The 113,858-nt window shown below is 57.6% G+C and carries 105 protein-coding genes, 2 tRNA genes and 1 pseudogene (2 of these 108 cut by a window edge); 66 read left to right on the top strand and 42 right to left on the bottom strand.

Annotation, left to right across the window (positions count from 1 at the left end; genetic code table 11):
* A protein-coding gene (locus QQL78_RS05415; protein WP_284371314.1) for an FkbM family methyltransferase crosses the window boundary here: on the top strand, positions 1-1,705 show its 3' portion. Its footprint begins 92 nt before the window's first position; 1,705 of the gene's 1,797 nt are visible here — the last part of the coding sequence; its start codon lies beyond the left edge, outside the window; the stop codon is at positions 1,703-1,705.
* A 112-nt stretch (positions 1,706-1,817) separates the two neighbouring features.
* Here the strand turns inward: QQL78_RS05415 and QQL78_RS05410 are convergent, their stop codons facing one another.
* From QQL78_RS05410 to QQL78_RS05395, 4 genes are all read right to left on the bottom strand, one after another.
* Entirely contained in the window at positions 1,818-2,180 is a 363-nt protein-coding gene (locus QQL78_RS05410; RefSeq protein WP_284375455.1) for a RidA family protein, read from the bottom strand.
* Positions 2,181-2,452: 272 nt separating this feature from the next.
* Positions 2,453-3,718 (bottom strand): ATP-dependent Clp protease ATP-binding subunit ClpX, encoded by a 1,266-nt coding sequence (gene clpX / locus QQL78_RS05405; RefSeq protein WP_284371312.1) that lies wholly within the window; start codon positions 3,716-3,718, stop codon positions 2,453-2,455.
* A gap of 123 nt (positions 3,719-3,841) precedes the next feature.
* Positions 3,842-4,507, bottom strand: a complete 666-nt coding sequence (locus tag QQL78_RS05400; protein ID WP_284371310.1) for an ATP-dependent Clp protease proteolytic subunit — start codon at positions 4,505-4,507, stop codon at positions 3,842-3,844.
* A gap of 417 nt (positions 4,508-4,924) precedes the next feature.
* A complete protein-coding gene (locus QQL78_RS05395; RefSeq protein ID WP_284371308.1) occupies positions 4,925-6,055 on the bottom strand; it encodes a zinc ABC transporter substrate-binding protein in 1,131 nt (376 codons plus the stop codon).
* A gap of 79 nt (positions 6,056-6,134) precedes the next feature.
* Between QQL78_RS05395 and QQL78_RS05390 the strand changes: the two genes are divergently transcribed.
* Genes QQL78_RS05390 through QQL78_RS05380 form a run of 3 tightly spaced genes read left to right on the top strand, consistent with a single transcriptional unit; the run spans position 6,135 to position 8,151 of the window.
* Entirely contained in the window at positions 6,135-6,614 is a 480-nt protein-coding gene (locus QQL78_RS05390) for a transcriptional repressor (protein ID WP_284371306.1), read from the top strand.
* Positions 6,611-7,360 carry an ATP-binding cassette domain-containing protein gene (locus QQL78_RS05385; protein ID WP_284371304.1) on the top strand — a complete coding sequence of 250 codons (750 nt, stop codon included), beginning with the start codon at positions 6,611-6,613 and terminating at the stop codon, positions 7,358-7,360. The genes QQL78_RS05390 and QQL78_RS05385 overlap by 4 nt, the downstream gene beginning before the upstream one ends.
* The gene (locus QQL78_RS05380) at positions 7,357-8,151 is read left to right on the top strand and encodes a metal ABC transporter permease (protein WP_284371302.1); all 795 of its coding nucleotides are present in this window, start codon (positions 7,357-7,359) and stop codon (positions 8,149-8,151) included. The genes QQL78_RS05385 and QQL78_RS05380 overlap by 4 nt, the downstream gene beginning before the upstream one ends.
* A 5-nt stretch (positions 8,152-8,156) precedes the next feature.
* Here the strand turns inward: QQL78_RS05380 and kynU are convergent, their stop codons facing one another.
* The 8 genes from kynU to QQL78_RS05340 are packed head-to-tail and all read right to left on the bottom strand — an operon-like array spanning position 8,157 to position 17,257.
* Entirely contained in the window at positions 8,157-9,347 is a 1,191-nt protein-coding gene (gene kynU / locus QQL78_RS05375) for a kynureninase (RefSeq protein WP_284371300.1), read from the bottom strand.
* Positions 9,348-10,175, bottom strand: coding sequence for a tryptophan 2,3-dioxygenase (locus tag QQL78_RS05370; protein WP_284371298.1), 828 nt, complete (start codon positions 10,173-10,175; stop codon positions 9,348-9,350). It abuts the gene before it with no gap.
* Positions 10,172-11,791, bottom strand: coding sequence for an AMP-binding protein (locus QQL78_RS05365; RefSeq protein ID WP_284371297.1), 1,620 nt, complete (start codon positions 11,789-11,791; stop codon positions 10,172-10,174). The genes QQL78_RS05370 and QQL78_RS05365 overlap by 4 nt, the downstream gene beginning before the upstream one ends.
* Position 11,792: 1 nt before the next feature.
* Complete coding sequence (locus QQL78_RS05360) at positions 11,793-12,941, bottom strand: acyl-CoA dehydrogenase family protein (protein ID WP_284371295.1); 1,149 nt, start codon at positions 12,939-12,941, stop codon at positions 11,793-11,795.
* Positions 12,942-12,998: 57 nt separating this feature from the next.
* Complete coding sequence (locus tag QQL78_RS05355; RefSeq protein ID WP_284371293.1) at positions 12,999-13,799, bottom strand: enoyl-CoA hydratase family protein; 801 nt, start codon at positions 13,797-13,799, stop codon at positions 12,999-13,001.
* Positions 13,789-14,253: a MarR family winged helix-turn-helix transcriptional regulator gene (locus QQL78_RS05350; protein ID WP_284371291.1), complete on the bottom strand. Its 465-nt coding sequence runs from the start codon at positions 14,251-14,253 to the stop codon at positions 13,789-13,791. Before QQL78_RS05350 ends, QQL78_RS05355 begins: the two co-directional genes overlap by 11 nt.
* Positions 14,250-14,969 carry an SDR family NAD(P)-dependent oxidoreductase gene (locus QQL78_RS05345; protein ID WP_284371289.1) on the bottom strand — a complete coding sequence of 240 codons (720 nt, stop codon included), beginning with the start codon at positions 14,967-14,969 and terminating at the stop codon, positions 14,250-14,252. Before QQL78_RS05345 ends, QQL78_RS05350 begins: the two co-directional genes overlap by 4 nt.
* Positions 14,966-17,257 carry a bifunctional salicylyl-CoA 5-hydroxylase/oxidoreductase gene (locus tag QQL78_RS05340; RefSeq protein WP_284371287.1) on the bottom strand — a complete coding sequence of 764 codons (2,292 nt, stop codon included), beginning with the start codon at positions 17,255-17,257 and terminating at the stop codon, positions 14,966-14,968. The genes QQL78_RS05345 and QQL78_RS05340 overlap by 4 nt, the downstream gene beginning before the upstream one ends.
* A 310-nt stretch (positions 17,258-17,567) precedes the next feature.
* Here QQL78_RS05340 and QQL78_RS05335 point away from each other — a divergent pair, with 310 nt between their 5' ends.
* The 5 genes from QQL78_RS05335 (at position 17,568) to QQL78_RS05315 (ending at position 22,276) form a co-directional block, all read left to right on the top strand.
* Positions 17,568-18,338, top strand: coding sequence for an SDR family NAD(P)-dependent oxidoreductase (locus QQL78_RS05335; RefSeq protein ID WP_284371285.1), 771 nt, complete (start codon positions 17,568-17,570; stop codon positions 18,336-18,338).
* Positions 18,335-19,231 carry a 2-dehydro-3-deoxygalactonokinase gene (locus QQL78_RS05330; protein WP_284371281.1) on the top strand — a complete coding sequence of 299 codons (897 nt, stop codon included), beginning with the start codon at positions 18,335-18,337 and terminating at the stop codon, positions 19,229-19,231. The genes QQL78_RS05335 and QQL78_RS05330 overlap by 4 nt, the downstream gene beginning before the upstream one ends.
* A complete protein-coding gene (locus tag QQL78_RS05325) occupies positions 19,228-19,833 on the top strand; it encodes a 2-dehydro-3-deoxy-6-phosphogalactonate aldolase (RefSeq protein ID WP_284371279.1) in 606 nt (201 codons plus the stop codon). The genes QQL78_RS05330 and QQL78_RS05325 overlap by 4 nt, the downstream gene beginning before the upstream one ends.
* On the top strand, positions 19,830-20,672 hold the full coding sequence (locus tag QQL78_RS05320; RefSeq protein ID WP_284371260.1) for an SMP-30/gluconolactonase/LRE family protein: 843 nt from the start codon (positions 19,830-19,832) through the stop codon (positions 20,670-20,672). The genes QQL78_RS05325 and QQL78_RS05320 overlap by 4 nt, the downstream gene beginning before the upstream one ends.
* 173 nt (positions 20,673-20,845) lie before the next feature.
* Positions 20,846-22,276 carry a pyridoxal phosphate-dependent decarboxylase family protein gene (locus tag QQL78_RS05315; RefSeq protein WP_284371258.1) on the top strand — a complete coding sequence of 477 codons (1,431 nt, stop codon included), beginning with the start codon at positions 20,846-20,848 and terminating at the stop codon, positions 22,274-22,276.
* A 125-nt stretch (positions 22,277-22,401) separates the two neighbouring features.
* Here QQL78_RS05315 and QQL78_RS05310 read toward each other — a convergent pair whose 3' ends face one another.
* The gene (locus tag QQL78_RS05310; protein ID WP_284371256.1) at positions 22,402-23,277 is read right to left on the bottom strand and encodes a hypothetical protein; all 876 of its coding nucleotides are present in this window, start codon (positions 23,275-23,277) and stop codon (positions 22,402-22,404) included.
* A 224-nt stretch (positions 23,278-23,501) separates the two neighbouring features.
* Here QQL78_RS05310 and QQL78_RS05305 point away from each other — a divergent pair.
* The 17 genes and pseudogenes from QQL78_RS05305 (at position 23,502) to QQL78_RS05225 (ending at position 40,426) form a co-directional block, all read left to right on the top strand.
* Positions 23,502-23,577: transfer RNA gene (locus QQL78_RS05305), tRNA-Thr, on the top strand.
* Between the two features lie 166 nt (positions 23,578-23,743).
* Positions 23,744-24,520: a tyrosine-type recombinase/integrase gene (locus QQL78_RS05300; RefSeq protein WP_284371254.1), complete on the top strand. Its 777-nt coding sequence runs from the start codon at positions 23,744-23,746 to the stop codon at positions 24,518-24,520.
* Positions 24,402-24,932 carry a tyrosine-type recombinase/integrase gene (locus QQL78_RS05295; protein ID WP_284375453.1) on the top strand — a complete coding sequence of 177 codons (531 nt, stop codon included), beginning with the start codon at positions 24,402-24,404 and terminating at the stop codon, positions 24,930-24,932. Before QQL78_RS05300 ends, QQL78_RS05295 begins: the two co-directional genes overlap by 119 nt.
* Before the next feature lie 69 nt (positions 24,933-25,001).
* Positions 25,002-25,874 (top strand): hypothetical protein, encoded by an 873-nt coding sequence (locus QQL78_RS05290; RefSeq protein WP_284371253.1) that lies wholly within the window; start codon positions 25,002-25,004, stop codon positions 25,872-25,874.
* A 147-nt stretch (positions 25,875-26,021) separates the two neighbouring features.
* Positions 26,022-26,228, top strand: coding sequence for a helix-turn-helix transcriptional regulator (locus QQL78_RS05285; RefSeq protein WP_284371251.1), 207 nt, complete (start codon positions 26,022-26,024; stop codon positions 26,226-26,228).
* Positions 26,221-26,646, top strand: a complete 426-nt coding sequence (locus tag QQL78_RS05280) for a helix-turn-helix domain-containing protein (RefSeq protein WP_284371249.1) — start codon at positions 26,221-26,223, stop codon at positions 26,644-26,646. Before QQL78_RS05285 ends, QQL78_RS05280 begins: the two co-directional genes overlap by 8 nt.
* Positions 26,647-26,698: 52 nt before the next feature.
* Positions 26,699-27,745, top strand: a complete 1,047-nt coding sequence (locus QQL78_RS05275; protein ID WP_284371247.1) for a site-specific integrase — start codon at positions 26,699-26,701, stop codon at positions 27,743-27,745.
* A 31-nt stretch (positions 27,746-27,776) separates the two neighbouring features.
* The gene (locus tag QQL78_RS05270; RefSeq protein WP_284371245.1) at positions 27,777-29,219 is read left to right on the top strand and encodes a class I SAM-dependent DNA methyltransferase; all 1,443 of its coding nucleotides are present in this window, start codon (positions 27,777-27,779) and stop codon (positions 29,217-29,219) included.
* 74 nt (positions 29,220-29,293) lie between these two features.
* Positions 29,294-30,451, top strand: a complete 1,158-nt coding sequence (locus tag QQL78_RS05265) for a restriction endonuclease subunit S (RefSeq protein ID WP_348540748.1) — start codon at positions 29,294-29,296, stop codon at positions 30,449-30,451.
* Positions 30,444-32,782, top strand: a pseudogene (gene hsdR, locus QQL78_RS05255) (EcoAI/FtnUII family type I restriction enzme subunit R). The gene QQL78_RS05265 and the pseudogene hsdR overlap by 8 nt, the downstream one beginning before the upstream one ends.
* Before the next feature lie 121 nt (positions 32,783-32,903).
* On the top strand, positions 32,904-33,893 hold the full coding sequence (locus tag QQL78_RS05250; RefSeq protein WP_284371239.1) for a phospholipase D-like domain-containing protein: 990 nt from the start codon (positions 32,904-32,906) through the stop codon (positions 33,891-33,893).
* A 363-nt stretch (positions 33,894-34,256) separates the two neighbouring features.
* Positions 34,257-34,400 carry a phage integrase central domain-containing protein gene (locus tag QQL78_RS21675; protein ID WP_386258905.1) on the top strand — a complete coding sequence of 48 codons (144 nt, stop codon included), beginning with the start codon at positions 34,257-34,259 and terminating at the stop codon, positions 34,398-34,400.
* Between the two features lie 71 nt (positions 34,401-34,471).
* Complete coding sequence (locus tag QQL78_RS05245) at positions 34,472-35,179, top strand: GntR family transcriptional regulator (RefSeq protein ID WP_348540747.1); 708 nt, start codon at positions 34,472-34,474, stop codon at positions 35,177-35,179.
* The gene (locus tag QQL78_RS05240; protein WP_284371236.1) at positions 35,169-36,077 is read left to right on the top strand and encodes a dihydrodipicolinate synthase family protein; all 909 of its coding nucleotides are present in this window, start codon (positions 35,169-35,171) and stop codon (positions 36,075-36,077) included. Before QQL78_RS05245 ends, QQL78_RS05240 begins: the two co-directional genes overlap by 11 nt.
* The gene (locus tag QQL78_RS05235; RefSeq protein WP_284371234.1) at positions 36,074-37,546 is read left to right on the top strand and encodes an aldehyde dehydrogenase; all 1,473 of its coding nucleotides are present in this window, start codon (positions 36,074-36,076) and stop codon (positions 37,544-37,546) included. The genes QQL78_RS05240 and QQL78_RS05235 overlap by 4 nt, the downstream gene beginning before the upstream one ends.
* Positions 37,543-39,093: a trimethylamine methyltransferase family protein gene (locus QQL78_RS05230; RefSeq protein ID WP_284371232.1), complete on the top strand. Its 1,551-nt coding sequence runs from the start codon at positions 37,543-37,545 to the stop codon at positions 39,091-39,093. Before QQL78_RS05235 ends, QQL78_RS05230 begins: the two co-directional genes overlap by 4 nt.
* 1 nt (position 39,094) lies before the next feature.
* Complete coding sequence (locus QQL78_RS05225) at positions 39,095-40,426, top strand: NAD(P)/FAD-dependent oxidoreductase (RefSeq protein ID WP_284371230.1); 1,332 nt, start codon at positions 39,095-39,097, stop codon at positions 40,424-40,426.
* Between the two features lie 564 nt (positions 40,427-40,990).
* Here the strand turns inward: QQL78_RS05225 and QQL78_RS05220 are convergent.
* From QQL78_RS05220 to choX, 4 genes are all read right to left on the bottom strand, one after another.
* Positions 40,991-43,468: a DUF4214 domain-containing protein gene (locus QQL78_RS05220; RefSeq protein WP_284371228.1), complete on the bottom strand. Its 2,478-nt coding sequence runs from the start codon at positions 43,466-43,468 to the stop codon at positions 40,991-40,993.
* 468 nt (positions 43,469-43,936) lie between these two features.
* Positions 43,937-44,953, bottom strand: coding sequence for a choline ABC transporter ATP-binding protein (gene choV, locus QQL78_RS05215; protein WP_284371226.1), 1,017 nt, complete (start codon positions 44,951-44,953; stop codon positions 43,937-43,939).
* The gene (gene choW, locus QQL78_RS05210; protein WP_284375451.1) at positions 44,950-45,783 is read right to left on the bottom strand and encodes a choline ABC transporter permease subunit; all 834 of its coding nucleotides are present in this window, start codon (positions 45,781-45,783) and stop codon (positions 44,950-44,952) included. Before choW ends, choV begins: the two co-directional genes overlap by 4 nt.
* A gap of 67 nt (positions 45,784-45,850) precedes the next feature.
* Positions 45,851-46,771, bottom strand: coding sequence for a choline ABC transporter substrate-binding protein (gene choX, locus QQL78_RS05205; RefSeq protein ID WP_284371224.1), 921 nt, complete (start codon positions 46,769-46,771; stop codon positions 45,851-45,853).
* Positions 46,772-46,980: 209 nt separating this feature from the next.
* Here choX and fnrL point away from each other — a divergent pair, with 209 nt between their 5' ends.
* Positions 46,981-47,727: a transcriptional regulator FnrL gene (gene fnrL, locus QQL78_RS05200; protein ID WP_284371222.1), complete on the top strand. Its 747-nt coding sequence runs from the start codon at positions 46,981-46,983 to the stop codon at positions 47,725-47,727.
* Between the two features lie 119 nt (positions 47,728-47,846).
* Here the strand turns inward: fnrL and QQL78_RS05195 are convergent, their stop codons facing one another.
* Both QQL78_RS05195 and QQL78_RS05190 read right to left on the bottom strand, forming a co-directional pair.
* A complete protein-coding gene (locus QQL78_RS05195; protein WP_284371220.1) occupies positions 47,847-48,194 on the bottom strand; it encodes a hypothetical protein in 348 nt (115 codons plus the stop codon).
* A 238-nt stretch (positions 48,195-48,432) separates the two neighbouring features.
* A complete protein-coding gene (locus QQL78_RS05190; protein WP_284371219.1) occupies positions 48,433-49,272 on the bottom strand; it encodes a universal stress protein in 840 nt (279 codons plus the stop codon).
* Positions 49,273-49,467: 195 nt separating this feature from the next.
* Between QQL78_RS05190 and ccoN the strand changes: the two genes are divergently transcribed.
* The 10 genes from ccoN to QQL78_RS05140 all read left to right on the top strand — a co-directional run bounded on the left by ccoN (position 49,468) and on the right by QQL78_RS05140 (position 60,448).
* Positions 49,468-51,072 carry a cytochrome-c oxidase, cbb3-type subunit I gene (ccoN, locus tag QQL78_RS05185; RefSeq protein ID WP_284371217.1) on the top strand — a complete coding sequence of 535 codons (1,605 nt, stop codon included), beginning with the start codon at positions 49,468-49,470 and terminating at the stop codon, positions 51,070-51,072.
* Positions 51,073-51,082: 10 nt separating this feature from the next.
* Positions 51,083-51,841 (top strand): cytochrome-c oxidase, cbb3-type subunit II, encoded by a 759-nt coding sequence (gene ccoO / locus QQL78_RS05180; RefSeq protein WP_284371215.1) that lies wholly within the window; start codon positions 51,083-51,085, stop codon positions 51,839-51,841.
* 11 nt (positions 51,842-51,852) lie between these two features.
* Positions 51,853-52,041 carry a cbb3-type cytochrome c oxidase subunit 3 gene (locus QQL78_RS05175; RefSeq protein WP_284371213.1) on the top strand — a complete coding sequence of 63 codons (189 nt, stop codon included), beginning with the start codon at positions 51,853-51,855 and terminating at the stop codon, positions 52,039-52,041.
* On the top strand, positions 52,038-52,931 hold the full coding sequence (gene ccoP / locus QQL78_RS05170; protein WP_284371211.1) for a cytochrome-c oxidase, cbb3-type subunit III: 894 nt from the start codon (positions 52,038-52,040) through the stop codon (positions 52,929-52,931). Before QQL78_RS05175 ends, ccoP begins: the two co-directional genes overlap by 4 nt.
* A 137-nt stretch (positions 52,932-53,068) precedes the next feature.
* The gene (ccoG, locus tag QQL78_RS05165; RefSeq protein WP_284371209.1) at positions 53,069-54,562 is read left to right on the top strand and encodes a cytochrome c oxidase accessory protein CcoG; all 1,494 of its coding nucleotides are present in this window, start codon (positions 53,069-53,071) and stop codon (positions 54,560-54,562) included.
* A 1-nt stretch (position 54,563) separates the two neighbouring features.
* Complete coding sequence (locus QQL78_RS05160) at positions 54,564-55,028, top strand: FixH family protein (protein WP_284371207.1); 465 nt, start codon at positions 54,564-54,566, stop codon at positions 55,026-55,028.
* Positions 55,025-57,220, top strand: coding sequence for a heavy metal translocating P-type ATPase (locus QQL78_RS05155; RefSeq protein ID WP_284371206.1), 2,196 nt, complete (start codon positions 55,025-55,027; stop codon positions 57,218-57,220). The genes QQL78_RS05160 and QQL78_RS05155 overlap by 4 nt, the downstream gene beginning before the upstream one ends.
* On the top strand, positions 57,217-57,411 hold the full coding sequence (gene ccoS, locus QQL78_RS05150) for a cbb3-type cytochrome oxidase assembly protein CcoS (RefSeq protein ID WP_284371204.1): 195 nt from the start codon (positions 57,217-57,219) through the stop codon (positions 57,409-57,411). The genes QQL78_RS05155 and ccoS overlap by 4 nt, the downstream gene beginning before the upstream one ends.
* Before the next feature lies 1 nt (position 57,412).
* On the top strand, positions 57,413-58,765 hold the full coding sequence (gene hemN, locus QQL78_RS05145) for an oxygen-independent coproporphyrinogen III oxidase (RefSeq protein WP_284371201.1): 1,353 nt from the start codon (positions 57,413-57,415) through the stop codon (positions 58,763-58,765).
* 87 nt (positions 58,766-58,852) lie between these two features.
* A complete protein-coding gene (locus QQL78_RS05140; protein WP_284371200.1) occupies positions 58,853-60,448 on the top strand; it encodes a gamma-glutamyltransferase family protein in 1,596 nt (531 codons plus the stop codon).
* A 193-nt stretch (positions 60,449-60,641) separates the two neighbouring features.
* Here QQL78_RS05140 and QQL78_RS05135 read toward each other — a convergent pair whose 3' ends face one another.
* Positions 60,642-61,271: a methyl-accepting chemotaxis protein gene (locus QQL78_RS05135; RefSeq protein ID WP_284371198.1), complete on the bottom strand. Its 630-nt coding sequence runs from the start codon at positions 61,269-61,271 to the stop codon at positions 60,642-60,644.
* A gap of 419 nt (positions 61,272-61,690) precedes the next feature.
* Here QQL78_RS05135 and QQL78_RS05130 point away from each other — a divergent pair, with 419 nt between their 5' ends.
* From QQL78_RS05130 to QQL78_RS05110, 5 genes are read left to right on the top strand one after another with little or no spacing between them, the layout of a single operon-like run.
* On the top strand, positions 61,691-62,458 hold the full coding sequence (locus QQL78_RS05130) for a crotonase/enoyl-CoA hydratase family protein (protein WP_284371196.1): 768 nt from the start codon (positions 61,691-61,693) through the stop codon (positions 62,456-62,458).
* Between the two features lie 4 nt (positions 62,459-62,462).
* A complete protein-coding gene (locus QQL78_RS05125; protein WP_284371194.1) occupies positions 62,463-62,951 on the top strand; it encodes a MarR family winged helix-turn-helix transcriptional regulator in 489 nt (162 codons plus the stop codon).
* Positions 62,948-64,759, top strand: a complete 1,812-nt coding sequence (locus tag QQL78_RS05120) for a feruloyl-CoA synthase (protein WP_284371192.1) — start codon at positions 62,948-62,950, stop codon at positions 64,757-64,759. The genes QQL78_RS05125 and QQL78_RS05120 overlap by 4 nt, the downstream gene beginning before the upstream one ends.
* 11 nt (positions 64,760-64,770) lie before the next feature.
* On the top strand, positions 64,771-65,643 hold the full coding sequence (locus QQL78_RS05115; RefSeq protein ID WP_284371190.1) for an amidohydrolase family protein: 873 nt from the start codon (positions 64,771-64,773) through the stop codon (positions 65,641-65,643).
* Between the two features lie 4 nt (positions 65,644-65,647).
* Positions 65,648-67,516 carry an FAD-dependent monooxygenase gene (locus QQL78_RS05110; protein ID WP_284371188.1) on the top strand — a complete coding sequence of 623 codons (1,869 nt, stop codon included), beginning with the start codon at positions 65,648-65,650 and terminating at the stop codon, positions 67,514-67,516.
* 38 nt (positions 67,517-67,554) lie between these two features.
* Here QQL78_RS05110 and QQL78_RS05105 read toward each other — a convergent pair whose 3' ends face one another.
* Both QQL78_RS05105 and QQL78_RS05100 read right to left on the bottom strand, forming a co-directional pair.
* Positions 67,555-68,652, bottom strand: coding sequence for a mandelate racemase/muconate lactonizing enzyme family protein (locus QQL78_RS05105; RefSeq protein WP_284371185.1), 1,098 nt, complete (start codon positions 68,650-68,652; stop codon positions 67,555-67,557).
* 56 nt (positions 68,653-68,708) lie between these two features.
* Complete coding sequence (locus QQL78_RS05100) at positions 68,709-68,987, bottom strand: hypothetical protein (protein ID WP_284371183.1); 279 nt, start codon at positions 68,985-68,987, stop codon at positions 68,709-68,711.
* Between the two features lie 334 nt (positions 68,988-69,321).
* On the opposite strand from QQL78_RS05100, the gene QQL78_RS05095 reads away from it, so the two are divergent.
* From QQL78_RS05095 to QQL78_RS05080, 4 genes are all read left to right on the top strand, one after another.
* Positions 69,322-69,684 (top strand): YbaN family protein, encoded by a 363-nt coding sequence (locus QQL78_RS05095; protein ID WP_284371181.1) that lies wholly within the window; start codon positions 69,322-69,324, stop codon positions 69,682-69,684.
* Positions 69,639-70,196: a hypothetical protein gene (locus QQL78_RS05090; RefSeq protein ID WP_284371179.1), complete on the top strand. Its 558-nt coding sequence runs from the start codon at positions 69,639-69,641 to the stop codon at positions 70,194-70,196. Before QQL78_RS05095 ends, QQL78_RS05090 begins: the two co-directional genes overlap by 46 nt.
* Before the next feature lie 196 nt (positions 70,197-70,392).
* Positions 70,393-70,971 carry a hypothetical protein gene (locus QQL78_RS05085; protein ID WP_284371177.1) on the top strand — a complete coding sequence of 193 codons (579 nt, stop codon included), beginning with the start codon at positions 70,393-70,395 and terminating at the stop codon, positions 70,969-70,971.
* A 314-nt stretch (positions 70,972-71,285) separates the two neighbouring features.
* Entirely contained in the window at positions 71,286-71,525 is a 240-nt protein-coding gene (locus QQL78_RS05080; protein WP_284371175.1) for a helix-turn-helix domain-containing protein, read from the top strand.
* Here QQL78_RS05080 and QQL78_RS05075 read toward each other — a convergent pair.
* Positions 71,522-72,415 carry a tyrosine-type recombinase/integrase gene (locus tag QQL78_RS05075; protein ID WP_284371173.1) on the bottom strand — a complete coding sequence of 298 codons (894 nt, stop codon included), beginning with the start codon at positions 72,413-72,415 and terminating at the stop codon, positions 71,522-71,524. The genes QQL78_RS05080 and QQL78_RS05075 overlap by 4 nt on opposite strands.
* A 229-nt stretch (positions 72,416-72,644) precedes the next feature.
* A tRNA-Leu gene (locus QQL78_RS05070) sits at positions 72,645-72,728 on the bottom strand.
* A 147-nt stretch (positions 72,729-72,875) separates the two neighbouring features.
* On the opposite strand from QQL78_RS05070, the gene QQL78_RS05065 reads away from it, so the two are divergent.
* Positions 72,876-73,397 (top strand): Hint domain-containing protein, encoded by a 522-nt coding sequence (locus tag QQL78_RS05065; protein ID WP_284371171.1) that lies wholly within the window; start codon positions 72,876-72,878, stop codon positions 73,395-73,397.
* A 118-nt stretch (positions 73,398-73,515) separates the two neighbouring features.
* Here QQL78_RS05065 and QQL78_RS05060 read toward each other — a convergent pair whose 3' ends face one another.
* Positions 73,516-75,171 (bottom strand): NAD(P)H-hydrate dehydratase, encoded by a 1,656-nt coding sequence (locus QQL78_RS05060; protein WP_284371169.1) that lies wholly within the window; start codon positions 75,169-75,171, stop codon positions 73,516-73,518.
* A 173-nt stretch (positions 75,172-75,344) separates the two neighbouring features.
* On the opposite strand from QQL78_RS05060, the gene QQL78_RS05055 reads away from it, so the two are divergent.
* The 5 genes from QQL78_RS05055 (at position 75,345) to QQL78_RS05035 (ending at position 79,099) form a co-directional block, all read left to right on the top strand.
* Positions 75,345-75,683: a P-II family nitrogen regulator gene (locus QQL78_RS05055; protein WP_284371167.1), complete on the top strand. Its 339-nt coding sequence runs from the start codon at positions 75,345-75,347 to the stop codon at positions 75,681-75,683.
* A 37-nt stretch (positions 75,684-75,720) separates the two neighbouring features.
* Positions 75,721-77,127: a type I glutamate--ammonia ligase gene (glnA, locus tag QQL78_RS05050; protein WP_284371165.1), complete on the top strand. Its 1,407-nt coding sequence runs from the start codon at positions 75,721-75,723 to the stop codon at positions 77,125-77,127.
* A 175-nt stretch (positions 77,128-77,302) separates the two neighbouring features.
* Positions 77,303-77,530 carry a hypothetical protein gene (locus tag QQL78_RS05045; protein ID WP_284371163.1) on the top strand — a complete coding sequence of 76 codons (228 nt, stop codon included), beginning with the start codon at positions 77,303-77,305 and terminating at the stop codon, positions 77,528-77,530.
* A 122-nt stretch (positions 77,531-77,652) separates the two neighbouring features.
* Positions 77,653-78,456: a lytic murein transglycosylase gene (locus tag QQL78_RS05040; RefSeq protein ID WP_284371161.1), complete on the top strand. Its 804-nt coding sequence runs from the start codon at positions 77,653-77,655 to the stop codon at positions 78,454-78,456.
* A 208-nt stretch (positions 78,457-78,664) separates the two neighbouring features.
* Complete coding sequence (locus tag QQL78_RS05035) at positions 78,665-79,099, top strand: glyoxalase superfamily protein (RefSeq protein ID WP_284371159.1); 435 nt, start codon at positions 78,665-78,667, stop codon at positions 79,097-79,099.
* Between the two features lie 38 nt (positions 79,100-79,137).
* On the opposite strand, the gene QQL78_RS05030 is transcribed toward QQL78_RS05035, so the two are convergent.
* Positions 79,138-79,851 (bottom strand): heme-dependent oxidative N-demethylase family protein, encoded by a 714-nt coding sequence (locus QQL78_RS05030; protein ID WP_284371157.1) that lies wholly within the window; start codon positions 79,849-79,851, stop codon positions 79,138-79,140.
* A gap of 124 nt (positions 79,852-79,975) precedes the next feature.
* On the opposite strand from QQL78_RS05030, the gene dddP reads away from it, so the two are divergent.
* Positions 79,976-81,319 (top strand): dimethylsulfonioproprionate lyase DddP, encoded by a 1,344-nt coding sequence (gene dddP / locus QQL78_RS05025; protein WP_284371156.1) that lies wholly within the window; start codon positions 79,976-79,978, stop codon positions 81,317-81,319.
* A 43-nt stretch (positions 81,320-81,362) separates the two neighbouring features.
* Here the strand turns inward: dddP and QQL78_RS05020 are convergent, their stop codons facing one another.
* A complete protein-coding gene (locus QQL78_RS05020) occupies positions 81,363-82,526 on the bottom strand; it encodes a trans-sulfuration enzyme family protein (RefSeq protein ID WP_284371154.1) in 1,164 nt (387 codons plus the stop codon).
* A gap of 163 nt (positions 82,527-82,689) precedes the next feature.
* On the opposite strand from QQL78_RS05020, the gene QQL78_RS05015 reads away from it, so the two are divergent.
* The 6 genes from QQL78_RS05015 (at position 82,690) to QQL78_RS04990 (ending at position 88,541) form a co-directional block, all read left to right on the top strand.
* The gene (locus QQL78_RS05015; RefSeq protein ID WP_284371152.1) at positions 82,690-83,904 is read left to right on the top strand and encodes a bifunctional alpha/beta hydrolase/OsmC family protein; all 1,215 of its coding nucleotides are present in this window, start codon (positions 82,690-82,692) and stop codon (positions 83,902-83,904) included.
* A gap of 169 nt (positions 83,905-84,073) precedes the next feature.
* Positions 84,074-85,378, top strand: coding sequence for an adenylosuccinate lyase (purB, locus tag QQL78_RS05010; protein WP_284371150.1), 1,305 nt, complete (start codon positions 84,074-84,076; stop codon positions 85,376-85,378).
* Between the two features lie 112 nt (positions 85,379-85,490).
* On the top strand, positions 85,491-85,652 hold the full coding sequence (locus QQL78_RS05005) for a hypothetical protein (RefSeq protein WP_284371148.1): 162 nt from the start codon (positions 85,491-85,493) through the stop codon (positions 85,650-85,652).
* Positions 85,653-85,858: 206 nt separating this feature from the next.
* The gene (locus tag QQL78_RS05000) at positions 85,859-86,386 is read left to right on the top strand and encodes a tetratricopeptide repeat protein (protein ID WP_284371146.1); all 528 of its coding nucleotides are present in this window, start codon (positions 85,859-85,861) and stop codon (positions 86,384-86,386) included.
* 77 nt (positions 86,387-86,463) lie between these two features.
* On the top strand, positions 86,464-87,540 hold the full coding sequence (locus QQL78_RS04995) for a flagellar motor switch protein FliG (RefSeq protein WP_284371144.1): 1,077 nt from the start codon (positions 86,464-86,466) through the stop codon (positions 87,538-87,540).
* 92 nt (positions 87,541-87,632) lie between these two features.
* Positions 87,633-88,541: a lysophospholipid acyltransferase family protein gene (locus QQL78_RS04990; RefSeq protein ID WP_284371141.1), complete on the top strand. Its 909-nt coding sequence runs from the start codon at positions 87,633-87,635 to the stop codon at positions 88,539-88,541.
* A 56-nt stretch (positions 88,542-88,597) separates the two neighbouring features.
* On the opposite strand, the gene QQL78_RS04985 is transcribed toward QQL78_RS04990, so the two are convergent.
* Positions 88,598-89,296, bottom strand: coding sequence for a DUF1223 domain-containing protein (locus tag QQL78_RS04985; protein ID WP_284371139.1), 699 nt, complete (start codon positions 89,294-89,296; stop codon positions 88,598-88,600).
* A gap of 233 nt (positions 89,297-89,529) precedes the next feature.
* On the opposite strand from QQL78_RS04985, the gene acnA reads away from it, so the two are divergent.
* Positions 89,530-92,319 (top strand): aconitate hydratase AcnA, encoded by a 2,790-nt coding sequence (gene acnA, locus QQL78_RS04980; RefSeq protein WP_284371137.1) that lies wholly within the window; start codon positions 89,530-89,532, stop codon positions 92,317-92,319.
* Positions 92,320-92,415: 96 nt separating this feature from the next.
* Complete coding sequence (locus tag QQL78_RS04975) at positions 92,416-93,102, top strand: SDR family NAD(P)-dependent oxidoreductase (protein ID WP_284371135.1); 687 nt, start codon at positions 92,416-92,418, stop codon at positions 93,100-93,102.
* Between the two features lie 51 nt (positions 93,103-93,153).
* Here the strand turns inward: QQL78_RS04975 and QQL78_RS04970 are convergent, their stop codons facing one another.
* The 9 genes from QQL78_RS04970 to yajC form a co-directional block, all read right to left on the bottom strand.
* Entirely contained in the window at positions 93,154-93,693 is a 540-nt protein-coding gene (locus QQL78_RS04970; RefSeq protein ID WP_284371133.1) for a DsbE family thiol:disulfide interchange protein, read from the bottom strand.
* Entirely contained in the window at positions 93,686-93,856 is a 171-nt protein-coding gene (gene ccmD / locus QQL78_RS04965; RefSeq protein ID WP_386257512.1) for a heme exporter protein CcmD, read from the bottom strand. The genes QQL78_RS04970 and ccmD overlap by 8 nt, the downstream gene beginning before the upstream one ends.
* Positions 93,853-94,587, bottom strand: coding sequence for a heme ABC transporter permease (locus QQL78_RS04960; RefSeq protein WP_284371131.1), 735 nt, complete (start codon positions 94,585-94,587; stop codon positions 93,853-93,855). Before QQL78_RS04960 ends, ccmD begins: the two co-directional genes overlap by 4 nt.
* A 64-nt stretch (positions 94,588-94,651) precedes the next feature.
* The gene (gene ccmB / locus QQL78_RS04955) at positions 94,652-95,308 is read right to left on the bottom strand and encodes a heme exporter protein CcmB (RefSeq protein WP_284371129.1); all 657 of its coding nucleotides are present in this window, start codon (positions 95,306-95,308) and stop codon (positions 94,652-94,654) included.
* A complete protein-coding gene (gene ccmA, locus QQL78_RS04950; protein ID WP_284371126.1) occupies positions 95,305-95,922 on the bottom strand; it encodes a heme ABC exporter ATP-binding protein CcmA in 618 nt (205 codons plus the stop codon). The genes ccmB and ccmA overlap by 4 nt, the downstream gene beginning before the upstream one ends.
* A gap of 6 nt (positions 95,923-95,928) precedes the next feature.
* Positions 95,929-96,282 carry an Mth938-like domain-containing protein gene (locus tag QQL78_RS04945; protein ID WP_284371125.1) on the bottom strand — a complete coding sequence of 118 codons (354 nt, stop codon included), beginning with the start codon at positions 96,280-96,282 and terminating at the stop codon, positions 95,929-95,931.
* A gap of 84 nt (positions 96,283-96,366) precedes the next feature.
* Complete coding sequence (gene secF, locus QQL78_RS04940; protein ID WP_284371123.1) at positions 96,367-97,335, bottom strand: protein translocase subunit SecF; 969 nt, start codon at positions 97,333-97,335, stop codon at positions 96,367-96,369.
* Between the two features lie 3 nt (positions 97,336-97,338).
* Positions 97,339-98,988: a protein translocase subunit SecD gene (gene secD / locus QQL78_RS04935; protein ID WP_284371121.1), complete on the bottom strand. Its 1,650-nt coding sequence runs from the start codon at positions 98,986-98,988 to the stop codon at positions 97,339-97,341.
* Positions 98,989-99,033: 45 nt separating this feature from the next.
* The gene (yajC, locus tag QQL78_RS04930; protein WP_284371119.1) at positions 99,034-99,312 is read right to left on the bottom strand and encodes a preprotein translocase subunit YajC; all 279 of its coding nucleotides are present in this window, start codon (positions 99,310-99,312) and stop codon (positions 99,034-99,036) included.
* Between the two features lie 214 nt (positions 99,313-99,526).
* Between yajC and serS the strand changes: the two genes are divergently transcribed.
* Together serS and QQL78_RS04920 are read left to right on the top strand one after the other, a co-directional pair.
* Positions 99,527-100,819: a serine--tRNA ligase gene (gene serS / locus QQL78_RS04925; protein WP_284371117.1), complete on the top strand. Its 1,293-nt coding sequence runs from the start codon at positions 99,527-99,529 to the stop codon at positions 100,817-100,819.
* A gap of 76 nt (positions 100,820-100,895) precedes the next feature.
* On the top strand, positions 100,896-101,609 hold the full coding sequence (locus tag QQL78_RS04920; protein ID WP_284371115.1) for a tryptophan-rich sensory protein: 714 nt from the start codon (positions 100,896-100,898) through the stop codon (positions 101,607-101,609).
* A gap of 58 nt (positions 101,610-101,667) precedes the next feature.
* Here QQL78_RS04920 and der read toward each other — a convergent pair whose 3' ends face one another.
* From der to QQL78_RS04905, 3 genes are all read right to left on the bottom strand, one after another.
* Positions 101,668-103,131 (bottom strand): ribosome biogenesis GTPase Der, encoded by a 1,464-nt coding sequence (der, locus tag QQL78_RS04915; RefSeq protein ID WP_284371113.1) that lies wholly within the window; start codon positions 103,129-103,131, stop codon positions 101,668-101,670.
* 71 nt (positions 103,132-103,202) lie between these two features.
* A complete protein-coding gene (locus QQL78_RS04910; protein ID WP_284371111.1) occupies positions 103,203-104,573 on the bottom strand; it encodes a PQQ-like beta-propeller repeat protein in 1,371 nt (456 codons plus the stop codon).
* A gap of 67 nt (positions 104,574-104,640) precedes the next feature.
* Positions 104,641-105,342, bottom strand: a complete 702-nt coding sequence (locus tag QQL78_RS04905; protein ID WP_284371109.1) for a hypothetical protein — start codon at positions 105,340-105,342, stop codon at positions 104,641-104,643.
* 228 nt (positions 105,343-105,570) lie between these two features.
* Here QQL78_RS04905 and QQL78_RS04900 point away from each other — a divergent pair, with 228 nt between their 5' ends.
* The 3 genes from QQL78_RS04900 to QQL78_RS04890 all read left to right on the top strand — a co-directional run bounded on the left by QQL78_RS04900 (position 105,571) and on the right by QQL78_RS04890 (position 111,248).
* Complete coding sequence (locus tag QQL78_RS04900) at positions 105,571-106,818, top strand: efflux RND transporter periplasmic adaptor subunit (RefSeq protein WP_284371107.1); 1,248 nt, start codon at positions 105,571-105,573, stop codon at positions 106,816-106,818.
* A complete protein-coding gene (locus QQL78_RS04895) occupies positions 106,815-110,705 on the top strand; it encodes an efflux RND transporter permease subunit (protein WP_284371105.1) in 3,891 nt (1,296 codons plus the stop codon). Before QQL78_RS04900 ends, QQL78_RS04895 begins: the two co-directional genes overlap by 4 nt.
* A gap of 87 nt (positions 110,706-110,792) precedes the next feature.
* Entirely contained in the window at positions 110,793-111,248 is a 456-nt protein-coding gene (locus tag QQL78_RS04890; RefSeq protein ID WP_284371103.1) for a DUF302 domain-containing protein, read from the top strand.
* Positions 111,249-111,373: 125 nt separating this feature from the next.
* Here QQL78_RS04890 and QQL78_RS04885 read toward each other — a convergent pair whose 3' ends face one another.
* Together QQL78_RS04885 and QQL78_RS04880 are read right to left on the bottom strand one after the other, a co-directional pair.
* The gene (locus QQL78_RS04885; RefSeq protein ID WP_284371101.1) at positions 111,374-113,224 is read right to left on the bottom strand and encodes an ABCB family ABC transporter ATP-binding protein/permease; all 1,851 of its coding nucleotides are present in this window, start codon (positions 113,222-113,224) and stop codon (positions 111,374-111,376) included.
* Positions 113,225-113,318: 94 nt separating this feature from the next.
* Positions 113,319-113,858 carry the 3' portion of a LysM peptidoglycan-binding domain-containing protein gene (locus tag QQL78_RS04880; protein ID WP_284371099.1) on the bottom strand. It continues 996 nt past the right edge of the window, so the window shows 540 of its 1,536 coding nt (coding positions 997-1,536); its start codon lies off the right edge, out of view; it ends in the stop codon at positions 113,319-113,321.

The raw sequence follows: 113,858 nt of genomic DNA, 5'->3' as shown, positions 1-113,858 counted from the left end.
CAGCCCGATGCTGACGCCAGTGCGGATCGAACGGATCAACGCCGCGCGCTATGAAGGGCAGGAAATCGCCGGCGCGCTTGAAGTCATACGCGAAGGCGACAAGGTGCTGGAAATGGGGGCCGGTATCGGCTTGGTCGGCGCGATTGTCGCCAAGAACGGCAAGCCCAGCAAAGTTGTGTCTTTTGAGGCCAATCCAAACCTGATCGAACATATCAATGCGCTTTACAAACTGAACCGGCTTAGCAAGACCATTGAGGTGCGCAACGAGGTATTGATCAGCGCAGCTGACGCACCCGAGACTGTCGCCTTTCACATCCGCAACTCCTATCTCGGGTCATCCCTGATCGAAGACAACAACCGCGCGACCACCCGCGTTGACGTGCCGACAGCGCAATATGCCAAATTGCACAAGGACCTCGCCCCCGATGTCCTGTTGATGGATATCGAAGGCGGCGAACTTGATTTTCTGCGCCATGCGTCGCTTGACGGCATCCGCGCCATTGTGATCGAGTTCCACCCCGATGTGTACGGGCGCGAGGGCATGCGCGAATGTAAAACCTTGATTGAAAAGGCTGGTTTCGCCAAACTCTCTGATCATTGCACCCGCTTTGTCTGGACCTGCGTGCGCGATGTCGCCTTGCAAGGCCCCTTGCCCGATCTGGCATGGACCAGCGAAACCACCAGTTTGGAAAATGCCATTGTCGTGCCTCCGCATGAACAGGATTTTGTACAGCAAGCCGGGGTTCTCACCGCCGAGGGCAGTTATCATGCCGAAGGGGCATTGTGGCGCAACGGACGGGCCCTGACCATCGCACCACAAATGCCCGAAGGCCCGTTAAAGACCCGCAAGGGCACCTGGCTCTGGGGTGGGGTGCTCTGGATGCATTTTGGTCATTTTCTGGTGGAAAGCATGTCGCGGCTCTGGGCACTTGACCATCTGAACGAAGAGATTGACGGCATCCTGTTTGTGCCCAAACGCCCCCGCAATGCGGATGAGGTATCACAGTTTCAACGGGATCTTGTGCGCCTGATGGGCACTGATGCGCCGGTGGCCTGCGCTGCCGCCCCTGAACAGGTCGAACGGCTTATTGTGCCCGGACAGGGGTTTGGCCTTGGCCCGATGATCACCGGCACTGATGCCTTCCGTGATGCTTTTGCCAAGAATTTTGCCAAAAGCGTCGCGGCGGACGGGCCGGACAAGCTCTATGTCAGCCGCAGCAAACTGCCCTCAGGGCGCGGCAATCTGATTGGCGAACCGGAACTGGAAGCACGGCTGAACGCAGAAGGTTACACCATCTACCACCCCGAGAAACACGACATCCATCATCAGATCGCAACCTATAAAGGGGCAAAAAAGGTCATCGCCGCCGAAGGGTCCACCCTGCATATGCTGGCCATGGTCGCTGACCCCGCTACCGAAGTGGCCATGATCGTGCGCCGCCCCTCCGGTGCCACACGTAACCTGGAACGCCATCTGGAGGCGTTCACCGGCCGCGCGCCGGTCAGCATCACCCATCTGCTGCGTTCATGGAAACCCCTTGGCGCGGCAAAGCCACGGATGTGGATGGGCGAGCTGGACATGCCCGCCCTGCAATCCTCTCTGGCAGAGGCAGGTTTCATTTCCAAAACCGGCAAACCCTGGATCTCGCTGGAACCGGCGGAAGTACAATCCCGCCTTGGCGACCGCTTTGAGGAAGTAACCTAAAGCGTTTTCGAAGTAGCTTGAAACTCGCCTCGTCCTCTAACCCGTTGAAATCCGTGATTTCAGGCAGCGTTTGATGATCGAGATACTCGGATCCCTCTCCAGAGTTCCACCGCTAAACCGGCAACAGCGCAGTGACCTCAATCTCGATGCGATACTTGGGGTCGATCAAGCCGCATTCAATCATTGTTGCCGCTGGCGGGTTCTCCCCGAAAACCTCGGCCAGAAGCGGCCAGCAGGAGGCGAACTCCGCCCGATCCGGCAGCATATAAGTCACCCGCACCACATCGGCAAAACCCACACCGGCCTCCTCCAATGCTTTGCCAATCACCTCCAGCGCATGACGGCATTGGCTGACCACATCCTCCCCCTGCCCCACGGTGCCGGCCACATGGACAAAACCACCCGCCACTACCGCCCGGCAATAGCCGATCTTTGCCTCAAATTCCCCGCCTGAATGTATCCGCTTCATCGCCATATCCTTGTTGGTTTCGGAGCCGCCCTTGCCTGAGCACAGACAGCCTGTTGGACGCGGCGGCGTCAAGTTAAATTGCCGCGGGCCCCGCTTGCGGGAGACGGCCATTTGACTTGAGGGCGTTGCGACCAACTGGCAGGCAGGGATCATGCTAAGGGGGGCGCAAACCAATGTTGGTATTGGTGAGCCCCGCAGCCCTCTCCCCCCGGCATAAAACAAAAGGGCGCGTCCAAGACACGCCCTTTCAAAACTCTGAGAATGAGAACGTTAAAGGATTAACCCGCTGTCGCAGGCTCTTTTTCCGCCTCACCATGGATCATCAAAGGTGCAGCATCCGAGGTCACCGATTCTTCGTTCACCACCACCTCATTCACCGATTCCAGGCCCGGCAGATCAAACATGGTATCCAGCAGGATATCCTCAAGAATAGAGCGCAACCCGCGCGCACCGGTCTTGCGTTCAATCGCCCGTTTAGCAATTGCAGCCAATGCATCATCGGTAAAGTTCAGCTGGGTATCTTCCAGTTCGAACAACCGCTGATACTGCTTTACCAAAGCATTCTTCGGCTGGGTCAGGATCGTCACCAGCGCATCTTCATCCAGATCTTCCAGCGTTGCCAGCACCGGCAGACGGCCGACAAATTCCGGAATCAGACCGAATTTCAACAGGTCTTCCGGCTCCAGATCGGTGAAGATCTCGCCCACGCCACGGGCATCATTATCACGCACATCCGCGCCAAAACCCATGGCCGACCCTTTGCCGCGCGCGGCGATGATCTTGTCCAGGCCGGCAAAGGCCCCGCCACAGATGAACAGGATGTTCGTGGTGTCAACCTGCAGGAATTCCTGCTGCGGATGTTTGCGCCCGCCTTGTGGCGGCACAGAGGCCACCGTGCCTTCCATCAGCTTCAGCAAGGCCTGCTGCACACCTTCCCCCGATACGTCACGGGTGATCGAGGGATTTTCAGACTTGCGTGTGATCTTGTCCACTTCGTCGATGTAGACGATGCCGCGCTGCGCGCGTTCCACGTTGTATTCAGAGGCCTGCAACAATTTGAGGATGATGTTTTCCACATCCTCGCCCACATAACCGGCTTCGGTCAGCGTGGTTGCATCCGCCATGGTAAACGGCACATCCAGAATCCGCGCCAGCGTTTGCGCCAACAGGGTCTTGCCGCAACCGGTCGGGCCGATCAGCAGGATGTTGGATTTCGCCAGTTCGATATCGCCGCCCTTCTGGGCGTGGTTCAACCGTTTGTAGTGGTTGTGCACAGCCACGGACAACACCCGTTTCGCCGTTGCCTGACCGATCACATAATCGTCCAGTACCTCGCAGATATCCTTGGGTGTCGGCACACCATCGGTGGCCTTCAGGCCGGATGCCTTGGTCTCTTCGCGGATGATATCCATACAGAGTTCGACGCATTCATCACAGATGAACACAGTCGGACCCGCAATCAGCTTGCGGACCTCATGCTGGCTTTTGCCGCAGAAGCTACAGTAGAGGGTGTTTTTACTATCACCGCCGGAATTATTCGCCATGTCAGCCCTTTCAGGTCTGTCGTGAATTTTGCGCATCAACTGTGACGCGCGGTCCTTGCCTCAAACACTAAGCCAGTGCCTTGGGCGCTACAATCGCAAAATCGCAGCGCCTAAAGCTTTGTCTTACTTGTCGCCTTTGCCCTTCTTGGGCTTGGTTTTCGGTGCATCGCCATCGTCTTCCTTGCCGCGGTTTGCGACAATCTCGTCGATATGGCCCCACTCCAGCGCCTCGTCCGGTGTCATCCACAGGTCACGATCCAGCGCCTTTTGCACGGTCTCATAATCCTGACCGGAATGTTTCATATAAAGCTGGTACATCCGTTCGCGGGTCCGCTCAATGTGGCGCGCGGAGATCAGGATATCCGTTGCCTTCCCCTGTGAGCCGCCAGAGGGCTGGTGCACCATCACCTCGCCATTTGGCAGGGCAAAACGCATGCCTTTTTCACCGCCAATCGCGATGACAGACCCCATGGACGCCGCCATGCCGCAGATCAGCGTGGAGACTTTGGGGCGGATATACTGCATGGTGTCATAAATCGACAGGCCGGCAGAAACTTCACCACCGGGTGAATTGATGTACATGCTGATTTCCTTGGACGGGTTTTCCGCCTCAAGATGCAGCAGCTGCGCCACAACCAGATGGCTCATGCCACTGTGAATGGGACCATTGATGAAAATGATCCGTTCTTTCAACAACCGTGAGAAAATATCATAGGCCCGTTCCCCCCGGCTGGTCTGTTCAACCACCATCGGGACAAGGTTCATGTAGGTTTCATAGGGATCATTCATCTGTGCTTGCCTGTATCTGCGTCTGCGGGACCATACCTGCAGAACTGTTAGTATCAGATTAGTCGCGGGCCGAGGGAGCTTCAAGGGGGGCACAGCGACGTGAGGCGCTTATCCGGGCCGCTGCCGTCTTAGCCCGACGTGATGACAATGGGGTTAACGTCCGGTTCAGACCGGATGCGGCAAAGCACATAAGGGTTTGAACCCATATGACTGTAAGACATAGCTGCAGACAGTAACACGTAAAATTGTTCACAACAGGTTGGGATAAGGCCGCCCTTTGGTCATCTCACCGGCGTGCCCTGCTTTCCTTTTCAAGTGCCTGTTGACCTCGCCAAAAGCCGAGGCAACGCGCATGACTGCCGAAGGCGGGCCGTTATTCGAAACAGCCCGCCTTCCCCGATGATAGACAGAACAGCCTTAGGGGTTCAGACACTCTGCCATCGATGTCGCGATCCCACGGATCATCTCGCCATAAAGGTCCGGCCCCGGTGTCAGCGTCGCCCCCAGCGGGTCAAGCATGGCCAGCTTGGTATCCTGCCCTTCAAACACGGTTTGCAACAGGGCAGTATTCATCTGTGGCTCTGCAAAGGCGCAGACAGGTGCCGCCTCCGTGACCTGAGCGCGCAATGCTGAAATCCGCGCGGGCCCCGGTGTGGCGGCATCCCCTGCGCTGACCGCAGCAACAGCTTCGGTGCCAAAACGTGCCTCGAAATAGTGGTAGGCGTCGTGAAATACGATAAAGGGACGGCCCTTTGCTTCGCTCAATTGTGAAGTAAGCTCCTGCGTCAACTCCGCCAGTTCTGCCTGCCCCTGTTGTGCGTTTTCAAGATAGGTGGGGGCATTTCCGGGGTCCAATGCGGCCAGCGCCTTGGCGATAGCATCGAGTGCGACCGCAGCATTGGCGGGGTCCAGCCAGATATGGGGGTCCTGCCCGTCGCCATGATGCGCATGGCCTTCATGTCCATGGTCGTCGTGACCTTCATGGTCCTTGTCTTCATGTGCGTGATCGTCGTGGCCTTCGTGATCCTTGTCCTCATGCGCGTGATCGTCGTGGCCTTCGTGGTCCTTGTCCTCATGCGCGTGATCGTCGTGGCCCTCGTGGTCCTTGTCCTCATGTGCGTGATCGTCATGGCCCTCGTGGTCCTTGTCATCATGCCCGTGATCATCATGGCCGTGCCCATGATCGTGGCCCGCCTCACCAAATCCGGCGCCCTCGCGGAACCCAAGCAGGGACATGCCCTGCGCATCCATCAAGGCCAGTTTCTCTGCATTGGGGGCCAGGGCCTCAATCGGATCTGCCAACCATGGCGTCAGCCCCGCTCCGACCCACACCACCAGATCCGCGCCGCTCAGGCTGCGCGCTTCGGAGGGGCGCATTGCATAGCCATGCGGCGATGCACCGGCTGGGATCACCAGATCAGGGGTGCCAACCCCCTGCATCACTCGGGACACAAGGCTGTGCACAGGGGCGATATCCACCGCCACAGCAGGCACATCTGCCCGCGCCACGGCTGGCAGCAAGGACAGGGCAAGGAATAGAAAACGCATAGGTGACCTCCAGATAAATGCGAGGGCTTGCTACAGTGTATGTTATAACATATCAATAGCTGATGTTTGGAGACCCCCTATGAGCACCATCGGATTTGCCCCTCATGATCACGGCAGCTGTGTCGCGGATGCCTTGCAAAAGGCCGATCGCCATTGTGCAGACAACGGCTTGCGCCTGACGCCAGTGCGCCGCCGGGCCTTGGAAATCCTGCTGGCGGATCACCGCGCATTGGGGGCCTATGATCTGCTTGCGGATCTTGCCGCCGAAGGCTTGGGCGCACAGCCGCCCGTGGCTTACCGCGCGCTGGATTTTCTGGTAAAGGCCGGATTCGCGCATAAGATCGAGGCGCTGAATGCCTATATTGCCTGCGCCCATCTGGGGGAATGCCAAATGCCTGCCTTTCTGATCTGCCGCGCCTGCAAATCCGTGGCCGAAGCGGATACCACCCTTGCCAAGGGCCGATTGAACGAGGCCGCTGTGGAGGCGGGTTTTCAGATTGAACGTACCGTGGTCGAGGCCGAAGGGCTGTGCCCTGCCTGTCAGGACGCGCCCGCATGAGCCTGATCCAGACCCGCAACCTAACCCTTGGGTATCGCGGCACACCGGTGCTGCGCGATGTCAGCTTTGCCATCGAGCGGGGCGAGATCGTGACGATTGTCGGTCCCAATGGATCGGGAAAATCCAGTCTGTTGCGGGCATTGATCGGGGCCTTGGCACCGGAGTCGGGCAGTGTCACACGGGCGGAAGGGCTGCGCATCGGTTACGTGCCGCAAAAGCTGCATATTGACGCCACGCTGCCGCTGACCGTCCATCGTTTTCTGAACCTGCCCAAACGTCAAAAAGCGGATGACATACAAGGGGTTTTGACCCGTGCGGGCGTGCCAGAGCTCAGCGGTGCCCAGATGACTTCGCTTTCCGGCGGTCAGTTCCAGCGCGTTTTACTGGCCCGCGCCCTGCTGGGGGCACCGGACATTTTGATTCTCGACGAGGCAACACAGGGGCTGGACCAACCCGGCGCCGCCGCTTTTTACCGCCAGATCGAAGAGGTTCGCAGTGCGCTGAACCTTGCGGTGCTGATGGTGTCACATGATCTGCATGTGGTTATGGCCGCCTCTGATCGGGTGCTTTGCCTGAACGGTCATATCTGTTGCGAAGGCACCCCCGAAATCGTCGCGGATGCGCCGGAATACCGCGCCCTGTTTGGCACCGGCACCCAAGGCACGCTGGCGCTCTACCGGCACCAGCATGACCACGCGCATCACCATTCCCACGATCATGACCACAGCCACGAGCATTGCCAATGATGGACGATTTTGTTTTTCGCGCCGCCCTTGCGGGCCTTGGCGTCGCCTTGGCCGCAGCACCGCTGGGTTGTTTTGTGGTCTGGCGGCGGATGGCCTATTTCGGGGATGCCACCAGCCATGCGGCCCTGTTGGGTGTCGCGCTTGCGCTGGCCATGGACCTGCCGGTGATCAGCGGTGTTCTGGTTGTAGCCCTTACCATGGCCCTGGTCGTCAGCACCCTGTCCGACCATAACGTCAGTACGGATACTCTATTGGGGGTTCTGGCCCATGCGGGGCTGGCACTGGGGCTTGTCGCGGTCTCACTCGTGCCGGGGCAACGCGTTGATCTTTCTGCCTATTTATTCGGTGATATTCTCGCCGTAACCAAGGGCGACGTCCTGCTGATCTGGTCTGGCGCCATATTGGTTGCGCTGTTGCTGCTATGGCGCTGGCAAGCCTTGCTGACGGCCACACTGAACCCCGATCTGGCCACAGCCTCCGGGGGGCATCCGAAGCGCGAACAACTGATCCTGACCTTTGCATTGGCGGTGACAGTGGCGGTTGCGCTCAAGGTTGTTGGTGCCTTGCTGATCGCCGCCATGCTGGTGATCCCTGCCGCTGCCGCCCGCCCCTTTGCACGCACGCCGGAAATGATGGCCCTTTGTGCCATGGCGCTTGGCGCAATTGCTGTGGCTGCGGGGCTGATCGGTTCCTTCCACTTTGACACGCCCACAGGGCCCAGCATTGTCACGGCTGCCGCGATCCTCTTTGCGATCTCGACCAGCCTGTCGCCTTTGCTGCGGGCGCGCTAAGCCGCTCAGGTCACACGGCTGCGCACCTTGTATTTGGGGTCATCCCAAAGCGCGTTGTCCATCACATCCTTGATCACAGCCACCGCCGCCGTCACATCAGCAGCATCCAGATACAGCGGCGTGAAGCCAAAGCGCATGATATCGGGTGCTCGGAAATCCCCAATCACCCCGCGGTCAATCAGCGCCTGCATCGCGGCATAACCGTGTTCAAACCGGAACGAGACCTGCGAACCGCGCGTATTCGCATCACGTGGGCTGGCCAGTTCCAACTGTGGCACGGCCTGCTCCACCTCTTTGATAAACTGCTCTTGCAGCGCAAGGGAGGCAATGCGCAGATCGGCCATATCAACCCCATCCCAAACCTTCAGCGCCTCTTCCAATGCGGCCATCTGCAACACCGGCGGCGTGCCGACACGCATCCGTTCAATGCCTTTGCCGGGGGCGTAATGCAGATCAAAATCAAATGGGTTGGCATGGCCCAGCCAGCCGCTTAGCGCCGGTTCCGCGCTGTCCGCCAGATCAGGGCGCACATAGATAAACGCTGGCGCACCGGGGCCGCCATTGAGGTATTTATAGGTACATCCAACGGCGAATTCGCAATTGGACGCCGCCAAATCCACTGGAATCGCCCCTGCCGAATGCGCCAGATCCCAGACCATCACTGCACCCGCATCATGGGCCAGTTTGGTCAATGCCTTCATGTCATGCATACGGCCGGTGCGGTAATCCACTTCGGTCAGCATCACCACCGCGATTTCATCGGTGATGGCACCTGCGACTTCTTCGGGGGCCACAGTGCGCAGCTCATACCCCTGCCCCAGCAACCCAACCAGACCTTCGGCCATATAAAGGTCACTTGGAAAGTTGCCCTTGTCGCTGAGGATCACGCGACGCTCGGGGCGCATCTTCACCCCCGCCGCCAGTGCCTGATAGACCTTGACCGACAGGGTATCCCCCATCACAACCGATCCTGCCGCCGCGCCGATCAAACCCGCAATGGCGCTGCCAACCTGACTGGGCTGCGCCATCCAGCCAGCCTTGTTCCAGCCGCCGATCAACATCTGCGCCCATTCTTCATTCATTACACCAGCCAGCCGCGCAGGCACGGATCTGGGCATCGGCCCAAGTGAGTTACCATCCAGATAGATCACCCCGTCCGGCAAGATAAACTGTTCTTTTCTCAATATATTTGCCATTCAAAGCACTCCTCTGACCTGCCATAATTCGGGAAACAACTCGACCTCCAGCATGCTGCGCAAATAGGCCACACCAGAGGTGCCCCCGGTGCCACGCTTGAACCCAATGATCCGTTCCACGGTTGTGACATGGTTGAACCGCCAACGGCGGAAATAATCCTCTAGATCGACCAGTTTTTCGGCCAGTTCATATAGTTCCCAATGGGCCTTGGGGTCTTGGTAAACCTTTTGCCACATATCCTGCACCGCAGGGCTGGCTTGCCAGTCGCCTTCGCTTGGCGCACCTGCCAAAGGGTCCATGCCCATGCGGGCACATGTCACATCAATGGCCACCTGATAGAGGCTGGGTTGCGCCAGTTCTGCGTTCAGCGCCCCATAGGCCACAGGTTTATGTTTGTGCAGCGCCATCAACGCCCCGATGCGGTTGCCCAAAAGATATTCCACCAGCCGGTATTGATGGGATTGAAACCCCGATGAATTGCCCAAGGAAGGGCGAAAGGCGGTATATTCACTGGGCGTCATGGTACGCAGCACATCCCAGGCGGAATTCAACTGTTCAAAGATCCGGGCCACCCGCGTCAACATCTTGAACGCCGGTTTCAGCCCCCCCCCCAGCATGACACGCCGCGCCTCCTGCAACTCGTGAATGGCCAGACGCATCCACAGCTCAGAGGTCTGATGCTGCACGATAAAAAGCATTTCGTCATGAGCATCACTTAGCGGATGCTGTGACGACAGGATGGCATCCAGTCCCAGATAGTCGCCATAGGACATATCCTTGGCGAAATCCATTTTTGCGCCCTCAGCGGCTTTGTCAAAATCACTCATTTCTGATCCCTCAAGGCAAAGCGTTGTATCTTGCCGGTGGCTGTCTTGGGCAACGCATCAATAAACCGGATGTCGCGGGGGTATTTGAACGGTGCGATGGTTGCCTTGACGTGATCCTGCAGGGCTTTGACCAAAGTCGCATCCCCCACAAACCCATCTGCCAAAACGATATGGGCCTGCACAACCGATCCGCGCGCCTCGTCCGGTGCCGCCACCACGCCGCATTCACTGACCGCTGGGTGGCTCAGCAGCGCCGCCTCAACTTCAGGTCCTGCGATATTATAGCCCGAGCTGATGATCATATCGTCGTTGCGGGCCGCGAAATACAGATAGCCCTCTTCATCCATCGAGAAACTGTCACCAGTGATGTTCCAGCCCCCCTCCACATAAACACCCTGCCGTTTGTCCGCGAGGTAGCGACAGCCCGTTGGCCCGCGCACAGCCAGCCGTCCGACTTCGCCACGTGGCACTTCCACCCCGTCAGCGTCCACAATTTTTGCCTCATACCCCGTCACGGGCTTGCCGGTGCAGGCCGCCTTGTGATCATCAAACCGGTTCGAGATAAAGATATGCAGCATCTCTGTGGCCCCGATCCCGTCCAGCATCGGCTTGCCGGTCTTGGCCTCCCAATCGTGATAGACGGGGGCAGGCAAGGTCTCGCCCGCGCTGACCGCAGCACGCAGCGAGGACAGATCCGCACCTTCCTCCATCGCCTGCAACATCGCGCGATAGGCCGTTGGGGCGGTAAAACAGACGGTGGCTTTAAACTTCTCGATGATTTCGATCATATTGGGCGGGCTCGCAGCTTCCAACAGGGTCGCTGCGGCGCCAAAACGCAGTGGGAAAATCGCCAACCCACCCAGCCCAAAAGTAAAGGCCAAGGGCGGCGAGCCGATAAAAACATCCTCAGGCGTGACCTGCAAAATCTCGCGGCCATAGCCATCTGCAATGATCAGCAAATCGCGGTGAAAGTGCATTGTCGCCTTCGGGTCACCCGTTGTACCCGAGGTAAACCCCAACAGCGCCACATCATCCTGCGCAGTATCTACCGCCTCAAATTGCACCGGTTTTTCCAATGCCAGCCGGTCCAGTTCCGCGTCATGGTTGCTGGTCCCGTCAAATCCCACAACTGTTTTGAGGAATTTTGACGTCTTGGCACAGCCCGTCATCTCATCCATCAGCCGCGTATCACAAAGCGCATGGCTGATCTCGGCCTTATCGACAATCGCGCCCAATTCACCCGCCCGCAGCATCGGCATGGTGTTCACCACCACCGCCCCCGCCTTGGTCGCTGCCAACCAACAGGCCACCATGGCCGGGTTATTGGCCGACCGGATCAACACCCGATTGCCCGGTTTGATGCCAAGGTTTTCAACCATCGCCGCGGCCAGTTTGTTGGTCCAGTCGGCCAGTTCCTTATAGGTCCGCCGCCGCCCGTTGCCGATCAGCGCGGTGCGATCCCCGAACCCCTTTTCCACCATCTTATCTGTCAGTTCGACCCCGACATTCAACCGCTCAGGATAGGTAAACCCCTCCAGAAGCAGATCCGGCCATGCCGCCGGATCTGGCAGATTATCCCGTGCAAAGCTATCCACATGCCCCGAGCGATCCAACATCCTAACTTCCTCCCAAAGTCTGGCGCGCAATCACCACCCGCTGCACATCCGATGCCCCTTCGTAAATTCGCAAGGCGCGGATTTCACGATACAGGCTTTCCACCATCTGACCTTGCCGCACACCATCACCGCCATGCAATTGCACCGCCTTGTCAATGACCTGCTGTGCATGATCCGTGGCAAACAGTTTCGCCATCGCAGCCTCTCGCGTGACCCTTGCAGCCCCAGAATCCTTGGCCCAGGCCGCGCGATAGACCAGCAAGGCCGATGCATCAACGTCCACCGCCATATCCGCGATATGCCCCTGTACCATTTGCAAATCCGCCAAAGGTGCCCCCTGCACATGGCGGGTGGTGACCCGCGTAATGGCCTCATCCAAAGCACGGCGCGCAAAACCCAGGGCCGCCGCCGCCACGGTAGAGCGGAACACATCCAGCACCGACATGGCAATGCCAAACCCTTTGCCTGCCTCCCCGATCAAGGCCGATCCCGGCAGTTTCACCCCGTCAAAATGCAAGGTTGCCAGCGGATGTGGTGCGATCACTTCCAAACGCTCCTCAACCTTCAATCCGGGTGTATCCGCAGGCACCACAAAGGCTGACAACCCCTTGGCCCCCGGTGCTTCGCCGGTGCGGGCAAATACCGTATAGACATCCGCAATCCCACCGTTGGAAATCCAGGTCTTATGCCCATCCAGCACAAAGCCGTTACCCTCAGCCGTCGCCGTCATTGTGGAACTCGCGACATCCGATCCCGACTGCGGCTCCGTCAAAGCGAAAGCCGAAATCGCAGCGCCTTCACGCGTCTTGGGCAACCATTCCGCCTGCTGCTCCGGGGTGCCGAACAGCGAAATCGCCCCGGTGCCAAGCCCCTGCATGGCAAAGGCAAAATCCGCCAAACCGTCATGACGCGCCAAGGTCTCGCGGATCAGGCAAAGCGAACGCACATCAAGCTTTTCATCGCCTTCAGCCCCTGAATGGCGCAGCCAGCCCCCGGCCCCCATCATCGTCACCAAGGATCGGCAAGCCGCATCCGTATCGCTGTGATCCACAGCCGCCAGATTGGCCGCCGCCCAATCGTCCAGCGCATCAGCCAGTTCGCGATGCCGCTCTTCAAAAAACGGCCAGGTCAAAAAGCTCCGGTCAGACATGGATCGCGCCCCCCAGCTTCATCTTGCCTCTAAACTCATTCCCGCAGCCTGCCACGTTCAATCCCCCTCAAAAACCGGACGCTCTTTTGCAACAAAGGCCTTATAGGCCCGTTCAAAATCGCCGGTCTGCATGCAGATCGCCTGTGCCTGCGCTTCCGCCTCAATCGCCTGTTCAATCGACATCGACCATTCCTGCGCCAGCATGGTCTTGGTCATCATATGGGCGAAATTCGGCCCCGCCTGAATTTGCTTGGCCAGTTTCACCGCATCCGCGTCCAGTTCGGCTGATGACACCAACCGGTTGAAGAAGCCCCAGCGTTCGCCTTCATCAGCAGACATCGACCTGCCCGTATAAAGCAGCTCTGCCGCCCGTGTCTGACCAATGATGCGCGGCAGGATGGCGCAAGCCCCCATGTCGCAACCGGCCAATCCTACACGGGTGAACAAGAACGCCGTTTTCGCCTCGGGTGTGGCAATGCGCAGGTCAGATGCCATGGCGATGATCGCACCGGCCCCGACACAAATCCCGTCAACGGCGGCAATCACCGGCTTACCGCAATTCACAATCGCCTTGACCAGATCCCCGGTCATCCGGGTGAAACGCAACAGCTCCTTCATGTTCATCCGCGTCAAAGGGCCAATGATATCATGCACATCGCCACCGGAACTGAAGTTGCCACCATTTGATGCAAAGACCACCACATCCACGTCATCAGCATAGACCAGATCACGGAACCAGTCGCGCAGTTCGGCGTAGCTGTCAAAGGTCAGCGGGTTTTTACGATCCGGCCGATCCAGCCGCACGGTGGCAATGCCATCTTCAATCTCGCATAAAAAATGTTTCACATCACTGCGCATGGGTCTTGTCCTTTGTGGTGGTCTCAGAGGCATTGGCAAAGGCCTGAAGACGCGCCGCCATAGCGCGGGCTTCCTCGGGGCTGACACTGCTGAGCATTTCATTAATCCAGTTTTCATGGGCCTGCGCCTGAGTCTCGAACTCTGCCACACCCGCCTCGGTCAGCCGCAAGACGATGGCGCGGCGGTCCCCCGGCACGGCGAGACGTTCAACAAGCCCTTCGTCACTCAACCGATCCGCAATGCCGGTGACATTGCCGTTGGACACCCGCAACACACCACTGAGCTGGCTCATCTTCAATCCATGGGGATGGCGTGACAGAGCAGCCATGACATCAAACCGCGGCAAGGTGGTCTTATGCTCCCGCCGCAGTTTCTCGCGCAGATCGTTCTCAATGCCACGCACGGTTTTCAGCAGCCGAAGCCAGAGGCGTAGGCGATCCTTCGCCTCTGTCATATCTCGCCACCGGAAACAGACAGATCATGCCCGTTGATCATCGACGCCTCTTTTGACGCCAGAAACCGCACCGCCGCCACAACTTCATCGCAGGTGATCATCCGGCGCATCGGATTGCCCGACACCACCATTTTTTCGGCCTTCTCGCGGTCAATATCCATCATTTTCATGACGTTGCGCACCGCACCATCAGCCATGGCCGTGTCTACAAAACCGGGGCATACCGCATTGCAAGTGATGCCCGTCTTAGCCACTTCGATGGCAAGCGAGCGCACCAGCCCCAAAACCCCATGTTTGGCCGCAGCATAGGCGGCTAGGTTCGCCCCCCCCTTCAGACTGGCAATCGAGGCCATGGCGATCAGACGCCCACCCGCTGGCATTTCCGCAAGGGCGGCGCGAAAGGTCAGGAAAACACCAGTCAGGTTTACCGCCAATGTGTCGTTCCACACTTCTACCGGCATCTTGGTCACCGGCATCGCGTGACCGGAACCAGCATTGGCAACCACCACGTCATAAGGTCGGTCAAACAGGGCTTTGACAGAGGCCTCATCGGTGACATCCACCTGCATCATCCGCATTTTGCCACCTGCGTTGGTTTCTTCCAGCGCGTCCAGCCGGCGCCCTGCAATGGTGACCGCGTCCCCCATCGCCGCAAAATCACGCGCCACGGCCTGCCCGATGCCAGATCCGCCGCCGGTTACCAAAACCTGTCTCATACTTTCTCCATTTCCGCAGCCTTGTCGGCCAGTCGCCACATCTGATCGCGCCCTGCCGCATAGGGCAAGGGCCATTTCCCGTGACGATCCCCAATCATCGTCGCCTCGCGCAGCGTCCAGAATGGATCACTCAGATGCGGACGCCCGATACAGACCAGATCGGCGCGCCCCGCCATCAGGATCGAATTGACGTGATCGGCTTCATAGATGTTGCCCACGGCCATGGTCTTGATCCCTGCCTCATTGCGGATGCGATCGGAAAACGGGGTCTGGAACATGCGGCCATAGACCGGCTGCCCTTCGGTTGAAGTCTGCCCTGCCGAGACATCGATGATATCTGCGCCCGCCGCCTCAAACATCTGCGCGATTTTCACTGCCTCTTGCGGCGTCACCCCGTCATCGCCGGTCCAGTCATTGGCAGAAATGCGCACCGACATCGGCTTGCCCTTGGGCCAGACCGCCCGCATCGCGGCGAAAACCTCCAGCGGATAGCGCATCCGATTTTCCAGACTGCCGCCATATTCATCGCTGCGCGTGTTGGACAGCGGCGAGATAAACGAAGAGATGAAGTACCCATGCGCCGCGTGCAGCTCGATCATGTCAAAACCCGCGCGTTCCGCCATTTCCGCCGAAGCGACAAAGGCATCGCGGATCTGGTCCATATCTGCGCGGCTTGCTTCCTGCGGCACTGTGTTCTCATCTGACCAAGGAATCGCAGAGGCTGAAATGATTGGCCAATTGCCCGCAGAAAGCGGCTTGTCCATGCCCTCCCAGCCGATGCGCGTTGATCCCTTGCGCCCCGCATGGCCAATCTGACAGCAGATTTTCGCATCCGTTTCATCATGCACAAAACGGGTCAGGCGCTGCCATGCCGCTTCATGTTCCGGCGCATAAAGCCCCGGACAACCCGGCGTGATGCGACCATCAGCGGAGACACAGGTCATCTCGGTATAGACCAGCCCCGCCCCCCCCTTGGCACGTTCGCCATAGTGGATCAGATGCCAATCCGTCGGCGCACCATCAACCGCTTTATACTGCGCCATGGGCGAAACAACGATGCGGTTCTCCAGTTTCATATCGCGCAGCTGAAATGGTGCGAACATCGGGGTGCGCACAGGTTCATCCGTGTTGCCGCCGGCCTGTTGCATGAACCATTTTTCGGCACCGGCCAGCCATTCCGGGTCGCGTTCGCGCAGGTTTTCATGACTGATCCGCTGTGATCGTGTCAGCATGGAATAATTCAGCTGCACCGGATCCAGATCAAGATAGCGTTCCACATCCTCGAACCACTCCAGGGAGTTGCGCGCAGCCGATTGCAAGCGCAACACTTCAAGTCGGCGTGCTGCTTCGTATTTCTCGGCCGCTACTGCGATATTCGGTTCTGCCACCACTTGATCCGCCAAGGAAATCGCTGATTCCAAAGCCAGTTTCGACCCCGACCCGATCGAGAAATGCGCCGTTGCCGCGGCATCCCCCAACAGAACCACATTCTTGTGATGCCATGTCTCGCACAAGACCCGCGGAAACTTGATCCAGGCAGATCCGCGAATGTGGTTGGCGTTTGTCATCAAGGCGTTGCCGTCCAGATGATCCTTGAACACCTCTTCGCAAATCGCGATGGTTTCCTGTTGGCTCAAATCGCCAAAACCGTAATTTTCAAAGGTCTGCTGGCTACATTCCACAATGAATGTCGCTGTATCATCGTCAAACTGATAGGCATGCACCCAAAGCCAGCCCTTGTCGGTTTTCTCGAAGATAAAGGTGAAGGCATCGTTGAACTTCTGATGGGTGCCCAGCCAGATGAACTGGCATCTACGCACGTCAATGTCGGGCTTGAAGGTATCCTGAAACTCCAGCCGGGTTTTGGAATTCAACCCGTCACAGGCAACCACCAGATCATAGTCATCCATATAGGTCGACGCCGCCTGCACCTCTGTTTCAAATTGCAGGTTCACGCCCAACTCGCGGGCACGGGCCTGTAGGATCTGAAGCAGTTTCTTGCGCCCGATGCCACAAAACCCATGGCCGGTGCTGACAGTTTTCTGGCCTTTGTAAATCAGGGCCATATCGTCCCAATAGGCAAAGTTCTTGCGGATCTCCGCAGCTGACACCGGATCATTGCTTTGCAGGTTTTCCAGCGTTTCATCGGAGAGAACAACACCCCAACCAAAGGTGTCATCAGGCTTGTTCCGTTCAAGCACCGTCACCTCTGCGTCAGGATCACGCAGTTTCATCGAAATCCCGAAATACAGCCCCGCAGGCCCGCCACCCAGACAAATCGCTCGCATAACTTCCCCCCAAATCTGCAGTCTCTGGAGCAGGCTATGGCCAAATTCGCTTTGCTTCAAGTAAAAATATTTTATACATAAAAGAAAATCGAAAATGATCCGCACCCAAGGGTCCTGGCGGGATTAGATGACACCGGAAGCTGTAAATCAACTGTGGGTCTGTGTTGGTCAAACCATATGTTGAAAGACGCCCCTGCCACCCTTAGGCTGATATGCTCACGCGCCATGGCTGGCCCCTGCCTGAGGTGCCACTAAGACCACCCTAAAACTGGAAAGCACCCAAATTTTGCGTCTGAGAGGACATTTCTGCATGACCCGAACCGCGACTTTCCACGATCTTGCAGGTAAATCCATTTTTATCACTGGCGGTGGTGCCGGGATCGGGGCGGCGCTGGCGGATGGTTTCATGGCGCAGGGGGCACAGGTTGCCTTTATCGGGCGCTCTGACGCCAGCGATTTTATGGCACAGATGGCAGAGAAACACGGCGCCGCACCGCTGTTCCTGCAAGGCGACATCACCGATACGAGGCGGCTGCAAGAAGCCATCGCACAGGCGGCCACGGTCCATGGCCCCATTGACGTGCTGGTCAACAATGCCGCAAATGATGCGCGTCATAGCACAGCCGAGCTGACACCGGAGGTCTGGGACCAATTGCAGGCCATCAACCTCAAGGCATATTTCTTTGCCGCACAGGCTGTGATGCAGGGAATGCAAACCAAAGGGAGCGGCGCAATCGTGAATTTCAGTTCAATCAGCTATATGATGGGGCAAGCGGGCTATCCGGCCTATATGGCGGCAAATGGTGCAATCACCGCATTGAGCCGTGGATTGGCGCGGGAGTTCGGACCGGATGGGATCAGGGTGAACGCATTGGCACCGGGATGGGTATTGACCGAAAAACAGCGCGCCACATGGGCCACCCCGGAGGCATTGGCCGCGCATCTTGAGAAACAATGCCTCAAAACCCATCTGACCCCGCAAGACCTTGTGGATGCAACGTTGTTTCTGGCATCAGACAGCAGCCGGATGATGACCGGGCAATGTATGGTCGTGGATGGCGGCGTGGTGGTGACAGGATGAGCATAACACCGGATTGGATTGCACTGGACTGGGGCAGCAGCAACCTGCGCGCGTGGGCGATGAAGGACGGGCGGGCCGAGGCCAATGTGCAATCGGCCGATGGTGCGGGCGGATTGATACGCGACGGGTTCGAACCGGCGCTGGCGGAACTGCTGGGCGTCTGGAATGTCACCGCGCGCACCCCGATCATCGCCTGCGGCATGGTTGGATCGCGTCAGGGTTGGGTCGAAGCCCCCTATCACCCCGTGCCCTGCTCGCCTTTGGCCCAGGGCACCACTCCTGCCCCGAGTGAAAAATTCAACCTGCAAATCATTGCGGGTCTGCGCCAGACCACCCCATCAGATGTGATGCGCGGCGAAGAAACCCAGATTGCCGGTTTCCTTGCGCTGAACCCGGAATGGGACGGGGTGATCTGCCTGCCCGGCACCCATACGAAATGGGTTCAGGTATCGGCAGGCGAAGTGGTCAGTTTCCAGACCTACATGAGCGGCGAGCTGTTTGCCCTGCTGGCGGGTCAATCGGTGCTGCGTCATTCGGTCACCGCTGACAATTGGGATCAGCCGACCTTTGATTTCACTGTCGAAGAGGCGTTGAGCAAACCAGAAAAACTGGCCGCCCGACTGTTTGCCATCCGCGCCGATGATCTATTGGATGGGACATCTCCTGCCATAGGGCGTGCACGGCTGTCCGGGCTGCTGATCGGGGCTGAACTGGCCGCCGCCCGCCCCTATTGGCTGGGGACAAACATTGCCATCATCGGAGCAGAAGGTGCCGCCACCCCCTATGCCCGCGCCCTGCAAACCCAAGGGGCACCGGCCACCATCGCGGATGCGGAACGCATGACGCTTGCGGGGCTGACCGCCGCCTATCGCACCTGGAGAGATGCCCGATGACTCTGCCCTTGATCGCCATCCTGCGCGGCATCACCCCCGCTGAAGCCCCTGCCATCGGCACCGCGCTGGTCAACGCGGGCATTACGACCATCGAGGTGCCGTTGAATTCCCCCGACCCCCTGCAAAGCATCGCCGCCCTGTCCCGACATCTGGGGGATACGGCCATTGTCGGTGCCGGCACGGTCTTGTCTGTCGCGGATGTCAACGCTGTGGCACAGGCTGGCGGGCAGATCATCGTTTCACCCAATTGCAACACAGAAGTCATTCAAGCCACCAAGGCGCTTGATCTGCAAAGCTGGCCCGGCGTCTTCACCCCCACCGAGGCATATGCCGCACTTGATGCCGGTGCGGACGGGCTGAAACTTTTCCCCGGGGCCATGGCGGGGCCAACCGGTCTGTCCGCCATGCGGGCAATCCTTCCCAAGGGCACGCTGGTCTATGCGGTGGGCGGCGCGGGCCCGGAGAACTTTGGCGACTGGATCGCCGCCTCTGCGGATGGCTTCGGCTTGGGCTCTGCGCTTTATAAACCGGGGCTCAACGCCACAGAGGTGGGTGAAAGAGCCACCGCCATTGTTGCCGCCTATCGTACCGCCCTCGGATGAGCGTTTTCGATCCGCGTCTCTGTGGCTTGGGCGAAGGGCCGCTGTGGCATCCGACGCGGGGCATGCTTTTCTGGTTCGATATTCCGGGCAAACGCCTGCTGGCGCGCGACGGGAAGATTGCGCGCACATGGCAATTTGACTCGCATTTCTCTGCGGCGGGCTGGGTGGATGAGGACACGCTTTTGCTCGCCTCGGAAACCGCATTGTGGCGCTTTGACATCCCGACGGGTGACAAGACCCGGATTTGCCCGTTGGAGGCTGATAACCCCCTCACCCGTTCCAATGACGGACGTGCCGACCCTTGGGGCGGTTTCTGGATCGGGACGATGGGCAAAGGGGCGGAACCCAAGGCCGGGGCGATCTATCGATTGTATCGTGGTGAGCTGCGCAAACTGGTCAGCGACGTCACCATAAGCAATGCGCTCTGTTTTGCCCCGGATCAAAGCTGCGCCTATTACACTGATACTGTCACGCAAAAGATCATCCGCCAGCCGCTGAATGCCGGTGATGGGTGGCCCATGGGCACGCCAGAAGTTTTTGTGGATCTTAGTGCAACACGGCTGAACCCTGATGGCGCGGTGACCGATGTGGATGGCAACCTGTGGGTTGCGATCTGGGGTGCGGCATGTGTCATCTGTTTCGCCCCCGACGGATCGGAATTGCGCCGAACAGCGGTGCCTGCACGCCAGCCCACTTGCCCTGCATTCGGGGGCCCAGCACTGCGGGATCTTTACCTGACATCCGCATCTGAGGGCTTGCCAAAGGATACGATGAACGGGGCCACATTTATCGTCCGTGACATCGCCCAAGGCCGCCCAGAGCCACAGGTGATCCTGTAAACCACGCCCTTGCTGTTTGTTCTTCTTCAGGACAATCAACAGCCCGAATGCCGCACCTCTGACTGCCCGGAGCCATGATCGATGCAGAGGCACAGTCAATTGACAGCTCTCCCGATATTGCTTAACACATTAACTAATATTTAGGCAAATCTTAGTGGTAAAAGGAACACAGCATGGATTGGGAAGATTTTCGCACCCGAGGCAAGGACGCTGCCGATTGGGCTGCTGACTATCATGCTGGCCTGCGCGAACGGCCTGTGCGGGCCCAGACCAAACCGGGTGATATCATCGCACAGCTGCCGCCAAGCGCACCGGAACAGCCCGAAACCATTGATGCCATTCTGAACGACCTTGAACATAAGATCATGCCGGGCATGACCCATTGGCAGCATCCGCGTTTCTTTGCCTATTTTCCGGCAAATGCTGCGCCGGTCTCTGTGCTGGCGGAAAGCTATGTCACTGCAATTGCCGCGCAATGCATGCTTTGGCAAACCTCCCCTGCGGCGACAGAGCTTGAAACCCGCACCTGTGACTGGATGCGGCAGGCGGTTGGCCTGCCCGATGGGTTTTCCGGCGTGATTCAGGACAGCGCCAGTACCGCAACCCTCTGTGCGGTGTTGACCATGCGCGAACGGGCGCTGGACTGGGCAGGCAACCGCGCGGGCCTGAGTGGGCAACCCCGCCTGCGGATCTATGCCAGCGGTGAGGTCCATACCTCGATTGACCGCGCCATCTGGATTGCGGGCATTGGAGAGGCCAATCTTGTGCGCATCCCCGTAACCGGACCATCACGGGCAATGGATGTCACCGCCCTGCAAGCGGCCATCACCGCTGATCGGGCCGCTGGACATCTTCCGGCGGGCATCATCACCTGTGTCGGCGGTACTGGCGTGGGTGCAACCGATAACATTGCCGCAGTGATGGATATTGCCGAAAGTGAAGGGCTATACACCCATGTGGATGCCGCATGGGCCGGTGCCGCCATGATCTGCCCCGAATTTCAGGACATCTGGGCCGGTGTCGCACGCGCGGATAGCGTCGTGCTGAACCCGCATAAATGGCTGGGGGCGCAGTTTGATTGCACCACACATTTCCTGCGCGACCCGACGTCTTTGGTGAGAACACTGGCGATCCAGCCGGAATATCTGAAATCCGACGGCGCAGATGGCGGGATCATCAACTATTCCGAATGGTCTGTGCCACTGGGCCGCCGGTTTCGCGCACTGAAACTCTGGTTCCTGCTGCGGGCCCATGGGCTTGACGGGCTGCGCGGCATGATCCGCAATCACGTGAAATGGGCGAAAGGTCTGGCAGGTCTTTTGGCAGAGACTGCAGATTTCGAGATTGTGACCGAACCGATGCTGTCCTTGTTCAGCTTCCGCTATGCACCGGACGGTGTGGCAGATCTTGACGCTTTGAACCAACAGCTGGTCAATGCGATCAATGCCGACGGGCGGATTTACCTGACGCAAACCCGTGTCGACGGGGATCTGGTGATCCGTTTTCAAGCGGGATCATGGAGCTGTACCGCTGAGGATATTGCCACCGCTTTTGATGTGATCATCGAGCTTGCCCCAAAGGTGGCCGCACAGATGTCCGCCTGAACGAGAATCCCAAGCCCGACTCGGAATCGCCCTGCCCTAAGTGAATGAGTGACTGCGTTTAGCGACGGGCAGAGCTGAACCAATGCAAAACAGGGTCCAGAGGCAGGCTTGGATAAGTCTTGCCCTCAAGGTGCGATGATACGCACGCCGTCCATCCGCTCTACCGTCTGCATGTCCTCGTCATAAAGCTCTGTCAGTTCATCCACCAGCGTGTCAGTCCACTCTGGCATGTCCAGCTCTTCTTCAATCTCATCATCCAGCGCGAATTTATCGAGGAAGGCTGTGATCACCCGGCGCTTCTGAATTTCGGTAATGTCCTGATGCAGATGCATGTAGCTGCGCAGCCGTTCCATCCCCTCTTTCGACATGATTGTGGACAGCAGATCAAAACCGCCAACAATCTTTTCGTGATGATCGATCCCGCCAAGTTCACGAATGATCTGGGACCAGATCAACGGTGTGTCTTCGCTGCACCAGACAGTGATGGCAATATTCGGTGCAGCCTCGCGGATGTCGGCAATGGTGTCGGACCAGCGCAGATCCTGCGGATGACGCCCGCCCCAGAAGGCCGCTGGCGATTGATCAATGGCATGGTCATAAATGATGGGGATAAATGTGGCCGGATTGCGCACAGCCAGATACATCTCGATCTCGTCATCCGGGAACAGCGCCGCCATATGCGCCATCCTTGCCGCCGCTGCGGGGTAGAGAATCCCCTCTTGTATCGCCGTGCCCGCAGTACGGAAGAAATTCGCATCCGACAGGATCAAGCGGTCAGCAGGTGAGCCATCCAGCATAACATCCAGCAATACCTCACGTGCCTGCGGCGAGGCCGGGGTTTTGCGCATGGCATTTAACGTCTCGCGCACCAGCCCGCGATAACTGTTGGGGCCCGGGACCACAACACCACGCTGGGCAAAGCTTTCCTTGTTGCGCAGGACTGATTTAATCAGTCTTTCCTGCTCGGTAAAATGGGCGCCTGTCTGCAAAACCAGCTGCATAAATCTATACTCGGTCCATGGTGGAATGCTCTGTTGAATACAGGCTTGGGCCTTGGGTGTAAAACATCTAAATCGGTTTGGAAGCGGTGGAAAAATCCTTCTGAAAAAATCATGCATTTTTGGTGATCAGAGTGCTTGCATCCCAAAACATGATCTACTAAAGAACGCGCACACCTTAGGCAGATGCAAGTCGGTCGGAAGGTTTAGACGTCCTCAGGACGCCTGCCCCTATAGCTCAGCTGGTAGAGCAATTGATTTGTAATCAATAGGTCCGCGGTTCGAGTCCGTGTGGGGGCACCATTTTATTATCCAAAATCATCCGAAGACATCCGAAAAGCCCTGTGTTATATAGGTTTTGCGATACTTCTTTGTCCGATGCTGTCTAACTGCATCCGGTACGATACCCCCAAATTGGGGGTGTTTTTGGGGGTATCGGGTTTGAACCGAAAAAGTGATACCCCCAGCGATGCCATTATCAGACATTCAAGTCCGCAACCTCAAGCCGCGCGAAAAGGCCTATAAGGTCTTCGACTTCGAAGGTCTATTTGTCTTGGTGAAGCCCAACGGGTCGAAACTGTGGCAGATGAAATATCGCCTTTATGGCAAAGAACGCCTATTCTCGATTGGCGTCTACCCCGATGTGACCTTGGCCCAAGCCCGCAAAGCCAAAGAGGAAGCGCGCGCAAAATTAGCGACAGAAATCGACCCAAGCGAAGCAAAACAGACTGAAAAGCGGATGAAGCGCGAAGAGGCAGGCCAGACGTTCGAGAAGATCGGTGCTGAGTTTCTCGCCAAGCAACGCAAGGAGGGCAAGACCAAGGCCACCTTGGACAAGACAGAATATCACCTAAAGCTCGCCAACCGCGACTTTGGACGCCGCCCGATAACCGAAATCACCGCGCCAATGATCCTCAAGACGTTGCGCAAGGTCGAAGCCAAAGGCACCTATGAGACAGCACACCGCCTACGCGCACGCATCGGGTCCGTGTTTCGTTACGCTGTTGCTAGTGGTGTAGCTGAAATCGACCCCACCTACGCACTGCGTGATGCGCTGATCCCGACCGACCCGCATCCACCGCGCCGCGATAACCGACCCCAAGGCGCTGGGCCGCTTGATGCTAGAGATCGACGGTTTCGAGGGGCAAGCTACGACCCGCATCGCGCTCAAACTGCTGGCAATGCTCGCCCAACGCCCCGGAGAGATACGTCACGCCAAATGGGCAGAGATCGACTTTGCCAATAGGGTCTGGTCTATCCCTGCCGCAAAGATGAAAATGCGGCGGGATCACGTTGTTCCCCTACCCGCTCAAGCGATTGCGTTGCTGGACGAACTGCGCCGGATGAACGGGAATGGCGAATATCTGTTCCCGTCTTTGCGGACCTGGAAACGCCCAATGTCAGAGAACACATTGAACGCTGCGCTACGGCGCATGGGCTATTCTGGTGACGAAATGACTGCGCACGGGTTTCGTGCATCCTTTTCGACGCTGGCTAATGAAAGCGGCCTTTGGCACCCAGACGCCATTGAACGCGCGCTGGCTCATGTTGAGAAGAACGAAGTGCGTCGCGCGTATGCGCGGGGAGACCATTGGGAGGAACGCGTCAGACTTGCAGACTGGTGGGCTAGCTATTTGGACGATGCAAAGGCAGGCTAACGGAACAAGTGGAATCACTCAAAGTCAAAAATGCAGAAATCCGAACGTGCTCGACTAATATACCTTATAATGCATAATATTGGTGGCTTTCTGTTTGCCACGCCTGAACCGTTGGAGCCTCTTCGCTTAGGCGAATATTACAAACTGCGCGTACCAAAGCTAAACGAAAAGCGCGGTGAGCTTTTTGCGAAAATTCGCAATGATCTGATACAGTATCAAGACGAGGAACTTCTCGACAATTTTTCGTCTACTGGAATCCCAACTGCTGAATGGTCCAAACAGTGGGTCTCTAACTATCAAGCCGAGGTAAAAGCCGCATTCTCAAGTGCGAGCAAATGGCACAGAATTGAGCTGTTTCGCACGAAAGAACTTGCCGACTTCAAACACTGGGGACGGTCCGAATTCCTTTCGGTGAATGAAGTTGTTTGGCTTTCAGTTGGTCTTGAACCGAAAGAGGAATTCGTAAAGGCGGCGATGCCATCGAAGAGAACAAAACTTGATGGCAAATTCGATGAAGTTATCGAGTACATGACCCGACATCGAGAGATTATTCGTCGAAAATTTGATCCTAATAGCTTTGGTGACCATCCGGACTTTAAGGGCTTGCAAGAATGGATCGATGAAGTTCAGCTTGAAGTCCATCCCGGTTTTGCAAACATGCTGGCGGCCCGCCACAAACGAAAGCACACAAACAAGATAACTGGAAGGACCGACCGATCTCTTGAACCGATGGATGGGCGAGAGAGGGCTTCAATGGTCAAGCTGATCACAGCGATGGCAATCGATGCTTACGGATACGACCCAAAGTCGCGACGAAGTGCAATTCCAAACGAGATACAAGGGATCGCTGACAGACTCGGGCTAGAAATTACCAGCGAGACTATTCGGAAATATCTCAAAGTTGGGGCGGAAGCACTGCCCGAAGATTGGAAACCAGAATAGTCACTAATCGTTAAACGAATAGCTGAAAACTAACACTTTAAATACAGCTAGTTATGCCTCTTTTGCCTCGCAAAATCCTGTTCGGCCAATACCCAAGATATTGTTGCCAAGACTTGATCAGAATTCTTAACACAAGGACTGATCACAATGGACGATCTCAGCTTCCCGAAAACAGGCTTCGTGCGTCTCGCACAAATCTTAGCACCAAATGGCCCAATCCCCGTTTCTAAATCAACTTGGTGGGCTGGCGTCAAAGAGGGTCGCTTTCCACAACCTCAAAAACTTGGCCCCCGCACCACTGTCTGGAAGGTCGAAGACATCCGCGCATTGTTCGAAGATGATCAAGATGGCTAAACGCGTGAACCCTATGGCCGTGAAGGCCAATGCCACCTATGACGTCTTTGAAGCCGCTCAGGCTTTGAAAGTCACACCTGCAACAATTCGCAACTGGATCAAAGACGGCATGGAGGCGATGACCTCTTCCAAGCCTCACCTGATCCTTGGTTCTGCAATACGTGAATATTTGCATACCAGGTATGCGGCGGCGCGTCGTCCATTAGGCGCAGACCAGCTCTATTGCCCATCATGTGGCAAGGGTCAAAAGCCCCTCGAGCGCCAAGTAACCCAATCAGCAATCACCGCCAAAACAGACATCCTGAAAGGTGCGTGCAGTCGTTGCGGCGGCACTGCCACACGGATGATTTCGCACCAACAACGCCAAGAATTCGCGGCAACATTCCATATCAGCGCAGAGCGTAACAGCGAAGCCTAATTGATACCGCCTTCCTTCCCCTGAAATGACACTTACCCAACGGAGACATTCCATGCGAAAGTTCAATGAAGAAAACGAACGCATCAAGCGCCGCTACCTCAAGTATCTCAAGGCCGCGAAACGCAAAGACCCTAGCACGGTCCAAAAAGCGGCGGATGGCATCCTGAGGTTCGAAGCAAGCACAAAGTACGCCAGCTTCAAAAAGTTCCGCATTGAACAGGTAATCAAGTTCCGCGACCAACTCGACGAAGAGATCAGCAAGACAACGGGCAAGCCGCTTTCTAAGTCGACAATCTCAACGGTATTGGCTGCTAACAAAGGGTTCATTTTCTGGCTGGCCGATCAGACCGGATACAAACAACGCATCCGCCATTCAGACGCCGACTATTTCAACATGGACGCCAAAGGCCAGCGCATTGCTAGCGCAGTACGCGAGACGCCTTACCCTTCAATGGAAATGGCGCGACATGCGTTCAACTACATGCCGGAAAAGGCGGAGATTGATCGCCGCAACAAGGCCCTCTTCGCATTCTTCATGCTCACCGGGGCGCGGGACGGTGCCGTTGCATCCTTGCGCTTGAAACACATCAACATGATCGACGGTTGCGTGTATCAGGATGCCCGCGAGGTGAATACGAAGAATTCCAAGACGATCACGACGTTTTTCTTGCCTGTGGATACTGAATACCTCGATTGCTTTAGCACTTGGGTCGCATACTTGAAGGCAGAAAAGCTTTTTGGCCCCGACGACCCCTTGTTTCCCCCGATCGCAATCAAAGTGATCGACGGCGGGTTTAGGGTCGCTGGTTTCAAGCGTGAAATCTACAAGAACGCGAACGCCATCCGCGAAGCCATAAAGCTGGCCTTCATCCGCGCGGACTTGCCGCCCTTCACACCCCATGCATTCCGCAAAACGCTTGTGAAGTGGGCTGATGCCCAATATCCGACTCGCGAAGGCTTCAAAGCTTTTTCGCAGAACATCGGGCACAGCAATGTCGTCACGACAATCAGTGCATATTGCCCGATTTCCATCGAACAGCAGGGCGCGTTGATTAAGAAGGGAAAGGCGCAATCGGACATTGTCCCTCCCCGCGCCTGAAACTACTCTGAGGAAAACAGCAGGACATCCAATGTTTGAAAACGCCTTCAACAGCATCGACCGCGAACTCCGTAACGAAGAGGGGCTGGCGTCCGAGCTGGACTATGCGGAGCAGACCTCTTGGATATTGTTCCTCAAGTACCTCGACGACATCGAAACAGAACGGCAGGACGAAGCAGAGCTTGAGGGGCGCGACTATGCCCCGACCCTGCCCGCCGACATGCGCTGGAAAAGCTGGGCATCGGCCAAGAATGACGACGGCACGGACCGCAAGGATGTGCTGACCGGCGAAGACCTGATTGCATTCGTCAACACAACCCTCTTCCCGACTCTCAAGAAATACCGTGAGGATGCGACAAGCCCCGACACCATCGAATACAAGATCGGCGAAATCTTCTCAGAGATCACCAACAAATTCCGCTCCGGCTATTCGCTGCGCGATGTACTTGAGATCGTGGATGGGCTTGAGTTCAACACCCAAGAGGCCAAGCACGAGCTTTCCGACCTCTATGAGAGCCGCATCAAGCGGATGGGCAACGCAGGCCGCAATGGTGGTGAATACTACACCCCCCGCCCCCTTATCCGCGCCATGCTCAAGGTGATCGACCCGCAAATAGGCGAGACGGTCTATGACGGGGCCTGCGGATCGGCGGGCTTTCTGGTCGAAGCCTATACCCACATGCTGACCCCCGACATTTCTGCGACCGACTTCAACACGCTCCAGACCAAGACCTTCTACGGGCAGGAGAAAAAGTCGCTCGCCTATATCATCGCCATCATGAACATGATCCTGCACGGGATCACCGCCCCCAACATCCTGCGCACCAATACGCTGAACGAAAACGTCATGGATATTCAGGAAAAAGACCGCCACGATGTGATCCTTGCCAATCCGCCTTTCGGGTCTGGTGAACGCGCCGAGGTGCAGCAGAACTTTCCGATCAAATCGGGCGAGATGGCCTATCTCTTTATCCAGCACTTCATCCGCAAGCTCAAAGCAGGTGGCCGCGCCGCTGTGGTGATCAAGAACACGTTTCTAAGCAACGGGGACGCCGCCGCCCTGCGCCGCGAATTGTTGGAGACTTGCGATCTGCACACGGTTCTGGATTGCCCCGCCAAGGTGTTTCAGGGCGCGGGCGTGAAAACGGTGGTGCTTTTCTTTGAAAAGGGGCGCAAGACGCATCGCACATGGTACTACGCGCTGGACCCGGAGCGGTCCTTGGGCAAATCCTCCCCCCTGCGCGATGATGAACTGGCCGAGTTTGTGGAACTGCAAAAGACCCGCGCGGACAGCGCGAAAAGTTGGACGGTGGAGCGCGGGGATATTGATGCAGAGACGATGGATATGTCCGTCAAGAACCCCTTTGCGCCCGAGGAAGCACCCTTGCGGGAACCAGCGGAGATCATCGAGGACATGCTGGCGCGGGATGCGGAGACGGCAGAGATACTGGCGCAGATCAGGGGGATGTTGTGAAGGCGGCCCGGGAGGTTAAGCCGCTTAGCTCCCTTTGCGAACGAGTTTCAGTCGGGCATGTTGGGCCGACATCTATGCACTATTGTGATGACGGCGTGCCGTTCTTAAGGACACAAAATATTGGTGATAACGGCCTTCAACTCGAAGACTACAAAAGAGTTACGCCAGAATTTCACGCATCTCTAAAAAAGTCGCAACTGAAGCAAGGTGACTTATTGCTAGGTCGCGTCGTCACCGACGTAATGAAATGCGGTATTGTTCCGGCTGAACTTGGTGAAGCGAACTGCGCAAACATGATTCTGATACGGCCAAAGGAAGGTTTGTTGCCAGAGTTCTTAAACTATATGATCAAATCGCCTTTCGCTCAGGATTACCTTCTTGGGAAACGTGTTGGCTCTGCCCAACAAGTGGTAAACACGGGTATTTTGAAAGCTTGGGAAGTTCCCCATGTGACCCTCGAAGAGCAAAAGCGGATTGTGGCGGTTTTGGATGCGGCGTTTGAGGGGCTGACCCGCGCCACCGAGCACGCCGAAGCCAACCTCCAAAACGCGCGGGAGTTGTTTGGGGCTTTCTTGGAAGAACTGTTCTTGAAGAATGGAGAGAAATGGTTGTCAGCCAACCTTCAAGATACAGTTTCTGAGAACTGCACTTTGTCCTACGGTATCGTTCAACCCGGTGACGATGTTGAAGGTGGACTGCCGGTAGTGCGGCCAACCGATCTTGGAGTGTCTTTGATTTCCAGAACTGGCTTAAAGACAATCGCTCCCGAAAAAGCCGACGGCTATGCACGAACTCGATTGCAGGGTGATGAAATTCTCCTTTGTGTCAGGGGAACTACTGGTGTCGTCGCGAAGGCCCTCCCTGAGCTGGAAGGCGGCAACGTCACTCGGGGCATCGTTCCTGTTCGCTTCGATAGCCAAAAAATGTTGCAAGACTTTGGATATTACCAATTTCGCAGCCGTCACATTCAAGAGCAAATTGAGGCTCAGACTTATGGCGCGGCTTTACGGCAGATTAACATTCGCGATCTTCGCAAACTTAGCTTTACGTTTCCCGAAGTGAAGGAACAAGAAAGACTACTCCCAATGCTCCAAAATGCTCAGCGAAATTGCGAAGCACTTATTGAAGTGAATTTGGCCAAAACTCGCCGACATATCCGACCTCCGCCAATCCCTCCTGCAAAAGGCCTTTGCAGGCGAACTCACATAAAGCTAGGCTCGCCCGATGGTTGACCCCGCCCCCCGCCCGAACGAGACCGAAGCCGACACCCGCGCGGACCGGATTGACCCTGCATTGATGGCCCAAGGCTGGACCGGCCCCGACAAAACAGACGGCGCACGGGTCAGCCGGGAGGAAATGCTCTGGCCCGGTCGCATTATGTCCGGCGGCGCGCAAAACGCCCCCAAACCCGCAGACTATGTCTTGCGCATGAAAGGCCATGTCCTCGCCGTGATGGAGGCCAAGAAAGCCACCCTGCCCCATACCGAGGGGCGCGGCCAAGCCTATGACTATGCCACCCGCATCGGCGCGCGCTTTGCCTATTGCACCAACGGGCTGCGCTATCACGAGATCGACATGCACACTGGTGCGGAGCAAGAGGTGGATGCAGTCCCCACGCCCACGGCCCTCTGGGACCGCTGCTATCCCACCGGCAACGCATGGCGCGACCGCTTCGGGCAGGTCGCGTTCGAGACCGCAGGCGGCAAATGGCAACCTCGCTACTACCAAGCCGCCGCCGTCAACGCCGTGCTTGAGGCGATGTCCAAGGGCGACCGCCGCATCCTGCTGACACTGGCAACAGGCACCGGCAAAACCTCCATCGCGTTTCAGATCGCATGGAAGCTGTTCCAATCCCGCTGGAGCCTTACGGCAGAGCCAACCCGCCGCCCCGCATCCTGTTCCTCGCCGACCGCAACATCCTGGCAGATCAGGCGTATAATTCGTTTTCCGCGTTTGAGCCGGATGCGTTAAGCCGCATCAACCCCAAAGAGATCAGCAAAAAGGGCAAGATGCCCCGTAATGCATCCGTGTTCTTTACGATCTTCCAGACCTTCATGACCGAAGGCAAGAACGGCGAAGAAGAGTTCAGCTTCCGCGAATACGAGCCTGATTTCTTTGACTTTATCATCATCGACGAATGCCATCGGGGCGGTGCCAAAGACGAAAGCACATGGCGCAAAATTCTGGAGTATTTTGAACCCGCCGTGCAGCTTGGCCTGACCGCGACGCCCAAACGTAAGGTTAATGCCGATACCTATTCCTACTTTGGCGAACCCGTCTACACCTACGCGTTGCGCGATGGGATTGACGACGGTTTCCTGACCCCGTTCAAAGTGCGGCAGATGGCCAGCACGATTGATAGCTATGTCTACGACCCCGATGACGAGGTTGTGAGCGGCGAGATCGACCCCGACCACATCTATACCGAGGCCGAGATCAACGCGAAGATCGTGATCCCCGAACGCGAACAAAGCCGCATTCACGAGTTCATGGACCAGATCGACCCGCGCCAGAAAACGCTGGTGTTTTGCGCTACTCAGAACCATGCCGCTGCCGTGCGCGACTACATCAACCAGATCAAGGACATCGAAGACCCGCACTATTGCGAGCGCGTCACAGCAAACGATGGCGCGCTGGGCGAACAGCACTTGCGCGAGTTTCAGGATAACGAGCGGAGCATTCCAACGATCCTTACGACCTCGCAAAAGCTCTCAACCGGTGTGGATGCCCGAAACGTTCGCAACATCGTGTTGATGCGTCCAGTGAAGTCGATGATCGAATTCAAGCAGATCGTAGGGCGCGGAACGCGGACATTTGAGGGCAAGGACTTCTTTACGGTCTTTGACTTTGTCGAGGCCTACAAGCATTTCAATGATCCCGAATGGGATGGGGAACCGTTGCCGCCAGACGAGCCGAAGGCGAAACCGACGCCTAGTGATCGCCCCGCCCCAATCGGCCCTCAAGACCCCGGACCAGAACCAGAAGCCAAGATCGTGATCAAGCTGGCAGACGGCAAAGAACGCAAGATCAAGTATATCGCCACCACCAGCTACTTTTCGCACGATGGCAAATTGATTTCCGGCCAAGAATTCATGGACCAATTGTTCGGTGATTTAGGCGATCTGGTTACAGGCGAAGACCAATTGCGCGCCATCTGGAGCAACCCCGAAACACGGGTGCAATTTCTAAAGGTTCTAGCCGACCGTGGATATGACGCTGGACGGCTAGAAGACATGAAACGCCTGATCGACGCGCACAATAGCGATGTGTTTGACGTGCTGGCCTATGTGAAATTCACGCTAGCACCCCAATTACGTTCCGAGCGGGCAGAAGCTGCAAGACAGAGCGGCCTAACAGATTTCGAAGGTGAAATGCGTTCATTCTTGGAGTCCGTGTTATCTGCTTACGAAATCCATGGCGTAGACGAGTTGGCTTTGACCAAGATCGGTGACTTCCTGAAGGTACGCTATGGCGGTACAAACGGAGCTAAACGAGCATTGGGCGAAATTCCCAAGATCAAGAAGGCCTTCATGGATATACAGGCCCATTTGTACGCGCCATGAGCCAAACGCCCGCTCGACGAACATAGTAAAGCGCCCAATCTGAGAAGGCTTACGCCATGCTTAAACATCGCGATAACCAACCACCGAACCCAAAATGCACTGATTTGCGGGAGATCTTCTATTGAATTATTCTATTCTGAGCGGGCCTGGGCTTTTGGCTCTCCTAAGACAGGAAGTAAGAAATCCTGATTGCGAAGCGTGTTTTGCCGTAGCCTACCTTGGTGCCGGGTTGCATGAACGGCTTGAGATGAAAGATATGACCAAAGTAAAAATCGTGTGTGACTTCGTAAGCGGCGGAACAAACCCCGAAGGCGTTAAGGAAATTCAGAATTTGGGCGGATGTGTAAGGCACCTCGACGGGCTTCATGCCAAAATTGGCATAGTTGGCAAAAGGCTTAGCTTTGTCGGATCGTCCAACTTAACTGAAAACGGGTTGTCTGACCTTGGTACGAACAAACAGTTTCAGAGGTTAGAACGATCAGTCGTGTTTGACGGGGTTGATCCAAAGGTAGCTGTGGACTTTGAACAGTTCTGGGAAGCGGCTGCTGAAATCACAGACAATATGAAAAAATCCGCAAAAGAGGCTTGGGCGCGTCGGTTGCGTCATAGAGCGATAGAACAGACGAGAAAGGCAAAACCAGCACTTTCCGATTTGCTGCGTCATTCACCAGCAACCCTTGATTCTCTTGGGTTCCATATGATGGTTTGTCATGAACTTCACTCAAAGGACGAGCCGAAATTAGAAAAAGCTGAGAAAGAACTGTCAGAAGTAAATAGTGTGCCCTTAGAAGCTTGGTGGGGCCAAGCGTCCGTGCCGGATAAAGGTGTTTTCGTCGATTATACAGTGCATTCTGGTAACGATCCAAAGTGCAACAAATTGTATCGTCGAGACAAAAAGCTTTGGGATGACATTGGCGAAGGGGAAGATTCTTTTCAGGCTCTCCGCAAAATCAAAAGCTACAAAGGCGTTCAATGCAAAAAAAAGGATGAAGACATTCTGTGGAGTGGCTTTGAACGTTATAAAAAGGAAGTGCTCTCTAAGAATGCGGACTGGGATGAGCGCGCGCCTGTTTGGTTTCTTCTATCCGAATTGAGCGATTACATCGACTAGGAACTGAGGAGTTCTCCACGATCTTCAAGCAAGAATAGGCGATTGGGGGTATTATTGGGGGTATCAATTCTCCAGCGATTGAAAATAATCATAGTTGATAAAAAGTTACGCGCCAAAAGTGAAGACGTGTGGGGCACCATTTCATTACCCTAAATCGTCCAAAGACATCGAAAACCCTGTGTTATATGGGTTTTATCGAGATCGTTTGTCCGATTCTGTCCAGCTGCAAACGATACAACACCCCCGGATTGGGGGTGTTTGTGAGGGTATCGGGTTTGAACCGGAACAAGTCCCTTCCCCAGCAATGCCGTTCTCAGACATTCAACCCCGCAACCTTAAGCCGCGCGAAAAAGCCTATAAACGCTGCGCAAGATCGAAGCAAAGGGCACCTACGAAACGGCCCATCGCCTGCGCGCCTGCATCGGGTCCGTCTTTCGCTATACAGTTGCCCGCAGCATCGCCGATGGTCCGGCGCCAGCGCCTAACTCAATCAACTATCACTCGTGAAGCCTCTCAATAGCTAGATCACTTGACCTACCATTTCGATTGTATACAAATTGTGTACATTACTGGAGAACATGATGAGTCGCTTCTCAAAATCAGACTGTCTGGATGACTTGCGTCGCCGCATCCTATCAACGGAGCTTGAGCCCGGGCTTGATTTGGATGAGGCGGGGCTCTCACGACATTACGATATGTCGCGAACCCCAATGCGCGAGGTTCTTCAAAGACTTCAAGGCGAGGGCTTTGTCGTGATGAGCGAGAACCGCGGTGCAAAGGTTGCGTCGATGGATATCAGCGTGTTGCGGACATTTTTCCAAACCGCACCCATGGTCTATGCCAACATTGCGCGGCTCGCTTGCGAAAACCGTATGGGCGCGCAGATCGACCTTCTTAAACGCACGCAGGTTCAATTCGCAAAGGCGACAAAGTCGTCGGATGGTGCAGAGGCCGCGCTCGCCAACCACCAGTTCCACGCGATCATCGGTGAAATGGCGCATAACACGTATCTGGTCGCCTCATTGGCGCGGCTTCAGATTGATCACACGCGGATGAGCCAGACGTTCTATCGCCCTGCAGCCCCGTACGAAACGATGCTCGTCTTAAAGGCGATCGAACAACACGACGCGATGATCGCCGCAATCGAAGCCCGCGAGGGCGCGTTGGCGATCGACCTCACACTGCAACACTGGGACCTCAGCCGTGACCGGATGGAACGCTTTGTGCGCCCCGACCCGCTTCCTGTTGATGTCATTTCGTTTAAGGATCACACCAATGCAATTTGAAGGCATCTACACGCCGATTGTGACGCCGTATCACGACGATTTCTCGCTTAATGAAAAGGCGCTTTCCGAAACGGTAGACCATCTGGTGAACGCAGGTGTTCACGGCATCATCGTGGCCGGGTCGACGGGTGAATACTACGCCCAGTCGACCGCGGAACGGCTGGACATGATGACGCGCTGCGCCGCGCTGATTGGCGGGCGTGTCCCGATGATCGTTGGCACGGGCGCGATCCGAACAGAGGACAGCGTGATGTTTGCCTCCGCCGCCAAAGCCGCAGGTGCCGATGCGCTCTTGGTGGCCACACCGCCTTATGCATACCCGACAAGCCGAGAGATTGCGCTCCATGCGCTTGCCGTTGATCGTGCCGCGAATCTGCCGGTGATGCTGTATAACTACCCGGGGCGGATGTCGGTGAACATGGACGAAGACTGCCTTGACCGCTTGGGGCGTTCGCCAAATTTCTGTGCGATCAAGGAAAGCTCGGGGGATGTGAACCGGCTTCATATGCTGGCGCGGGACTATCCGCATATCGCCCTGTCCTGCGGTATGGACGATCAGGCGCTTGAATTTTTTGCATGGGGCGCACGCAGCTGGGTCTGCGCGGGATCGAACTTTGCACCGGAGGCACATATCGCACTCTATCAAGCCTGTGCGGTCGAAGGCGATTTCACCAAAGGACGCGCCATCATGTCGGCGATGCTGCCACTGATGCGGGTGCTGGAACAGGGCGGCAAGTTTGTTCAGTGCATCAAATACGGGCTGACCTTGCGCGGCATTGATGCGGGACCGCCACGCAAACCACTGCAACCATTGAACAAAGACGACAAACGCGAACTGGCCGAAGTGATCCGCACCATGAACACTGCCATTTCAAGCATTACAGGGGCCACGATATGACCGATCTGCTGACAAAAGCCGAATACGCAGCCATTGCAGATACACTTGATCTGCCCCGCAGCCCGTTCATTGACGGAAAATTCCAGCGCGGCGGCGGCCCAATGATGGCGACAACCAATCCCGCCACTGGCGAAGAAATCACACAGGTTTCAACGGCGGATACAAAAGATGTCGATCTTGCCGTCACCAAGGCCCGCGAGGCGTTCGATCAGGGCCACTGGTCCAAACTGGACCCCGACGCGCGCAAGGACATATTGATCCGGCTTTGCAAACTGCTGACGCGAAACAAGCGCGAGCTGGCTGTCATGGAAAGCGTCGAAAGCGGCAAACCGATCCTTGATTGCGAGACGATTGATCTTCCCGAAACGATCCACTGCATCAAGTGGCATGCCGAAGCGATCGATAAGATATACGACCAGACGGCCCCGACAGGGGACGGGGCGCTGGCCGTGATCCTGCGCGAACCTATCGGTGTCGTGGCGGCCATTCTGCCATGGAACTTTCCGCTGATGATGCTTGCATGGAAGATCGGACCCGCGCTTGCAGCGGGCTGTTCTGTCATCGTGAAACCCGCCGAGCAGACCAGCCTGACAGCCCTGCGCGTGGCCGAACTGGCCCATGAAGCTGGCGTGCCGCGCGGCGTGCTGCAAGTCCTCCCCGGCGATGGTCCGTCGGTGGGGGAACCTTTGGGGCGTCACATGGACGTTGATCTGGTGACATTCACGGGATCGACCGAAACGGGTCGGCGGTTCCTGCGCTATGCAGCAGATAGCAACCTCAAGAAAGTTGTGTTGGAATGTGGCGGTAAGAACCCTGCGCTTGTGTTCGATGATGCTGAAAATCTTGATCATGTGGCTGAACATGTGGTCAACGCTGCGTTCTGGAATGCGGGCCAGAACTGCTCTGCCACGTCGCGATTGATCGTCCACTCATCGGTCAAGGCCGCGTTGATGGAAAAGATCGATGCGCGGCTTCGCGATTGGAAACTAGGCGACCCGCTGGACCCCGCAACCCACATCGGGGCGCTGATTGATACCGATCACTGCGCCAAGGTACGCGGTTTTCTGGATTCCAAAGAGGATGGTCCGTTTGTTGCCCCTGTGGTTGTCGAGGTCAGTGCTGATGACGCATGCGCTCGCGACGAAATCTTCGGCCCGGTGCTGAGTGTGATCGAAGTGGCCAGTAACGACGAAGCGGTGCAGGTCGCCAATGATACCGCCTATGGGCTTGCCGCATCGGTCTTTTCCGCAGGTGGACGCCGCGCCATACGTGCGGCCCGCGACATCAAGGCGGGCACGGTCACTGTGAACTGCTACGGCGAGGGCAACATCGCCACACCGTTTGGCGGCTACAAGCAATCGGGCTTTGGCGGGCGCGATAATGGTCTTCACGCCCATGATCAATACACCGAAGTCAAAACCATCTGGATCGACCTGAACGATCCCGCAGACGGAGACAATGTCGCATGAGCGTTGACGCGGTCGGAACCGCCCGCCGGGGTCGCGGCGCGCGCAAGGCGCAGCGCCAGACCCGCAATGTGACGATGCTGCCCGCGCTAAAGCGCAAGCTGCCGCTGACCGAACCCATGACGCCCGATCAGATCGAAAAGATCGACGCGGCCTCTATGGATATTCTGGAAAACGTTGGCGTCCAGTTCCGCGATGACATCGCGTTGGCAGATTGGAAACGCGCAGGCGCAAAGGTGGTGGACGAGATGGTCTATCTGGACCGCCATCTGGTGCGCGAATTGATCGCAACGATCCCTGAAACCTTTACCTACAACGCGCGCAATCCAGCCAACAACCTGCCGTTCGGGCGGGATCATGGGATGTTCATTCCGATGACGGGCGCGCCGTTTCTGCGTGATCTGGATGACGTGCGCCGCAACCCGACGCTGGATGACCTCGCGAATTTCCACAAGCTGTCCCACATGCTGCCCGCGATCCATTCCTCGGCGCACCACATTGTCGAACCCTATGATCACCCGATCAGCCAGCGACATCTGCGCATCACCTATTCGTCGATGAAACACTCCGATAAGACGTTCATGGGTATGACCACCAGCCCCAAGAACGCCGAAGATGTAATCGAAATGTGCGGCCTCCTGTTCGGGGATGATTTCATCGACACGCACCCTGTTGTGACTGGCAATTGCAACGGCAACTCACCGCTCGTTTGGGATGAAACAATGCTGGGCGCGCTGCGGGCGTTCAGTCGGCGCAACCAACCGGTGCTTTGTAGCCCCTTCGTGCTGGGCGGGGCCAATACGCCCGCCAGTGTGCCCGCAACCGTGGCACAACTGAACGCGGAAGCACTAAGTGCACTGGCTTATACGCAGGTCGTGCGCAAAGGCGCGCCCGCGATTTATGGACATTATCTGTCCACGGTCAGCATGAAATCGGGTGCCCCCATGGCAGGCACACCAGAGATCAGCCTGATGAATTTCATGATCGGGCAGATGGCGCGGTTTTATGGCGTGCCGTGGCGCACATCGAACACGCTTGGCGGGGCCAAGACGTTTGACGCCCAAGCGGGCTATGAAAGTGCCATGACCATGAACGCCGTACTGATGGCCGGGGCCAACTACATGTGGCACTCCGCTGGATGGAACGAGGCGGGCATGCATTGTTCCACGGCCAAATTCATTGTCGACGCCGAGATGTGCGAAATGGGCTACCGCATGGCGGAAGGTATCAATTGGACCGACTTCGAGGCCGCGATGTCCGCCGTGCCAGACGTTGGCCCGGGCGGGCATTATCTGGGGCATCCCCATACGTTGGAGAATTTCCAAAAGGCGTTTTTCATGCCCGAAATGTTCGACAATAACTCAATCGAGCAGTGGCAGGCGGAAGGCAGCGTAGAGATCACCGAACGCGCCTTGATCAAGGCCCGCGCAATGCTCAACGAATATGAAGAGCCTAAATTGGACGACGGGGTGAACGAAGCCCTTCTGGATTACATTGCGCGCCGCGAGCGGGAGATTCCGGCCGTCGACGCGCTTAATCAGGACCACTAGGGTGGACGTCACCCGACTTCCCAACGACCCCGGCCCGGCAGCGTGGAACCGCCTTTTGCCAGATGCGGACCCTGCGACGCCGCTGGAGGGGAACATCATCGCCGATTGGCTGATTATCGGCGCGGGGTTTGCGGGACTTGCCGCCGCGCACCGTTTGTCAAAGCAGGCACCAGGCGACCGGATCGTAGTGCTGGATGCGGTGCGGGTCGGGGATGGACCGGCAGGGCGCAATTCAGGGTTCATGATCGATCTGCCCCATGATCTGACCTCAGCCGATTATGGCGGTGCATTAGAGGCGGATCGGGCACAAACGCAGGACAATCGTCTGGGCATCGCCCACGCCCGCGACATGGCGCAGGAATTTGGGCTGAGCGACGAGGCATTTACCATATCGGGAAAGATCAACGGTGCGGCAACGGAGAAGGGCCACGCGCACAACCTGAGCTTTGCCAAACATCTGACGGCATTGGGCGAACCCCACGACATGCTGGACGCAGCACACATGCGCGACATCACGGGCAGCGAGTATTATCAAAGCGGCCTCTTTACACCCGGCTGCGCCATGATCCAGCCCGCCATGTTCGTGCGCGGTGTCGCGTCGGGGCTGCGATCCAACCGCGTTTCGATACATGAGATGAGCCCCGTCACCCGCTTGGAACGGCAAAAGGATTGGATCGCATCGACCCCCAAGGGGCAGGTCACCGCACCGCGGGTCATTCTTGCGGTCAACGGGCATCTGAACAGTTTTGGATACCTGCCGGGCCGCCTGATGCATATTTTTACCTATGCGTCGATGACCCGTACCCTCAGCCCCCAAGAGAGCGCATGTTTGGGTGGTCATGCCACCTGGGGTCTCACACCTGCGGATCCGATGGGCACGACTGTGAGGCGCGTCTCTGGGATTGGCGGGGACAGGATCATCATCCGCAACCGCTTTACGTTCGATCCATCCATGGAGGTGAGGGCGAAGCGCATCGATGACGTCGCCCGCGATCACGACCGCGCCTTCGCAGCGCGATTTCCCAAGCTCGCAGATGTCAGCATGGAATATCGCTGGGGCGGGAGGCTCTGCCTGAGCCGGAACAACGTACAGGTTATCGGTGAATTGGAAGAGAGGCTGTATTCCGCCTGCTGTCAAAACGGGCTAGGCACCGCCAAAGGCACCTTGGCCGGTGGTCTCGCTGCAGATCTCGCGCTTGGAATATCCTCCCCTGCTTTGAGCCGCGCGATAGCAGCCGATGCGCCATCACGACTGCCCCCGGCTCCTTTGTCGCGTATCGGCGCGAACCTATTTCTCAAATGGCAGGAACGCCAAGCAGGTGGCGAGCTGTAGTTTGAAAAGGTCACTTCGCCACGTTAATCCTCAGATTGACCACCTATGGCATTGGGCACTTCAGATTTGCGCCTCCACCTTCTTGCAATCTGCACCCGGGCGTCCCGCCGGTGTTTCATCCGTCAGATAAATGCTCGTTTAGGTGTTGGCGTATAAACATCCAACCCATTGACGGATATCCTGTGTGGCGGCGGCATTCGCAATGACTTCCCCCGCCTCCCGGAAGCGGACATTCACGCCAGCCGCAGCATCGAATAACTTGGAATCGTAGCGGTCATTCCCTGCGTGATGTATGAATGGCCGGTCTCGGATAATCCGCCATCTGCTGCGCTTTCATTTTGAATGCGCGAAATTCAGATTCCAAATTTGGGTATAAAAGTAAGATTTAGGATTACAACTGTGCGTAGATATATATTCCTCCCTTAATATATCATGTTAAAACAAATAATTAGATACTTAACGTGGAGATCTGCGGGCCATTCACATCGCCAAGTGCCCATATGTTCAAGCAAATCAAACAGTTCGCCTTGTGCGGCACAGCTATCTTTACTTTCTGAACCTTTCTCACGCGGCAATATCATCAATCAAGCCGACAAGCTGGATCAGAAACTCACCTGACCCGTCTGTGGCAAGGGCTGCCTGATAATATTCGTCTGATGCAGAAAAAGCGGTGGTTAGACTTTCCGTGCTGCCGTCAAATAATTTCATCACGTTGTTTGCACGCTCAATGTTGCTCATGCCCAAGACCGCACCAAAATGAAGACCTACATCGGTCTTGTTTTCGAGATAGGTCTGATCCACGTTCTGTTGTGCAATAAATGAAGTGCTTGCCCCCTCCGGGGCTTCGGCCCGCACCCCGTTGAGGAAGATGCGGATAAACTGGCCTTCTGACACATCTCCAGACATCAAAGAATCGATCCAAAACGCCCTGCCCTCTTCATCGGGGCCCCGACCAAGTACATTTTGATAAACCGAGGTGACAAACTCGGCTGCGTCTGGTGTATCCCCATAAATCAAACGGGTTTCGGGCTGGTCAAAAAAAAACTCAGCAACCTCATCAAGACTGGACCCGTTGATAAAGGCACAGGTCCAGAAGTAGAGCCCTTCCGCATCCGGGGCACGATTGAAATACGCAATGTAAAGCTCAACGAGAGAGATGTATTCGCTGGGATCAAGGTCGGTTCGCGCCACCTCCCGGTCTCCGTCTGCTGTCAAGGTCCAGTCTCTATTGGTAAAGCGCAATATGTTTATCCCACCGGTGTCCGTGCCTTCTGCCCCGCTGCGGTCAACGATCCTCACGGTATCTTCGGTAAAATCGAGCTGAATACTGAAACGATCTGATGCCCCATCATAAACTGCAATATCATTGCCCAGGTTACCCAAGAATTGATCATTTCCTGAACTGCTGATTATCACATCATCGAAAACCGTTCCAATGATCCGCTCGATATTGCTGAAGGATTGTACGAAACCCTGCCCTGCGGCTGTGCCTCGCGCTTCCTTATTGGCAATGTCAATCTCAAGCCCACTGTCGAATGCCCCGAAAGCAAAGCTCAGCAAATCCTCACCCGCCCCCCCGTCAATTGAATCATTGCCGATGCTCGGGCTGAGGGTATCATTGCCAGCCAGACCGTTGAGAATGTCGTCACCGTCCAAGCCTGATAGTAGGTTGTTTGCCCCGCTGCCGGTGATGCTGTCGTTGGCACGGGTACCTTGAAAACCCTCGATTTCTACGAGTGTATAGGTGAAAGTATCTTCGCCCACCTGGGCGCTTGCAGAAGCTATTGAAAGGTCCGCCTCTACTCCGTTTACAAAGGTTCGATTGTCGCCTCTCGCGGTGTTGAACATTACCCAATCCCGCCCCTCGCCACCGTCGAGTGTTTCGTTCCCTTCTGTCGCATAGAGGCTGTCATTGCCGTCGCCACCGAGCACGCTGTCGTTGCCTAAGCCGCCAAACAGGGTGTCATTGCCGTCGCCGCCAATCAAAGTGTCATCACCTTCGCGGCCTTGAAGTTCGTTGTCGCCTTCATCCCCGGTCAGGGCGTCAGCAAAGCGCGAACCTTCTAGGGTTTCAATACTTTCCAGAGTGTATCTGTATGTCTGGCCCTCAATCTGGGCTACAGCCTGGCGTGATCCGAGGTCCACGGTGACACCTTCGACAAAGATCGGGCCGCTGCCGGTAGATGTTCTAAAACTTGCTTCGTCACGACCGTCGCCACCGTTGAGCGTGTCGTCGCCTTTTGTTGCGTAGAGCGCATCGTCGCCTGCGTCACCATAGAGCAGGTCGTCGCCCAAACCGCCAAACAGCCAGTCATCTCCACCCTGACCGAACAGGGTGTCATTCCCTCTACGACCGCGAATTTCATTGTCGTTTTCGTCACCCCGGAGCATGTCATCAAACTCCGACCCTTCAAGGTTTTCTACGTTTTCAAGGGAGTAGGTAAACTGCTGACCATCGATCTGAGCATTTGCAAGCCTCGCGGCGAGTTCGACTGAGACGCCTTCTACAAAAACCGGGCTGCCAGAACTTAATGCTCCAAAACTAACTTCATCACGGCCCTCGCCCCCGTCAATGGTGTCGTTGCCTTGCATCGCAAAAAGCTCGTCATTGCCCGCGCCGCCATATATGAAATCATTTCCCCTGCCGCCGAACAACTGATCATCGCCGGCCCCTCCGTTCAGGGTGTCATCACCGTCGCGACCTTGAAGAGTGTTGTTTTGGCCATCTCCAGACAGGGTATCATTGAAATTCGAGCCTGCTACATTTTCAATACCAATCAAGACGTGTGCCAAAGATGACTCCTGCAGAACTGCAGTAGTACGTCCAGCAGCCAGATCGACAGAGACACCATTGATGAAATAGGGATTGCCCTGAAACCAAGTGGTATATTGCACCCGGTCGGTGCCTTGACCACCGTTCAGCGTGTCGTTGCCATTGCCGCCAAAGAGAGTGTCATCGCCGCTAAACCCAAAAAACCTCACATCTTCGTCGTTAAAACCAAAGAGTCTATCGTCGCCGAGCGTGCCATATACTGTGCGCATGAATGCCTATCCGTTGCTATGGGTTGATCGTTAATTTAGAAACATGACACAATTGATGCAACCTATGATTGAGATCATTCCCGCACTCAATGGCATCTTGCAGTCGGATTGCACCCGAAATTGGCCTGTTCACCTCTGGAGAGAAAATACATGGTCTTCGGCAATCAAAACGGGGTTCAAGAACGGTCAACGCCACCAATAGAGGTGAAGGCCGAAGCCACGCCTGCCTTGCCATTGCTTAACGTCAAAGGCCTGGTCCCGTCACGCTGCTGTGAGGCAAGCCTCGCTCAATCGTTGATTGCCCCCCCCCCGCAAAAATCGGGCGATCGGTTTCATCAGTTCAGAGCGTTTCGTCATCCCGGTGACGGGGGAACAGTGCTGCATCCCTCATCAGCGGCGCTGGTCCCTAGTCAAGCGCCAGCTGCTGGTGGGCGCGGGGGCCGCCCAAGGATAGCGACCCGCCCATCCCTACGCGTTCAGACGGGCAACGATGCTTTGGGCGGTGACCATCCCCAGTACCGTATCCCCATCCATAACACGCAATGCGTCAATCTCGCCGGTCAATTGCTGCATCAGCTCTGCCACGGGGGTTTCCGCCGCGACCTGAGGGGCTGTCACCTCGCTGGCAGGCTCCATCACGTCGCGGGCGGTCAAAACGCCCAGGGGGTTCATATTTGACACGAAATCAGCCACATAATCGGATGCGGGATTCGAGAAAATCTCGCGCGGGGTGCCCAATTGCACGATGCGCCCACCTTCCATGATCGCGATACGGCCGCCCAGTTTGAATGCCTCGTCCAGATCGTGGCTGACAAAAATGATCGTGCGTTTCAGATCGCGTTGTAGTTCCAACAGCTCATCCTGCAGGCGTGTGCGGATCAGCGGGTCCAACGCCGAAAACGGTTCATCCATCAGCAAAATCGGCGCTTCCGTGACAAACGCACGGGCAAGGCCGACCCGTTGCTGCATACCGCCTGACAGGTCCCCCACCTTGCGATCGGCCCAATCGGAAAGCCCCACCAGCGCCAGTTGCTTTTCGGCGCGGGCGTTGCGTTCGGCCTTGGCAATGTCGGAAAACTCCAGCGCCATCGCCACATTATCGCGCACCGTGCGCCAAGGCAGCAGCCCGAATTGCTGAAACACCATCGACACACATTCACGCCGCACCTTACGCAGATCCGAGGGCGAACATTCCTGTACATTGGCCGACCACGCGCCGTCATTGACTTCGACATGGCCGCGCACCACCGGGTTCAACCCGTTCACCGCCCGCAGCAGGGTGGATTTGCCCGAACCCGAGAGCCCCATCAGCACAAGGATCTCGCCCTCCGCCACCTCAAGCGAGCAATTATGCACCCCAAGCACCTGACCGGTCGCCGCCTCAATCTCTGGGCGGTTCTGACCTTGGTCCATCAGTTCAAGCGCTGCTTGAGGTTTTTCCCCAAAGACAATGGAAACATTGTCGAATTTTACTGCTGTGCTCATTTTTGACCCACCCGCAACATCCGATCCAGCATGATGGCAACCACCACAATGATCAGACCGCTTTCAAATCCCAATCCGGTGTTGACCGAATTCAACGCCCGCACCACCGGCACGCCCAGACCGTCCGCCCCGACAAGGGCAGCAATCACCACCATCGAGAGCGATAACATGATCGTCTGGTTCAGCCCCGTCATGATCTGGGGCAGCGCGTAGGGCAGTTCGATTTTCCACAGTGTCTGGCGGGGCGTCGCGCCAAAGGCCTGCGCTGCTTCCAGCAAGGATTTGGGGGTAGAGGCAATCCCAAGCTGAGTCAGCCGGATCGGTGCCGGCAGAACAAAGATCACCGTGGCAATCAGGCCGGGCACCATACCAATGCCAAAGAACACAATGGCCGGGATGAGATAGACAAATGTGGGCAGCGTCTGCATCAGGTCCAGCACCGGCCGCATGAAACGGTACAGGCGCGGACGATGGGCTGCCGCAATACCGATCGGCACACCAACCCCCATGCAGACCACACAGGCCGACAGCACCAGCGTCAGGCTTTCAGTCGTCTCTTCCCAGTAGTCCTGATTGAGGATGAACAGGAAACCCACCACAATAAAGGCTACGGTTTTCCAATTGCGCTGGATGCCCCAAGTGAGTGCAGCAAAAGCGGCAATCACAATCAGCGGATGCGGGGTTTGCAACACCCAGAGAATGGCCTCGATCAGCCACTCCATCACCATCGCCAGCCCGTCAAAGAACCATTCGCCCTTGATCTGAAGCCAGTCGAACGCCGCCTCTGCGATGTCATCGACCGGTATCTTATTTTCCGTCAGCCAGTTCATCTTTTCCCCCGAAAACACGATGCCCGCCCCTAAGATCAGGGCGGGCATCTTTTACGCTCTGTCGCGATTACTTCAGCGATGCGGCTGCGGCCATTGCATCACCACCGTCCTTGGTGGTCACACCGTCAAGCCATCCACCCAGAACATCGGCATTTGCCTTGATCCACATGGCGGCGGCTTCTTCGGGGTCGTTGCCGTCATCCAGAATCGACCCCATGATCTCGTTTTCCATGGCCAGGGTGAATTCCATATTGTTCAGCAGTTTGCCGACATTCGGGCATTCTTCCACGTAACCAGCACGCGTGTTGGTATGCACCGTGGCACCGCCCAGATCCGGGCCAAAGAAATCATCGCCACCTTCCAGATAGGTCAGCTCGAAATTGGCGTTCATCGGGTGGGGTTCCCAGCCAAGGAAGACAATCGGATCCCCCTTACGGCTTAGGCGTTTAACCTGCGCCAACATGCCTTGCTCAGAGGATTCGACCACTTCGAAATCTTTCAGGTCGAATGCGTTGTCATCAATCATCGACTGGATCAGGCGGTTGCCGTCGTTGCCCGGCTCGATGCCATAGATCTTGCCGTCCAGCGCGTCAGCCTTGGCTGCGATATCAGTGAAAGAAGCGATTCCCATATCCGCTGCGGCCTTGTTGACTGCCAGCGTGTATTTCGCGCCCTGCAGATTGGCGCGTACGGTATCGACGGTTCCCGCCTCACGATAAGGAGCGATGTCAGCTTCCATTGTCGGCATCCAGTTGCCAAGGAAAACGTCGATATCACCCGCCGCCATGGAGGTATAGGTGACCGGCACCGACAGGATCTTTGTCTCTGTCTCATAGCCCAGCGCGTCCAGTACAACAGAGGCAGCAGCCGTCGTGGCGGTGATGTCGGTCCAGCCGACATCAGAAAAGGTCACCTTGTCGCATCCAGCTGCGGACAAAGATGTGGCAAAGCCAAGGGCGACAGCAGTAGTGGCCAAAAGATGTTTCATCATAAACTCCCGGTTTTTTGTTGATCGTTGCGTCAATAACAAGCGATTGCGAAGGGCAATGCAACCAGTATCATGAGAAATCACATCAATCCCCCACCAACCATCGGTAAATTAACGGCCTCCCCCTCCCAAAGTGCCATTGGCAGTCGATTGAGTTTTCTAATCGGCATGCTAGAATTGGCACACCCTAGTGATGAAAGACGCAAGACATGAATCTGGCCCAATCCAGCGGCAATTTTACATCCTGTGCGGATTGTAACATCAGAAACCGTGCTGTCTGTGCGACTTGCGACGCTGAAGAGCTGAGCCGTCTGGAAGATATCAAATATTACCGATCCTTTGATGCCGGTCAGCAGATCATGTTTCAGGGTGACGAAATGCATTTTGTGGCCTCTGTTGTTACCGGTGCTGCAAAGCTGTCGCGCACCCTGCCCGACGGGCGCATCCAAATGCTGGGTCTGTTGCTGCCTTCCGATTTTATCGGGCGTCCGGGACGCGAACATGTGGCTTATGATGTTGAGGCGATTCAGGATGTCACCCTGTGTTGTTTCCGTCGCAAACCCTTTGAGGCCCTGATCGAGGTCACCCCGCATATCGGCCAGCGTCTGTTGGTGATGTCACTGGATGAATTGGAAGTGGCGCGCGAGTGGATGATGCTTTTGGGGCGCAAGACCGCGCGGGAAAAGATCAGCTGTCTGTTGTCCTTGATTGGTCGACGCACCGCATCGCTGCACCACAAGCGGGTAAGTGACGGGCTGTCCTTCGAAATGCCGATGTCGCGTGAGGCCATGGGGGAATATCTGGGCCTGACCATCGAAACCGTCAGCCGCCAGATGACCGCCCTGCGCAAGGACGGTGTGATTGAAATGACCGGCAGCCGCACCATCACTATCCCTGACCTGACCGTACTGATGGCCGAGACGGGTGATGATACGGATGGTGGGGTGCTGTACTAAGCCATTCCACGAGATCGCAGAGGCATCGAAAATCATCCGCTCTGAAATGCCATTGTTATGGCTGCGTCAGGGGTCGACGGCTGCCATAAAGGGAACAGGCGAAATCGGCGCACCAGTGCCTAGTCACCGTCAGCGCGGCAGGAAAAGGGCACAAAGGTGCTGGCCATCCCCTCGTTCATGGTCATGATCGTCAGCATATTTGCCATATCAAACTCTGCCTTGCTGCGCGGGCAGACGGCAACCCTTTCGCGACATCCGGCGGCGAGGAAAGAGGCGTTCCGGGATAGAAATTTCTCGCTGACGTCCTGCTGATCAACAGCCAGATAAGCCGCGTCCCAAGCCCGCTTATAAAGCAGACATTTCTGCGCCCGCCATGTCAGCCCCTCATTGCTATGCCCTTCGGCCTGTGAACCATCAGAGACAAGCTGCGCGGCCATCAAAGCCAAAGCAAAACCGAACCGCCGCATCATTGACCCCTTGCTGCCCAATGCTCTGCGGGTTTTACACGCGGCGCAACTTCGCCTTCAAGGGGTCACGGCGTACGCGGCGGGGATATGCCACCGCTTCGTAAGGGCTTAACCGAAGTACCCCACGACCAATGGGCAGGGCGATCACAGATGCGACCACCCCGCCCGGCATTTCGAAAGCACGACTCTTCCTTCTCATACCAGCCTAGGGAGAACCTGTCTGATCCGGGGCTGCCCGCTAATGCGCCATGAACACCGGTACGGTGGCATCTGTCAGGATGCTGCGGGTGGTGCCGCCAAAGATCGCTTCGCGCAGACGGGAACGACCATAGGCCCCCATCACCATCATACCACACCCCAGTTCAGTCGCGCGGCGTTCCAACGTGGCGGCCACGCTACCGTCACTCTGATTACAGACCGAAAGCTCACATTTGATCCCCTGCCGCGACAGGTATTGCGCAAAGGCCCCACCGGGATCGGAACGATCTGGCGCATCCTTGGGGGGATCGACCATCACCACATGCACATAGGAGGCTTTGGTCAGCAGGGGCAGCGCCTGCCGGGCGGCCCGCAGCGCGGTCGCGCTCTCGTCCCAGGACACCAGTATCTTGCTGGGCGGGGCCGTCACCTGCGCTTCTTCGGGCAGCAAAAGCAGCGGCACACCGGCCTCAAACAGGATGGTTTCCGCCAGCCTGCGCGTGCGATCCTGATCGCCTGTACTGTTGATGCGGTGCTGCACCACCAGATCGCTGAACCGCGTGTGACGTGCAATTTCCGTGGCGCTGCTGGCCCCGCTGCCGACAATTGGCTCCACATGCCAGCGGATGTCTTCATCGGCCAGCTGCGCCGTGGCCAGATTGCCCAGCGCTTTGGCACGCTCCAGACTTTCCTCTACGCCAAGACCCATCGGGATCGGATCAAGGGCCGCGCCCATCATCGCGGTCTGATCAAACCCGATGGCAAGGGCCAATACATGTAGATGCGCGTCCAATGCCCGCGCCGTGCCGATTGCAGCCTCAAGCTGGCCCGGAGCCTGATCAATTTCGGTGATAATCGTGGTGACAGTTTGAATAGACATAAAGAGCCCTCCTGTTTCCGGTCTACTCTCACTGTGCCTTCCTATCTTCATGCCGTCTTTGACCTTGGCCAAGCAAAAACCACCCCGGCATTGACTCAGATCAAAGACCGCCCGGCCTGTCCTTGGGAAAAGGCCACATAGGAATGAACGCCCCAGCCCTGAATTTGGCTGCGGGTGAATAAAAGGGGCACCATTATGACGTCTGACTATTTCAAGCTGATCCTGCTGGCGGGGATTACGCTTTTTGCCGCAATAGCTGCCAGTTGGGGCCGCGATCTGGCTTATCAGGTGCATGCCTTCCTGATCATGGTCATCGCTGCCGGCATGTTCATCTGGGTGCTGCGTAATACCGACGAAGAGCCGCGCCCGCAGACTGATTCCAACGGCTATATGGACGACGTGATCCGCGCCGGTGTCATCGCCACCGCCTTCTGGGGTGTTGTGGGCTTCCTTGCCGGTACCTTCATCGCGTTCCAGCTGGCCTTTCCGGCGCTGAACTTTGAATGGGCGCAACCCTATGCAAACTTTGGACGTCTGCGCCCCCTGCATACGTCAGCGGTGATTTTTGCCTTTGGCGGCAACGCGCTGATCATGTCGTCTTTCTATATCGTGCAACGCACCTGCGGTACGCGCCTTTGGGGCGGCAATCTGCGGTGGTTCGTGTTCTGGGGCTATCAGCTGTTCATCGTGCTGGCCGCAACCGGCTATGTGCTGGGCTCGACCCAATCGAAAGAATACGCCGAACCTGAATGGTATGTGGACATCTGGCTGACCATCATCTGGGTTGCCTATCTGGTGATCTACATGGGCACGCTGATCAAACGGAAAGAAAAGCACATCTATGTGGCGAACTGGTTCTTTCTGGCCTTCATCATCACCGTTGCGATGTTGCACCTGATCAACAACCTGTCCCTGCCGGTCTCGATCTGGGGCTCAAACTCGATCCAGCTGTTCTCTGGTGTGCAGGACGCCATGACACAATGGTGGTATGGTCATAACGCCGTGGGCTTCTTCCTGACCGCCGGTTTCCTGGGGATGATGTACTATTTCGTACCCAAGCAGGCCGAACGTCCGGTGTTTTCCTATAAACTTTCGATCATCCACTTCTGGGCGCTGATCTTTCTCTACATCTGGGCGGGCCCGCACCACTTGCACTATACCGCCCTGCCCGATTGGGCTGCGACCCTTGGTATGGTCTTTTCGATCATCCTGTGGATGCCCAGCTGGGGTGGTATGATCAACGGCCTGATGACGCTGAATGGCGCATGGGACAAGCTGCGGACCGATCCGATCATCCGGATGATGGTGATCTCGCTCGCCTTCTACGGCATGTCGACCTTCGAAGGGCCGATGATGTCGATCCGTGCGGTGAACTCCCTGTCACACTACACCGACTGGACCATCGGTCACGTACACTCCGGCGTCTTGGGCTGGAACGGCATGATCACCTTTGCCGCCCTGTACTTCCTGACACCAAAACTTTGGGGGCGTGCACAAATGTACTCCATGTCTGCGATCAACTGGCACTTCTGGTTGGCCACCATCGGCATCGTTCTTTACGCCGCCTCCATGTGGGTCACCGGCATCATGGAAGGTTTGATGTGGCGTGAAGTCGACAGCCAGGGTTTCCTCGTGAACTCCTTCGCTGACACCGTGGCCGCGAAATTCCCGATGTACATCGTACGGGGCTTGGGCGGGGTCATGTATGTGGCCGGTGCGCTGATCATGGTCTGGAACCTGTGGATGACCATCCGTGGCGGAAGCCGTGTTGTCGCCCCTGTCGGTGTGCCGGCTGAGTAAGGAAAAACAAATGTCTGATAACGAAAAAACACCCCCGAAAAAGGGCTTCCTGGCCAAACACGCAATGGTCGAACGCTCGGCCACCTTACTGATGGTGCTGTCCCTCTTTGTGGTCAGCATCGGTGGGATCGTGGAAATCGCCCCCCTCTTCTACCTCGAAAACACCATCGAGGACGTCGAGGGGATGCGCCCCTACACCCCACTGGAACTGACCGGTCGCGAGATCTATGTGCGGGAAGGTTGCTATACCTGCCACAGCCAGATGATCCGCCCGATGCGCGATGAGGTGGACCGTTATGGCCACTACTCGCTGGCGGCGGAAAGCATGTATGATCACCCGCATCAATGGGGGTCGAAACGCACCGGTCCTGATGTGGCACGGGTTGGCGGGCGGTATTCGGACACATGGCATGTGGATCACCTGTCCGATCCGCAGTCAGTCGTGCCTGAATCGATCATGCCGAAGTATGCCTTCTTGGCCCGCACCCCGATTGATGGGAAATATGTTGAGGATCTGATCAAGACACATCGCGCTGTGGGTGTGCCCTATACCGACGAGATGGTCGAAAACGCCCGCGCCGATTTCAAGGCACAGGCCGATCCTGACAGTGATTATGACGGTTTGATCGAGCGCTATGGCGAAACCGCGAATGTCAGCAACTTTGACGGCCAGCCAGAGCTGACCGAAATGGATGCGATGGTCGCCTATTTGCAAATGCTGGGCACGCTGGTCGATTTCTCGACCTTCACCCCTGATGCAAGCCGCTAGGAGGCACGGATATGGAAACCTATTCATGGATGCGCGAATTCGCGGACAGCTGGATGTTGCTGGCGATGACCCTGTTCTTTCTGGGCGTCATCCTCTGGGCCTTTCGCCCAGGCAGCAAAGCCACCCATACCGATACGGCCAACATTCCGTTTCGCAACGAACAATCTCCCGATAGCCTCAAGAACGGAGACCCGTCATGAGCGACCCAACCGATAAGAAACCCATCGACGAACTGACCGGCACCGAAACCACTGGCCACGTCTGGGACGGCATCGAAGAGCTAAACAACCCCTTGCCGCGCTGGTGGCTGTGGTGCCTCTACCTGACCATCATCTGGGGCATCGGATATGCGATTGCCTATCCCGCGTGGCCGATGCTGACCAAGGCGACACCGGGGCTGCTGGGCTATTCCACCCGTGGTGAAGTGGCCCGCGACATCGACACCTTCCGCGAGGCAAGCGCCGCCCGTGATGCACAACTGGCAAGTGCGGATCTCAGCACATTGGCCGATAATGTTGAGCTGAACCGCTATGCGGTCTCTTCCGGCGCTGCGGTATTTCGCAACAATTGCTCGCAGTGCCACGGGTCCGGTGCGGCGGGAGCCAAGGGTTATCCCAACCTGTTGGATGATGATTGGCTTTGGGGCGGCGATCACGCCTCTATCGCCTATACCGTGCGCCACGGCATCCGTAACGAGGCCGATGAGGACGCGCGGTACTCCGAAATGCCTGCCTTTGGCGAATTGCTTGAAAAGGAAGACATTCCGGCCTTGGTCGAATATGTCCGCCAACTGGCTGGCGAGGAATATGATGCAGCGCTGGCTGGTCCGGGCGAGGCCCTTTATGCCGACAATTGTTCCGCGTGTCATGGCGACACCGGACTGGGTGATCGCGAGCAAGGTGCGCCGAACCTGACCGATGCGATCTGGCTTTATGGCGGGGATCGCGAAAGCCTGACCCAGACCATCACCTATTCCCGATTTGGCGTGATGCCACCTTGGGGCACCCGCCTGACAGAGGCGCAGGTGCAGGCCGTGGCCGCCTATGTCTATCAGCTGGGTGGTGGTGAGGCTGACAGCCCCGGCAACTAAGGCAGGCTGCACATGAAAAACGGCAGGGGCGCGTTATCGCGCCCCCTCTGCCAAAACCCAGATTTGTTGACACAGATCAATGCCGCGGTGCGCCACCGCCTGCATACCCGAACGGCGACCTCATACAGGAGCCTGTAATGGCTGACACCCCGCCTTCCCTTTACGCCGCCCGCGAACCGATTTTCCCGCGCCGCGTCACCGGCTTTTTCCGCACTTTCAAATGGTGGATCATGGGGCTGACGCTTGGCATCTACTATCTGTTGCCCTGGGTGCGCTGGGATCGCGGCCCCAACCTGCCCAATCAAGCGGTGCTTGCAGATCTGGAACACCGGCGCTTTTTCTTCTTCTGGATCGAAATCTGGCCGCATGAATTCTACTTCGTTGCGGGCCTGTTGATCATGGCGGGGCTTGGGCTGTTCCTGTTCACCTCCGCCCTTGGCCGGGTCTGGTGCGGCTATGCCTGCCCGCAGACAGTCTGGACCGATCTGTTCCTGCTGGTCGAACGCTGGGTAGAAGGCGACCGCAACGCGCAACTGCGGCTGCATAAATCCAAATGGACTTTCAAGAAATGGCGGCTGCGCCTCACCAAGTGGTTTGTCTGGCTCGCGATCTCTGTCGCCACCGGTGGGGCCTGGGTGTTTTATTATACTGACGCCCCGACACTGGCGGTCAATCTGGTCACGCTGAACGCGCCTGCGGTTGCCTATTTCTCTATCGCCATTCTGACGACCACCACCTTTATCTTTGGCGGTTTCATGCGCGAACAGGTCTGCATCTATATGTGCCCCTGGCCACGTATTCAGGCGGCAATGATGGACGAAGGCACCTTGACTGTCGGCTATCGCAAATGGCGCGGCGAACCGCGTGGCAAGCACAAGAAAGGGGCCAAGGCCGCCGCTGCCGCACAGGCCGCAACAGTCTATGACTACGCCAACCTGCCCGAAGCGGATCAGGGCAGCGGCGACTGCATTGACTGTATGGCCTGCGTCAACGTTTGCCCGATGGGCATCGACATCCGCGACGGGCAGCAGATGGAATGTATCACTTGCGCACTGTGCATCGACGCCTGTGACGACATCATGGACAAGATTGGCAAGCCGCGTGGCCTGATCGACTATCTTGCCCTTGAAGATGTGCCACCCCCGCCGGAGTCGCCCGAACGCGCCACATGGAAACCGCGTCCGATCTGGCAGCATGTGCTGAAGCCGCGCACGATCCTTTATACCGCTCTGTGGTCGATCATCGGCGCCGGGTTGGTGTTTGCCCTGTTCGTCCGCTCGGACATCGAATTGACCGTTTCGCCGGTGCGCAACCCGACCTATGTGATGCAGAGCGATGGATCAATCCGCAACATCTATGACGTGCGCCTGCGCAATAAATCCGGCGATGACCGGCTGTTCCACCTCTCGCTGACCTCTGAAGAAACCCTGCGCATCACGCTGGAAGGTACCGAAACCCTAAGTGTGCTGGTGCCGGCAAACCAGACATTGCTGCAACGGGTCTATGTCACCGCGCGGCGCAACGATCCGGCGGCGTCGACCGACCGCAGTGATCTGCGCTTTTGGGTCGAGGACCTTAGCACACAGACCCGCACCAGTGCGGCAACCATTTTCAACGGAAAGGAAGACTAACATGCAACGCACCCTCACCGGCTGGCATGTCTTCGCAATATTCGTCGGCTGTTTCAGCATCATCATCGCGGTGAACCTGACGCTCGCCTTTCAGGCTGTGAACACTTTCCCCGGATTGGTGACCAAGAACTCCTATGTCGCCAGCCAGAGCTTTGACGCGGATCGCGCAGCACAGGACGGGCTGGGCTGGACACTGGAAACAGATGTATCTGATGGGGTGCTGACCCTTGCTATCACCGACAGTGCTGGCACACCGGTGAATCCGAAGGTGATCAAGGCCACGCTGGGCCGGGCCACCCATGTTGCCGAGGACATGCTGCCGGAGCTGGTCTGGAACGGCACCGCCCTGACTGCCGCAACGCCTGTAGAAGCCGGATATTGGACACTGTGGCTGGAACTGGAAGCTGCTGATGGCACCCCATTCCGCCGCCGCATCCCCCTGCACGTGAGTGAACCCGCGTTATGAGCCTTGCTGAAAACCCCGGCCTTGCCGCCTGCCCCGGATGTGTGGCGCAACCTGCCGCCACCGGAAATGGCAACTCTGACCGTGCCGGTGAAACCCTGCACCTGTCCCTGCCAGCCATCCATTGTGCCGGATGTATTGCAACCGTTGAACGTGGCTTGCTGGCGCGGGATGATGTCTATGCCGCCCGTGTGAACCTGAACCGCAAGCAGGTGGAAATCACCCATTCCCCACTGACCGCGCCCGACACGCTGATCGAACTGCTGGGTGATCTGGGGATCGAGGCGCGGCTGCTGGACCGCGACGCCTTGGGCGATACCCGCGATGTTCAGGGACGCGCCCTGTTGTTGCGCATCGCCATTGCCGGATTTGCGATGATGAATGTGATGCTGATGTCTGTTGCCATCTGGTCCGGGGCCGGTGACGCCACACGCGCCCTGTTTCACTGGCTTTCGGCGGCGATCTCCCTGCCCGCAGTGCTGTTCGCTGCGCAGCCGTTTTTCCGCAACGCATGGGCCGCCCTGCGGGTGGGCCGGTTGAATATGGATGTGCCAATTTCGCTGGCTTTGATCCTTGCCTCCGGCATGTCGCTGTTTGAAACCGCCGCCGGGGGGCACGAGGCCTATTTCGACGCTGCCTTATCGCTGACCTTCTTCCTGCTCTGCGGGCGCTATCTGGACCACCGCTGCCGCAGCACCGCGCGTTCCGCCGCCCGCGAACTGGCCGCTTTGGAGGTGCCACGGGTGCTGCGCGAAACGCCGCAAGGGCGGGAAACCGTGAAACTCAGCGAGGCGCAGATCGGCGATCACATCGTGGTTCTGGCCGGTGCCCGCGCACCTGTCGATGGCACGGTGATCAACGGTGCAAGCACGCTGGACCGCGCGATCCTGACCGGCGAGAGCCTGCCGGTATCGGCCACAGTCGGCAGCGACGTAAACGCCGGTGAGCTGAACCTGAGTGGCCCGCTGGTTCTGCGCGCCACCGCGGTGGGCGCGGACACCAGCCTGCGCCGCATGGTCACAATGATCGACGCCGCTGAATCCGCGCGCAACCGCTATACTGCGCTGGCTGACCGCGCTGCACAGGTCTATGCCCCAGTGGTGCATCTGCTGTCTTTCGCCGCCTTTGTTGGATGGTTGTTTGCCACAGGGGATGCGCGGTTTTCACTGAACATCGCCATTGCCACGCTGATCATCACCTGCCCCTGCGCCTTGGGTCTGGCCGTGCCTGCCGTTTCAACCGCCGCTGCGGGCAAGCTGTTTCGCGCGGGGTTGCTGGTCAAAAACGGCACCGCACTTGAGCGGATTGCAGAAACCGATGTGGTGGTATTCGACAAAACCGGCACGCTGACCGAAGGCCAGTTGGAGGTCGCCACATTAGAAACATTGGACGACACCGCAAAATCAGTCGCCTTGGCCCTCGCGCAAAGTTCCACCCACCCTATAGCACAGGCATTGGCCATGGGGCTGACCAATGCGGCAACCGCGCCTGCGGCGCTGACGGATATTTCTGAAACGGCAGGTCAGGGATTGCGCGCAAAATTTGGCGATCAGGAGGTTTTGCTGGGCTCCGCCACCTTTACCAAGGCCGCACCAACAGACGCCCCCGGTGCATGGTTGCGCATCGGCTCGGATGCAGCTTTGCATTTGACCCTGAAAGGCAGCCTGCGCGAAGGGGCGGAACAGGTGGTGAAGACCCTACAGGAAAAAGGCACCGAAATTCATCTGATTTCGGGCGACACCCCGGCTGCCACCCAAGCTGTTGCTGAAACCCTGGGGATCACGCATTTTCATGCAGAACAAAGCCCCAAAGATAAAATCGCCTATCTCGACGCGCTTGCCGCGCAGGGACGTAAGGTGCTGATGGTTGGCGACGGGTTGAACGACACCGGTGCCTTGGCCAGCGCCTATGCCTCTGTCGCACCCGCTGCTGCGGCGGATGCGGCGCGCGCGGCCTCTGATGTTGTGCTTCTGGGCCGCAGCCTCGCGCCGCTGCCCGATCTGATCCATACATCGCGCAGCGCCAAACGCCGGATCCTTGAGAACTTTGCCATCGCCGCAGGATATAACGCGATTGTCATCCCGCTGGCAGTTGCCGGGTTTGTCACGCCTTTGCTGGCGGCCATTGCGATGTCCACCTCTTCCATCACTGTCTTGCTGAACGCGATGCGGGTCACACGCGGGGCCAAACAATGAATATTCTTGCCATCCTTATTCCAGTTTCACTGACCCTTGGCGGATTGGGTTTGCTTGCCTTCCTGTGGAGCCTGCGGGCCGATCAATATGACGATCTGGACGGGGCGGCATGGCGTATTCTTTTGGACGATGACACGCCGGAAATTGATGTCGATCAAAGACGGAAAACCGATCAAACGACAGAATCCTGAAATGATGAATTTTGATACCCTCAAAGCACGCGGATTGTTTGACGAACGCCTGCCCCGCTATACCAGCTATCCGCCCGCCCCTGCCTTTACGGCAGACGTCGGGGCCGATTTTCAGGCCGAAGCCATCGCAGCCCTTGAAGCTGACGCGCCGATCTCGCTCTATCTGCATATTCCGTTTTGCGAACGCCTGTGCTGGTTCTGCGCATGTCGCACGCAAGGCGTGCGCAGTCTGACGCCGGTGCAGGCCTATCTGGAAACCCTGCGCAAAGAACTGGCGCTGATCGCAACCCATCACCCCGGCAAGCTGCGCCTGAAGCAGATGCATTGGGGCGGCGGCACCCCGACGATCCTGCCCCCCGAGTTGATCCGCGAAGTCTCCGACATGTTGAGCGAGGTCTTTGTCATGGACCACGACACCGCGTTTTCGGTCGAGATTGACCCGACTTTGGTAGACGCCGACAAAATCGCCGCCTTGAAAGCGGCCGGTATGACACGGGCCAGCATCGGTGTGCAGGACTTCGCCCCGGTCGTGCAAAAATGCATCGGGCGGCTGCAGAGTTTTGAGCAAACCCAGGCGGCAGTGAACATGCTGCGGGGGGCTGATGTCGCCTCGCTGAACGTTGATCTGGTCTATGGGTTGCCGTTTCAATCCATCGAAGGGTTTGCCCAGACGCTACAACAGGTGAATGCGTTGCGCCCGGACCGTGTGGCGCTGTTTGGTTATGCGCATGTACCCCATATGGCAAAACGCCAGAACCTGATCCCCGAAGCCGCCCTGCCCGGAGATCGCGCGCGGTTTGCCCTGTTTAACAAAGCAACGGAGCTGCTCTGTGCAGATGGTATGGTGGCGATTGGGATTGATCATTTCGCCCGCCCCGAAGACAGCATGGCACAGGCCGCAGCCAATGGCAGGCTGCGCCGGAATTTTCAGGGCTACACTGTAGATGGATGTGATACCTTGCTGGGACTTGGGGCCTCTTCCATCTCGCGCTTCAAAGAGGGGTTTGTGCAGAATGCCGCGCAGACCGGTGATTACACCCGCCAGATCAAGGCCGGGAAACTGGCCGCTGTGCGAGGATACCGATTGACCGCCGAAGATCGGCTGCGCAGCCGGATCATTGAAATGCTGATGTGCGATTTTGCGATTGATTTCAAAGAGCTGAACCTGAACGAGGTGGACCGCGCCCGCTTTGCTCCGGCGCTGGACGCCTTGCGCTGCGAATGTGAAGGGATGTTTGAAGAAACCCCCGAACGTCTGAGCCTGACCGCGCAGGCGCGCCCTTTAGTCCGCCGGCTGGCGCATTTCTTTGACGCCTCCAACCCCGGTCACGCCGGTTATTCACGGGTGTCATAGGCTGGCCTTGCGCAGGATCCTGCTGGCGCTTTGGCCTTGGCGGGCGCTATGCTCTGGCAACCCTGACCTGCCCAAGAAAGCCAGCCCATGCAGCTATGTGCCAACCCGCCCTATCCTTCCCGCCGTTCTGCGGTTCTGGCCGATAATATGGTGGCCACCTCACACCCGCTTGCGGCGCAGGCGGGGTTGTCGATGCTGGCGCGAGGCGGCAATGCGGTGGACGCGGCCTTGGCGAGTGCTATTGCGCTGACCGTATTGGAACCCACCGGCAACGGCATCGGATCAGACGCCTTCGCGATTCTTTGGGATGGGGACGCATTGCATGGGCTCAACGCCTCTGGACGTGCGCCAGCGGCATGGGATGCTGCGCGGTTTACGGGGCTAAAGGAAATGCCATTTCGCGGCTGGGAATCAGTGACCGTACCCGGTGCTGTGTCCTCTTGGGTGGCCCTGTCGGAACGTTTTGGCACATTGCCTTTCGAAACCCTGTTCGAACCCGCCATCCACTATGCAGAAGACGGTTTTCCCGTCACACCGGTTATTGCCGCGCTTTGGGCCCGTGCCGCTGAGGAGCTGGGCCAGCAACCCGGATTTGCCGAAACCTTCATGCCGCAGGGCCGCGCGCCCAAAGCGGGTGAATATTTCAGCAGCCCCGGCCACGCCCGCACGCTGCGTTTAATTGCAGAAACCAAGGGCCGCGCGTTTTATGAGGGTGAGATTGCGCAGGAGATCGCGGATTTTGCCGCCCAACACGGTGCGGCGCTGTCACTTGCCGATCTGGCGAACCACCAGCCGGACTGGTGCGGTACAATTTCCAAGTCTTTCGACGATGTAACCCTGCATGAGATCCCGCCCAATGGTCAGGGAATCGCCGCCCTGATGGGGCTGGGCATCCTTGGCCAGACCAATATCCGTGATATGTCGGCTGATGATCCTGCCGCCTTTCATCTTCAGATCGAGGCGATGAAACTGGCCCTGCGCGACGCCGAAGCCTATGTTGCCGACCCGGCGGCAATGACTGGCATCAGCGCTGATGATCTGCTGGACGACGCCTATCTCGCATCCCGCGCACGGCTGATTGATCCCAACAGGGCGCAGGATTTTGGCGCAGGGGCGCCCAAACATGGCGGCACGGTATATCTAAGTGCTGCGGATGCCTCCGGGATGATGGTGTCATTCATCCAATCGAACTATGCTGGTTTCGGCTCTGGCGTAGTGGTGCCGGGCACCGGCGTTGCCTTGCAAAACCGTGGCGCGGGGTTCTCGCTGGATCCCAACCATCAGAATGTCGTCGCCGGGGGCAAACGCCCGTTTCAAACGATCATTCCCGGTTTCCTGATGCAAGGTGATGCGCCGCTGATGAGTTTCGGCGTGATGGGTGGACCGATGCAGGCGCAGGGGCATGTGCAAATGGTGTTGCGCACACAGCTGTGGGATCAGGACGTGCAAATGGCCGCTGATGCCCCGCGCTGGCGGGTGACCGACGGTCTGGGCGTGGCCTGTGAAACAACGGTGCCGGCAGCGACAATCACCGCTTTGCGTGCCTTGGGCCACAATATTTCGTTGGAAGCACCGGATAACGCGTTTGGCTTTGGCGGGGCGCAGCTGATCCACCGGTTGGGCACACGTGGGTATGCGGGCGGATCCGATCCACGCAAAGACGGGGCGGCTATGGGGTATTAACAGCCCGGCCTGCCGTTGCCCTCATGTTGTCTGGGCCCTTGGCCGCTTTCCGGGAAAAGGAATGGTCGGCTTCCTTATCCAAGACAATACCGGCGTGGCTTAATTCCGCTCTACTCACTTTACCCCTTCTGCCCCACTTTCATATTCAACGGTGCAAGGAGGCCGTGGTGGCAGGTTTGAAGCGGTCCGCGCACTATCCCTGCCGTTGCACGTCACTTACTTTTTCAGAGATCACATAGGCCCATTCAGCATTCTGATCTGCCAGCTTTTTCATCTCTTCCGCCACAACCGCAAATCCGCGCCCGGCATCACCGCTGCGGGCCGCCTCTATTCGGGCGTTGATGGATAACATCGTCAACTGCCGGATAGAGCCGGTAATCTTGCCTGTCAGGCCGATAATCTCTGAGTTGGACTCGCGGCTTTGCTGAAGGATGGCTTCCATTTCAGCGCGCAGGGACATTTCTTCTGTGGCGCTGACGATGAGGCCCTGAAGATGGGTCAAACTGTCATTTTCAAACACGGCACAGCCACGCTCGCGTACCCAGACGTAAGACCCGTTTTCATGCAGCATACGATAGGCCAGATCCCACAGCCCGCGTTTCTCTACCGCGCCCTCAATCGCTTCTGACAGGCGCTGCTTGTCCTCGGGATGGGCAAGATCGGCAAAGGCATGCACCCGGTTGCCAATCAGATCAGCCGCGTCGTAGCCCAGCAACTCTTTCACGCCGCCCTCGACCACCTGAAGGGTATGTTCGCTGTCGTAAAGACAGCGATAGGCGAAAGCCTCAATACTGGAGAAAAGACTATCTAAGACATCGCTCATTCCACGCCCTTCCGCCGGCCATCCTGTCAGAAAGGGACTTAGCAAACGGGTGTTAACAAAACTCTACCGTTTGAGCAGGTTACCCTGACAGAAGGCAAGGGTCAGTCTGCACCAAGAGCATGACCCAGATTAAAAATCTCATATTTTCTATAATTTTCAAATGGATGGAGTAAACCTTTCATACGAAAGCTATGAACAGAGCCCTCATTCAGATGGCAGGGTGCAAAAACGCCAAATGCCTTGAGGATAAAAATACCCCATCCTCTATAATAGTTATGGTATATAACAAAATAACGAAACAGGAAGATTCGGAACCGAGCCAAAGGCCCATGCGTTTTCCGGCGGGTATGGGCGTCATCATTTCGTCACCCGCCTTCCAAAACCACCGTCTGGCTCGAACGTGCCATAAGGGAGCGATAATGAGCCAACCCATCCTCAAGATCGACATTGATGGCGCAATTGCGACCCTCACGATGAACCGCCCGGACAAACGCAATGCTATGTGTGAAGAACTGTTGGTGGCGATCGACAGTTTCTTTTCCGCCCCGCCAAAAGAGGTGCGTGTGGCGATCATCACCGGCACCGCGGGGCATTATTGCTCTGGTCTGGATCTGTCGGAACATGTGCATCGCTCTGCCGAAGAGAACCTGCACCACTCACGCAAATGGCATGAGGTGATGGAGAAAATCCAGTTTGGCGGGCTAGCGGTTGTCTCGGCGATGTTTGGGGCGGTGATCGGTGGCGGGCTGGAACTGGCCGCGTCAACCCATGTGCGGATTGCCGAACCCTCAACAATCTTCCAACTGCCCGAGGGGCGGCGCGGCATCTTTGTCGGCGGCGGCGCAACAGCACGGGTTGGCCGGTTGATGGGTGCGGATCGAATGACAGAGATGATGCTGACCGGGCGCAAATACGATGCTGAGACGGGTGTTGCCCTTGGGCTGGCGCATTATGCAGTACAGGAAGGCGAAGCCATGGGGCTGGCGCAGGAACTGGCAGGAAAGATCGCGCGCAATGCGCCGCTCTCGAACTACCTGATGATCCAGTCCATCGCCAAAATCAGCGACATGTCCCAAAGTGACGGGCTGTTCACGGAATCTCTGGCCGCCGCCCTGTCACAAACCACACCCGATGCGACCGAGGGGCTGAACGCCTTCCTCGAAAAACGCGCACCCAGGTTCAGGTGATCGCATGAAACCCGCCCTTTCTGACAAAACCCATAAATCCGCAGGCCCGATCGTCGACGAGAGCACTTTGCAGGGTTTTCTTGGCTATCAGCTGAAACGCGCCTTTAACGTCATGCAGGCTGATCTGACCCAAGCGCTAAAACCACATGGGTTGCGGATGTTGACCTATACCGCATTGATCCTGATTGCCGACAACCCCGGACTAAGCCAGTCACAACTGGCCGCCGCGATGGATGTGGAACGGCCCAATCTGGTGGTGATCCTGGACGCGCTGGAACACCGCGCGTTGATCCTGCGCGAACGGGTGCCCAGCGACCGGCGCACCTATGCGCTGAAGGTGACGCTGAAAGGCCGGCAGCTGTATGAGAAAGCAACTGCCGATGTGAAAACCCATGAGCAAGCCTTGCTGGCGGGAATTGATGCCGCAACGCGCAAAACGGTTGTTGAGGCCATGCTGTTGATCCGGCACCGCGCCGCAAAGGATAGCCTATGAAAAGAACCACTCAGTTCCAGCCCCATGACGTGACTCGTCAAGACCGTGCGGATGGGTGTATCCTGTTACACTCAAACCATGAAACAAGCACCCCCGTCAGGCGCACCGGTGACTGGCTGCACCATTGGGCGACCAAGACCCCCGGACAGGTGTTCATTGCCGAACGCAGCGGTGCAGGCTGGCGCTCCGAAACCTATGTCACGGCTTTGCAAAAGATACGCGCCATCGCGGCGGCCCTATTGGCGCGGGGCATGGGCGCGCATCATCCGATTTTGATCCTGTCAGGCAATGGCGTGGACCACGCCTTGCTGACCCTGGCGGCGCAATACATCGGTGTGCCCACAGTGCCGGTTGCCGAACAATACTCCCTTGTCCCTGCCGCCCATGGCCGCCTGATACATGCCATCGGGTTGGTGCGCCCGGCCATGGCCTTTGTCGATGATGCCAGCCGCTATGCCGATGCCCTTGCGCTGGAAGCGCTTAAGGGAGTCGAGATTGTCGCAAGCAATGGCACAACATCTGGCATCACCCCTTTTGCAACCCTGTTGAAAGGTGACGCGGGTGTTGATGTAGAGGCAGCCCATGCAAGCGTGACCCCTGACACAGTGGCAAAGATCCTGATGACCTCTGGATCGACCTCTGATCCCAAAGGGGTGCTGACGACGCATCAAATGCTCTGTGCCAATCAGGCTCAGATTGCCGACTCCCTGCCCTTTCTGCGCAAACGCCCGCCGGTGGTGGTGGATTGGTTGCCCTGGAACCATGTGTTTGGCGGCTCCCATAATTTTAATATGATGCTGGCCAATGGCGGATCCTATTATGTGGATGATGGCAAGCCGGTGGCGGGGCTGTTTGAACGGACGTTGGAAAATCTTGGGCTGGTTGCCGGCAGCCTGTGCTTTAACGTGCCCGTGGGGTTCCAGATGCTGCTGGCCGCCTTGCAAAAAGACCCGACATTGCGCCAGCATTTTTTCAAGAACCTAGATCTGATCTTCTATGCCGGTGCATCATTGCCGCAGGATGTCTGGGAAGGCTTTGAGACCCTTGCGATGGAGGTGAAAGGCGAGGTGCCGCTGATGACCTCTTCATGGGGGCTGACCGAGACCGCCCCTGCCCTGCTGATCCAGCAGGAACCCACAGACCGCTCCGGCGTGGTCGGCGTCCCGATGAGTAATGTGATGGTCAAACTGGTGCCCGCTGACACGGCCCGTTTCGAGGTCCGCGTGAAAGGCCCCAATGTGATGACAGCCTATCTGGATGCGCCAGAGAAAACCGCCGAAGCCTTTGATGACGAGGGGTACTTTATCACCGGCGACGCCATGCGCTTTGTCGATCCGCAGGACGTCAACAAGGGCCTGAAATTCGACGGACGCATCAGCGAGGATTTCAAACTGCTGACCGGCACATGGGTGCGTGCAGGCCAGTTGCGGCTGGATATGCTGGCCTGTCTTGGCGGGCTGGCAAGTGATCTGGTGGTAACCGGCGCTGATCGGGATGAAATTGGCCTGATGATCTTCCCCAACATGGGCGCGCTGGCCGCTGCGGGGTATTCTGCCGACAGTGCAGAGGGGGCGCTTACCGATGCAGGGTTACTTTCTGACATCCGGCAGCGACTGGCCAATCACGCCAAAGGGACCAGCAGTTCCACCCGTGTGGGGCGCGCCATTGTCCTCAGTACCCCCGCCTCTATGGCGCTGGGAGAGATGACCGCGAAGGGCAACCTGAATTTCGACCGCATTCTGACACTGCGTGCGGATCTGTTGGCACGGCTTTATGCCGAAACCGACATCGCTGTTGCGAAACTGTAAGGACAGGAACAATGGTAGATCTCACGAAGGTGCGTGCAATCGACATTCACACCCATGCCGAAGAACCCTGCGGATGCCATGGTGATGACGGGTATGACGATCTGCAATCCACCATGGCCGCCTATTTCGGTGCCCCTTGGAAACATCCCCCCACAATTGAAGAAACCGCCGCCCATTACCGCGCGCAGAACATTGCCGCAGTGATCTTTCCTGTCGATAGCGAACGCGAGACCGGATATCGCCGCTACAAGAACGAAGAGGTTGCTGAACTGGCCGCTGCAAATGACGATGTGCTGATTCCATTTGCCTCGATTGATCCGTGGAAAGGCAAAATGGGCGTGCGCGAGGCACGGCGGTTGATCAGGGGTTACGGCATCAAGGGGTTCAAGTTTCACCCCACCATGCAAGGATTCTACCCCAATGACCGCATGGCCTACCCGCTTTATGAAGCCATTGCGGAAGAAGGCGGCATCGCGCTGTTTCACACCGGCCAGACCGGCGTTGGGTCGGGCATGCCCGGTGGTAACGGGATGCGGCTCAAATACTCCAACCCGATGTATATGGATGATGTTGCAGTGGACTTTCCCGAGCTGAAGATCATCCTCGCCCATCCCAGCTTCCCCTGGCAGGAAGAGGCGCTGGCCGTGGCGCAGCACAAGCCAAATGTCTATATCGACCTTTCCGGCTGGTCGCCGAAGTACTTTCCCGAAATTCTGGTCCGCTACTGTAATTCGATCCTGAAGAAAAAGGTGCTGTTCGGATCGGACTGGCCGATGATCACCCCGGAACGCTGGTTGGCGGATTTCGAGAAGATCGCGATCAAGGATGAACTGCGCGAAGACATCACCAAGGGCAATGCCGCCCGTCTTTTGGGGTTGGAATAGAGCGATGCAATATCACCTTAACGGGTTTCGCGCCGGAGATCCGTCCGTGCAGGAGGCGGCCCCCGGCAAGGATACCACCGATGTACTGATCATCGGCTGCGGCCCTGCCGGGCTGACACTGGCCGCGCAGCTTGCCGCCTTTGCACAGATTTCCACCCGCATCGTCGAGCGCAAGTCAGGCCCCTTGCAGATCGGTCAGGCGGATGGTGTTGCCTGCCGCTCCATCGAGATGTTTCAGGCCTTCGGCTTTGCCGAGAAGGTGCTGAAAGAAGCCTATTGGGTGAATGAAGTCGCCTTCTGGCGGCCCCACCCGGAGGGACAGGGATTGCACCGCGCAGACCGCATTCAGGACGTGGAGGATGATCTGTCCGAGATGCCCCATGTGATCCTGAGCCAGGCACGTATTCATGATTTTTATCTGGAGGTTATGCGCAATTCTGCACAGCGGCTGGAACCGGAATACAACCGCGAACTAATTGAACTGACCCGCACCGATGATCCAGAGTACCCTGTCACCGCCACCTTCAAATGCCTTGACCAGAGCGACAGCAGCGAAACCATCCGCGCCCGCTACGTTGTCGGCTGTGACGGCGCGCGCAGCAGGGTGCGCCGCGCACTTGGGTATTCGCTTAAGGGCGAAGCGGCACGACAGCTTTGGGGCGTGATGGATGTTCTGGCAATCACGGATTTCACCGACATCAGGTTGAAATGTGCAATCCAATCCGCCGAACATGGCAGTATCCTGATCATCCCGCGTGAAGGCGGCTATCTGGTGCGAATGTATATCGAACTTGACGCCCTGCATGGGGAGGAACGCGCGGCAGATCGCAATGTGACGTCGGATATGTTGATCCAGAAAGCCCGCGACATTCTGGCCCCCTATACGTTGGACGTGAAAGAAGTTGCCTGGTGGTCAGCCTATGAAATCGGGCAGCGGGTCTGTGACTCTTTCGATGATGTGCCTGACGATATGCGCGCCCACGACATCCCGCGTATCTTTATTGCCGGTGACGCCTGTCACACCCATAGCCCAAAGGCCGGTCAGGGGATGAATGTCTCTATGGCCGATACATTTAATCTGGGCTGGAAACTGGCGGCTGTCTTGCGGGGGCAATCTGACCCTGCCCTGCTGCACAGCTATTCACAGGAACGGCAGGCCAAAGCGAAGGAGCTGATCGAGTTTGACCGCAACATGGCGCGTTTGTTCAGTGCCAAACCAAAGACCGCTGAAGAGGCCGCGCAATTTCAAAGCTATTTCAAGAAACACGGACGCTATACGGCGGGTGTGGAAACCCGCTATGCCCCTTCGACCGTCATCGGTGACGATGCCCATCAGGCGCTTGCCACCGGACAGAGCGTCGGCATGCGGTTCCACTCCGCCCCCGTGATCCGGCTAGGTGACGGCAAGCGGATGCAATTGGGTCACCTGCTGAAGGCAGACGGGCGCTGGCGGTTGTTGGCCTTTGCCGGTGCTGGCGATATGGGGCAAACCGGGGGGGATATTGCGCAGCTTTGCGCGAAACTGACCAACACCCCTGCCAGCCCGATCATGCGCTATACACCGAAAGAGGCCGATATCGACAGCGTGATTGACATGCGCGCGGTGTTCCAGACACCGCATCGGGAAATGCGGCTGGAGGGTCTGCCCGCATTGCTGCTGCCCACCAAGGGGCGCTATGGGCTGATCGACTATGAAAAAACATTCTGTGCGGACGGCAGAGCCGATTCCGATATCTATGATCTGCGCGGCATCAACCGGCAGCACGGTGCGCTGTTGATCATCCGGCCAGATCAGTTTGTCGCCGCAGTGTTGCCACTTGCGGATGCCGCTGGGGTTGCGGCGTTTTTTGACGGATTTATGAGTCAGGGTTAGGTTTCGGCGCGTTGCCTCACACGCCCCCCAGCCGAACTTCAAGCCTTGCGTTGGTCTGCGGCTTCAAGCTTTCGCCAATCAAACGTTACGCCAATCCCGGCATCATCCGGCGCAACGGCCAGATGGTTTTCAACCTGTAGCGGCCGCAGGGTATATTCATCAATCGGGAATGAATGGACTTCGATCCAGCCAGCATTCTCCTGCCCCGCCACAAGGCTGACATGTAACTCCTGCATGCCATGGCTGCACACCGGCAGCCCGGCCTGCGCCGCGCGTTCGGCCACCTGCAAAAATCCGGTGATCCCACCGCAATTGGAGGCATCCGGTTGGATAAAGGCCAGCTTTGCCTGATCCAATGCGTATTCGAACTCATGTATCGTATGCAGGTTTTCACCCATCGCGAGGGGCATGCCCGTCGCCTCTGCAATCCTGCCATAACCGGCGTAATCATCGGGTATGGTCGGCTCTTCAAACCACAGCAGGTCAAAGGGTTTGAACGCATTGGCCGCGACAATTGCCTGTTCAACACTCATCGAATAATTCGCATCCACCATAAAAGCGATGTCAGGGCCGATCAGCGCACGCACCGCTTTGATCCGCGCGATGTCCTCCTCAAGGGTTGGTTGCCCGATCTTGATTTTCACCCCGTTGAAACCACGGTCCAGATACCCCTGAACACTGTCCAGAAGTTTGGGCAGATCAAACCCCAGATCAATCCCGCCACAATAGGCCTTGCAGGTTCTCGCCGCCCCACCGGCCATCTGCCAAAGCGGCAGGTTCAAACCTTTGCCACGCAGATCCCACAGGGCGATATCAATGGCAGAAATCGCAAAGGATGCGATGCCACCACGTGCCACGTAATGCAGATGCCATTGCATCGCGTCATAGAGAGCCTCAACATCAGTGGCGTCTTTACCGATCAGAAAAGGTGTCAAATCATGTGTGATCATCGCCTCGATCGCATGCCCGCCTTTGCCCCCGGTGTAGGTGTAGCCGGTGCCGGTCATCCCGTTACTCAGGCCAATGGTCACGGTAATCAGTTCGAAAAAATGATGATCCCCATGTTTCGCATCCACCAGCACCTCAGCCAGTGGAATGTGAAACAGCCGCACGTCGAGTGATGAGATTTGGGCCATGCCATTGCTACTTTACGTCTCAGAATATTCGGTCCGGCCGGGCCCTTTGACGTGAATCAGCGCCCGTTTCTTGGCCGAGCAACAATCACCCGACCAGTTGCAGGACGTACTCTAGGTCTTTCAGCCAGAAACGCAAATCTGATGCCGCTGGGAGAGAAAACAAGGCTCTCATCATTTGTGCGAGGCAACTGTAGCTTATTGATTTTATTTGAAAACAGCGGATGCTTTCTATGGCAAAGCGGATTTGGCGCGGGTGAAGCCCCTTGAAACAGCAATTCATACCCTCTCTTTTCGCCTCCCCATTCGGTTGGAGCCAGTAAATATTGGTATTTCATGTCTTTGGCCCTTCTACCCCGCCCATGGTCAAAGGTGGTTCTTAAGGTGGACATATGACGCCTTCAAAGGCCAAATCCAGCCTTATCAGCCGCCTCCAAACTCTCCCCCAACCGGTTTATCCGGCAGGCCGCTGGTCAACATCACCCGTATTGTTTTTACGCAAATCACCAGGTGAAAGGAGTTGGACGACACCGGGCCAGGTCGATGGGGTATTGATGGCGGCGGCCCATCACCCGTTGAACCTCTTTGTGATGCATTAGAAATTGCGCCCGATCGACAGCAATGTCACACCAAGCCTGCAATCGTCAAAGCGTAACGTCTAGGAGTTCAGCCATGATCCGACTGTATTGGACAATTCTTGGCCTGATCGCGCTTGTCCTTGGTGGTATCGGGGTGCTTCTCCCGCTACTACCGACAACGCCTTTTGTCATTCTCGCAGCTTTCGCATTTGCCAAAGGGTCACCACGCCTTGCAGCACGTCTTGAACAGAATCCGACTTTTGGACCGATAATAAGAGAATGGCGCGACAACGGCGCGATCGCGCTAAGATATAAAGTTCTCGCCCTTGTGATGATGGTCATCACATTCAGTGCCAGCGTGGCAGCTGATCTGGCGACACCTATTTTGCTTGTCCAAGCAGTTTGCTTGTTATGCGCTGCTGGCTTTATTTTAAGTCGCCCAAACGGACCAGGTTAAACGATGCTCGCGCCCTCACTGATCTTGACCTTACCGACACATTGCTGACGAAAACCCTTGGTTCAGCCAAAGATAATCAACACGTCTATGGACGCCCCCCTACCGTCATTTTTTCCACTATCATCGACACGAACATTTGTCTGGCCGACGAATGGGCGGGCCTTAACATCGGTTCGGCCATCCTTTGTATCGGTTGGAACAAAAGGGAGCTACCTGTCTGGCACCACCGTAAACCGCCAAGCAAACCAATAACGATATTGAGCCAACCGGGCAGCGCCGTGGCCACTTTATTCAAATGCGCATCGCAAAACAGAAGCCCTATCCAGCAATGTCAAACCCAATGGGGAATGATCCGCCCCATTACCGATGGTACTCAGAAACAAGCGACAAAACCATCCGCTGAGTCTGAAGCGAAAAAAGAACAATGGTCTGGTACTTTTGCGATTGATCACAGATTGGAAACAGATTTCTTGAAACATTTCAACCATAGCGAGCATCCAGTTAATTTTTAGGCTTTTGAAACGCACCAAAAAAACCCGTTGCTTTTCAACCGCTTGTCAGTGCCGCGAACTCCCAGAGCCCGGATACTGTAGAAATAGGAGTATTTTTCTGTCTTTTTCCCATCCCTTCTGTGACGCGAAAGCTTAACATAAGGTTAACGTTTGGCCGCCGGCCTGATGAAAGTTCTTTTTCTTGAGGACATCTGTAATGACCAGAACGAAATTGATGAGTACTTTAGCCGCGACAGCTTTGTTGGTATTTACACTGGCTGCACCTGTCACTGCCAACAGCGGCAGCGATGTCAGTGGTAAAGGTGGCGATGTGTCAAAAGGTGGCGATGTTTCAGCCGACAAAGAGGGGGACAAAGGGGGGACTGATCCGGGAAAATCGCCAGATCCCGAACCAGAGCCTGAGCCAGAACCGGAGCCCGAACCGGAGCCAGAGCCCGAACCGGAACCCGAAGATCCAGACACCACTCCTTCAACGGCAAACAACCCAGGCAATGGCCCAAATGACCGGAACCTCGTTCAGAAAGCCGATAACTGCGATACTAGCGACCGCCGTTTGGTCAGTTCTGAAGGGGCGCATGTCGGCAACATAACCGGCATCGATTGTCGCGAGGATGGGGCGGTTCTCTATCACGTGCATCTGGTGAAGCCGTTTAATTCAGAAGCCCGCAGTGTTATCTTCAAGACCAAAGTCCGCCCTCGGGCTGGTAAGCGGGTGCAGTTGCAATTGACCAACATGCAAGTCAAGAAACTGATCTGGATGAACGCACGTCACTGAGGGAGGGCGTGCCGGACTTCATCCCCAATATTTCGGACACCTACGGAAAAAGCTTAGCGCCAGCAGATGGTGAAACCTAAGACCGTCGACGCTCTCAACATTCTTGCAGAACGACTGCTGCGCGGTGTTATCCGGTAGACAAAATAGACCTTTCGCTACGCGAAAGTTCTATGGTGCGGGTGAATGCACACCCAACGCCCTACTGTGCTTCCGCTATGAGGCTTTCTACATCCACGGTCCATTTGACTATAACGGCGCGATTCAAGCCGGTCTTGAGAGAAACATTCTACCCAGCCCATAGGAGGCAGAGACACATGAGCGATCAGAGCTTCACTCTTGTGCCCACCGATTGGCTAAAGCGCGTCGAAAACAGCTTGGGCGACCTGCACAGCCGCCTTGATGGCGCAACGGTGATACCCGCGCCCGAATGGCTGACAATCTCGGACGCCGCCGCAAGGCTGGGCGTGGATCGCAGCACGGTGCATCGCCGGATCGCAAGCGGAACACTGGAAGCCAAGGGGGACGGTAAGCTGCGCCGCGTCAAGGTTGGCTAGTCCAGCCTTTTCGCCAACTCTTCGGCGGATTCATCGTAATACGTCATTAGCTGAGATATGTTTCTATGCCCAATCATCTTTGCCAGCGCCAACACGTCCAGCTTTCGAGACAACCACGTCACAGCGCAGTGCCTGCTATCGTGGAATGTCAGATCAACCACAGCGGCCCGATCCCGTCGCTTGCGCCAAAGCACATCTAGTTCTGAGCTTTTAATGTTGAAAATCGGGTCGTGTTCGGGGAGCATGGAAAGCAATCGGATCGACTCTTTCGACAAGGGCACATCGCGGGCCGTTCCGTTCTTCGTCTTCGGCAAATGCGCATACCGCTTTTCAATGAATACGCAGTCTTGTGATAGCCGCACAATCTCCCCAGCCCGCATTCCCGTTTCCATCGCAAACAAAAAGGCATGGAAGGCCCGCGCTGTTTTGTTCCTCAGATCATCCCCCGCAGAATGTGCCAGGCGCTCCAATTCGTCCGATGTGGGAAGCCGGGCCCGCTTAGGTGGCGGTGGTGGCAACCTCACATCAGCAAGCGGGTTCGCCGGTATCATGCGCCACTCGCGCCGCGCTTGCGTGAACACCGCTGACAGTAGGTTCATTTCACGCCGCACAGATCCTGCTGACACCTCTGCAAGCCGCCTATCGCGCCAGTCTGCCATATCCGTTGCCGTCACATCACTGATAGCCAGCCGACCGATCTTGTCTTTCGACAATTTGCGCAACCGGATATCTTCCCACCGCGCCCCGCCCTTTTTCGATGATACTTCCTTGGCATACCGCAGCATTACGTCAGAAAGAGGTGTTGCCCCAGCGACCTTGGGCGCATTGGTAATCTCGTATTCTGTCCGTGCGGCCCAATCCTTCGCCTCTTGCTTTGTCGGGAATACCATTGACCGCCGCACACCTTTGCGCGATACTTCTGCCCTCCATCCCTTGCTGTGCTTTCGAAAACTAGCCACCCGCGCCCCATGCGTAATAGCATCGCGCTTTGTGCGTAATTCATGCGGGCCAACGTGCGATAATGTGCCTCAGCTTTGCAACTCTTTTACCGCACGAATACGCATTTAGCTATGTTTTGCGGCTATATGCAACGTTTTGAGTTGCATCCAGTTGCATCTGTGGTGCGGGTGAAGGGACTCGAACCCCCACGCCAAAGGCGCCAGAACCTAAATCTGGTGCGTCTACCAATTCCGCCACACCCGCACTGCTCGCCCGTAAACACCGGCAGCTCGGGTGCAATAACAAAGTGTGAAACCTTTGGCGAGACCAAAAAAGAGCAAGACATTAACAAGATTTTGTCATATAGTTCACATACCCAGAGCAGGTTACAAAAATAAGAAAGTAACGCCCATGAAGCCGAAAACGGTCGGGCGCGTTGGCGGCAACGACCGTCATACGGGCCAATATTCCCCCTATGCCGCACTTGATACGGGGCTTGTCACTGGCGCAATGCTGCTGACCCTTGATGGCGAAATGCCTGTTGAGTTTGTTTCGGTGGGCGACAAGCTGATCACGCGCGACACGGGCATCTCCAAAGTCGTGCATATCCAGCGGACCACCCGCCTTGTCCATACAATCGCGCTTTCTGCTGGCTCGCTGGGCCACACACGGCCCGAACGTGACGCATTGCTTGCGGGCGATCAGATGATTTTGATCCGCGACTGGCGGGCGCGCGCCCTGTTCAACTGCGAGCGCGCCCTGGTTGCCGCGCGCAGCCTGGTGGACGGCGAGTTCATCACCGATCTGGGCATGCAAGAGACCACGCTCTACCAGCTTTTCTGTGACGGGCCGCATATCCTATATTGCGACGGGCTTGAGTTAAGCACGGCGGATGGCGCACGGGCGCGCGGCGCGGTGTTGCACGCGGCGTGATGGCAGATCAGGACCTATAAGATACTTCGCCGAGAACCCGAAAACACAGATTATCACGCAAAACACTGTAATCTCTGATTTCAGGCAGCGTTGGGTGATCCAAGTTTTTCGCGAAATGCTATAGGCCCAGTTCACGAAACAGCTTCGGCAATTCTTCGGGCAGGTCTTCGGCAATCAGGCCGGGACCAAAACTGCGCGCTGCCTCCACATGCAGATAAGCGGCCAGCTCTGCCGCGCAGAACAGGGTGCCGCTGCCGAACGACGCGGCCAGACCGGCAATAAGACCCGCCAGCACGTCCCCCGCCCCAGCAGTCGCCAGCCAGGGCACCTCGCGGCCATAGCTGGCGGCATGCACCGTTGCGCCGCCCTGTGGATCGGCGATGACGGTATCCGCCCCTTTCAGCAGGACCAGACACCCCGCACGTTTGGCGGCTTGTCTCACCGCGTCAACCTTGGACAATCGACTGCGCGCTGGACCGGACAGGTCGGGAAACAACCGTTCGAATTCGCCTTCATGGGGCGTCAGGATGGTTCGGGCATGGGTCTGGGCAAACAAGCTTTGCGGATCCTGCGCAAAGCTGCTGAGCGCATCCGCATCCAACACCACCACCGGGTCCTCCAGATCATATTCCCCTGCCCGTCGGGCCAAAACCTCCTGCACCAGATCGCGGGTGCGCTGCGACACCCCCATCCCCGGCCCAAGACAAAACGAGGTGACCCTGTGATCAGCGACTTCGGCCAAAGGTTGATCCTTTTTCAGCGCCCGCAACATGATCGCGTTCAGCTGACAGGCATTCTCGATCAGTGCAGAAGGCGGGCAGATCACCGTGACCAGCCCTGCACCACTGCGCAAGGCTGCGCGCGCCGCCAGACGGGCCGCGCCACCGCGCCCGACGCCGCCGGCAAAGACCGCGACATGGCCAAAGTTGAACTTGTGGCCCGGCAAATTCGGTTTACCCATCACAGAACGCAGCCAGCTGCCGGTCACGTTTCGCCCGGCAAAAAAAGGTTCAGCCAGACGGATGCGCTGGGGATCCGGGCTTTGACCAATCATCTGGCTCTCACGCGCCGCGCCACCAAGACCGATATCAACCACCTTGAGACTTCCGCAAAGCGTAGGCCCAAGTGCCAGATAGTGCCCCGGTTTCGGCGCATGAAAGGTTACGGTCAGATTGGCGGTGTTCAGGGTTGCGGGCCAGGCACTGCCGGCCTTGCGCCCCGCCGCCCTGTCCGTTGGGATGATCCCGGTATCCAGATCAAGTCCGGAAGGGCAATCCACCGCCACACGTTTGATTTTATAAGGTGATTTCCACTGTTTCATCCCCGCGACATCCAGCACCTGTGCAATCTCAACAGGAACGGGGCGCGACAGGCCAATACCAAACACCGCATCGACAATCAGATCCGGGCGGGCACCGGCAAACACGGTTTCCGCGACAAGCGGCAGCACCTCACCGGCTTGCATCCAGCGGTCATAGTTTTCCTTGGCATCCGCTGGCAAGGCGGCAGGATCACTGTGCAGATGCACCTGCACTGTCCAGCCCACATCCCGCAACAGGCGGGCAATGACAAACCCATCCCCGCCATTGTTGCCCGGGCCGCAGAACACCAAGGCCCTGTGCCCGCCCTTGGTCAACTCGGGCCACTGCGCCAGAATCGCCTCAACCACCCCCTGCCCGGCACGCTCCATCAGATCCAGACCGCTGGCGTCTCCACGCGCAATTGCGGCCTTTTCGAAGCCGCGCATTTGATCCGCCGTCAGCAATTCGGTCATCTCATCCCCTCAAAGTTTCAAAACCGCATAAAATTTAATCACCACGGCGCGAATTTATGCAGCGATGCGGGTTTCACCCGTTCTCGCCGCCTGAATGCCGCAGCCTTTATGGATTCCCTTGGGGCAAAATGAAATGACCCGCACAGCGACAGAATTCTTGGGAGGAGCCCGTTATGAAAAAGATCGAAGCGATCATCAAGCCGTTCAAACTGGACGAGGTGAAAGAAGCTCTTCAGGACGTTGGCGTTCAAGGGCTTTCCGTGATCGAGGTCAAAGGATTTGGCCGCCAGAAAGGCCATACCGAACTGTATCGCGGTGCCGAATACGTTGTCGATTTCCTGCCCAAGGTAAAAGTCGAAGTTGTGCTGGATGATGATCAGGTCGACGCCGCCATCCAGGCCATTGTGGACGCAGCCAAGACCGAAAAGATCGGTGATGGTAAAATCTTCGTCTCTCCCGTCGAACAAACAATCCGCATCCGCACCGGGGAAACCGGTTCTGACGCGCTGTAATCCACCTTTTCTACTTAATTAAGAAGGAACCTCCCTGATGAGCACACAGGATTTTCTGAAACGTATCAAAGATGAAGACATTGAATATGTCGACATCCGCTTTACCGATCCACGCGGCAAGTTGCAGCACGTGACGGTTGTAAACGATCTGGTTGACGAGGACTTTCTTGAAGAAGGTTTCATGTTTGACGGATCTTCCATTGCGGGCTGGAAAAGCATCGAAGCCTCTGACATGAAGCTGATGCCCGACCTGAACAGCGCCTATCTGGATCCGTTTTATGCGGAAAAAACCATCTGTGTGCATTGTTCCGTTGTTGAGCCCGACACAAACGAACCCTACGATCGTGACCCCCGCGGCACCGCTGAAAAGGCCGAGGCCTATCTGAAGTCCTCCGGTATCGGTGACGTGGCCTATATGGGTCCAGAGGCCGAATTCTTCCTGTTTGATGATGTGCGTTTCTCCAACACGATCAACAAAGTGTCCTACGAAGTTGATGCATCCGATGCGTCATGGAACACGGATACTGAGTATGAGATGGGCAACATGGGCCACCGTCCGGGCCTCAAGGGTGGTTACTTCCCTGTGAACCCAACGGATGAAGCCCACGATCTGCGCGCCGAAATGCTGTCGACGATGAAGCGTCTTGGCATGAAAGTGGACAAGCATCACCACGAGGTTGCCTCCTGTCAGCATGAATTGGGCCTGATCTTTGGCTCATTGACCGAACAGGCTGACGAGTTGCAGAAGTACAAATACGTGATCCACAATGTGGCCCACGCCTACGGCAAATCCGCAACCTTCATGCCCAAGCCGATCTATGGCGACAACGGCTCCGGCATGCATGTGAACATGTCGATCTGGAAAGACGGCAAGCCGCTGTTCGCTGGTGACAAATACGCCGACCTGTCACAGGAAGCCCTGTGGTTCATCGGCGGTATTCTGGGCCACGCCAAGGCACTGAACGCTTTCACCAACCCGTCCACAAACAGCTACAAGCGTTTGATCCCCGGTTTCGAAGCCCCTGTTCTGCGGGCCTATTCCGCACGCAACCGTTCCGGTTGTGTACGTATCCCATGGACCGAAAGCCCCAAAGCCAAGCGCGTTGAGGCCCGTTTCCCTGATCCGGCAGCAAACCCATACCTGTGTTTCGCAGCCCTTCTGATGGCCGGTCTTGACGGCATCAAGAACAAGATCGATCCGGGCGAAGCCATGGACAAGAACCTCTATGACCTGCCCGCAGAAGAGCTGGCCGATATTCCAACCGTTTGTGGCTCCCTGCGCGAAGCGCTGGAAGAGTTGCAGACAGACATGGACTTCCTGCTGGCTGGTGACGTGTTCACCCGCGATCAGATCGAAGGCTATATCGAACTGAAGATGGAAGAGGTTCACAAGTACGAGCACACGCCACACCCTGTTGAGTTCGGCATGTACTACAGCTGCTAAGCGGCACAGATTTTGATCTGAAAGGGCACACCTTCGGGGGTGCCCTTTTTCGTTTCTGATGCCGTTTAGCCGGAAATCTTGGTTTTTCTCGATGTCGTGTTGACGCCGCGGCCCTGCCCCAATTTGGCCCGAAATCCAGGACATATAAATGTGCACGGAACCAAAGGAGAATGTCATGGCCATTTCGAGCACAACATTTGAAGAGCGTCTGGCGCGCATCAATAACGGTCAGACCGTTGATACCGCGTCGATGGTTGGGCGCACAAAGACCCGCCGCTCCTTTCGTGCCCGTTGCCTGACCTTTCCGTTTATGGTGGGTGTCGGCATCCTGACCGCAGGAACCGCCTATGCGTTTACGGTTTCGCCTGTTGAAATCGAATGGGTTTTCGCCTTGGCTGGCTAGGCTCCTGCTCCAGACCTTTCCTAGATGAAACAAAACCAGTCTGACAGATATGTTAGACGGTTCCCCTTTGCCCCCCGCCCAAACCTCGGTAAGCTGTGCGCGACAGTTTAAGAGGTATCCCTATGCGTCATCTACATTCAATCATTCTGGGCAGCGCGCTCAGCCTTGCGCTTGCCGTGCCCGCCCTTGCCGCGCAATGTGGCAATAATGCTGGCGGTTTCGGGCAATGGAAAGCCAGCTTTGCCGCCGAGGCGAAAGCCGCCGGTGTGGGCCAGCGCGGCCTTGATGCATTGGCAAGCGCGTCTTATGCCACCGGCACCATTCAGGCGGACCGCAACCAGAAATCTTTCAAATACTCCCTGCCCAAGTTCATGCAGATTCGTGGTGCCGACACGATTGTTGCACAGGGTCGCAAGCGCAAAGCCAAGAGCGCCGGATTCTACCAGTCGCTTGAACAACGCTATGGCGTGCCTGCCGGTGTGATCCTGGCGATCCATGGCATGGAAACCGGCTTTGGCGGGTTCATGGGCAAAAGCTCTGTTGTCTCTGCCATCACCACCTTGGCTTATGATTGCCGCCGATCAGCGTTTTTTGTACCCCATGCCATCGGCGCGCTAAAGCTGGTCGATCAGGGTGCCATCACCCCCGCCACCAAAGGCGCGAAACATGGGGAGTTGGGACATACTCAGTTTCTGCCGGGCAATGCGTTGAAATACGGCGTGGATGCAGATGGCAACGGGCGGGTCGATTTCTACAACCAGACCGACGCGCTGGCCTCAACTGCCAACTTCCTGCGCAAGAAAGGCTGGAAGCCGGGGCAAGGGTATCAGGAAGGCCAGCCCAACTTTAAAGTCATCAAGCAGTGGAACGCGGCAACTGTCTATCAACAGGCCATCGCGATCATGGGTGCCAAGATCGACGGTTGACCTAAAAGCCACAGTAAATGCCAAGGCCTGCCTGTCCCTGACACGGCGGGCCTTGTGCATTTCAGGGGGCCCTCCTATATGGCGTTCAAGGGTCAGGCCCCTGCCGTCCGCATTCCGGTGAAGTCCTGTGTAACTGAACAAGCTCTCAATCTCGCGGATTGACAGGCAACGCGGACCCCTTTCTCACTTGCGAGCAGGAGTGTTTGACATGAACAATACAGTACAAATCCCGTCGCGTGATGTGTTGAAAGCACAGGCAAAGCGCTTGCGCAGTGACCTTGCCGACAAGGGGCAAACCATCAGCCATGCACAGGCGCTGGAGACCATCGCCCATCAATGGGGGGCACGTGACTGGAACACGCTGAGCGCGCGGACCAGCAATATCCACCCCGGTTGGTCCCCCGGCCAGCGCGTTGCGGGCCGGTATCTGGGTCATGCCTTTGCGGGGGAGGTCAAGGCCGCACGCCAGCAGGCAAACGGGTTCTGGGCGCTTACCCTGCGTTTTGACGAAGCTGTAGACGTGGTAACCTCACCGCTGTTCAGCTCGTTTCGAAGGCAGGTGAACACCACCCTTAACGCAGATGGGCATTCGCCGCAGAAAACCTCGGATGGGCAACCGCATATGGTGCTTCATCTGGCGTGACTATGACACGGGCCGCCAAATGATCAGGTGGCCCGTGTTTACCCGATTTTGGGCACCACATGGGTATGGATGGTGAAAACCACCGCTTCGGTGCGCGGTAGGCGCAGAATGCACTGCCGTTCAGAGCGGGTGAATTTTTCGATATCTCCACTGGCCTTGCGGAACGGCTGATGCAGATCTGCATCTACATAGCTAAGCCGGTTAAAGCGCCATAACGGTCGCCCTGCCCGCACCCCGTTGAACATCCGTTGAACGCGGCGGGTCAGATCCGCGTCGTATTCCGCAACCGGATCATGAATCGCGCTTAATGGCCGGTCCACCTTATCCGCCAACCGCCAATTTGCCGGGAAACAGACAATCGCAGCGGTCAGCACATGCTCTGCTCCGCGTTTCTCCAGCACGCAAATATCTTGCTGCACCAAATGTCCCAAGGTGTGCAGCGGATCATCACCATCCAACACCACGCATCGGCCGTCCGGGCAGATCACATGGTCCCTTTGCACGTCAAACCCCAGCGGCGGCAGAATGCCCAGCGCCTCTTGCAGCACTTCCTGCGCTGCGGGCAAGGCCGCTGGCGACATCCATAACACTGCATCAGGTTTCTCTGCCATCAAGGTCGCACGATACGCCATCTGGGCGGCATAGGCCTCATCCACGCGCAGCCAGTCATCCGCCGCACATGGGGATACACCGGGCAGCGCCTGAGGCTGCAACATTTCATCAGGCAGGGCATTTTGCAGGATCACAGCCATTTGGCCAACCTAACAAGACCCACGGCAGAGTCCCGCAAAAACGACATGGAAAAACGTCGCTCTTTGCCATCCACCCCATGTAAATTCCGTCAAGCTGTTCCTCATCCCAAGCGAGGAGGCCGTCATGACCGCGCACTACAGCGACACCCGCAAAATCGACCCCGACAAAGGCAGCCACTTGCCAGATGGATCCCCCAATCGTGCCAACCGTGTCGAGATCGGCCCCACCCTGCTGGCTTTTCGCGAATGGGAAACGGCGGGGCTGATCCTGCCCAATCTGGAAACCATGCGCCGGTTTCGTTGGGAGCGACTGACGCGGCATATCGTTGAACGGGGCTACGGCGGCTTGTTGATGTTTGACCCTTTGAACATCCGCTATGCCACCGACAGCACCAATATGCAGCTGTGGAACACCCACAACCCGTTTCGCGCCGTGTTGCTTTGTGCGGATGGCTATATGGTGATCTGGGATTACAAGAACTCCCCCTTTCTCAGTGAATTCAACCCCTTGGTGCGCGAGCAACGCTCTGGCGCTGATCTGTTTTATTTTGATCGCGGCGATAAGGTGGATGTGGCAGCAGATGTGTTCAGCAACGAGGTGTGCACCCTGATCAGGGCACATTCAGGCGATAATATGCGCCTTGCTGTGGATAAGATCATGCTGCACGGGCTGCGCGCGCTTGAGGCGCAGGGGTTCGAGATCATGGATGGTGAGGAAGTTACCGAGAAAAGCCGTTCGGTGAAAGGCCCGGACGAGATCCTCGCCATGCGCTGTGCCTCGCATGCCTGTGAAACTGCGGTAAAAAAGATGGAGGATTTCGCCCGCAGTGAGGTCCCGAAGGGACACACCTCCGAAGATGACATCTGGGCCGTGATGCATGCCGAGAACATCAAACGCGGTGGCGAATGGATCGAGACGCGCCTGCTGACATCCGGCCCGCGCACCAACCCCTGGTTTCAGGAATGTGGCCCCCGCATCGTACAGAACAATGAAATCGTCGCCTTTGATACCGATCTTGTGGGCAGCTACGGCATCTGCATCGACATCTCGCGCACCTGGTGGATCGGTGATGAGAAACCCCGCCCTGATATGATCTATGCGATGCAACATGGTGTCGAGCACATCCAGACCAATAAACAGATGCTGAAAGCGGGTGTGATGATCCCCGAACTGACAGCGGGGACTCATGTGCTGGACGCGCAGTTTCAGGCAGGCAAATACGGCTGCCTGATGCATGGGGTGGGTCTGTGTGATGAATGGCCCTTGGTCGCCTACCCCGATCACGCGGTCGCAGGGGCCTATGACTATCCGCTTGAGGCCGGCATGGTGCTTTGCGTTGAAGCGCTGGTCCAGCCGGAAGGCGGCGATTTCGCGATTAAGCTGGAAGATCAGGTGCTGGTGACCGAAGACGGGTTTGAGGATCTAACCAGCTATGAATTTGACCCGGCGTTGATGGGACAGGGTTAAAGGAACCTGCAGGGCAGTTGGAAACTGCCCTGCCCTTCGATACCTATTGCCCCAAAGCCTGCCCCAGATCAGCGATCAAATCATCCGCATCCTCGATCCCTACGGACAGGCGCAGCAACCCTTCGGGAATGCCGGTGTGCGGCTCGATTGTGTGGCGGTGTTCAACCAGACTTTCGACCCCGCCCAAAGACGTGGCGCGGTGAAACAACTGCAAGCGGCCAACCGCGCGCAGGGCGGCTTGCGCTTCGCCCTTCACAACAAAAGACAGAAGCCCGCCAAAGCCACCTTTCATCTGCTGCCGGGCAATCTCATGTCCCGGATGATCCGACAGGCCGGGATATAGCACGGTTTCAACATTCGGGTGATCCGACAGAAACTCGGCCAAGCGCATAGCATTGCCCGACATTTCCCGCATCCGCAATGGTAAGGTCCGCATCCCGCGTGTCAGCAACCATGCCTCCATCGGGCCCAGCACCGCCCCCGCCATGTCACGATCCGCGCGTATGGCCTGCCACATCGGGCGATCATGATCGCGTACCGACAATGAACCAGCCAGCACATCGGAATGACCATTGATCCCTTTGGTGGCAGAATGCATCACGATATCCGCTCCCAGCGCCAAGGGCTGGCTCAACACCGGTGAGGCAGCGGTGCTGTCAACAACCAGCGCAGCACCAACATTATGGGCAATCTGCGCTGCCCCTGCCACATCAGTGATCCGCAACCACGGGTTTGACGGGGTTTCGACCCAGACCAGTGTTGGCCGGTGTTCTGCGCAGACCGCCGCCAGCGCCGCCGCATCAGAGGCTTCAACCTCATGCAGGGTGATCTGACGCCTTTCACAGAAATCCCTGATCCAGGCAGTTGTACCCCAGTAGATCTGACGTTGTACCACCACTGCGCCGCCGGTCGGCACGGTGCGAAACACCGCCGCCACTGCCGCCATGCCGGATGGAAACAACAGAGTTTCCGCCGCCCCTTCCAGGGCAGACAACAGCCGCTCGGCCACCCGCGTGTTCTCATTATGAGACCGCAGATAGATGTTATCCCCATTCAGCGGCGCATAATCCGCGCCCCGCAAAAAGGTCGTCGCCATATGGACCGCAGGCACCACCCCTGCGGTTTCACCATCAATTGCACCTGCGGCTTGGGCGGCAAGGGTGGCAGGCCGCATCGGGGGTTTGGGCGTATCGGACAAGGGGCGCATCCTCGTGGTTAATCAATCCCTTGTTGCTACACCTGCCCCGCGCCACAGGCAATCACTGTCACGACAGGTGCCATCACGTCACGCCCGCGTGAGGGCGCTGACACAGGGCTTGCACCATGGTACCGCATCGCACACCTTTCTCCCACCTGATCGGAGAACCCCCATGCCCCCCCAACGTGTCACCTTTCCGGGCCATAATGGCGATATGCTGGCCGCGCGGCTGGATCTGCCGGATGGCCCCCATCTGGCCACCGCCCTGTTTGCCCATTGCTTTACCTGTGGCAAGGACATCCCCGCTGCCCGCAGGATCGCCGCACGCTTGGCCGGCATGGGCATTGCTGTGCTGCGGTTTGATTTCACCGGGTTGGGCCACTCAGAGGGGGAGTTCGCCAATACCTCCTTCACCTCCAACGTGGATGATCTGATTGCCGGCTGCAGCTATCTGGAAGGTCGGGGCATGCCGCCTTCGCTGATGATCGGCCATTCGCTGGGCGGCGCGGCTGTCCTCAAAGCTGCCGCACAGCTGGACCAGATCAAGGCGGTCGCCACCCTCGGGGCCCCCTTCGATCCCGCCCATGTCACCCATAATTTTGCGGAAGCCCTGCCCAAAATCAAATCCGACGGCCTCGCCGAAGTCTCGCTAGGCGGACGCCCTTTCAAAATCGGCAAGGGGTTTGTCGAGGATGTGGCACAGGAAACCCTGACACCGGCCATCGCTGGCTTGAACGCTGCATTGCTGATCCTGCATGCCCCACGTGACGCGATCGTCAGCATCGACAATGCCGGCCAGATCTTCACCGCCGCCAAACACCCCAAAAGCTTTGTCACACTGGATGATGCCGACCATCTGATCACCGCCACAGCAGACGCTGAATATGCCGCGGATGTCATTGCCACCTGGGCGACGCGCTATCTCAAACTTGCGCAGCCCGCTCCGCCGCCTGCCACCCCGGAAGGCATCGTGCGGGTCTCCGAAGCGGATGCCGAAGGTTTTCTGCAAGACGTCAACGCGGGCCCGATCCACCACGTGCTGGCTGATGAACCGCTGGCATATGGCGGTACCAATCGTGGCATGTCTCCTTACGGGTTCCTTTCAGCCGGTCTCGGGGCCTGCACTTCCATGACCATCCGAATGTATGCCCGCCGCAAGGGCTGGCCGCTGGAACACGTCAGCGTCGATGTCTGCCATGACAAGGTCCACGCGCAGGACGCCGAAACCGGCAGTGGCGACAAGATCGACACATGGCGCCGCCGCATCAGATTGACCGGCCCGCTTGATGCCACACAGCGCCAGCGCCTGCTGGAGATCGCTGACAAATGCCCGGTCCATCGCACCTTGGAAAAATCCTCAAAGGTGGAAACCGAACTTCTCGCCTGACCTCTCCTCTTTTTGGCCCTATATACTGTCCGCACTCTCCGCTCGCGCCCCCCGCCTGTGATTACCACAGTAACCGGACGCTAAGCCGCCGCTGCCATCTTGTCCTCCGCCCCCCATCAGTCTATGCCGCCGGTGACCCTGAAAACCGTCACAAAAAGGTGTGCCCCGCATGATCCTCCGCTATTCCCGCCCCGAAATGGTTAACATCTGGTCGGCCGCGACCAAGTTCCGCATCTGGTACGAGATCGAGGCACATGCCTGCGATGCCATGGCCGATCTGGGGGTAATCCCGCGTGAAAACGCCGAGGCCGTCTGGAAAGCCAAGGATGTTGAATTCGACGTCGCCCGGATTGACGAGATCGAGGCCGTGACCAAACATGATGTCATCGCCTTCCTGACCCATCTGGCCGAACATATCGGCAGCGACGAAGCCCGCTTTGTCCATCAGGGCATGACCAGCTCAGATGTGCTGGACACTTGTTTCAATGTTCAGCTGACACGGGCCGCCGATATTCTGATTGCCGACGTTGAAGCGCTGCTGGCTGCGCTGAAGCGCCGCGCGCTGGAACATAAGGACACGGTGCGCATTGGCCGCAGCCACGGCATCCACGCTGAACCCACAACCATGGGGCTGACCTTCGCACGGTTTTACGCCGAAATGGACCGCAACCTCGCGCGCCTGCGCGTCGCACGCGATGAGATTGCCACAGGCGCGATCTCCGGTGCGGTCGGAACATTTGCCAATATCGATCCAGCCATCGAAGAGCATGTCTGCGAAAAGCTTGGCCTGAAACCCGAACCGATTTCCACTCAGGTGATCCCCCGCGACCGCCACGCGGCCTTCTTTGCCTGTCTCGGCGTTGTCGGTTCTTCCATCGAAAACATCGCCACAGAAATCCGCCATATGCAGCGCACCGAAGTGCTGGAGGCCGAAGAGTTCTTCTCTGCCGGTCAAAAAGGCTCAAGCGCCATGCCGCATAAGCGCAACCCGGTACTGACGGAAAACCTGACCGGTCTGGCGCGCCTCTGCCGCATGTCTGTTGTGCCCGCCATGGAAAACGTCGCCCTCTGGCACGAGCGGGACATTTCGCACAGCTCCGTCGAGCGCAACATCGGCCCTGACACAACAGTCACCCTTGATTTCGCCCTTTCACGCCTGACCGGCGTCATCGACAAATTGGTGATTTACCCGGACAACATGTTGGCGAATATGAATAAATTCCGTGGCTTGGTGATGTCGCAGCGGGTTCTGCTGGCCCTGACCCAAGCGGGCGTATCGCGCGAGGATTCCTATAAGCTGGTGCAGCGCAATGCGATGAAAGTATGGGAAGAAGGCAAGGATTTCAAAACCGAGCTGCTGGCGGATGAAGATGTGCTCAAGTCCCTGAGCCCCGAAGAGATCGAAGAGAAATTCGATCTGGGCTATCACACCAAACATGTCGACACGATTTTCAAACGCGTGTTTGGCGACTGACACCCCTGAGAAACCGGCGCGTTTCTGCGCAAGTTGCCTCCGGACCCCTCCGAATGTTTCAAATATTGCGCAAACCCTGTAGGTTTGCGCAATAAATACGAGGAGACGGACCATGAAGATCAAGACGTTTATTGTTGCCCTCGCCCTGACCACCGCCCCGGGCTTGGCCTTTGCCGAAGGCTGTAGCCACGGTAAGGAAAAACAGGCGATGTCCTGTGCCGCCGGAACGGCCTATGACACCAGCACCCACAGCTGCCTGCCCGTCAATACCTGAGGCGCAACCCTTTCCCCGTGGTGCCCGGACAGGCGCTGCCCTTTGGAACATTTTTGACCAAAGGCCCGGTGTCTGCGACCAGAACGCACAGATATCTTAACCCACACGCCCTCATGGCGTTCACACAGCCGTGTTCTGAGGCAGGAAATGCTTGGCAAGTTCCGTTGATAGGCTACATTTCTGGAATTGCATTTATGGAGTCAGTTATGAAACAGTTTATTCTCGCCACCGCCGTTGCCCTGCCTTTTATGGCTTCCGGTGCCTGGGCCGCCGGGGGCGGTGATGAAACGGCTCCAAGCAAGCCGAAATGCGAAACCGGTCAGGTTTACGACAAAAAGACAAAATCCTGCGTTGCTGCGGAAGAAAGCAATCTGGACGTCGATAGCCTTTATGAAAACCTGCGTGAACTGGCCTATGCCGGACGCTATGCAGAGGCACAGGCTGTGCTGGCGCAGATGCCAGCGGAGGATGACCGCACATTGACCTATCTGGGTTTTACCAGCCGCAAAATGGGTGATGTCGACGCGGCAATGACCTATTACAACGCCGCCCTGCGGGTGAACCCTGCCAATGTGCTGGCACGTTCCTACATGGGGCAAGCGCTGGTTGAGCAGGGCAAGGTGGCGGATGCCATGTTCCAACTGCGCGAAATCCGCAACCATGGTGGCAGCGGCAGCTGGGCCGAAGCGTCTTTGCGGGCCGCCATCGCCACAGGCAAAACCTTTAATTATTAGGATTTGGCTGGTTTACCCTTCAAGGTTTCTTCATCTTTAACACCGATAAGCTCCTTAAATCATGGGGTTTGTGATAGATGAACGACATCGTTGCAATGAACAATTTCGCGCCGCTGCCCGGACTTTCGGGGGGCGGCGCGACTGTATCACTCAGCCGTCGTGCCAAGGCGGCCATTGTTGTGCGCCTGTTGCTGAACGAGGGGGCGGAGATCCCGCTGGAAGATCTGCCGGATGAGGCACAGGTGGCACTGACCCATCAAATGGGCACCATGCGAACGGTGGATCGCGACACGCTCAGCGCTGTTGTAGAGGAGTTTTCCGCTGAACTGGAAAAGATCGGATTGTCCTTCCCTTCCGGCATGGCAGGGGCTCTGGACGCGCTGGATGGTAAAATCAGCCCCCATACCGCCGCCCGTCTGCGCAAGGAGGCGGGGGTGCGCCAGTTTGGCGATCCCTGGAAACGCCTGCGCGAGTTGGGACCGGACCGGTTGTTGCCGGTGCTGGAAATCGAAAGCATCGAAGTTGCCGCTGTCATGCTGTCCAAGCTTCCGGTGTCGATGGCGGCAGAGCTGCTGGGCCGGATACCCGGCCCACAGGCGCGCCGGATTACCTATGCGGTTTCCCTGACCAATGCGGTCACCCCCGATGCGGTTGACCGGATTGGTCTGTCACTGGCCATGCAACTTGATTCCCAACCTGCCCGCGCCTTTGAGGATGATCCGGTGGAACGGGTTGGTGCCATCCTGAACTCCTCTACCTCCTTGACCCGTGACGATGTGCTGACCGGACTTGATGAAACCGATCAGGGCTTTGCCAATGCGGTGCGCAAGGCGATCTTTACCTTTGGCAATATCGCTACCCGCATCGCCGCACGCGACATTCCGCGTGTCTTGCGCGAGGTGGATCAGGCCAAATTGGTGATCGCGCTTGCCGGGGCGGAAGCCGCAGGGTTCGCTACCTCGCGGGACTTCATGCTGGAAAACATGTCGGGCCGGATGGCAGATCAGCTGCGTGAAGACATGGAAGGGGCCGGAAAGGTGAAACCCGCAGATGCAGAGGCGGCGATGTCCGATGTTGTTGATGTTATCCGCCGGATGGAACAGGCCGGCGACCTCTTGCTGATCGTTGAAGAGGACGAGGAGGAGGAAGGATAATCCGCCCCCCTCACGTAGATGCGCAAAGCTGACTTGTTGCGCAGGGGTACGCGGGCTATGTCTGGCGCAACTGCCCCAAGCGTCAGAGCCCTATGTCAGACCAACAATCCCAAGACGACCCACATGCGCAACCCGCCCAGCGGCTTGGGGATTTTTTGAGTAATGCGTTGATCGTAGGGGTGATCCGGCTTGCGCTCGCCCTGCCCTATGCCACCCGTGTCCGGTTTGTCGGCTGGCTGGTGGAACATGTGATTGGCCCGCTTGCCGGTTATCGCAAACGGGCCCTCGACAATCTGGCGCTGATCTGGCCCGAGATGCCCAAGGAACGCCACCTTGAGATTGCCCGTGGCTGTCTGAACAATGTGGGCCGTTCGTTCATCGAAAACTATTCAGCCAAGGATTTTCCCGCGCGTATGGCGCAGAACACCCCGCAAGGCCCCGGTGCAGCGGCGCTTGAAGACGCGGTAAGGGCCAACCGCCCGGTGATCCTTGTCAGCGGTCATTTCGGAAATTACGAGGCGACACGGGCCGCGCTGGTGGCACGCGGCTATGATATCGGCGGCCTCTACCGCGACATGAAGAACCCATATTTCAACGCACATTACGTCAAAACGATGGAAGCTTTTGGCGGGCCGGTCTTTCCGCAGGGGCGCAAGGGCACCGCAGGCTTTGTGCGTCACCTCAAAGACGGGGGCCAGCTGGTGTTGCTGTTTGATCAACATGTGCTTTACGCACCTGTGCTGGATTTTATGGGAGAACCCGCGCGCACGGCGCTGTCCGCCGCTGAACTCGCGCTGCGTTATGACGCGCAGTTGATTCCATTTTACGGCATTCGTCAGCCCGACGGGTTAAGTTTTGAAACCGTTCTGGAAGCGCCGGTGCCGCATTCCGACCCCACAACCATGACACAGGCCCTGAACGACAGCTTGTCGGCGCGGATCAACCAGTCGCCGGATCAATGGTTTTGGGTTCACAGAAGATGGCGCGCTGACGAGGATTAAAGCCGGAGCCAAGACTGTTATTAACATCGTAGCGCTTTCCTCTCAAGGAATGCCCGCTAGCGCAGCCGCGCCGCAGCTACAATTGGTCCGGCATTTGCCTCCTGAAGGATCACCACCGCCGGTTTGTCCCCGGCTATGGCTGTCTTGAGCGACAGCGGTGCCTTGCCGTCCCATGTGCCCAGAACGGTCCATCCCTCTACAATATTAGCGTTTTCCAAGGTCTTGCCTCGGTTTTCACCGCGTTTGATCCGGGTGGTATGGATCGGAGTGTAACGCAGCATATGAACGGTCAATGTGCCCCTGACCTTGCCAATCGCCCGCGCCTGAATGCGCAATTCATCATCTGATCGGGACAAAGCCATTTCTACCTGTTCCGGCTGGCTGGCATGTTCTGCAATGGCCTTGGCCAATTTCATCGGCTTCGCCCCGACGATATCCGTTGTTCCCCCGACGATCATCTCGGGCGTATAGATTGATCTGCGATTCCCCGCCGCCGCATAGGCCCGCTGGCGCGCCGCATGGGCGGGATCGCCAAAGGGGTCTTTCCAGCCGATGTAATCCCAGTAATCCACATGCAGTGCCAGCGCGATAACATCATCACGAGCTGCCAGCTCATGCAGGATGGCATCCGCCGGCGGGCAGCTGGAACAGCCCTGAGAGGTGTAAAGTTCAACCACCACAGGCATATCCTGCGCGACAACAGGCAATGCCGATGTCAGCATCGCAGCAAAGAAGGCAGGGAGAATTTGTTTCATGTGATTCCAGTGGCTGGCAAGGCAGGTTGCCCCATTTCTAAACGCAGGGGGATGAAATAACCAATCAAGGTTTCTTGAAACAAGTGTCACCAATACCGTGAATTTCTTCATAATCTGTACACCATGGTATACAAATATGCCCAAACCCCATGAATAGTGGTTGATTAGCCAGCGGGAGAGTGGCATTTAGGCCCCAACATCCCATAGCCAGCAGCCCAGAAAGGGACCGTTCCATGACCATTCAAGTCGGACAGGACACAGCCAAGACACGTAAAACGATCACCGCCGGTGGTCAAAGCATCGCCTATTATTCCATTCCCGCCGCGCAAGAGGCCGGTCTGGGCGATTTCTCACGCCTTCCCGCCGCGTTGAAAGTGGTGCTGGAAAACATGTTGCGTTTCGAGGATGGAAAAACCGTTACCGTCGACGATATCAAAGCATTTGCCGAATGGGGGGCCAAAGGGGGCCAGAACCCGCGCGAGATCGCCTATCGCCCTGCCCGCGTCTTGATGCAGGATTTCACCGGCGTACCGGCGGTTGTGGATCTTGCCGCGATGCGTGACGGTCTGGTGGCCCTTGGGGGTGACGCCGAGAAAATCAACCCGCTGAACCCTGTTGATCTGGTCATCGACCACTCTGTGATGATCGACGAATTCGGCAACCCGCGCGCCTTCCAGATGAACGTGGACCGCGAATATGAGCGCAACATGGAGCGCTATACCTTCCTCAAATGGGGTCAGAAGGCGTTTAACAACTTCCGCGTTGTGCCTCCGGGTACTGGTATCTGTCACCAGGTGAACCTTGAGTATCTGGCCCAGACCGTCTGGACCGACAAAGACCAGAACGGCGACGAAGTGGCCTATCCTGACACGTTGGTCGGCACCGACAGCCACACAACCATGGTCAACGGCATGGCCGTTCTGGGCTGGGGTGTTGGCGGGATCGAAGCCGAGGCCGCCATGCTGGGCCAGCCGATTTCGATGCTGATCCCCGAAGTGGTTGGTTTTGAGCTGACCGGCCGCATGATGGAAGGCACCACAGGCACCGACCTTGTGCTGAAAGTTGTTGAAATGCTGCGCGAAAAAGGCGTGGTCAGCAAATTCGTCGAATTCTACGGAGAGGGCCTTGACCACCTGCCACTGGCAGACCGCGCGACAATCGCCAATATGGCACCGGAATACGGTGCAACCTGTGGCTTCTTCCCGATTGACGGCGAAACCCTGCGCTACATGCGCACCACGGGCCGCGACGAAGACCGGATTGCGCTTGTCGAAGCCTATGCCAAGGAGAACGGCATGTGGCGCGGCGACGATTACGCGCCGATCTACACCGATACGCTGTCGCTCGACATGGGCACCATCGTGCCGGCGATTTCCGGTCCGAAACGCCCGCAGGATTATATCGCGCTGACCTCTGCCCACACCGCCTTTGCTGAATATGTCAAAGGGGTGCGTGCAGGCAAAGACGCTACCGTCAAAGAGGAAATCCGCTGGGAAGGTGAAGGCGGCCAGCCAGAGCCGCAGGATATTCCGGGCGATGAAGGCAACCACAAGCGCGGCTATGTAGAGACCGAGGATGGTCATTACCAGTTGCATGACGGGTCCATCGTGATCGCTTCGATCACCTCCTGTACCAATACATCCAACCCCTATGTGATGATCGGTGCCGGCCTTGTGGCACGCAAAGCCCGCGCGCTGGGTCTGAACCGCAAGCCTTGGGTCAAAACATCACTGGCCCCCGGCTCGCAAGTGGTTTCCGCCTATCTTGAGGCTGCGAACCTGCAGGAAGATCTGGACGCCATCGGCTTTAACCTTGTCGGCTATGGTTGCACCACCTGTATCGGCAACTCCGGCCCGCTGGAGCCTGCGATCAGCAAGGCGATCAATGATTATGACCTGATCGGCACCTCGATCCTGTCAGGCAACCGTAACTTTGAAGGTCGGATTTCGCCTGACGTGCGTGCCAACTACCTTGCCTCTCCGCCGCTGGTTGTGGCCTATGCGCTGGTGGGGGATCTGAACCACGATCTGGCAAACAGCCCGCTGGGTCAGGACAAGGATGGCAATGACGTCTACCTGCGCGACATCTGGCCCACGACACAGGAAGTGGCCGAGCTGGTCGAGCAAACCGTCACCCGCGAAGCCTTCCAGACCAAATATGCCGACGTTTTCAAAGGTGATGAAAAATGGCAGGGTGTCGAAATCACCGATGCCAAGACCTACGACTGGCCACCAACCTCGACCTATGTGCAGAACCCACCCTACTTTCAGGGCATGTCACCAGAGCCGGGTGTGATCACCAACATCGACGGGGCCAAAGTGCTGGCGGTCCTTGGTGACATGATCACCACCGACCATATTTCGCCAGCCGGGTCGTTCAAGGAAGAAACCCCCGCCGGGAAGTATCTGACAGACCGTCAGGTTTCCCCGCGCGAGTTCAACTCTTACGGTTCGCGCCGTGGCAACCATGAGGTCATGATGCGCGGCACCTTCGCCAACATTCGCATCAAGAACGAAATGCTGGACGGGGTTGAGGGCGGTTATACCAAAGGCCCCGATGGCAAGCAGACCTCGATCTATGACGCCGCCATGGCGCATCAGGAGGCAGGCACGCCGCTGGTCATCTTCGGTGGTGAGCAATATGGTGCCGGGTCCTCTCGTGACTGGGCGGCCAAGGGCACGGCCCTGCTGGGCGTCAAGGCCGTGATCGCGGAAAGCTTTGAGCGCATTCACCGCTCCAACCTTGTAGGCATGGGTGTGATCCCGTTTGAGTTCACCAATGGCGACACCCGCAAGAGCCTTGGCCTGACCGGCGAGGAAACTGTTTCGATCTCCGGTCTGGACACAATCAAACCGCTGCAGGAAGTGCCCTGCACGATCACCATGGCGGATGGCACGGTCAAAGAGATCACCCTGAAGTGCCGCATCGATACCGCGATCGAAATCGAATATATCGAACATGGTGGTGTGTTGCATTACGTGCTGCGTGACCTGGCCAAAGGTGACGCAATCGCAGCTGAATAAGCTATTTTTCTAAAAGAATAAAAAGCCCCCGCTGCACATTGTAGCGGGGGCTTTTTTCGTTATCCTCGCAGGTGTTTACTGTTGAGAGGACAGATGATGAAACCTGTTGCCCTGATTACCGGCGGTGCCCGCGGCATCGGTCGTGCCATCGCCAGCGAGCTGGCCGCAGACCACATCATCGCTGTCACCTATCACAGCACCCCGCCGAATGCGCTGCTGCGCGATCATCCAGATATCCTTGCCCTGCCCGCGGACCTTTCGCAGCCGGATGTTGCCCGCGAGATTATCCAGCAGATCGTCACTCAATTCGGCCGTCTGGATGTCATCGTGAACAATGCCGGTGCGATTGCGATGGATGATGTTGATCCGATGGCCACACTTGCCGTTAACCTCGCCGCACCGATGGCCCTGCTGGAGGCCGCCCTGCCCCATCTGCACAGCGGCGCAAGCGTGATCAATATCTCATCGGTAAATGCAGAACTGCCCGCAATGGGTGCTGCAGGCTATTCCGCCAGCAAAGCCGCGCTGAACACCTGGACACGCGGCATGGCCAAAACACTGGGTCCCAAAGGCATCCGCGTCAACGCCATCGCCCCCGGTGCCATCGAACGTAGCGAGTCCCCCCGCCCGGCGGAATTGGTAAAAGCCTTTGTCGATATGACCGCTCTGGGTCGCTCCGGCGTCCCGCAAGACATTGCAAATGTTGCCCGTTTCCTTGCTTCTGAGGCTTCCGGTTTCATCACCGGCGAGGTCATCACAGTCTCCGGTGGCTACCGGCTCTGACGGCTGGCTTCATCTTGCCAATAAACTCATGCAGGCCAGTGCCCGCACGAGTTAATCCGCCATCGCCGCCTTCAGGGCCGGTAAAAACCGCTGCTCATAGTCACTGCCCACCAGCGGCCCGGCAAAGCGGAACAATACAGTCCCGTCACCGTCCAGAATAAAGGTTTCCGGCGGCGCGGTGACGCCCCAATTGATCGCGGTACGCCCTTTCGGGTCAAAGCCAATTCCGGCGAAAGGGTTGTCATCCTCGGTCAGATATTTGGTCGCATTGGCGGCAGTATCCTTAAAGTTGATGCCAATGATCGAAATGCCTTCTGCCTGCATCTCCAACAGCTTGGGATGTTCGGCGCGGCAGGGGGGGCACCAGCTGGCCCAGAAATTCACCAAAGTGACCTCACCCGATATCACCATCTCTGCTGTGGCGACAGGATAACCCGGCAGCGGATCTGCGGGTAAGGCCGGGGCCATCTTGCCCACCAAGGTCGAGGGCAACCCTTGCGGATCATCCCGGTACATGCCCACCGCTGCCAGAGCGACAAACCCGGCAAATACCAAAGGTGGGGCCAACATAAGCGGCGAAAACCTAGCCATCTTTCTGCGTCTCCTGTTTTGCCTCTGCCTCAACCTGCGCCAACCCTGCCCGCGCAGCACGGCCCCGGCGCAGCGTCACGGCCAGCAGGACCGCAAGCAAAACCAGAGATGCCCCATAGGCCGACAAAACCTCGGCTGCGTATTTTCCCAGATCAGGCATCATAATCCACGCTCCATCCTTGTCCGAAGGGCCTGCGTGCGGCGCAGTCTGATTTCAGTGCCCGTGCGATAAAGTACAAGGGCCACGAACAGCAGGCCAAACCCCACCATGCTGATCGCCAGAGGCACAAAGAAAACGTCATCCACCGTCCGTCCGCCGGTCGCCACTGGCACCGATGTACCTTGATGCAACCCTTGGTTCCAGAACTGCACCGCATAGCGCGACAGCACCGCAAAGACCGATCCAACCAGACATAAGACCGACGTCAGATCCGCCGCCGTATCGGGGTCCTCCACCGCTTCCCACAGGGCAATATACCCCAGATAGAACAGGAACAGGATCAAAAAAGAGGTCAGGCGCGGGTCCCAGGCCCACCAGGTGCCCCACATCGGCTGGCCCCAGATGGCCCCGGTGATCAGGGCAATAAGTGTCATCACCAGCCCCACAGGGGCGGCTGCCCTGGCTGCCAATGCGCTGACATGATGACGGCGTACCAACCAAATCAGCGAGGTCAGCAGCATCATGAACCAAGCGTTGATTGCCATCAGGGCAGATGGCACATGCAGGTAAATAATCTTGACTGTAGAGCCCTGACGATAATCATCCGGCGTGCCAAAGAAACCCCAGATCAGCCCGGTGCAGACACAGAGAGCCGCAGCCCCCCATAGGTAAGGTTGCAGTTTCGCGCTGAGGGCCAAGAACTTGACCGGATTTGCATAGGACCAAATCGACATAGGCTTATCTAATCTTCCCGTCTGATGGCCTCAATGGGCAAATGATCGCATTCCTGTGAGCCATCTAACGCAACCCCATCCGCAATACCGCAGCACTGGCAAAGGGCATCAGGGCGATGGTGCCCAATGTGATCCCCGCCAGCATCACCAAGGGTGTAGAGGGGTCAAGCCCCATGGCCCCGCGCCGCGCCGCCTCTGCCCCGAAAATCAGGGTCGGCACATAAAGCGGCAGCACCAGCAAGGACAGCAACAGTCCCCCGCGTTTGATGCCAACGGTCAGTGCCGCCCCAAATGTGCCGATGACGGACAGCGCCGGCGTGCCAAGCGCCAGCGACACCACCAGCCAACCATATCCAGAGGGTGGCAGATTTAACAAAACCCCCAACAAGGGCGCAGCCAGCACCAAGGGCAGCCCCGTGGTCAGCCAATGCGCCAAGGCTTTGACACTAACAGCAGCCTCCAGCGGCAAGGGCGCTGTCAGCAAAAGATCCAGCGTGCCATCCTCGTAATCCAGCGCCAGCAGCCGATCGAGCGACAGAAGGCATGCCAGCAAGGCACCCAGCCACAGCACCCCCGGCGCGATACTCCCCAACAGCTCTGCCGTTGGGCCAACGCTAAAGGGCACCAGCGTTGTGACAATCAGGAAGAACGCAAGGCCAAGGCCAAAACCACCCCCTGCCCGAAAGGCCAGACGCAAATCGCGCAGCAGCAGGGCGATCACAGGAAGGCCTCGTCGCTGGTGCCGGAGTAATGATCCGCATGGGCGCGAAACGGTGTGATATCCAACACCTCGGCTTCCAGCCCCAGATCAATATGGGTGGCAATCAGCGCTGCACCACCCGTCGCCAGATGGCTTTTCACCGCGGCTGCAAACATCGACACCGCATCCACATCCAAAGACACGGTTGGTTCGTCCAGCACCCAGATTGGGCAGCCGGTGACCAACAGGCGGGACAGGCCCAAACGACGTTTCTGCCCGGCAGAGAGGGTGCCGGCCAGACGGTCTGCAAGCGGGTGAAGCGCGTAGCTGTCCAATGCGGCAGCAATGTCCCCTTTACCAAAGACCTGCGCCCAGAACTGCAGGTTCTCACGCACGCTTAACATGGCTTTGATCCCATCTGCATGCCCGGCATAAGCGATGGTCTCTTCCGCCCCTGAGATTGCGCCACCGATCGGTGATTGCAGCCCCGCGATGCAGCGCAAAAGCGTGGTTTTCCCGGCCCCGTTTGGCCCGCGAAGGATCAGCGCCTGCCCGGCTTCAAGCGTGAAACCCAGCCCGGTAAGGACCGGCACACCGCCGCGGGCAAGGGTCAGATCCTGAACGCTCAGAAGCATGCCGGTTCAGACCGGAATCAGGGCCAGCGCCACCCTGCGTCCTTCGCTCAGCAGCACATTATAGGTGCGGCAGGCCGCGGGAGAGGACATTGGTTCAGCAGCCAACCCCGCCTCTTGCAGGGCCTCGGCAACATCCTCAGGCAGATGTGCGACATCAGCGCCTGTGCCAACAAACAAGACATCTACATGATCCTTGAGCGCGATCAGCGCTTCCAAATCCGCGAACCCGTCCCAGCCCTGCGAGCCCAACGGTCCGGTGATCACAGGACCGTTGATCAAACGGCCACCGATACGGAAAAACCCCGGACCATAGCCATCCACCGGTGCCGACTCGTTATAGGCGATCTCGTTCAGGCGCATGGGCTATCCTTTCCAAAACGTCAGGCAAAAACTCTGGGGGCCAATCCGAATTGATCCCCCAGGGGCCACCGCCTGATCACACTGTCATGCATCAATATTGGCGTATTGATTGCCCGTATTTGCATCTGGCTTGGACCAATCGCGTTTAACCCCCAGATACAACAGAATCGCAGAGGCGACAAAGATTGACGAATAAGTCCCGACAATCACACCCCAGATCATCGCAAACACAAAGCCCCGGATCACATCACCGCCCAACACAAAGAGCGCGATCAGGGCGATCAATGTGGTGAAAGAGGTCATGAATGTCCGTGCCATGGTTTCGTTGATCGACAGGTTCAACACATCCTTAAGGTCGCGTTTCTTGTATTTGCGCAGGTTCTCGCGGACCCGGTCAAAGACGACCACTGTATCGTTCAGTGAATATCCTACGATGGTCAGAAGTGCCGCGATAATCGCCAGATCAAAACGGATCTGAAGCTCTGAAAAAATGCCGATGGTCAGGATCACATCATGCACCAGCGCCAGCACCGCCCCGGCGGCAAACTGCCATTCAAAGCGCAGCCAGATATAGATCAAAACCGCCCCAATCGCCAGAACCACAGCAATAACAGCGGTTTGGATCAACTCGCCAGAGACTTTCGGCCCGACCGATTCAACCGAGGTGAACTTGATATCCGGGCGTACCGATTGCAACGCTGCCTCGACCGCTTCGATCACTTCATTGGTGACCGCCTCCTGACCGTCCTGTGCCTGAATACGGATCATCGCAACATTCTGGTCATCGCGAAACGACGGATCAAAAACTTCGCTGATGCTGATATCCCCCAGCTCCAGCGCGTCGATGGCCCCGCGATATTCGGCAATATCAACCGCCAGCGGGCTTTCTGAACGGATCGTTGTGCCGCCACGAAAGTCGATGCCATAGTTCAACCCTTGCATCAGGAAGGAGGCGAAGGCGACAACCATCATCAACCCGGAAATGCCCAGCCAGATTTTCCAACGGCTGAAGAAATCGAAATTCGGTGCTTCTTTGAACAGACGCAGACGCATGGCTTAAACCTCAATCGTTTTGGGACGTGCCCGTTCAAACCAGATCACCACCATCAGGCGGGTGACAAAGATGGCTGTAAACACCGATGTCACGATGCCGAAGCCCAGCGTGATTGCGAAACCGCGCACCGGACCAGAGCCCATGACAAACAGGATAACGGCGGTGATCAGGGTGGTGATATTGGCATCGATGATCGCGCTCAGCGCTTTTTCATAGCCCAGCGAAATCGCCCGTGCCGGTCCCTTTGCCGTTTTGAGTTCCTCGCGAATACGCTCGAAAATCAGCACGTTGGCGTCCACCGCCATCCCAACCGTCAACACGATCCCGGCAATACCCGGCAGGGTCAACGTGGCCCCGACAAGGCTGAGCAGGCCAAAGATCATCGCGACGTTGATGATAAGCGCGATATTGGCGAAGACACCAAACAAGCCGTAGCTGACAAACATGAAGAACAACACAGCGACAAAGGCGACAATTGTCGCGACCTTACCTGCATCGATGCTGTCCTGTCCCAATTCCGGGCCGACCGTGCGTTCCTCAAGAAAATCAAGCCCGGCAGGCAAGGCCCCTGCGCGCAACAGGATCGCAAGGTTGGTGGAGGTCTCAACATCGAAGTTGCCGGTGATGATGCCCGATCCCCCCGGGATGTGGCTTTGGATGGTCGGGGCGCTGATCACCTCGTCATCCAGCACAATGGCAAACGGCGCACCGATATTGGCCGCAGTATAATCACCAAACTTGCGCGCGCCCGACGTGTTAAAGCGGAACGACACCGCTGGCCGCCCATTCTGGTCAAAGCTGGGTTGCGCATCGACCAATTCCTCACCCGTCACCACCGGTGCGGTTTCGACCACGTAAAACGCACCCGGTTCATCCAAAGAAGGAATGAGTTTATTTCCGATGCCCGGATTGGCATTGGCGTCCGAGCCACGGCTGACCACAGGGTTGAAGGTCAACTGTGCGGTTGTACCGATGATCTCTTTCAACTCGGCCGCAGATCCGATGCCGGGCACCTGAATCAGGATACGGTCGGCCCCTTGCCGTTGAATTGTCGGTTCACGTGTGCCGACCTCATCAATGCGGCGGCGGATGATTTCCAGCGACTGCTGCATGGTGCGCTCATCCGTGGCTTGTTTTTCAGCCTCGGACAGGGTGACCACAATCACGCCGTCTTCACCGCGCACGTCGATGTCTGTGGCTCCCGCGCCGGTCAGTGTTGGCACCGGGCGCGCCAACCCGCGTACAATCTCCATCGCCTCTGCCATCTTGGTCGCATCATTCAGACGCACCCGCAGTTCATCATCGGGGGATTGCTGGCGGCGCACCGGCGTCAGATCACGCAGGGCGTCGCGGACCTCGGGCCATTGGGCGGCCATGCGGTTGGCATAAACCTCTTCAACACGGACTTCTGCCAGCAAATGCGCCCCGCCCCGCAGATCAAGCCCCAGATTGACCAGCTGTGACGGCATCCATTCCGGCCAAAGCGCCTTTTGCGCCTCAAGTGCCTCGGTACTGCCAGACAGCTCGATCGCGGCAACCGCGTCATTATGTTGCTCGACAGGTGCATAAAAGGCATTTGGCAGAGCAAGCCAAACACCAAGCGCACAGGTCAGCGCGATCAAAATCCGTTTCCACAGATCAATCTGAAGCATATCAGCGCCCTCTCTCAAGCTGGCGGTTTTGAGGTCTGGGGTGGATTATTTCGCAGGTTCAGTCTTGGAAATAACCGTGGCGATGGTCGACTGGATCACGCGGATTTTCACGCCGTCCGCCACTTCGACTTCCAACTCGCCGTCATCCTTGACCTTGACAACCTTGCCGATGATCCCGCCTTGAGTCACCACCTGATCACCGCGCCGCAAGGCTTTGACCATGGCGGCATGTTCCTTGACCTTCTTTTGCTGCGGACGGATCAGCAGGAAATACATGATCGCAAAGATCAGAATAAGGGGAATGAATTGCTCGATACCGGCCATCGTTAAGTCCTTTTGTACGTAAGGGAGGGCCCGCGTTTGCTGCCCTTTGGAGTTTGGCAGAACCTATGCACCGGCGCAGGCGGACGCAAGGTGCAAAGGGGGTATTTGGGTGGACAACTGTGTCGAAATTCAAATGGCGCAAACCCGCTACCACCTTTGCGCGGTTTAGGGCATAACGCCCAGCAACACGACTCAAACCCAAGGACCGCCTCCCATGCATGACATCCGCGCCATCCGTGACACGCCCGAAGCTCTTGACGCCGCCCTCGCGCGGCGCGGCGATGCGCCCATGTCCGCCGCCATTCTGAAACTCGACACGGCGCGGCGCGAGAAGATCGGCACGGCAGAGGCGGCACAGGCAGAACAGAACAAGGCGTCCAAGCTGGTCGGGGCCGCCAAGGCCAAGGGCGATGAGGCCGAATTTGAACGGCTGCGCGCGCTGGTCGGCGAAAAGAAAGAAGAAGTTGCCGCGATGCAGGCCGAGGCCAAAGCACTGGACGCCGAACTGACCGATATGCTGGCCCGCATTCCCAACAGCCCTGCCGAAGATGTGCCTGAAGGGGCTGATGAAAACGACAATGCCGAAGTGAAGAAATGGGGCGACATCCCGGCGTTTGATTTCAAACCGGTCGAGCATTTCGAGATCAAGGGCGTTGCCGCTTCAATGGATTTTGAAACCGCTGCCAAGATTTCCGGCAGCCGTTTTGTATTACTGAGCGGGGCCGTGGCGCGCATTCATCGGGCCTTGTCGCAATTCATGCTCGATACCCATGTGGATGAAAACGGGCTGACCGAAGTGAATCCGCCGGTGCTGGTCGGGGATGACGCCATGTATGGCACGGACAAGCTGCCAAAATTCGGCGAGGACAGCTATCAGACTTCCGAAGGGATGTGGCTGGTGCCAACGTCCGAAGTGCCGCTGACCTATACCGTCGCCGGCGATGTGGTCGAGGAGGCAAGCCTGCCCCGCCGCTATACCGCGCATACGCTGTGCTTCCGCTCCGAAGCCGGATCAGCGGGCCGCGACACCTCTGGCATGTTGCGTCAGCACCAGTTCGAAAAAGTCGAAATGGTCAGCGTCACCCTGCCCGGGGAAAGCGACAATGAGCAACAGCGCATGCTGCGCTGCGCCGAGGATATTCTGGAACGTCTGGGCATCCCCTACCGCACGGTGCTGCTGTGCACCGGCGACATGGGTTTTGGCGCACGACGCACCTTTGACATTGAGGCTTGGGTGCCGGGCCAAGATACCTACCGCGAGATTTCGTCGGTCTCCACCACCGGTGATTTTCAGGCGCGCCGCATGAATGCACGGTTCAAACCCAAGGATGGCGGCAAACCGCAGTTTGTGCATACGCTGAACGGATCGGGACTGGCCGTCGGGCGCTGCCTGATCGCGGTGCTTGAAAACGGGCAGCAGGCGGATGGGTCTGTGACCCTGCCGGCGGTGCTTGGCCCCTATCTGGGCGGCAAGACCACGCTGACCGCCGCGGGGAAACTGGCCTAAGTTCAAGCCGTTAGAATTTGCATTTACGTCCTAAGGTTCTAGGTTTCTTAATAGATCTGGAACCGAAGGACATGACATGCTCAACGCCCGCTTTGCTTTTGCCCTTGCCTGCTTTCTGCTGAGCCTGCTTTTCGCGGCCTCCCCCCTGTTTGTTGAAGGGTTCGCGGGGTTTGACCCCAACCAATTCCCTGTTCCGCAAGACAATCCGCCGGTACAACCCGCCGGCTATGCCTTTGCGATCTGGGGAGTGATTTACGGCTGGCTGATTCTCGGCATGGGCTGGGGGCTGCTCAGGGCACATCATGACGGGCAATGGCACGACATGCGCAAACCCTTGGCGGTATCGCTGCTGGTCGGCACGGTATGGCTGGCCGTGGCAGTGGCAAGCCCCGTCTGGGCCAGCCTATTGATCTGGGTGATGTTGTTGGCGGCGCTGGCTGCCTTGTTCCTTGCCCCCGTGAATGACCAGACCTGGGCGGCATGGCCCGTGGGCCTTTATGCCGGTTGGTTGTCTGCGGCATCCTGTGTGTCGCTGGGGCTGCTGACGGCGGGCTATGGTTTTTTGGACCAAAACACCGCTGCGATTATTTTTACAGGGCTTGCCATCATCATCGGTGGCTTTGTGCAAAGCGCGCTGGGGCGTGCCCCGACCTATGGCATCGCGGTGATCTGGGCGCTGGTCGCCATCGTGGTCGCGAATTTGGAGACGGCCCCAATGATTGCCTATATTGCCGGTGGCGGGGCACTGGTGATGCTTGTGCCCACGCTTAAGGCGTTTCGCGCGATGTGAGGCGGTATCGCTTTCTTTCAAAGAAAGCGGTCAGAAACTCTGAAAACGTCCAACCGCCTCAGTCGCGGCGGCGCCCGTCGGTGTGTTTGCGCAGCTTGCTTGGCGGAGCCTTTTTGCGGCCCTTATAGGGGTTCGCATCATTCTGCCCCCGCATCCACAGACGAATCGGTGTGCCCGGCATGTCGAAATCGACCCGCAGATTGTTGACCAGATACCGGCTGTAACTTTCCGGCACCTTGTCAGGATGGCTGCACATCACCACAAACCCCGGCGGACGCGTTTTCGCCTGCGTCATATAGCGCAGCTTGATGCGTTTACCCTGCGGCGCGGGGGGCGGATGTGCCTCCATCATGCCCGCGAGCCAGCGGTTCAGCTGCGCCGTGGTCACGCGCCGGTTCCATGTCTCATAGGCCCGCATGATCGCTTCGTGCAATCGGTCCAGCCCCCTGCCAGTCTTGGCGCTGACCGTGATCAGCGGCGCACCGCGCAGCTGTGGCAGCAGGCGTTCAAAGCTCTCCTTGAGCCCCTTCAACTTGGCCTGACGGTCCTCCTCGATGTCCCATTTGTTCACCGCGATGATCACCGCGCGGCCTTCACGCTCGGCCAGATCGGCGATGCGCAAATCCTGCTGTTCAAAGGGAATTTCCGCATCCAGCAAGACAACAACGACCTCGGCGAATTTCACTGCGCGCAGACCGTCGGAAACGCTGAGTTTCTCCAGCTTTTCCTGCACCTTGGCCTTTTTGCGCATACCCGCAGTATCAAAGATACGCATCGGCACGCCGTTCCATTCCTTGCGCAGGGAAATCGCGTCACGGGTGATCCCTGCCTCAGGGCCGGTCAACAGGCGATCTTCGCCCAGAATCTGGTTGATCAGCGTCGATTTGCCCGCGTTCGGGCGGCCCACAACCGCAACCTGCAGAGGTTTGGCATTGGTGGGCATTGGCACCGCATCGGGGTCGTCTTCGTCCTCTTCGCTAAGGTCCACATCGGTTTCCGGCGCGTCATCGGCTGCACGTTCAGCATGGGCATCGGCCAGCGGCACCAGCATGGCATAAAGATCGTTCAGCCCTTCACCATGTTCGGCTGACAGGCTGATCGGCTCACCCAGACCCAGTGAATAGGCCTCAAGTGCGCCGGCCTCGCCTGCTTTGCCTTCCGCCTTATTGGCGGCCAGAATCACATGGGCAGAGCGTTTGCGCAGGATGTCCGCGAACACCAGGTCGGACGGGGTGATGCCTACACGTGCATCGACCATGAAAAGACAAACATCGGCCATATCCACCGCGCGTTCCGTCAGACGGCGCATGCGGCCCTGAAGGCTGTCATCGGTGACTTCTTCCAGACCAGCGGTATCAATGACGGTAAAACGCAGATCGGCCAGCCGCGCGGCACCTTCGCGCAAATCGCGCGTCACACCGGGCTGGTCGTCGACCAGAGCAAGACGTTTGCCGACAAGGCGGTTGAACAATGTGGATTTGCCCACATTCGGGCGGCCCACGATGGCAAGGGTAAAGGACATTTCACAGCTCCATCGGCCCAAAATACATCGCGCAGGGCCGGATCAAGCTTGGCCTTTAGACCATTTCGCGATCAACGGAAAGCAAGCAATTGGCCTTTGCGCGAAACCACATATAGGGTGCCGCCCGCCACAACCGGCGCAGTGGTCGCTCCGCCGGGGATCTCGACGCTGCCAGCCAGCGCACCGTTCACCGGATCAAAGCTGCGCAGCATGCCATCATTTGACGCCACGATCACACGGCCTCCGGCCACAACCGGACCATGGTGGGTAAAGATTTCCGACTGGCGGTTTGGTCGCGATTTTACAAAATTAGGCAGGGGCACACCCCAGATCCGGCTGCCGTCAGAGGCATCAAGGCGCAGAAGCTCGTTCAGGTCAGAGATCACAAATACGCTGCCCCCGGCTGGCCAGACCGGACCAATGGCCCCATCCCGCGCGGTCCAGATCTTGTCGCCGCTGCCAAGGTTGAGCGCAGACAGGCGACCGGACTGGTTGCCCGCAAACAGCCGATTGCCAGAGATCACCGGTGCGGAGGTCACATCAGAGATTGACGACAAGGCGCGCCCGGGCCGTTTGCCCAGCACGGCAGAGGTCCAGCGCGACAGGCCACCTTGACGGAACACCGCCTGAATTTCACCGGAACCATACGAAAAAATTGCCAATTGGTCAGTCACCGCCGGTGCAGGGGTGCCCAAGACGTTGTTTGCGCTGCTGCTGCCGCTGGTCTGCCATTCGATCCGGCCATCGGTCTTGTTCACGGCCCACCCCGTGCCGTCGCCTGCCGTGAGATAGACCAGATCACCATAAACCGTGGGCGCGCCAGAACCGGAGGCATCAAGGTCCTGCGTCCAGCGGATGCCACCTGTGGCAACGTCCAGCGCCGCCAGAACCCCGTACCCGATAGAGACGTATAAGGTGTCACCCTGTACTGCCAGGCCACCGCCAGATCCCTGCCCCTGTTTGTCACTGGCAGGTGTCAGATCGCGGGTCCACAGCGTTGCACCGGAGGTTGAGGTCGCTGTCACCTGTGCGCCCGCGTCCAAGGTAAATACGCGGCCCGCGTCTACAACGGGATCTGCAGTAATGCGGTAGCGGCGGCTGTCACCGTCGCCAATGTCAGCCGACCATGCCAGCTGCGGTGCGCTGCGCAGTGCAGGGTGGGATACACGGTATTTCGCGGTGCCCGTTGCATGTGTCCAACTGGCGTTGTTCTGGGCTGCGCCAAGCGAGATCGGGCGGCTGGTGTTCTCTTGCTGGCCTCGGTCTACATCCGCAGCGACCAGCGTAGTGTTTTGCAACACTGCGCTGACGTCTTCGCGCGGCCCCGGCAGATAATCCTCGCGTTCGTTACAGGCACCAAGCAACAGGGTCGCCGCCAACACGGGCAGCCCCCAGAGTTTTGCCTTTCCCGATACCGTCCCGAACACCGTCGAATATGTCATGGCCCTGCTCACTTTATGCTTACTCGCTCTTTTACCCTTTTGGCCTTGGCCAATGCAGGGTCGTCGATTAGTTGCCTTGGATGACGTCGCCGCTGGGGGTCAAATCAGCTGAATTTGGCACCACAGGCTCGCCGCCCAAGGCCACAATTACCTGTAGGGCGCGTTGTTGCAAGTCTGAGCTCACCTCGGCATCATCGACAATAGCCTGATAGGCCGCGATGGCCGCTTGCACATCCCCGGTTTCAATCTCGATCAGCGCCAGTTGCTCTTCGGCCAGCAGGCGCAGCGGATTGCCCGGTTGCGCCATGCCTGCGAACATTTGGCGTCGTTCTTCAGCGGGCACATCCGCACCATTCAGGGTCATCGCCTTGAAGGCGGCAACCTGACGGTAGATTTCCGGCACCTCGCCATTCACGGCCAAGGCGTTCAGCGTATCCGCCGCCGCCTGAGCGTCACCCGCTTCAACCTGCGCAGAGGCGGTCATCATATCCAGCACCGCTGAAGACAGTGCAGTAGGAGCTTCGATTTCAGCCAATGCAGCCACACGATCAGATCGATTATCGACAGAAAGGGCGGCGAGCATCGCATCCCCCAGCCCTTCGGCCTGCGCACGGTTCTGCGCCTTGGTGTATTCGGAATAGGCCGCCCCGCCAACAATCGCGAGAATCGCCAGCACCGCGATCCAGCCATAGCGGCGCAGCAGACCGTAAAGGCGATCCCGGCGGACCTCTTCGTTTACCTCTTCAACAAAACCGTCTGTGTTGCTCATGAACGCGCCCCGTACCCCAGTGTTTGGCCCCTCTTATCCTGTGGCGGCGGGCAAGCCAAGTCCCGCCTGCATGCACCGCTTTGCCCAGCATTGCAGCAAAATTCCAATGGTCTGTGCTGGAAGTGCAAAAAATTTAATATCTAAACTAGTTAGTTCAGTTGTCTTGCATTACATAGCACCTAGCGACGTCGGGTAAGGTACCCGTCAGATGTGATACGAGGGTCCTACATGCGCTTTTTCTCAATCCTGGCCGCTGTGGCACTTACAGTCATTCTTGCGATGTCCATTCTGGCACGCCCCCAGCTTGCGGCGCTGTTCGGCGGCTCAGAGGCCGAAGCCGCCGTGGGCAAGATGCCTGCACCCGACGAAGAAAGCAGCACACCAGAGGCCGCCCCCGAGAAACGGGTCAAGGTTCTGGTGCGCAAGGTTCAGGGACAAGAAGTCGACAGCGCGGTCATCCTGCGCGGCGAAACCGAGGCCGCACGACAGGTTGATGTGCGCTCCGAGACCTCGGCGATTGTGACATCCGAGCCGTTGCGCAAAGGCACGCGTGTTGAGGCCGGGGACGCTATGTGTGTGCTGGATCCGGGCACCCGAGGGGCCGCCTTGGAAGAGGCCCGCGCCCGACTGTCCGAAGCACAATCGCGCCTGCCAGAGGCTGAAGCCCGCGTTGAAGAGGCCCGCGCCCGCCTGCAGGAGGCCGAGATCAACCAGAACGCCGCCTCCCGTCTGGGCAAGGACGGCTTTGCCTCCCAGACCCGTGTCGCCGGGGCGGATGCGGCTACGGCAACCGCCAAAGCAGGCGTCAGCAGCGCCACCTCTGGCCTGTCTGCTGCCCGCTCTGGCATCGAATCGGCCACTGCCGCCGTTGCAACCGCCGAGAAAGAGATCGAACGTCTGGTCATTTCCGCCCCCTTCAGCGGCCTGCTGGAAAGCGATACCGCCGAACTGGGCAGTCTTTTGCAGCCCGGTGCGCTTTGCGCCACTGTGATACAGCTGGACCCGATCAAACTCATCGGTTTTGTCCCGGAAACCGAAGTGAACCGTGTTAAACTGGGCGCGCAGGCTGCCGCGCGGCTGGCCGCAGGCGGGCGCGAGGTCTTTGGCAAAGTGACCTTTCTGTCGCGCTCTGCTGATGCGCAAACACGCACGTTCCGGGCCGAAATCGAAGTGTCCAACACCGACCTGAGCATCCGCGACGGCCAAACCGTTGAAATCGTCATCGCATCGGCCGGGGTGAAGGCCCATTTGATCCCGCAATCCGCCCTGACGCTGAATGACGAGGGTGATCTGGGTGTGCGGCTGGTTGATGCAGAAGCGGTTGTGGCCTTCGCCCCGGTTGGCATCATGCGCGACACCGCGTCGGGCGTCTGGGTCACCGGCCTGCCGGAGACCGCAGATGTGATTGTGGTCGGACAGGAGTATGTCACCGCCGGGGTCACCGTGGCACCGACATGGGAAGAGGTATCACAATGACTGGTATCGTTGACTGGGCCGCTTCGCGTGCCCGGATGGTTGTCGCCTTTATCCTGCTCAGCCTTGTCGTCGGCGGATATGCCTATTCCACCCTGCCCAAGGAAGGTGAGCCGGACATTGAAATTCCGGCACTGTTTGTCTCGGTTCAATTCCCCGGCATTTCTGCGGCGGACAGCGAGACCCTACTGGTCAAACCGATGGAAACCGAACTATCCGATCTGGACGGGCTGAAAAAAATGTCCGGCACGGCGGCGGAAAACTATGCCGGTGTGGCGCTGGAGTTTGAATTCGGCTGGGACAAGACCAAAATCATGGCCGATGTGCGCGATGCCATGTCAACAGCGGAAAACCTGTTCCCGGACGGGTATGAAAAATACTCGATCAACGAGATCAACTTTTCCGAATTTCCCATCATCATCGTCAATCTGACCGGCCCCGTACCGGAACGCACCATGGCGCGTGTGGCGCGTGACCTGCAGGATGACCTTGAAGGGCTGGACGCCGTGCTTGAGGCCGGTCTTGCCGGAAACCGGGATGAAATGCTTGAGGTGATCATCGATCCCTTGCGGCTGGAAGCCTATAACGTCACAGCCGATGAACTGATCAATGTCGTTCAGAACAACAACCAGCTGATTGCCGCGGGCGAGATCGAAAACGCCCAAGGGGCGTTTGCGGTCAAGATCCCCTCTTCCTTCAGCGAACCGCGTGATGTCTATGCCCTGCCCGTCAAGATCAATGGCGATCGTGTGGTAACTCTGGGTGATCTGGCGCAGATCAACCTGACCTTTGAAGATCGCAAAGGAACCGCACGTTTCAACAGTGAAAAGACCCTGGCGCTTCAGGTGGTGAAACGCAAAGGTTACAACCTGATCGATACCTCCAAACTGGTGAAAGAGATTGTGGCAGAGCGTTCCGCCAACTGGCCGGACGGGTTAAAGGCGGCGGTCACGGTCGGCACCTCGAACGACCAAAGCCGGGTGGTGGATTCGATGGTGCAGCAGCTCCTTGGTTCGGTTTTTACCGCCATTGCGCTGGTGATGATCGTGGTGCTGGCTGCCCTTGGCATCCGCGCCGCGCTGCTGGTCGGCTTTGCCATCCCGACATCTTTCCTGCTGTGTTTTGCCTTCCTTGCCTTGATGGGCATCTCCATCTCCAACATCGTGATGTTCGGCTTGATCCTTGCGGTCGGCATGCTGGTCGACGGGGCCATTGTGGTGGTCGAATATGCGGATGCGCGTCAGCAACAGGGTGATGGCCCGATGCAGGCCTATACCGAAGCGGCCAAGCGGATGTTCTGGCCGATCATTTCCTCAACCGCGACCACGCTTTGTGCCTTCCTGCCGATGCTGTTCTGGCCCGGTGTGCCGGGGCAGTTCATGGGCATGCTGCCGGTGACATTGATCTTTGTTCTGTCTGCCTCTCTGGTGGTGGCCCTGATCTATCTGCCCGTTATGGGCGGGGTGACCGGGCGGCTGGAACGTTGGATGGCGGATAATATGGAAGCCATCGCCGGTCTGCGCTGGTATCTGCATCTGCTGCTGTTTCCGCTGGCGCTGGTCATGATCATGTTGCCGATGTCGCTGATGGAACCGCTTTTTGGTGTCATCTCATCACAGTTTGCTGCCATGGACGGGTTGAATGTGCTGGGTTCGGTGATTCCGACCTTCGTAGCCGTCTTTCTTTGTGTTGTGGCTCTGGTGGCCTTGCTCACCATTGGGCTGGCCGGTGGCATGATGGCCTTGCTGGCTTTCTTTGGTGTCTTCACCCGTGCTGGGCGCGGGGGCCGCTGGATCACTGCAAAACTGTTCCGCAGCCCCCCGGACCGCATCGAAGCCGGGTATCGGCGCAACGGCTTTGGCCGTTTGATGGCGCTGCTGGTGGGCAACCCGGCGATGCCGCTGGTCACCGCCGGGGTGGTCTTTGTCTTTGTCGGCACGGTGATGATCTTCTTTGGCAATAACTCCAAAGGGGTTGAGTTCTTTGTGGAATCCGAGCCGGAGCAAGCCATCGTCTATGTGCTGGCGCGCGGCAACCTGTCACTGGATGAAAAGGACAAGCTTCTAAAACAGGCCGAAGAGATTGTTCTGAAACACCCCGGCATTCAAACGGCCTTTGCCTTTGCCGGCGAAGGTGGGCTGAACAACAATACCGGCGGCGCGCAATCGCCCAAGGACACCATTGGCCGCATTCAACTCGAAACCATCCCCTGGGAAGACCGGCCAGAGAAAGTGACCCCGCTGTTTACCGTGCCGCTGCTGGGATTTGACATCAACCGCACCACCCAGGATCCGGCCTATGACGGTGATGTCATCATCGCAGAGCTGAGCGAACAACTTGCGGCATTGCCTGGGATCAGAACAGAAACCCTGAACCTTGCGATGGGCCCCGCTTCTGGCAAGCCGGTGCATCTGCGGATCAAATCCGACAGTTTTGACGATTTGATGTCCGCAACGGCGCAGGTACGGGCAGAGTTCGAAGAGGTCCCGGGCCTGACCCTGATCGAGGACACACGCCCCCTGCCCGGCATTGACTGGCAGATTGATGTGGATGTGGAAAAGGCCGGCCGCTATGGCGCAAATGTGGTTGCCGTGGGCGCGATGGTACAGCTGGTCACGCGCGGGCTGCTGCTGGATACGATGCGGGTGGAAAGCTCGGATGAGGAAATCGAAATCCGTGTACGCCTGCCCGAAGACGACCGCGTACTTAGCACATTGGACACGCTTAAGGTGCGCACGCTGGATGGGTTGATCCCGCTCAGCAACTTTATCACCCGCACCCCTGTGCCCAAGCTGGCAGAGATCAACCGCGTGGATCAAAAACGCTATCTGGATGTCAAAGCGGATGTGGCACCGGGGCTGATGAAGGTGGTCAAAACCACCCGCATTGACGGTGTCGACGTTGACACAACGCTGGCCACCCTGCGCCCTGCTGGAAATGACGCCGATATCACCACCGCAGACGGCACCGCGTTCAAGATCACCCAGCGCACCGAGGCCGCACGTGGTACCGACCTTGTGGCGGAGATCGAGGCGGGCGCGCTGCGTCTGCTGCCGATCAACCCGAACGAGAGGATCGCGGAAATCACCAAATGGCTGGATGAAAAACCGCTGCCCTTTGGTGTGACAACGGAATGGACCGGCGATCAGGAAGATCAGGCAGAAAGTCAGGCCTTCCTCAGCTCTGCTTTCACTGCGGCACTGGGGTTGATGTTCATCATCCTGCTGGCGCAGTTCAACTCTTTCTATAATTCCGTGCTGGTGCTGCTGGCAGTGGTTCTGTCAACCACCGGTGTGCTGATCGGCATGCTGGTGATGGATCAGACCTTTTCGATCATCATGACCGGTACCGGGATTGTCGCCCTTGCCGGCATTGTGGTGAACAACAATATCATTCTGATCGACACCTATCAGGAATACGAACGCTACATGCCCCGGATCGAGGCGATCATCCGCACCGCACAGGCCCGCATCCGCCCGGTATTGCTGACCACCATCACCACCATGGCAGGGCTGGCCCCGATGATGTTCGGCCTGAGCCTCGATTTTGCCGAAGGAGGCTATACCATCGACAGCCCGACCGCCCTGTGGTGGAAACAGCTGGCCACGGCGGTGGTGTTCGGCCTTGGCATTGCCACGGCGCTGACCCTGCTGGTCACCCCCTCGATGCTGGCGATCCGTGTCTGGGCTACAACCTATATCCGCTGGATCGCCCGCCTGCTGGCTAAAATGTCGATGGGCCGTGCCAGCAAGGCCGCCCGCGACTGGGCCTTGCAACGTGACACGCGCCGCCGCATGGCAGAGGAGATCATCTGGGATACGGATACTTTGGCGTCAACACAACCGGCACAGGCCTCCACCTCTGCATCCCCGCTGTCACCAGCCGAATAACGCTGATCAAGCAGATGTGAGCGCCTCCCCCCTCACATCTGCGATTGATTTGGCTAGGATCACGAGGCTTTACCAAAGGAGCCTGCCATGATCCGCAACACAGTGATCGCCGCCCTGACCGGGGCTGCCCTAACCCTGCCCGCCCATGCCGCCGATCTGATCAACAAGGTCAGCCCGCATTCCGTGACGCTTACCATGGACCGCCTTGCCGCTGCTGTTGAAGGTGCCGGTGCCACGATCTTTGCCCGGGTGGATCATGCCGCTGGGGCGGCCAAGCTCGATATGGAGCTGCGCCCGACGGAATTATTGATCTTTGGCAATCCCAAACTCGGCACGCCCGCGATGCTGGACGGGCAGACCGCCGGGCTGGACCTGCCGCTGCGGGTGCTGGCATATGCGGATGGTGAAGGGGTGGTACATCTCACCTATCACAGCCCCGCCACCCTGGCAGAGGCCCACGGATTGCCCAAGGATGCCAAATACATCCAGATGATGACCGGAGCACTGGACAAGCTGACGTCAAAAGCAATCGCGCAAGACTAAGCTGACATCGCACGCAACAGGCAAGATGAGGCAGCACCCATGCCCTTCATCTTGCCCCTAAACTCAAAAACACCCGCGCCGACAAACGCACCAGCCGCGTTTGTCGGCGCGGGTTGCCTCGGCAGCTACGCCTGATCTTCGGATTGCTGACGGTGCCATAGCTGCGCATAACGCCCGTCTTGGGCCAGCAAATCATCATGGGTGCCCTGCTCGACGATCTCACCTTTTTCCAGCACAACAATCCGGTCCGCCTCGGCGATGGTGCTGAGACGATGCGCGATGGTCAGCACCGTGCGCCCCTGTCCGGCGCGGTTCAACGCGTCCTGAATTTCATGCTCCGTCTCGCTGTCCAACGCCGATGTCGCCTCGTCCAACAACAGAATCGGCGGGTCTTTCAGCAAGGTGCGCGCAATACCCACACGCTGCTTTTCGCCCCCCGAGAGTTTTAGCCCGCGTTCGCCTACAGTGGTGTCATAGCCATCTGGCAGACCCACAATGAAATCATGTATTTGCGCATCCCGTGCTGCCGCTTCGATCTGAGCCTGCGTTGCCCCCTCACGTCCATAGCCGATGTTGTAGCCGATGGTATCGTTGAACAGCACCGTATCCTGCGGCACCACACCAATCGCACGGTGCAGGCTCAGCTGTGTCACATCACGCAGATCCTGCCCGTCAATCTTTAACGCCCCGGATCCAACATCATAAAACCGGAACAGCAACCGCCCGATGGTCGATTTGCCTGAACCGGTAGATCCGACAATCGCGACGGTTTCACCCGGTTTCGCCTCAAGGGTGACACCCTTCAGAATGGCGCGGTCCGGGTCATATCCGAAATGTACATTCTCCAGCGTGACCTGACCGCCGGTCACCTGCAGCTCCGCCGCATCTTTCTTGTCGGAAATCTCGGCCGGTTGTTCCAGCAGGCCGAACATCTGGCCCATATCCACCAGCGCCTGACGGATCTCGCGATAGACGGTCCCCAGAAAATTCAACGGCACTGTGATCTGCACCATATAGGCGTTCACCATGACAAAATCCCCCACGCTCAACGTGCCGTTCTGCACACCAATCGCGGCCATCACCATCACTGCCACCAAACCCGCGGTGATGATCAGCGACTGACCGAAATTCAGGAACGCCAAGGACAGGCTGGTCTTGATTGCAGCCTCTTCATACCCGGCCATTGCGCGATCATAGCGCGCCGCCTCGCGCCCCTCCGCGCCGAAATATTTCACCGTTTCATAGTTCAGCAGGCTGTCGACGGCCTTTTGGTTGGCATCCGTATCCGCGGCGTTCATCTGGCGGCGTTGGCGCACGCGCCATTCGGTGATGGCAAAAGTGAACCAGACATATAGCGCGATGGTCACCGCCACGACCAGAAGGTAGGTCCAGTCAAACAGATAGGTCAGCACGGCCCCGATCATCAACAACTCAAGGATCAGCGGCCCGATGTTGAACAGCAAGAATCGCAGCAGGAATTCCACACCTTTCACACCGCGTTCGATGATCCGGCTTAACCCGCCAGTCTTGCGGGTGATGTGATAGCGCATTGAGAGACGGTGAATATGCTCAAAGGTTTCAAGCGCCAGCATCCGCAGGGCGCGTTGACCAACACGGGCAAACACCGCATCGCGCAATTGCTGGAACCCCACAGTCATCAGACGGGCCATCCCATAGGCCACCGTCAGACCAATCGCGCCAATCGCCACCATCGGCACACCTTCGCCCGCCAACGCATCCACCGCGTCACGGTAAAACAGCGGTGTAATCACCGATACCAATTTGGAGATGAACAGCGCTGCCATCGCCCATAACACCCGCCGTTTGACCCATGGCATATCTGCTGGCCACAGATAGGGGGCCACTTTGCGCAGCACCAGAAAGCCGGACTGGCGTTCTTCGGCATCAATGTCGGGGGGCTGTAGGGGTGGTTTAGATGTCGCTTGAGGTGCGGCTTGGCTTGTATCGCTGGGCATGCAGGTTCCTGTCTCTTTGAACGCTACATAGTCTTGCGCGGCAGCGGTTGCCAGTCGCCGTAGAGAATTCCGTCAGGTGCCACGCAAATGAGCCTCAGTCCGGCAGATCAAAAACCTGCCCCGGATAGATCAGATCAGGGTCGCGGATCGCCTTGCTGTTTGCCTCAAACACCCGCACGTAAAGCGCGCCATCGCCGTAGCGCGCACGTGCAATCGCCCAAAGCGTCGCGCCCTCTTGCACGGTGATTGCCGAAATCGGGCCGTCCTGTTGCGCCGCTGCGGCCACAAGCACGTCAGTGGATTCACGTTTGAACGGTGTTTCCACCCGGCTTGTCACCTTGCCCGTGTCAGATACCTCGTCCACCCGCAGGGTATAGACCCCTTCGTCCACATCCGGCAATTCACCACGCCAGCGCCCCTGCTCATCCACAGGCAGGTTAATCACCGAAGTATTGTCCAGATAGACCCGGACCGAAGCGGTATTGCTTTGTGCCCGCCCTGCCAGCTGAACCTCGCCCACATCGGAATAGCTGATGGTATCAAGGGCCACATTTGTCATCGCTTCCGGCGGAGCCGTGTTCAACAGCTCAACCCCTGTCGCCGTTGATTTCAGAACCGCCACCTTGGGTGGTGC

This window comes from Sulfitobacter pacificus, from assembly GCF_030159975.1.
Lineage (GTDB): Bacteria > Pseudomonadota > Alphaproteobacteria > Rhodobacterales > Rhodobacteraceae > Sulfitobacter > Sulfitobacter pacificus.
This window is presented reverse-complemented; position numbering and strand designations above follow the sequence as displayed.

What these genes read in the sequence shown, in the direction of transcription:
- QQL78_RS05390 (WP_284371306.1), top strand. Translation starts at nt 6,135, where the DNA reads ATGAGCACCATCGGATTTGCCCCTCATGATCACGGCAGCTGTGTCGCG.
- QQL78_RS05325 (WP_284371279.1), top strand. Translation starts at nt 19,228, where the DNA reads ATGACTCTGCCCTTGATCGCCATCCTGCGCGGCATCACCCCCGCTGAA.
- QQL78_RS05280 (WP_284371249.1), top strand. Translation starts at nt 26,221, where the DNA reads ATGGCTAAACGCGTGAACCCTATGGCCGTGAAGGCCAATGCCACCTAT.
- ccoO (WP_284371215.1), top strand. Translation starts at nt 51,083, where the DNA reads ATGTCTGATAACGAAAAAACACCCCCGAAAAAGGGCTTCCTGGCCAAA.
- QQL78_RS04970 (WP_284371133.1), bottom strand. Translation starts at nt 93,693, where the DNA reads ATGGCTAGGTTTTCGCCGCTTATGTTGGCCCCACCTTTGGTATTTGCC.
- QQL78_RS05380 (WP_284371302.1), top strand. Translation starts at nt 7,357, where the DNA reads ATGATGGACGATTTTGTTTTTCGCGCCGCCCTTGCGGGCCTTGGCGTC.
- ccmD (WP_386257512.1), bottom strand. Translation starts at nt 93,856, where the DNA reads ATGATGCCTGATCTGGGAAAATACGCAGCCGAGGTTTTGTCGGCCTAT.
- QQL78_RS05075 (WP_284371173.1), bottom strand. Translation starts at nt 72,415, where the DNA reads ATGGTATTCCCGACAAAGCAAGAGGCGAAGGATTGGGCCGCACGGACA.
- QQL78_RS05410 (WP_284375455.1), bottom strand. Translation starts at nt 2,180, where the DNA reads ATGGCGATGAAGCGGATACATTCAGGCGGGGAATTTGAGGCAAAGATC.
- QQL78_RS05020 (WP_284371154.1), bottom strand. Translation starts at nt 82,526, where the DNA reads ATGCGCCCCTTGTCCGATACGCCCAAACCCCCGATGCGGCCTGCCACC.
- QQL78_RS04985 (WP_284371139.1), bottom strand. Translation starts at nt 89,296, where the DNA reads ATGAAACAAATTCTCCCTGCCTTCTTTGCTGCGATGCTGACATCGGCA.
- QQL78_RS05370 (WP_284371298.1), bottom strand. Translation starts at nt 10,175, where the DNA reads ATGAGTGATTTTGACAAAGCCGCTGAGGGCGCAAAAATGGATTTCGCC.
- kynU (WP_284371300.1), bottom strand. Translation starts at nt 9,347, where the DNA reads ATGGCAAATATATTGAGAAAAGAACAGTTTATCTTGCCGGACGGGGTG.
- choW (WP_284375451.1), bottom strand. Translation starts at nt 45,783, where the DNA reads ATGAACTGGCTGACGGAAAATAAGATACCGGTCGATGACATCGCAGAG.
- QQL78_RS05035 (WP_284371159.1), top strand. Translation starts at nt 78,665, where the DNA reads ATGAACAATACAGTACAAATCCCGTCGCGTGATGTGTTGAAAGCACAG.
- QQL78_RS05130 (WP_284371196.1), top strand. Translation starts at nt 61,691, where the DNA reads ATGAGCCAACCCATCCTCAAGATCGACATTGATGGCGCAATTGCGACC.
- QQL78_RS05345 (WP_284371289.1), bottom strand. Translation starts at nt 14,969, where the DNA reads ATGAGACAGGTTTTGGTAACCGGCGGCGGATCTGGCATCGGGCAGGCC.
- choV (WP_284371226.1), bottom strand. Translation starts at nt 44,953, where the DNA reads ATGAGCACAGCAGTAAAATTCGACAATGTTTCCATTGTCTTTGGGGAA.
- QQL78_RS05300 (WP_284371254.1), top strand. Translation starts at nt 23,744, where the DNA reads ATGCCATTATCAGACATTCAAGTCCGCAACCTCAAGCCGCGCGAAAAG.
- QQL78_RS05015 (WP_284371152.1), top strand. Translation starts at nt 82,690, where the DNA reads ATGCCCCCCCAACGTGTCACCTTTCCGGGCCATAATGGCGATATGCTG.
- QQL78_RS05160 (WP_284371207.1), top strand. Translation starts at nt 54,564, where the DNA reads ATGCAACGCACCCTCACCGGCTGGCATGTCTTCGCAATATTCGTCGGC.
- QQL78_RS05090 (WP_284371179.1), top strand. Translation starts at nt 69,639, where the DNA reads ATGCGCTGCTGGCTTTATTTTAAGTCGCCCAAACGGACCAGGTTAAAC.
- ccoG (WP_284371209.1), top strand. Translation starts at nt 53,069, where the DNA reads ATGGCTGACACCCCGCCTTCCCTTTACGCCGCCCGCGAACCGATTTTC.
- QQL78_RS05320 (WP_284371260.1), top strand. Translation starts at nt 19,830, where the DNA reads ATGAGCGTTTTCGATCCGCGTCTCTGTGGCTTGGGCGAAGGGCCGCTG.
- QQL78_RS05285 (WP_284371251.1), top strand. Translation starts at nt 26,022, where the DNA reads ATGGACGATCTCAGCTTCCCGAAAACAGGCTTCGTGCGTCTCGCACAA.
- ccoS (WP_284371204.1), top strand. Translation starts at nt 57,217, where the DNA reads ATGAATATTCTTGCCATCCTTATTCCAGTTTCACTGACCCTTGGCGGA.
- QQL78_RS05060 (WP_284371169.1), bottom strand. Translation starts at nt 75,171, where the DNA reads ATGACCGAATTGCTGACGGCGGATCAAATGCGCGGCTTCGAAAAGGCC.
- QQL78_RS05080 (WP_284371175.1), top strand. Translation starts at nt 71,286, where the DNA reads ATGAGCGATCAGAGCTTCACTCTTGTGCCCACCGATTGGCTAAAGCGC.
- QQL78_RS05135 (WP_284371198.1), bottom strand. Translation starts at nt 61,271, where the DNA reads ATGAGCGATGTCTTAGATAGTCTTTTCTCCAGTATTGAGGCTTTCGCC.
- hemN (WP_284371201.1), top strand. Translation starts at nt 57,413, where the DNA reads ATGATGAATTTTGATACCCTCAAAGCACGCGGATTGTTTGACGAACGC.
- QQL78_RS05340 (WP_284371287.1), bottom strand. Translation starts at nt 17,257, where the DNA reads ATGCGAGCGATTTGTCTGGGTGGCGGGCCTGCGGGGCTGTATTTCGGG.
- QQL78_RS05110 (WP_284371188.1), top strand. Translation starts at nt 65,648, where the DNA reads ATGCAATATCACCTTAACGGGTTTCGCGCCGGAGATCCGTCCGTGCAG.
- QQL78_RS04975 (WP_284371135.1), top strand. Translation starts at nt 92,416, where the DNA reads ATGAAACCTGTTGCCCTGATTACCGGCGGTGCCCGCGGCATCGGTCGT.
- QQL78_RS05190 (WP_284371219.1), bottom strand. Translation starts at nt 49,272, where the DNA reads ATGTCTATTCAAACTGTCACCACGATTATCACCGAAATTGATCAGGCT.
- QQL78_RS05330 (WP_284371281.1), top strand. Translation starts at nt 18,335, where the DNA reads ATGAGCATAACACCGGATTGGATTGCACTGGACTGGGGCAGCAGCAAC.
- QQL78_RS05315 (WP_284371258.1), top strand. Translation starts at nt 20,846, where the DNA reads ATGGATTGGGAAGATTTTCGCACCCGAGGCAAGGACGCTGCCGATTGG.
- QQL78_RS05395 (WP_284371308.1), bottom strand. Translation starts at nt 6,055, where the DNA reads ATGCGTTTTCTATTCCTTGCCCTGTCCTTGCTGCCAGCCGTGGCGCGG.
- QQL78_RS05275 (WP_284371247.1), top strand. Translation starts at nt 26,699, where the DNA reads ATGCGAAAGTTCAATGAAGAAAACGAACGCATCAAGCGCCGCTACCTC.
- QQL78_RS04960 (WP_284371131.1), bottom strand. Translation starts at nt 94,587, where the DNA reads ATGTCGATTTGGTCCTATGCAAATCCGGTCAAGTTCTTGGCCCTCAGC.
- QQL78_RS05220 (WP_284371228.1), bottom strand. Translation starts at nt 43,468, where the DNA reads ATGCGCACAGTATATGGCACGCTCGGCGACGATAGACTCTTTGGTTTT.
- QQL78_RS05140 (WP_284371200.1), top strand. Translation starts at nt 58,853, where the DNA reads ATGCAGCTATGTGCCAACCCGCCCTATCCTTCCCGCCGTTCTGCGGTT.
- QQL78_RS05065 (WP_284371171.1), top strand. Translation starts at nt 72,876, where the DNA reads ATGAAGCCGAAAACGGTCGGGCGCGTTGGCGGCAACGACCGTCATACG.
- QQL78_RS05385 (WP_284371304.1), top strand. Translation starts at nt 6,611, where the DNA reads ATGAGCCTGATCCAGACCCGCAACCTAACCCTTGGGTATCGCGGCACA.
- QQL78_RS05240 (WP_284371236.1), top strand. Translation starts at nt 35,169, where the DNA reads ATGCAATTTGAAGGCATCTACACGCCGATTGTGACGCCGTATCACGAC.
- QQL78_RS05175 (WP_284371213.1), top strand. Translation starts at nt 51,853, where the DNA reads ATGGAAACCTATTCATGGATGCGCGAATTCGCGGACAGCTGGATGTTG.
- serS (WP_284371117.1), top strand. Translation starts at nt 99,527, where the DNA reads ATGCATGACATCCGCGCCATCCGTGACACGCCCGAAGCTCTTGACGCC.
- QQL78_RS05105 (WP_284371185.1), bottom strand. Translation starts at nt 68,652, where the DNA reads ATGGCCCAAATCTCATCACTCGACGTGCGGCTGTTTCACATTCCACTG.
- yajC (WP_284371119.1), bottom strand. Translation starts at nt 99,312, where the DNA reads ATGGCCGGTATCGAGCAATTCATTCCCCTTATTCTGATCTTTGCGATC.
- QQL78_RS05125 (WP_284371194.1), top strand. Translation starts at nt 62,463, where the DNA reads ATGAAACCCGCCCTTTCTGACAAAACCCATAAATCCGCAGGCCCGATC.
- QQL78_RS04900 (WP_284371107.1), top strand. Translation starts at nt 105,571, where the DNA reads ATGCGCTTTTTCTCAATCCTGGCCGCTGTGGCACTTACAGTCATTCTT.
- clpX (WP_284371312.1), bottom strand. Translation starts at nt 3,718, where the DNA reads ATGGCGAATAATTCCGGCGGTGATAGTAAAAACACCCTCTACTGTAGC.
- QQL78_RS04905 (WP_284371109.1), bottom strand. Translation starts at nt 105,342, where the DNA reads ATGAGCAACACAGACGGTTTTGTTGAAGAGGTAAACGAAGAGGTCCGC.
- QQL78_RS05100 (WP_284371183.1), bottom strand. Translation starts at nt 68,987, where the DNA reads ATGAAATACCAATATTTACTGGCTCCAACCGAATGGGGAGGCGAAAAG.
- ccoP (WP_284371211.1), top strand. Translation starts at nt 52,038, where the DNA reads ATGAGCGACCCAACCGATAAGAAACCCATCGACGAACTGACCGGCACC.
- QQL78_RS05355 (WP_284371293.1), bottom strand. Translation starts at nt 13,799, where the DNA reads ATGCGCAGTGATGTGAAACATTTTTTATGCGAGATTGAAGATGGCATT.
- QQL78_RS04910 (WP_284371111.1), bottom strand. Translation starts at nt 104,573, where the DNA reads ATGACATATTCGACGGTGTTCGGGACGGTATCGGGAAAGGCAAAACTC.
- secF (WP_284371123.1), bottom strand. Translation starts at nt 97,335, where the DNA reads ATGCGTCTGCGTCTGTTCAAAGAAGCACCGAATTTCGATTTCTTCAGC.
- QQL78_RS05045 (WP_284371163.1), top strand. Translation starts at nt 77,303, where the DNA reads ATGGCCATTTCGAGCACAACATTTGAAGAGCGTCTGGCGCGCATCAAT.
- QQL78_RS05230 (WP_284371232.1), top strand. Translation starts at nt 37,543, where the DNA reads ATGAGCGTTGACGCGGTCGGAACCGCCCGCCGGGGTCGCGGCGCGCGC.
- QQL78_RS05335 (WP_284371285.1), top strand. Translation starts at nt 17,568, where the DNA reads ATGACCCGAACCGCGACTTTCCACGATCTTGCAGGTAAATCCATTTTT.
- QQL78_RS05115 (WP_284371190.1), top strand. Translation starts at nt 64,771, where the DNA reads ATGGTAGATCTCACGAAGGTGCGTGCAATCGACATTCACACCCATGCC.
- QQL78_RS05040 (WP_284371161.1), top strand. Translation starts at nt 77,653, where the DNA reads ATGCGTCATCTACATTCAATCATTCTGGGCAGCGCGCTCAGCCTTGCG.
- QQL78_RS04920 (WP_284371115.1), top strand. Translation starts at nt 100,896, where the DNA reads ATGCTCAACGCCCGCTTTGCTTTTGCCCTTGCCTGCTTTCTGCTGAGC.
- QQL78_RS05005 (WP_284371148.1), top strand. Translation starts at nt 85,491, where the DNA reads ATGAAGATCAAGACGTTTATTGTTGCCCTCGCCCTGACCACCGCCCCG.
- QQL78_RS04995 (WP_284371144.1), top strand. Translation starts at nt 86,464, where the DNA reads ATGAACGACATCGTTGCAATGAACAATTTCGCGCCGCTGCCCGGACTT.
- dddP (WP_284371156.1), top strand. Translation starts at nt 79,976, where the DNA reads ATGACCGCGCACTACAGCGACACCCGCAAAATCGACCCCGACAAAGGC.
- ccmA (WP_284371126.1), bottom strand. Translation starts at nt 95,922, where the DNA reads ATGCTTCTGAGCGTTCAGGATCTGACCCTTGCCCGCGGCGGTGTGCCG.
- ccoN (WP_284371217.1), top strand. Translation starts at nt 49,468, where the DNA reads ATGACGTCTGACTATTTCAAGCTGATCCTGCTGGCGGGGATTACGCTT.
- QQL78_RS05120 (WP_284371192.1), top strand. Translation starts at nt 62,948, where the DNA reads ATGAAAAGAACCACTCAGTTCCAGCCCCATGACGTGACTCGTCAAGAC.
- QQL78_RS04885 (WP_284371101.1), bottom strand. Translation starts at nt 113,224, where the DNA reads ATGCCCAGCGATACAAGCCAAGCCGCACCTCAAGCGACATCTAAACCA.
- QQL78_RS05245 (WP_348540747.1), top strand. Translation starts at nt 34,472, where the DNA reads ATGATGAGTCGCTTCTCAAAATCAGACTGTCTGGATGACTTGCGTCGC.
- QQL78_RS04990 (WP_284371141.1), top strand. Translation starts at nt 87,633, where the DNA reads ATGTCAGACCAACAATCCCAAGACGACCCACATGCGCAACCCGCCCAG.
- QQL78_RS05265 (WP_348540748.1), top strand. Translation starts at nt 29,294, where the DNA reads ATGCACTATTGTGATGACGGCGTGCCGTTCTTAAGGACACAAAATATT.
- fnrL (WP_284371222.1), top strand. Translation starts at nt 46,981, where the DNA reads ATGAATCTGGCCCAATCCAGCGGCAATTTTACATCCTGTGCGGATTGT.
- QQL78_RS05085 (WP_284371177.1), top strand. Translation starts at nt 70,393, where the DNA reads ATGACCAGAACGAAATTGATGAGTACTTTAGCCGCGACAGCTTTGTTG.
- QQL78_RS05030 (WP_284371157.1), bottom strand. Translation starts at nt 79,851, where the DNA reads ATGGCTGTGATCCTGCAAAATGCCCTGCCTGATGAAATGTTGCAGCCT.
- choX (WP_284371224.1), bottom strand. Translation starts at nt 46,771, where the DNA reads ATGAAACATCTTTTGGCCACTACTGCTGTCGCCCTTGGCTTTGCCACA.
- purB (WP_284371150.1), top strand. Translation starts at nt 84,074, where the DNA reads ATGATCCTCCGCTATTCCCGCCCCGAAATGGTTAACATCTGGTCGGCC.
- QQL78_RS05195 (WP_284371220.1), bottom strand. Translation starts at nt 48,194, where the DNA reads ATGCGGCGGTTCGGTTTTGCTTTGGCTTTGATGGCCGCGCAGCTTGTC.
- QQL78_RS05155 (WP_284371206.1), top strand. Translation starts at nt 55,025, where the DNA reads ATGAGCCTTGCTGAAAACCCCGGCCTTGCCGCCTGCCCCGGATGTGTG.
- QQL78_RS05310 (WP_284371256.1), bottom strand. Translation starts at nt 23,277, where the DNA reads ATGCAGCTGGTTTTGCAGACAGGCGCCCATTTTACCGAGCAGGAAAGA.
- QQL78_RS05095 (WP_284371181.1), top strand. Translation starts at nt 69,322, where the DNA reads ATGATCCGACTGTATTGGACAATTCTTGGCCTGATCGCGCTTGTCCTT.
- glnA (WP_284371165.1), top strand. Translation starts at nt 75,721, where the DNA reads ATGAGCACACAGGATTTTCTGAAACGTATCAAAGATGAAGACATTGAA.
- QQL78_RS05290 (WP_284371253.1), top strand. Translation starts at nt 25,002, where the DNA reads ATGCATAATATTGGTGGCTTTCTGTTTGCCACGCCTGAACCGTTGGAG.
- QQL78_RS05055 (WP_284371167.1), top strand. Translation starts at nt 75,345, where the DNA reads ATGAAAAAGATCGAAGCGATCATCAAGCCGTTCAAACTGGACGAGGTG.
- QQL78_RS05365 (WP_284371297.1), bottom strand. Translation starts at nt 11,791, where the DNA reads ATGTTGGATCGCTCGGGGCATGTGGATAGCTTTGCACGGGATAATCTG.
- der (WP_284371113.1), bottom strand. Translation starts at nt 103,131, where the DNA reads ATGTCCTTTACCCTTGCCATCGTGGGCCGCCCGAATGTGGGCAAATCC.
- QQL78_RS04895 (WP_284371105.1), top strand. Translation starts at nt 106,815, where the DNA reads ATGACTGGTATCGTTGACTGGGCCGCTTCGCGTGCCCGGATGGTTGTC.
- QQL78_RS05000 (WP_284371146.1), top strand. Translation starts at nt 85,859, where the DNA reads ATGAAACAGTTTATTCTCGCCACCGCCGTTGCCCTGCCTTTTATGGCT.
- QQL78_RS04890 (WP_284371103.1), top strand. Translation starts at nt 110,793, where the DNA reads ATGATCCGCAACACAGTGATCGCCGCCCTGACCGGGGCTGCCCTAACC.
- QQL78_RS05360 (WP_284371295.1), bottom strand. Translation starts at nt 12,941, where the DNA reads ATGTCTGACCGGAGCTTTTTGACCTGGCCGTTTTTTGAAGAGCGGCAT.
- secD (WP_284371121.1), bottom strand. Translation starts at nt 98,988, where the DNA reads ATGCTTCAGATTGATCTGTGGAAACGGATTTTGATCGCGCTGACCTGT.
- QQL78_RS05235 (WP_284371234.1), top strand. Translation starts at nt 36,074, where the DNA reads ATGACCGATCTGCTGACAAAAGCCGAATACGCAGCCATTGCAGATACA.
- QQL78_RS05400 (WP_284371310.1), bottom strand. Translation starts at nt 4,507, where the DNA reads ATGAATGATCCCTATGAAACCTACATGAACCTTGTCCCGATGGTGGTT.
- QQL78_RS05270 (WP_284371245.1), top strand. Translation starts at nt 27,777, where the DNA reads ATGTTTGAAAACGCCTTCAACAGCATCGACCGCGAACTCCGTAACGAA.
- QQL78_RS04945 (WP_284371125.1), bottom strand. Translation starts at nt 96,282, where the DNA reads ATGCGCCTGAACGAGATCGCCTATAACGAGTCGGCACCGGTGGATGGC.
- acnA (WP_284371137.1), top strand. Translation starts at nt 89,530, where the DNA reads ATGACCATTCAAGTCGGACAGGACACAGCCAAGACACGTAAAACGATC.
- QQL78_RS05350 (WP_284371291.1), bottom strand. Translation starts at nt 14,253, where the DNA reads ATGACAGAGGCGAAGGATCGCCTACGCCTCTGGCTTCGGCTGCTGAAA.